93 protein-coding genes, 3 pseudogenes and 2 riboswitches (2 of these 98 only partly in view) are annotated in these 115343 nt (G+C 39.2%); of the genes and pseudogenes, 44 read left to right on the forward strand and 52 right to left on the reverse strand.

Annotated elements, in window-relative coordinates; genetic code table 11:
- The 3 genes from LOS73_RS14100 to LOS73_RS14110 all read left to right on the forward strand — a co-directional run.
- On the forward strand, positions 1 to 2199 hold the 3' portion of the coding sequence (locus LOS73_RS14100; RefSeq protein WP_033028761.1) for a TonB-dependent receptor. The gene continues 768 nt to the left of window position 1, outside the view; the window shows 2199 of its 2967 coding nt (coding positions 769-2967); its start codon lies beyond the left edge, outside the window; its stop codon occupies positions 2197 to 2199.
- A 102-nt stretch (positions 2200 to 2301) separates the two neighbouring features.
- Positions 2302 to 3852 carry a tryptophan halogenase family protein gene (locus LOS73_RS14105; RefSeq protein WP_033028760.1) on the forward strand — a complete coding sequence of 517 codons (1551 nt, stop codon included), beginning with the start codon at positions 2302 to 2304 and terminating at the stop codon, positions 3850 to 3852.
- The gene (locus LOS73_RS14110) at positions 3845 to 5332 is read left to right on the forward strand and encodes a tryptophan halogenase family protein (RefSeq protein WP_457933863.1); all 1488 of its coding nucleotides are present in this window, start codon (positions 3845 to 3847) and stop codon (positions 5330 to 5332) included. The genes LOS73_RS14105 and LOS73_RS14110 overlap by 8 nt, the downstream gene beginning before the upstream one ends.
- A 77-nt stretch (positions 5333 to 5409) precedes the next feature.
- On the opposite strand, the gene LOS73_RS14115 is transcribed toward LOS73_RS14110, so the two are convergent.
- Positions 5410 to 7986: a glycoside hydrolase family 3 protein gene (locus LOS73_RS14115; RefSeq protein WP_457933864.1), complete on the reverse strand. Its 2577-nt coding sequence runs from the start codon at positions 7984 to 7986 to the stop codon at positions 5410 to 5412.
- A gap of 238 nt (positions 7987 to 8224) precedes the next feature.
- On the opposite strand from LOS73_RS14115, the gene LOS73_RS14120 reads away from it, so the two are divergent.
- From LOS73_RS14120 to LOS73_RS14130, 3 genes are all read left to right on the forward strand, one after another.
- Positions 8225 to 9553, forward strand: coding sequence for a GH1 family beta-glucosidase (locus LOS73_RS14120; RefSeq protein ID WP_033028757.1), 1329 nt, complete (start codon positions 8225 to 8227; stop codon positions 9551 to 9553).
- Positions 9554 to 9585: 32 nt separating this feature from the next.
- The gene (locus tag LOS73_RS14125) at positions 9586 to 11112 is read left to right on the forward strand and encodes an MFS transporter (RefSeq protein WP_033028756.1); all 1527 of its coding nucleotides are present in this window, start codon (positions 9586 to 9588) and stop codon (positions 11110 to 11112) included.
- A gap of 74 nt (positions 11113 to 11186) precedes the next feature.
- On the forward strand, positions 11187 to 12188 hold the full coding sequence (locus tag LOS73_RS14130) for a LacI family DNA-binding transcriptional regulator (protein ID WP_007583313.1): 1002 nt from the start codon (positions 11187 to 11189) through the stop codon (positions 12186 to 12188).
- A 19-nt stretch (positions 12189 to 12207) separates the two neighbouring features.
- On the opposite strand, the gene LOS73_RS14135 is transcribed toward LOS73_RS14130, so the two are convergent.
- On the reverse strand, positions 12208 to 13152 hold the full coding sequence (locus LOS73_RS14135) for a LysR family transcriptional regulator (RefSeq protein WP_033028755.1): 945 nt from the start codon (positions 13150 to 13152) through the stop codon (positions 12208 to 12210).
- Positions 13153 to 13301: 149 nt separating this feature from the next.
- Between LOS73_RS14135 and LOS73_RS14140 the strand changes: the two genes are divergently transcribed.
- On the forward strand, positions 13302 to 14249 hold the full coding sequence (locus LOS73_RS14140) for a sodium-dependent bicarbonate transport family permease (RefSeq protein WP_033028754.1): 948 nt from the start codon (positions 13302 to 13304) through the stop codon (positions 14247 to 14249).
- A gap of 110 nt (positions 14250 to 14359) precedes the next feature.
- Here the strand turns inward: LOS73_RS14140 and LOS73_RS14145 are convergent, their stop codons facing one another.
- The 10 genes and pseudogenes from LOS73_RS14145 to LOS73_RS14190 all read right to left on the reverse strand — a co-directional run.
- Complete coding sequence (locus LOS73_RS14145; RefSeq protein ID WP_008137866.1) at positions 14360 to 14875, reverse strand: M23 family metallopeptidase; 516 nt, start codon at positions 14873 to 14875, stop codon at positions 14360 to 14362.
- A 77-nt stretch (positions 14876 to 14952) separates the two neighbouring features.
- Complete coding sequence (locus LOS73_RS14150) at positions 14953 to 15219, reverse strand: YrhK family protein (RefSeq protein ID WP_008137864.1); 267 nt, start codon at positions 15217 to 15219, stop codon at positions 14953 to 14955.
- A gap of 152 nt (positions 15220 to 15371) precedes the next feature.
- Positions 15372 to 16712, reverse strand: coding sequence for an SPFH domain-containing protein (locus LOS73_RS14155; RefSeq protein ID WP_007375492.1), 1341 nt, complete (start codon positions 16710 to 16712; stop codon positions 15372 to 15374).
- Positions 16705 to 17043, reverse strand: coding sequence for a hypothetical protein (locus LOS73_RS14160; protein WP_007375493.1), 339 nt, complete (start codon positions 17041 to 17043; stop codon positions 16705 to 16707). The genes LOS73_RS14155 and LOS73_RS14160 overlap by 8 nt, the downstream gene beginning before the upstream one ends.
- 185 nt (positions 17044 to 17228) lie before the next feature.
- A complete protein-coding gene (locus LOS73_RS14165) occupies positions 17229 to 18080 on the reverse strand; it encodes an HvfC/BufC N-terminal domain-containing protein (protein WP_457933865.1) in 852 nt (283 codons plus the stop codon).
- Positions 18081 to 18103: 23 nt separating this feature from the next.
- On the reverse strand, positions 18104 to 18997 hold the full coding sequence (bufB, locus tag LOS73_RS14170; protein ID WP_457934968.1) for an MNIO family bufferin maturase: 894 nt from the start codon (positions 18995 to 18997) through the stop codon (positions 18104 to 18106).
- 122 nt (positions 18998 to 19119) lie between these two features.
- The gene (locus tag LOS73_RS14175) at positions 19120 to 21249 is read right to left on the reverse strand and encodes a ferritin-like domain-containing protein (protein ID WP_457933866.1); all 2130 of its coding nucleotides are present in this window, start codon (positions 21247 to 21249) and stop codon (positions 19120 to 19122) included.
- A gap of 355 nt (positions 21250 to 21604) precedes the next feature.
- The gene (locus tag LOS73_RS14180; RefSeq protein WP_457933867.1) at positions 21605 to 23104 is read right to left on the reverse strand and encodes a hypothetical protein; all 1500 of its coding nucleotides are present in this window, start codon (positions 23102 to 23104) and stop codon (positions 21605 to 21607) included.
- 751 nt (positions 23105 to 23855) lie between these two features.
- The gene (locus LOS73_RS14185; protein WP_457933868.1) at positions 23856 to 24263 is read right to left on the reverse strand and encodes a hypothetical protein; all 408 of its coding nucleotides are present in this window, start codon (positions 24261 to 24263) and stop codon (positions 23856 to 23858) included.
- Positions 24264 to 24611: 348 nt separating this feature from the next.
- Positions 24612 to 24992: pseudogene (locus LOS73_RS14190) on the reverse strand (alpha/beta fold hydrolase); the annotation flags it as partial.
- Between the two features lie 122 nt (positions 24993 to 25114).
- On the opposite strand from LOS73_RS14190, the gene LOS73_RS14195 reads away from it, so the two are divergent.
- Positions 25115 to 25738 carry a hypothetical protein gene (locus LOS73_RS14195; protein ID WP_457933869.1) on the forward strand — a complete coding sequence of 208 codons (624 nt, stop codon included), beginning with the start codon at positions 25115 to 25117 and terminating at the stop codon, positions 25736 to 25738.
- Between the two features lie 383 nt (positions 25739 to 26121).
- On the opposite strand, the gene LOS73_RS14200 is transcribed toward LOS73_RS14195, so the two are convergent.
- The 5 genes from LOS73_RS14200 to LOS73_RS14220 all read right to left on the reverse strand — a co-directional run bounded on the left by LOS73_RS14200 (position 26122) and on the right by LOS73_RS14220 (position 29972).
- A complete protein-coding gene (locus LOS73_RS14200) occupies positions 26122 to 26529 on the reverse strand; it encodes a hypothetical protein (RefSeq protein WP_457933870.1) in 408 nt (135 codons plus the stop codon).
- A 468-nt stretch (positions 26530 to 26997) separates the two neighbouring features.
- A complete protein-coding gene (locus tag LOS73_RS14205) occupies positions 26998 to 28092 on the reverse strand; it encodes a cation:proton antiporter (protein WP_457933871.1) in 1095 nt (364 codons plus the stop codon).
- Positions 28080 to 28247: a hypothetical protein gene (locus LOS73_RS14210; protein WP_457933872.1), complete on the reverse strand. Its 168-nt coding sequence runs from the start codon at positions 28245 to 28247 to the stop codon at positions 28080 to 28082. The genes LOS73_RS14205 and LOS73_RS14210 overlap by 13 nt, the downstream gene beginning before the upstream one ends.
- 159 nt (positions 28248 to 28406) lie before the next feature.
- The gene (locus tag LOS73_RS14215; RefSeq protein ID WP_457933873.1) at positions 28407 to 28811 is read right to left on the reverse strand and encodes a hypothetical protein; all 405 of its coding nucleotides are present in this window, start codon (positions 28809 to 28811) and stop codon (positions 28407 to 28409) included.
- 348 nt (positions 28812 to 29159) lie between these two features.
- Complete coding sequence (locus LOS73_RS14220; RefSeq protein WP_457933874.1) at positions 29160 to 29972, reverse strand: alpha/beta fold hydrolase; 813 nt, start codon at positions 29970 to 29972, stop codon at positions 29160 to 29162.
- Positions 29973 to 30119: 147 nt separating this feature from the next.
- Here LOS73_RS14220 and LOS73_RS14225 point away from each other — a divergent pair.
- Positions 30120 to 30363, forward strand: a pseudogene (locus LOS73_RS14225) (S24 family peptidase); the annotation flags it as partial.
- 69 nt (positions 30364 to 30432) lie between these two features.
- Here LOS73_RS14225 and LOS73_RS14230 read toward each other — a convergent pair.
- Entirely contained in the window at positions 30433 to 31728 is a 1296-nt protein-coding gene (locus LOS73_RS14230) for a DUF6575 domain-containing protein (protein WP_457933875.1), read from the reverse strand.
- On the reverse strand, positions 31725 to 32132 hold the full coding sequence (locus tag LOS73_RS14235; protein WP_039037856.1) for a hypothetical protein: 408 nt from the start codon (positions 32130 to 32132) through the stop codon (positions 31725 to 31727). The genes LOS73_RS14230 and LOS73_RS14235 overlap by 4 nt, the downstream gene beginning before the upstream one ends.
- A 140-nt stretch (positions 32133 to 32272) precedes the next feature.
- Here LOS73_RS14235 and LOS73_RS14240 point away from each other — a divergent pair, with 140 nt between their 5' ends.
- Positions 32273 to 32833 (forward strand): hypothetical protein, encoded by a 561-nt coding sequence (locus tag LOS73_RS14240; RefSeq protein WP_200888051.1) that lies wholly within the window; start codon positions 32273 to 32275, stop codon positions 32831 to 32833.
- A gap of 40 nt (positions 32834 to 32873) precedes the next feature.
- Here the strand turns inward: LOS73_RS14240 and LOS73_RS14245 are convergent, their stop codons facing one another.
- From LOS73_RS14245 to LOS73_RS14275, 7 genes are all read right to left on the reverse strand, one after another.
- Positions 32874 to 33107: a hypothetical protein gene (locus tag LOS73_RS14245; RefSeq protein ID WP_457933876.1), complete on the reverse strand. Its 234-nt coding sequence runs from the start codon at positions 33105 to 33107 to the stop codon at positions 32874 to 32876.
- 26 nt (positions 33108 to 33133) lie between these two features.
- Complete coding sequence (locus LOS73_RS14250; RefSeq protein WP_457933877.1) at positions 33134 to 33445, reverse strand: hypothetical protein; 312 nt, start codon at positions 33443 to 33445, stop codon at positions 33134 to 33136.
- A 71-nt stretch (positions 33446 to 33516) separates the two neighbouring features.
- Positions 33517 to 34065, reverse strand: coding sequence for a hypothetical protein (locus LOS73_RS14255; protein WP_457933878.1), 549 nt, complete (start codon positions 34063 to 34065; stop codon positions 33517 to 33519).
- Between the two features lie 68 nt (positions 34066 to 34133).
- Positions 34134 to 34292: a hypothetical protein gene (locus LOS73_RS14260; protein ID WP_158649128.1), complete on the reverse strand. Its 159-nt coding sequence runs from the start codon at positions 34290 to 34292 to the stop codon at positions 34134 to 34136.
- A 25-nt stretch (positions 34293 to 34317) separates the two neighbouring features.
- Positions 34318 to 34707 (reverse strand): acetyltransferase, encoded by a 390-nt coding sequence (locus LOS73_RS14265; RefSeq protein ID WP_200888052.1) that lies wholly within the window; start codon positions 34705 to 34707, stop codon positions 34318 to 34320.
- Positions 34708 to 34850: 143 nt separating this feature from the next.
- The gene (locus tag LOS73_RS14270) at positions 34851 to 35027 is read right to left on the reverse strand and encodes a hypothetical protein (RefSeq protein ID WP_158001136.1); all 177 of its coding nucleotides are present in this window, start codon (positions 35025 to 35027) and stop codon (positions 34851 to 34853) included.
- A 127-nt stretch (positions 35028 to 35154) separates the two neighbouring features.
- Positions 35155 to 35655, reverse strand: a complete 501-nt coding sequence (locus LOS73_RS14275) for a tyrosine-type recombinase/integrase (protein WP_457934969.1) — start codon at positions 35653 to 35655, stop codon at positions 35155 to 35157.
- A 219-nt stretch (positions 35656 to 35874) separates the two neighbouring features.
- On the opposite strand from LOS73_RS14275, the gene sbcB reads away from it, so the two are divergent.
- Positions 35875 to 37320, forward strand: a complete 1446-nt coding sequence (gene sbcB, locus LOS73_RS14280) for an exodeoxyribonuclease I (RefSeq protein WP_457933879.1) — start codon at positions 35875 to 35877, stop codon at positions 37318 to 37320.
- Between the two features lie 844 nt (positions 37321 to 38164).
- Here sbcB and LOS73_RS14285 read toward each other — a convergent pair.
- The gene (locus LOS73_RS14285) at positions 38165 to 39046 is read right to left on the reverse strand and encodes an NAD(P)-dependent oxidoreductase (protein WP_457933880.1); all 882 of its coding nucleotides are present in this window, start codon (positions 39044 to 39046) and stop codon (positions 38165 to 38167) included.
- Positions 39047 to 39167: 121 nt separating this feature from the next.
- Between LOS73_RS14285 and LOS73_RS14290 the strand changes: the two genes are divergently transcribed.
- Positions 39168 to 39728, forward strand: coding sequence for a glutathione peroxidase (locus LOS73_RS14290; RefSeq protein WP_457933881.1), 561 nt, complete (start codon positions 39168 to 39170; stop codon positions 39726 to 39728).
- Between the two features lie 87 nt (positions 39729 to 39815).
- Positions 39816 to 40796 carry a 2-hydroxyacid dehydrogenase gene (locus LOS73_RS14295; protein ID WP_457933882.1) on the forward strand — a complete coding sequence of 327 codons (981 nt, stop codon included), beginning with the start codon at positions 39816 to 39818 and terminating at the stop codon, positions 40794 to 40796.
- 93 nt (positions 40797 to 40889) lie between these two features.
- Here LOS73_RS14295 and LOS73_RS14300 read toward each other — a convergent pair whose 3' ends face one another.
- On the reverse strand, positions 40890 to 42212 hold the full coding sequence (locus tag LOS73_RS14300; RefSeq protein ID WP_342866392.1) for a sodium-dependent transporter: 1323 nt from the start codon (positions 42210 to 42212) through the stop codon (positions 40890 to 40892).
- 141 nt (positions 42213 to 42353) lie between these two features.
- Here LOS73_RS14300 and LOS73_RS14305 point away from each other — a divergent pair, with 141 nt between their 5' ends.
- Positions 42354 to 43112, forward strand: coding sequence for a 4'-phosphopantetheinyl transferase family protein (locus LOS73_RS14305; RefSeq protein ID WP_457933883.1), 759 nt, complete (start codon positions 42354 to 42356; stop codon positions 43110 to 43112).
- 98 nt (positions 43113 to 43210) lie between these two features.
- Here LOS73_RS14305 and lysC read toward each other — a convergent pair whose 3' ends face one another.
- Entirely contained in the window at positions 43211 to 44614 is a 1404-nt protein-coding gene (gene lysC / locus LOS73_RS14310; RefSeq protein ID WP_457933884.1) for a lysine-sensitive aspartokinase 3, read from the reverse strand.
- A 75-nt stretch (positions 44615 to 44689) separates the two neighbouring features.
- A riboswitch (Lysine riboswitch) is annotated at positions 44690 to 44862 on the reverse strand.
- Between the two features lie 101 nt (positions 44863 to 44963).
- Positions 44964 to 46211, reverse strand: coding sequence for a sodium:proton antiporter NhaD (gene nhaD / locus LOS73_RS14315; RefSeq protein ID WP_033028739.1), 1248 nt, complete (start codon positions 46209 to 46211; stop codon positions 44964 to 44966).
- Between the two features lie 222 nt (positions 46212 to 46433).
- Here nhaD and LOS73_RS14320 point away from each other — a divergent pair, with 222 nt between their 5' ends.
- From LOS73_RS14320 to LOS73_RS14335, 4 genes are all read left to right on the forward strand, one after another.
- Positions 46434 to 47705: a hypothetical protein gene (locus tag LOS73_RS14320; RefSeq protein WP_457933885.1), complete on the forward strand. Its 1272-nt coding sequence runs from the start codon at positions 46434 to 46436 to the stop codon at positions 47703 to 47705.
- A gap of 3 nt (positions 47706 to 47708) precedes the next feature.
- A complete protein-coding gene (locus LOS73_RS14325; RefSeq protein ID WP_024605891.1) occupies positions 47709 to 48257 on the forward strand; it encodes a condensin complex protein MksE in 549 nt (182 codons plus the stop codon).
- Positions 48254 to 51028, forward strand: a complete 2775-nt coding sequence (locus LOS73_RS14330) for an ATPase (RefSeq protein ID WP_457933886.1) — start codon at positions 48254 to 48256, stop codon at positions 51026 to 51028. The genes LOS73_RS14325 and LOS73_RS14330 overlap by 4 nt, the downstream gene beginning before the upstream one ends.
- Before the next feature lie 140 nt (positions 51029 to 51168).
- Complete coding sequence (locus tag LOS73_RS14335; RefSeq protein WP_457933887.1) at positions 51169 to 51720, forward strand: DUF4136 domain-containing protein; 552 nt, start codon at positions 51169 to 51171, stop codon at positions 51718 to 51720.
- A gap of 290 nt (positions 51721 to 52010) precedes the next feature.
- On the opposite strand, the gene LOS73_RS14340 is transcribed toward LOS73_RS14335, so the two are convergent.
- Complete coding sequence (locus LOS73_RS14340) at positions 52011 to 52499, reverse strand: peptide-methionine (S)-S-oxide reductase (RefSeq protein WP_457933888.1); 489 nt, start codon at positions 52497 to 52499, stop codon at positions 52011 to 52013.
- A gap of 340 nt (positions 52500 to 52839) precedes the next feature.
- Between LOS73_RS14340 and LOS73_RS14345 the strand changes: the two genes are divergently transcribed.
- Positions 52840 to 54693, forward strand: coding sequence for a TonB-dependent receptor plug domain-containing protein (locus tag LOS73_RS14345; RefSeq protein WP_457933889.1), 1854 nt, complete (start codon positions 52840 to 52842; stop codon positions 54691 to 54693).
- A 618-nt stretch (positions 54694 to 55311) separates the two neighbouring features.
- Here the strand turns inward: LOS73_RS14345 and LOS73_RS14350 are convergent.
- Positions 55312 to 55575: a YkgJ family cysteine cluster protein gene (locus LOS73_RS14350; protein WP_457933890.1), complete on the reverse strand. Its 264-nt coding sequence runs from the start codon at positions 55573 to 55575 to the stop codon at positions 55312 to 55314.
- A gap of 169 nt (positions 55576 to 55744) precedes the next feature.
- Here LOS73_RS14350 and LOS73_RS14355 point away from each other — a divergent pair, with 169 nt between their 5' ends.
- The 3 genes from LOS73_RS14355 to LOS73_RS14365 all read left to right on the forward strand — a co-directional run bounded on the left by LOS73_RS14355 (position 55745) and on the right by LOS73_RS14365 (position 61194).
- Positions 55745 to 56923, forward strand: a complete 1179-nt coding sequence (locus LOS73_RS14355) for an efflux RND transporter periplasmic adaptor subunit (protein ID WP_149614088.1) — start codon at positions 55745 to 55747, stop codon at positions 56921 to 56923.
- A gap of 2 nt (positions 56924 to 56925) precedes the next feature.
- Positions 56926 to 60075, forward strand: coding sequence for an efflux RND transporter permease subunit (locus LOS73_RS14360; RefSeq protein WP_457933891.1), 3150 nt, complete (start codon positions 56926 to 56928; stop codon positions 60073 to 60075).
- Positions 60076 to 60303: 228 nt separating this feature from the next.
- On the forward strand, positions 60304 to 61194 hold the full coding sequence (locus tag LOS73_RS14365) for a dienelactone hydrolase family protein (protein WP_033028731.1): 891 nt from the start codon (positions 60304 to 60306) through the stop codon (positions 61192 to 61194).
- 12 nt (positions 61195 to 61206) lie between these two features.
- Here LOS73_RS14365 and LOS73_RS14370 read toward each other — a convergent pair whose 3' ends face one another.
- Positions 61207 to 62145: a LysR family transcriptional regulator gene (locus tag LOS73_RS14370; RefSeq protein ID WP_457933892.1), complete on the reverse strand. Its 939-nt coding sequence runs from the start codon at positions 62143 to 62145 to the stop codon at positions 61207 to 61209.
- Positions 62146 to 62278: 133 nt separating this feature from the next.
- Here LOS73_RS14370 and LOS73_RS14375 point away from each other — a divergent pair, with 133 nt between their 5' ends.
- Both LOS73_RS14375 and LOS73_RS14380 read left to right on the forward strand, forming a co-directional pair.
- A complete protein-coding gene (locus LOS73_RS14375; protein WP_033037711.1) occupies positions 62279 to 63304 on the forward strand; it encodes a zinc-binding alcohol dehydrogenase family protein in 1026 nt (341 codons plus the stop codon).
- Positions 63305 to 63665: 361 nt separating this feature from the next.
- Positions 63666 to 64322, forward strand: coding sequence for a nitroreductase family protein (locus LOS73_RS14380; protein ID WP_457933893.1), 657 nt, complete (start codon positions 63666 to 63668; stop codon positions 64320 to 64322).
- Between the two features lie 80 nt (positions 64323 to 64402).
- On the opposite strand, the gene ribB is transcribed toward LOS73_RS14380, so the two are convergent.
- The 6 genes from ribB to dapB all read right to left on the reverse strand — a co-directional run bounded on the left by ribB (position 64403) and on the right by dapB (position 72829).
- The gene (ribB, locus tag LOS73_RS14385; RefSeq protein ID WP_033028727.1) at positions 64403 to 65056 is read right to left on the reverse strand and encodes a 3,4-dihydroxy-2-butanone-4-phosphate synthase; all 654 of its coding nucleotides are present in this window, start codon (positions 65054 to 65056) and stop codon (positions 64403 to 64405) included.
- A 246-nt stretch (positions 65057 to 65302) separates the two neighbouring features.
- Positions 65303 to 65474, reverse strand: a riboswitch (FMN riboswitch).
- Positions 65475 to 65550: 76 nt separating this feature from the next.
- On the reverse strand, positions 65551 to 66609 hold the full coding sequence (locus tag LOS73_RS14390; protein ID WP_033028726.1) for a S66 family peptidase: 1059 nt from the start codon (positions 66607 to 66609) through the stop codon (positions 65551 to 65553).
- 158 nt (positions 66610 to 66767) lie between these two features.
- Positions 66768 to 67244: a transcription elongation factor GreA gene (gene greA, locus LOS73_RS14395; protein WP_007375825.1), complete on the reverse strand. Its 477-nt coding sequence runs from the start codon at positions 67242 to 67244 to the stop codon at positions 66768 to 66770.
- Between the two features lie 48 nt (positions 67245 to 67292).
- On the reverse strand, positions 67293 to 70511 hold the full coding sequence (carB, locus tag LOS73_RS14400) for a carbamoyl-phosphate synthase large subunit (RefSeq protein WP_033028725.1): 3219 nt from the start codon (positions 70509 to 70511) through the stop codon (positions 67293 to 67295).
- 16 nt (positions 70512 to 70527) lie between these two features.
- Positions 70528 to 71664, reverse strand: a complete 1137-nt coding sequence (gene carA, locus LOS73_RS14405; RefSeq protein ID WP_008134738.1) for a glutamine-hydrolyzing carbamoyl-phosphate synthase small subunit — start codon at positions 71662 to 71664, stop codon at positions 70528 to 70530.
- A gap of 361 nt (positions 71665 to 72025) precedes the next feature.
- Positions 72026 to 72829, reverse strand: a complete 804-nt coding sequence (gene dapB, locus LOS73_RS14410) for a 4-hydroxy-tetrahydrodipicolinate reductase (RefSeq protein WP_033028724.1) — start codon at positions 72827 to 72829, stop codon at positions 72026 to 72028.
- A gap of 351 nt (positions 72830 to 73180) precedes the next feature.
- Here dapB and LOS73_RS14415 point away from each other — a divergent pair, with 351 nt between their 5' ends.
- From LOS73_RS14415 to LOS73_RS14425, 3 genes are all read left to right on the forward strand, one after another.
- Positions 73181 to 74494: a Na+/H+ antiporter NhaC family protein gene (locus tag LOS73_RS14415; protein WP_008134735.1), complete on the forward strand. Its 1314-nt coding sequence runs from the start codon at positions 73181 to 73183 to the stop codon at positions 74492 to 74494.
- A 133-nt stretch (positions 74495 to 74627) separates the two neighbouring features.
- A complete protein-coding gene (locus LOS73_RS14420) occupies positions 74628 to 75416 on the forward strand; it encodes a nucleoside-binding protein (RefSeq protein ID WP_457933894.1) in 789 nt (262 codons plus the stop codon).
- Positions 75417 to 75577: 161 nt separating this feature from the next.
- The gene (locus LOS73_RS14425; RefSeq protein ID WP_033028722.1) at positions 75578 to 76594 is read left to right on the forward strand and encodes an alpha/beta fold hydrolase; all 1017 of its coding nucleotides are present in this window, start codon (positions 75578 to 75580) and stop codon (positions 76592 to 76594) included.
- 111 nt (positions 76595 to 76705) lie between these two features.
- Here the strand turns inward: LOS73_RS14425 and LOS73_RS14430 are convergent, their stop codons facing one another.
- On the reverse strand, positions 76706 to 77503 hold the full coding sequence (locus tag LOS73_RS14430; protein ID WP_008134732.1) for a M48 family metallopeptidase: 798 nt from the start codon (positions 77501 to 77503) through the stop codon (positions 76706 to 76708).
- A gap of 197 nt (positions 77504 to 77700) precedes the next feature.
- Between LOS73_RS14430 and LOS73_RS14435 the strand changes: the two genes are divergently transcribed.
- Entirely contained in the window at positions 77701 to 78903 is a 1203-nt protein-coding gene (locus tag LOS73_RS14435) for a Bcr/CflA family efflux MFS transporter (protein WP_004335389.1), read from the forward strand.
- Positions 78904 to 78929: 26 nt separating this feature from the next.
- On the opposite strand, the gene grpE is transcribed toward LOS73_RS14435, so the two are convergent.
- Together grpE and LOS73_RS14445 are read right to left on the reverse strand one after the other, a co-directional pair.
- Positions 78930 to 79541, reverse strand: a complete 612-nt coding sequence (gene grpE / locus LOS73_RS14440; RefSeq protein ID WP_033028721.1) for a nucleotide exchange factor GrpE — start codon at positions 79539 to 79541, stop codon at positions 78930 to 78932.
- A gap of 58 nt (positions 79542 to 79599) precedes the next feature.
- Positions 79600 to 80565 (reverse strand): hypothetical protein, encoded by a 966-nt coding sequence (locus tag LOS73_RS14445; protein WP_007375834.1) that lies wholly within the window; start codon positions 80563 to 80565, stop codon positions 79600 to 79602.
- Between the two features lie 176 nt (positions 80566 to 80741).
- Between LOS73_RS14445 and nadK the strand changes: the two genes are divergently transcribed.
- From nadK to recN, 3 genes are all read left to right on the forward strand, one after another.
- Positions 80742 to 81626: an NAD(+) kinase gene (nadK, locus tag LOS73_RS14450; protein ID WP_007375835.1), complete on the forward strand. Its 885-nt coding sequence runs from the start codon at positions 80742 to 80744 to the stop codon at positions 81624 to 81626.
- A gap of 74 nt (positions 81627 to 81700) precedes the next feature.
- Complete coding sequence (locus LOS73_RS14455) at positions 81701 to 82258, forward strand: hypothetical protein (RefSeq protein ID WP_033028720.1); 558 nt, start codon at positions 81701 to 81703, stop codon at positions 82256 to 82258.
- A gap of 75 nt (positions 82259 to 82333) precedes the next feature.
- Positions 82334 to 84007: a DNA repair protein RecN gene (gene recN / locus LOS73_RS14460; protein WP_033028719.1), complete on the forward strand. Its 1674-nt coding sequence runs from the start codon at positions 82334 to 82336 to the stop codon at positions 84005 to 84007.
- Between the two features lie 402 nt (positions 84008 to 84409).
- On the opposite strand, the pseudogene LOS73_RS14465 reads toward recN, so the two are convergent.
- The 3 genes and pseudogenes from LOS73_RS14465 to gltB all read right to left on the reverse strand — a co-directional run bounded on the left by LOS73_RS14465 (position 84410) and on the right by gltB (position 92048).
- A pseudogene (locus LOS73_RS14465) lies at positions 84410 to 85431 on the reverse strand (GGDEF domain-containing protein).
- A gap of 734 nt (positions 85432 to 86165) precedes the next feature.
- Complete coding sequence (locus LOS73_RS14470; protein WP_024598346.1) at positions 86166 to 87581, reverse strand: FAD-dependent oxidoreductase; 1416 nt, start codon at positions 87579 to 87581, stop codon at positions 86166 to 86168.
- Positions 87582 to 87590: 9 nt separating this feature from the next.
- Entirely contained in the window at positions 87591 to 92048 is a 4458-nt protein-coding gene (gene gltB / locus LOS73_RS14475) for a glutamate synthase large subunit (protein ID WP_457933895.1), read from the reverse strand.
- A 697-nt stretch (positions 92049 to 92745) separates the two neighbouring features.
- Between gltB and LOS73_RS14480 the strand changes: the two genes are divergently transcribed.
- From LOS73_RS14480 to LOS73_RS14505, 6 genes are all read left to right on the forward strand, one after another.
- Positions 92746 to 93999, forward strand: a complete 1254-nt coding sequence (locus tag LOS73_RS14480) for an efflux RND transporter periplasmic adaptor subunit (protein WP_033028623.1) — start codon at positions 92746 to 92748, stop codon at positions 93997 to 93999.
- Positions 94000 to 94041: 42 nt separating this feature from the next.
- A complete protein-coding gene (locus LOS73_RS14485) occupies positions 94042 to 94752 on the forward strand; it encodes an ABC transporter ATP-binding protein (protein ID WP_457933896.1) in 711 nt (236 codons plus the stop codon).
- A gap of 3 nt (positions 94753 to 94755) precedes the next feature.
- A complete protein-coding gene (locus LOS73_RS14490) occupies positions 94756 to 96069 on the forward strand; it encodes an ABC transporter permease (protein ID WP_457933897.1) in 1314 nt (437 codons plus the stop codon).
- Between the two features lie 11 nt (positions 96070 to 96080).
- Positions 96081 to 97289: an ABC transporter permease gene (locus LOS73_RS14495; RefSeq protein WP_337120162.1), complete on the forward strand. Its 1209-nt coding sequence runs from the start codon at positions 96081 to 96083 to the stop codon at positions 97287 to 97289.
- A gap of 71 nt (positions 97290 to 97360) precedes the next feature.
- Entirely contained in the window at positions 97361 to 98686 is a 1326-nt protein-coding gene (locus tag LOS73_RS14500) for a sigma-54-dependent transcriptional regulator (RefSeq protein WP_457933898.1), read from the forward strand.
- Positions 98686 to 99999, forward strand: coding sequence for a sensor histidine kinase (locus LOS73_RS14505; protein WP_306724540.1), 1314 nt, complete (start codon positions 98686 to 98688; stop codon positions 99997 to 99999). The genes LOS73_RS14500 and LOS73_RS14505 overlap by 1 nt, the downstream gene beginning before the upstream one ends.
- Before the next feature lie 89 nt (positions 100000 to 100088).
- Here LOS73_RS14505 and LOS73_RS14510 read toward each other — a convergent pair whose 3' ends face one another.
- On the reverse strand, positions 100089 to 100427 hold the full coding sequence (locus tag LOS73_RS14510; RefSeq protein WP_004335359.1) for a Grx4 family monothiol glutaredoxin: 339 nt from the start codon (positions 100425 to 100427) through the stop codon (positions 100089 to 100091).
- Between the two features lie 265 nt (positions 100428 to 100692).
- Here LOS73_RS14510 and LOS73_RS14515 point away from each other — a divergent pair, with 265 nt between their 5' ends.
- The 6 genes from LOS73_RS14515 (at position 100693) to LOS73_RS14540 (ending at position 108293) form a co-directional block, all read left to right on the forward strand.
- Positions 100693 to 101274, forward strand: a complete 582-nt coding sequence (locus LOS73_RS14515; protein WP_024611616.1) for a superoxide dismutase — start codon at positions 100693 to 100695, stop codon at positions 101272 to 101274.
- 313 nt (positions 101275 to 101587) lie between these two features.
- On the forward strand, positions 101588 to 102397 hold the full coding sequence (locus LOS73_RS14520; RefSeq protein WP_457933899.1) for a hypothetical protein: 810 nt from the start codon (positions 101588 to 101590) through the stop codon (positions 102395 to 102397).
- A 231-nt stretch (positions 102398 to 102628) separates the two neighbouring features.
- The gene (locus LOS73_RS14525) at positions 102629 to 104551 is read left to right on the forward strand and encodes a PrkA family serine protein kinase (RefSeq protein WP_008138405.1); all 1923 of its coding nucleotides are present in this window, start codon (positions 102629 to 102631) and stop codon (positions 104549 to 104551) included.
- 31 nt (positions 104552 to 104582) lie between these two features.
- Positions 104583 to 105866: a YeaH/YhbH family protein gene (locus LOS73_RS14530; RefSeq protein WP_457933900.1), complete on the forward strand. Its 1284-nt coding sequence runs from the start codon at positions 104583 to 104585 to the stop codon at positions 105864 to 105866.
- 19 nt (positions 105867 to 105885) lie between these two features.
- A complete protein-coding gene (locus LOS73_RS14535; protein WP_033037742.1) occupies positions 105886 to 107400 on the forward strand; it encodes a SpoVR family protein in 1515 nt (504 codons plus the stop codon).
- 5 nt (positions 107401 to 107405) lie between these two features.
- Entirely contained in the window at positions 107406 to 108293 is an 888-nt protein-coding gene (locus LOS73_RS14540) for a universal stress protein (protein WP_033037744.1), read from the forward strand.
- Between the two features lie 232 nt (positions 108294 to 108525).
- On the opposite strand, the gene LOS73_RS14545 is transcribed toward LOS73_RS14540, so the two are convergent.
- On the reverse strand, positions 108526 to 109497 hold the full coding sequence (locus LOS73_RS14545) for a sensor domain-containing diguanylate cyclase (protein WP_033028617.1): 972 nt from the start codon (positions 109495 to 109497) through the stop codon (positions 108526 to 108528).
- Between the two features lie 3 nt (positions 109498 to 109500).
- Complete coding sequence (locus LOS73_RS14550; protein ID WP_033037746.1) at positions 109501 to 110505, reverse strand: response regulator; 1005 nt, start codon at positions 110503 to 110505, stop codon at positions 109501 to 109503.
- 226 nt (positions 110506 to 110731) lie between these two features.
- Between LOS73_RS14550 and tpx the strand changes: the two genes are divergently transcribed.
- Positions 110732 to 111313 carry a thiol peroxidase gene (gene tpx / locus LOS73_RS14555; RefSeq protein WP_008138412.1) on the forward strand — a complete coding sequence of 194 codons (582 nt, stop codon included), beginning with the start codon at positions 110732 to 110734 and terminating at the stop codon, positions 111311 to 111313.
- A 254-nt stretch (positions 111314 to 111567) separates the two neighbouring features.
- Here tpx and adk read toward each other — a convergent pair whose 3' ends face one another.
- The 4 genes from adk to LOS73_RS14575 all read right to left on the reverse strand — a co-directional run.
- Entirely contained in the window at positions 111568 to 112212 is a 645-nt protein-coding gene (gene adk, locus LOS73_RS14560) for an adenylate kinase (RefSeq protein ID WP_007375855.1), read from the reverse strand.
- Between the two features lie 183 nt (positions 112213 to 112395).
- On the reverse strand, positions 112396 to 114309 hold the full coding sequence (gene htpG / locus LOS73_RS14565) for a molecular chaperone HtpG (RefSeq protein WP_342865878.1): 1914 nt from the start codon (positions 114307 to 114309) through the stop codon (positions 112396 to 112398).
- Between the two features lie 118 nt (positions 114310 to 114427).
- Positions 114428 to 115165: an RluA family pseudouridine synthase gene (locus LOS73_RS14570; protein WP_096792841.1), complete on the reverse strand. Its 738-nt coding sequence runs from the start codon at positions 115163 to 115165 to the stop codon at positions 114428 to 114430.
- A gap of 4 nt (positions 115166 to 115169) precedes the next feature.
- Positions 115170 to 115343, reverse strand: partial view of an MFS transporter gene (locus LOS73_RS14575; RefSeq protein ID WP_457933901.1) — the final stretch only. The gene runs 1728 nt beyond the window's last position; only the last 174 of its 1902 coding nucleotides appear in the window; its start codon lies beyond the right edge, outside the window; its stop codon occupies positions 115170 to 115172.

The raw sequence follows: 115343 nt of genomic DNA on the forward strand, positions 1-115343 counted from the left end.
ATTGTTTTAACTAATGCACCCGCCGTTGGCCAGCTTTATTCAATGCCATCAGATTTGCGCTACACCATTGCCGACAGAGAACGTACTCGTACAAACGCGCAATTAACGCTGCAGTACAGCCCTATTGACGATTTAACAGCCACGCTTGATTACACATATTCTAAGCAAGATTTATTCGAAGCCCGTGCTGAGCAATCAATATGGATGGATAACTACAAAAGCGCGCTAACGTTTGACGATAACACGGTAAAAACTCCTATTTATTACCGAGAAGAACGTCGCGATCAGCAAACACGCGATTTAGGTTTAGCGTTTCAAGAGTTAAACCAAGTTAACCAAAACGACTCTATTGGTTTAAACGTTGAGTACTATTTCAATTCAGAATTGAGCTTTATGTTTGATGCGCACAATTCAAAAGCCACTAGCAAACCAGATGCACCTTACGGCAGCTGGGTAAACGCAGGCTTGGGTGCAAACGTAGTTAACGCACAAGAAGTTGATTTTAGCCGCGAACTTCCATCAATGAGTATCGATTTTGATGATTGCCGCCGAGATAACCTAAATTGTAATAACACGTTAGATGCCTCTGATGTGGGTACGTCTATTTTAGATTCTAACTTTGCTCGCCAAGAGTCTGAAATAACAGAATTTAGAATCCATGGTAAATACGAAATTGAAAACGGTGCAATTGACTTTGGTATAGAGTCTCGCTCTATGGAAAGCCATTCACTGCAATCACTTACACGTAATACAATGGGTAACTGGGGTATCGAAAACCCAGGCGAACTGCCTGATGGCTACCTAAACCCAACAAACTTTTTAGCTGAGTTTGACGACTACGATACATCGGGCTCGTACAACCAAGGTTATACTGGCAGCGCATCGCAAATTGGTTACTGGGCAGGTGAAGAATACGGGTTTAACTTTGCAGCCGATGGCGCATTTGCAACTAACCGCACCATTGAAGAAGATATAACCGCAGCGTTTGTGCAATTTACTTACAACGGATACATTGGCGATATGCCATACAACATTGTAATTGGCGCGCGCCAAGAGTCTACCGACATTACCTCAACGGCTAATATCGACTTACCTAACGCAGTAGCGTGGGAAGGTAATAACGACTTTAATGTTCGTTTTGGCTCAGCTAAAGAAGATTTCACGCTTAAATCTAGCTACGATCACTTTTTACCAAGCTTTGACTTTGACATAGAAGTAATCGAAAACATAAAAGCGCGTTTTTCTTATAGCACAACAATTGCTCGCCCAACTTACGACAACTTAAGTTCAGCAGCGACTGTTGGTGTACCGGGCGCCCCTACTCTTTTAGCGGGTTCTTCACCGGCTACTGCGTCAACGGGTAACCCTGGTTTAGTGCCGCTTGAATCAGATAATATTGATGTATCGGCTGAGTGGTACTTTGCAGAAACAAGTTATGTGTCGGTAGGTTATTACACTAAAGACATCGAAAACTTTATTGGTTTAACACCAATGACGCAAAACTACTACGGATTACGCGATGCAACAGCGGGTCCTCGCGCTCAAGCTGCCATTGCTGAGCTAGAATCTCGCGGACTTGCTCTAACCGATTCAAACTTATTTCAAATGGTTGCCGCAACAGAAAATGGCGTTGATTTTGACTCTATGACTTACGAAGAGTTTGAAGCCGCTTACGATGTAATTGCTAACAGCGATGACCCATTACTAGAATTTACAGCGCAAGTACCTACCAACAATAAAAATGCCACTATTGATGGTTTCGAAATTGCCTTTCAGCACTTTTTTGGTGAAAGCGGCTTTGGTGTGCAAGCAAACTACACCACAGTTAATGGCGACATAGACTTTGATGTAAACGCTGACCCTACTACAACACAATTTGCATTAGTGGGTTTAAGCGATACAGCTAACTTTATAGCAATGTACGAAAACGATGATTTTCAGGCACGTATTGCTTACAACTGGCGTGATAAGTTTTTAAATAGCGCAGCTCGATACGTAAACGAGCCAGGCTTTACTGAAGAATATTATCAAATCGACTTTAATGTTGCGTACAACTACAGCGAACAACTATCGTTTTTTGTTGAAGGCCTTAATATTACTGAACAAAACAGCCGCGAACATGGCCGTACGTCAGTTCAATTGTGGAACCTACAACAGCTAGGTGCACGTTACAATATTGGTATGCGTTACAACTTCTAAAGGTAATACAAAGTAAAGCCGTTAGTTTTTACTAGCGGCTTTTTTGTATTTAAAACAGTATTAATGCTAGTTTAATTGTTATCAACTTTAGGGGGTTAACTCATGACCAAACCAATAACAAAAATAGTCGTTTTAGGTGGTGGTACTGCCGGCTGGCTAAGCGCAGGCTTATTAGCCGCCGAACACCCGCACCTTAATGTAACGTTAGTGGAGTCGGCAAATGTGCCTATATTGGGTGTGGGCGAAGGTACATGGCCGTCAATGCGTAATACGCTAAAGCGCATTGGCATTAAAGAAAGTGATTTTATAACCCAGTGCGACGCATCATTTAAGCAAAGTTCTAAATTTATAAATTGGCGAAACCTCAGCGAGGGAGAAAACTACTACCACCCTTTTATGAATCCACAAGGCTACGAGCACACTAATTTACACGCCAGTTGGCAACGTATTGCACCTAACCAAAAATTTGCCGACGTTGTTAATATGCAAAGCTTTGTATGCCAAGCAGCACTTGCACCAAAACAATTACAAACTCCCGAATATGCAGCAGTTACCAACTATGGCTATCATTTAGATGCGGGTAAATTTGCTGAGTTTTTAAAAAATTACTGCGTTAAAAACCTAAATGTTACTCATATTACTGACGATGTAACCGAGGTTATTAACGACGAGCATGGCTATATTGCCGCATTAAAAACAAATAATAATGGCGATATAACGGGTGATTTATTTATAGATTGCTCAGGCTCTTGCGCTCGTTTAATTGGTGATCATTTTAATAGTGAGTTTATAGCGCAAGATCATATTTTATTTAATAACAGCGCTGTTGCGGCGCAAATACCTAATGCACACATCAATCAACCAATTGCCTCTGCTACGCTATCTACAGCGCAAAGTAACGGTTGGATTTGGGACATAGCCCTGCCAACACGCCGTGGCACAGGTTATGTATTTAGTAGTAAATATCAAAGTGATGAAAGCGCAGCAAATACTCTAAAAAGCTACATAACCAAAAGCACCAGTGAGCAACAAGCTGAGCAACTTACCTACCGCGTATTAAAATTCAGCCCTGGTTACAGACAAAAGTTTTGGATTAAAAACTGTGTTGCCGTAGGTATGTCAGCTGGCTTTTTAGAGCCACTTGAAGCGTCAGCTCTTGCTATGGTTGAGCTTTCAATTAGCATGATAAGCGAGCAACTCCCGCAAAACCGCACCCACATGAGCCAGCTTAAAACGCGTTTTAATGACCGTTTTAGCACTCGTTGGCAACGCGTTATTGAGTTTTTAAAACTTCATTATGTGCTAAGCAAGCGCGACGATACTCCTTATTGGCAAGATATTAGTAATTTAAATACCGCGCCCGAGCGCCTGCAAAATTTACTTAAACTTTGGCAATTTCAGCCCCCTAGCCGCTTTGATTTTATTGAAAACGAAGAAGTGTTTTCATCAAGCAGTTACCAATACGTTTTATATGGCATGGGCTTTAATACACAAACAGTCTCTGCACAAAATACATTTAACGACCCACGTGCTGGGGATTATTATTACCAGCAAAATCGCGAAAAAATAGCGCAGTGCTTAAATGGGCTGCCAAGTAATCGCGCGCTTTTAAATCACCTTTTATCAAATAATGGGCAGCCACATAATGACTAAAACAAACGCTGTTAAAAACGTAGTAATTGCTGGAGGCGGCACCGCTGGTTGGATGGCCGCAGCGGCACTTGCTAAACTAATTGGTAACAATATAAACATAACCCTTATTGAATCTGACGATATTGGCACTGTAGGTGTTGGCGAAGCTACAATTCCGCCTATTCGTACATTCCATAAATTGCTGGGTATAAACGAGCAAGCATTTATGAAAGCCACTCAAGCAAGCTTTAAATTAGGTATTAGCTTTGAAAACTGGGGCGATGAAAACACGCATTATATTCACTCATTTGGCGCAACGGGCAAAGAATGCTGGGCGGGTGAATTTCATCACTTTTGGCTGCAAGGTCAAGTACTTGGAATAAACAACCCATTTGGCGATTACTGCTACGAGCTGCAAGCGGCTAAAGCCGGTAAATTTGCGTTTAATCAGCAAAACCCCATTAACTATGCTTACCATATGGATGCCACGCGTTACGCGCAGTTTTTACGTGAATTTTCAGAGCCATTAGGTGTAAAACGCATTGAAGGTAAAATACAAAAAGTAATAAAAAACACTAAAACGGGCCATATAGAATCATTGATTTTAAATAGTGGTGAGCACATTAACGGCGACTTTTTTATTGATTGCACCGGCTTTAGAGGCTTATTAATAGAGCAAGCATTGCATACTGGCTACGAAGACTGGTCTCATTTACTACCGTGTAACAGCGCCATTGCCGTGCAAACAAAATCAACCAGCGAGACCGTATTGCCACTTACCCGCTCTATTGCCCACAAAAGCGGCTGGCAATGGCGTATACCGCTGCAAAACCGTGTCGGCAACGGATTAGTTTATTGCAGCCAATATATGGATGACGAACAAGCCAAAGCGCTATTATTAAATAACATTGAGGGCGAGCCGCTTACAGAGCCGCGTATTATTAAATTTAAAACAGGGCGTCGCTTAAAAGGCTGGAACAAAAACTGCCTAGCGCTTGGCCTTGCTAGCGGTTTTGTAGAGCCACTTGAGTCCACCAGCATTCACTTAATTATGTCGGGTATTATTCGCTTTATGCGTTTATTTCCGTTTAATGGCATTACCAATCACGCCATTGATGAATACAACAAACAGCTTAAAAGCGAAATTGAAAATATTCGCGACTTTATCGTGCTGCACTACAAAGTAACTAATCGCGATGACAGCGAGTTTTGGCAGCATTGTAATGCCATGGAAGTGCCAAAAACACTTCAACATAAAATTGATTTGTTTAAGCAAACAGGCCGTGTATTTCTAGACGATGGCGACATTTTTAGAGTCGATTCGTGGGTGCAAGTTATGCTTGGTCAAGGTATTGAGCCTAATCAACATCACTTAATAGCCAGCATGATGAGCGACGAAGAACTCACCCGTTTTTTACACGGTATTAAGCAACAAATAGAGCAACGCGTCAGCCAATTACCGCCTCATCATGAGTTTTTAAAGCAGTATTGCCCAGCATAAATATCCTCTTTAAAAAAAGCCCTTATTACTAAGGGCTTTGAGACAACACACAATAAACTTAACTTATAAGCACTCTACTACTCACACTTTATTTTTGCTGTTTCAGCGCCTTGTGGTTCAAAGCTAATATCTGCAACTGAAACGTTAAGCTCGCCTGCCGTTTTAATAATAAAAGGGCTGGTTACTCTGGCAAAATCAACGCCCTTTTTAGCAAAACACGTTAAATCTATACTCATGGTTTGCCATGTATTTAAATCAGCATTTTCAAGATCACGGGTAATATCAAGCTCGCCGCCACAGCCTTGTTCGCATTTCATTGCAAGGTATGTCTGTGAGCTAGGTATTTGGTTTACTTTATAGCTAAAGCTAAGGGCTGAATTTGCTTCAATGTAGGCCACTTTGTCTTCGGTAAAGTTACTATTAATTTCGATATAGCTGGCTGCAATGCCATCAAAATTAAATTGCATCGCATCTTCTTGAATCGCTTTGTCTTCAGTGCGATAAGTAATACCGCCAAGCTTTACACTATTACTTGCTACTTGGTGTTGCTCGCTGGTTGAATTTAAAAACAAACGCCACGGTGTTTTAAAGCTGCCATTAAATATAGATAGCGGCGCAAGGTTACTAATATCAACACCTGAGTCTTCATTTAGATTATTGCTAAGCGTACTTTCATCTTTATACGTTAAGCCAAAGCCATAGGGTAATAATGGCGAGTAATCAACATCGCCCTTATTTACTGCGGTTTGTAGTGGCGATTTAGGCCACGAGAACGACAATTTACCTTTAAAGTCATACTGTACCTGCTCATTTTTATCCGCTAATAAAACATCAGCAATACCCTGCCCCTCAGTGCCAGGAAGCCATGCTGCTACAAATGCATCTGACGCGTTTAGCTCGCTGTTAACCCACATTGGTCTGCCCGATATAAACACCGATACCACCGCAATACCTTGCTGCTTTAATGCTTTTAATATTTTAAGAGAACGTTTATTGTTACGTTCAAACTCAAGGTTGTCTTTATCACCATGCCCCTCTGCGTACGGTTCTTCACCAAATACAACAATGGCTACATCGGGTTTGGTATTAAATTCACCCGTTGGGCTTAAAATAGCGTTACCGCCAGCAGCCTCAATTTGCGTTTTTAGCCCCGCATAAATAGACGTTGCCCCAGGAAAATCTGCATTTTGATTATTAGTTCCCTGCCACGTAATACTCCAACCACCCGATTGCTTGCCTATGTTATCGGCCGCATCGCCTGCTATGAGTATGTTGCTTGATGGGTTAAGCGGTAATAAATAGTTGTTGTTTTTAAGCAGTACTAGCGACTCTTGTACCGCTTGGCGGGCAATATCGCGATGTGCTGGCGCACCTATTAGTTTTAATTTACCTGAATATTTTCGATTTGCGGGGCTTGGTTTATCAAATAAACCCGCACGTAATTTAACGCGTAAAATACGTGCTACGGCGTCATCTATTCGCGCCATTGTTATTGTGCCCGCTTTTACTTGTTTAATTGTATTTTCATAAAGTGGTTTCCAAGCACCCGTTGGCACCATAAAAATATCAAGCCCCGCATTAACAGCCTGCGGGCAACTTTCATTTGTACAGCCTGCAACTTGTCCGTGTCCGTTCCAATCTCCTACAACAAAGCCATCAAAACCCATTTTTGTTTTTAACACATCAGTAAGTAGGTATTTATTGCCGTGATTTTTTTTACCATTCCAGCTATTAAACGATGCCATAACCGACTGACTACCTGCGGTTAAGCCACCTATATAACCTTGCGCATGAATATTATATAACACCTCTTCGCTATCAATGTTGTCCCCTTGATCGTCACCATCTACTGTGCCGCCATCGCCTAAAAAGTGCTTAACGGTACTAATTACGCGTTTATCACTTAAAAAGTCTTCATCGGCTCTGCCTTGCAATCCGTTTACAATTGCGGCTGAATACTCACGTACAATTGCAGGGTCTTCTGAGTAGCCTTCGTACGTTCTGCCCCATCGGTCATCGCGCACAACCGCAACAGTCGGTGCAAATACCCAATCTATCCCTGTTGCCATTACTTCTATTGCAGTAGCTGCTGCAATTCGCTCAATTAATGCGGGGTTATTAGCAGCACCTAAGCCAATATTGTGCGGGAATAACGTCGCCCCAATCACATTATTATGGCCATGTACTGCATCAGTGCCCCACATGGTTGGAATTTTACTGCCATCAATTGAGTCATCAACTGATGCCTGATACATGCTTTCAGCAAGCGTTATCCAATCTGCAGGCGTTGCATGCTTATTAGCACTCGGGAACGAGCCACCGCCATTTAAATACGAACCAAAACCATATTTGCGCATGTCTGCAGCAGTTATATCGCGAATTTCAGGTTGGATCATCTGCGCTACTTTTTGCTCAAGCGTCATTGTTTTTAAATACTGTGCAATCGTATTTTCAATTTCAGGCGTTTTCACTACCTTACTTTTAAGCGTTGGCCAAAGTGATAAATCACCTTGCTCATGCTCAGCCTTTTTGGCTAAGGCGTCTTGGCTATTATTAGCGTTAACCTCTTGTTTATTACACGCACTTAAAACGCATAACCCTCCTATTAAAATGGGGAGCATGTGTAACCTTTTAGTGTTTAAGCTTTTTTTCATTTTTATAGCCCTGTGTTGTGTCAGTGTGTTTTTGTGAAGCGCCTATTTGTTATTTAAATTTAACTATTGACCTGCTTAACAATAGCCACTAACCTAAATATGGAAGCGCTTCCTTAAAGTTATTAAATACCATCCTTAGTGATTAATCAAATTAAATATGGAAGCGCTTCCATCAATGCGATTTATAAACTATAAATAAAAGCAAAATTTACTACAAAGAAGCAGAGGTTTTCTCTTAATGAAACAATTATCTTTACCTAGTGGCTCACCACTTTTAGCCAAAAATTTTACTTATGGTGTAGCTACGGCCTCATTTCAAATTGAAGGCGGCGCAGCTGATCGCTTGCCATGTATTTGGGATACCTTTTGCAGTAAAGAAGGCAAAATAGTCGATAATTCAAATGGCGATGTAGCCTGCGAGCACTACACTCGCTGGAAAGACGATATAAACCTAATAGAGTCATTAGGTGTAGACGCTTACAGACTCTCAATTTCGTGGCCACGCGTAATGACTAAAAGCGGTCACTTAAACCCGACAGGCGTTAAGTTTTATACCGACATTTTAGATGAATTAAAACGTCGTAACATTAAAGCTTTTGTAACGCTGTACCACTGGGATTTACCACAACACATTGAAGACGAAGGTGGCTGGCTAAACCGTAACACCGCTTACGAATTTGCCCATTACGCAGATTTAATTACCAAAGCATTTGGGGAACGTGTGCACTCTTACGCCACCTTAAACGAACCGTTTTGTAGCTCTTACTTAGGTTACGAAATTGGCGTACATGCGCCTGGCATTGTAGGTCGTGAATTTGGTCGTAAAGCCGCGCACCACTTATTACTGGGTCACGGTTTAGCTATGCAAGTACTTGCTAAAAATAGCCCAAATACGCTAAACGGTATTGTACTTAACTTTACGCCTTGTTACTCAGTTACCCAAAGTGAAGACGATTTAAAAGCCACTGCATTTGCTGATGACTACATAAACCAATGGTACATGCAGCCTGTAATGCAAGGTAAATACCCTGATATTATTAAGCAATTACCAAAAGCTCACCGCCCAGATATTTTAGATGGCGACATGGAAATAATTGCTCAACCGCTAGATTACCTAGGGGTTAACTTTTATACCCGCATGCATTATCAAGCAAGCGAAACCGACTTTTACCATGAGCTGCCACATAAAGCGCCAATGACCGATATAGGCTGGGAAATTTACCCTAAAGCGCTTACAGAATTACTTGTATCGTTAAACGAAAAATACACCCTACCGCCTATTTATATTACCGAAAACGGCGCAGCCATGGCTGACGAATTTAAAGACGGTGAAGTAAAAGATATCGACCGTATTGAATATTACCACGAGCATTTAAATGCCCTGCATAACGCAACCGAGCAAGGCGTAAAAGTAGATGGTTACTTTGCGTGGAGCCTAATGGATAACTTTGAATGGGCAGAAGGATATTTAAAGCGCTTTGGAATAGTACACGTAGACTACAACACACAAAAACGAACTGTTAAAGCCAGCGGTAAAGCGTACAGTAACCTAATAACTAGCCGATAATTTATCGGCTTATAACAATAAGAACACACACTGTGAACAAACTCCCTTTATACGAAAAAGTAGGTTACGCCATGGGCGATGCCGGCGCTAACTTAGTATGGCGCGGTGCGCTTGCTTATTTAGCGGTGTTTTACACCGATACATTTGGCATATCGGCAGCCGCCGCTGCCATGTTGTTTTTGGTGGTAAGGCTATCTGATGGCGTAACCGATATTATTATGGGTATGATTGCCGACAGAACGCAGTCGCGCTTTGGTAAATTTCGCCCGTGGATACTCTACTCGGCACCGTTTTTGGGCTTGTTTATGGTGTTGTGTTTTACTACACCCGACTTTAGCACCACCAACAAACTTATTTATGCCTACGTAACCTACATTGGTTTAACGCTTGCTTACACCGTAAGTAATGTGCCCTACTCGGCACTTATGGGCGTAATGACACCAGACGATACAGAGCGCACAAAGCTCTCTGGTTTTAGGTTTGCCGGTGCGTTTACGGGTGGCTTATTGGTTATGGGTTTTTTACCTGAGCTAGTGGCATTTTTTGGTGGCGGCGACAACGCCAAAGGCTATCAGCTTACTATGTACTTATTTGCCAGCTTACTTATTATTTTAATGATTATAACGTTTGCGACCACCAAAGAGCGTGTAACACCGCACGCCTCAAATGAAGGGAATTTAAAATCAGAGTTATTTGATTTAACCAAAAGCCTGCCATTTATAATCCTACCTTTGCTTGCTACCACCCTGTTTTTTTATTACCGCGATTTATACAGCGGCGTATTTTTTGCCCTTGTTATGGCTGCAATGACATTCGTTATTAAAAAATTGCTCAGTAAAGATAAGCAAAGCTTAACGGGCTCACAGCGCGATATGGTTGATCTTCTGACCAACAAACCTTGGTTGGTGTTACTCGGCATTGGTTTTTTAACCATGATGTTTAATGGCATAAAATACGGTGTAATTGCGTACTACTTTAAGTACCACGTAGCTAATGAACTCATGGCTGGGCAATACTTTATTGCCTTGTTGGTTGTATCTATATTAGGCGCACTTGCCACAGGTAAACTGGCCGAAATTATGGGTAAACGAAACCTATTTATAGCATCATTAATGCTAAGCGGCATACTCACTACTGCATTTTACTGGGTACCTAGCGATAACCTGGTTGCTGTATTTACCTTTGGTTGCGCTGCTGAATTTTTTGCCGCGATGATGCCAACATTATTTTTTAGTATGCTTGGTGATTCGGCCGATTATTCAGAGTGGAAAAACAAACGCCGCGCTACTGGCCTTATTTATTCTGCGGGTACATTTGTGCAAAAAACCGGTGGTGGTTTTGCAGGTGCTTTAGTATTAGTGGTACTTGCAGGCTACGGCTATAACGGCATGGATGAGCTAACAATTACGCAAGCCCTACCTGGTATGCAGCTACTTATGAGCTGGATACCTGCCGCATTTGCTTTTTTAGGCGCCGCATTGATGCTTATTTATCCACTAACCTCAGCGATGACGCAAAAAATAACAGAAGACTTAGCAATTAGACGCAGTAATGTGTAAATTAACTTTTAATGACCCTTCGCGCTTTATATTTTATAAAGCGCGATTAAAAACACATATAAGCTAGGACATCAATGGCGACAATTTATCAAGTATCAGAAATGGCAGGTGTGTCTTTATCAACTGTTTCAAGGGTACTTAACGACAACGACTACGTAAGCAAAAAAACTAAAAAAAAGGTATTAGAAGCAATGAAAGAGCTAGGCTATCAGCCAAGTTCTATTGCTCGCTCTTTGGCGTCTAGCACTACAAACAGCGTCGGTATTTTAGTTTCTGAGTTGGATGGTCCGTTTTTTGGTCAAATGATGTCAGCCATTGAAGAGCACCTTCGTATTGCAGGTAAACACGTTATTATTACCCCTGGGCACAGTGATGAGAAAAAAGAAAAAAGCGGCTTTGAGTTTTTAATAGGCCGTAATTGCGACGCTATTATTGCCCACGTAGAAGCGGTATCAAACGAGTACCTAATTGAGTTAAGTAAAGGCAAAACCCCTATTTACTTAATGAGCCGCTACGTTAAAGAAATTGAAGAAAACTGCATTAGCCTCGACAACGTAATGGGCGGCTACTTAGCCACTAAAGCCATGATCAACAAAGGCCATAAAAACATTGCGTACATAGCAGGCCCGCAGTTTAAAGAAGACGCGTCAAATCGTTTAAAAGGTCACAAACAAGCCCTAGCAGAGTACAACCTAACCTTTGACGAAAACCTATTTTACATAGGCGACTTTAAAGAAACCGGCGGCAGCGACGGCTTAAGGCATTTTATTCAAAATAAAGCGCAAATAACTGCCCTTGTATGTGCCAATGACGAAATGGCATCGGGTGCCATGAAATACGCCCGCGAACACGGTTTTAACCTGCCAAAAGATTTAGCCATTATTGGGTTCGATAACGTAATTTTTACCAATTACCTCTACCCAACACTGACTACAATAGATAACCCAGTTCCCGAAATGGGCCGAGCTGCGGCTAACTTAGTACTTAAAGACATTTATAAAAAAAGCGGCATAACAGTAAAGCACGTGTTTCAGCCAAAGCTTATTTTAAGAGACTCAACACCGGATATTAATTAACTTTAAACCTAATTTAAATCTAGTTTAAATCTAAATTATGTAACTCATTGCGCACCCACTGCGTATCTAAATATTGCTCTACGTGCTGCTGCGCAAACTTTAAAAAGTTACGTGCAGCATGCGATATGTACCTATCTGTTCGCATTACAAAATACCAATGACTCGCTAAATGGGTATCGGTTACGTTTAACACTTTAAAACTAGTATCGTCTGTTGCAAGAACATGGCGTGATAAAACCGCAATACCCATACCCGATGCAACCGCGACGCGTATTGCTTCATTACTCGCCATTTGCACGCTATCGCTCAGCACTAACCCTCGGCTTTGTAACTCGCTTTCAAATAACATACGTGTTGCTGAGCCATTTTCTCGTAGTAAAAAACGATACTGCATTAAATCAGTTAATTTAACGGCTTTTACATGAGCTAACGGATGGTTTAGCGGCACTATAAATTCCAGTGGATTATGCAAAAAACGCGCAGCTTGTGCGTGTTCAAGCGACGGCGGGTGGCTAAATACATAAATATCGTCTTCCCCTCGCTCAAACCTATCAAGCACCTCAGCCCTGTTACCTATTTCAAGCGGGAGCTCAACATGGGGATGTAAATTACTATAAGGTCCAAGTAGTTTTGGTAAAATATATTGCGCCGTATTAACCATTGCAATTTTACAACGGCCGCGCGATCCACCATTAAGCTCGGTTAAAAAATCTTGATAGTCTTCAAAATGTCCAAACACCTGTTGGCATGTTTTAAACAGTTCAAGCCCTGCATCGGTCACGTGTAACTTTTGCTGTTGTATAAGGAGTAATGGCTCGCCTACCGCTTCTTGCAGTCGCTTTATTTGTAGCGATACCGTTGGCTGTGTTAGGTGTAAACGCCTTGCGGTTTCGCTTATTGAACCCGTTTTAACCACGCTCATAAATACTTCAAGCAACCTAAACGATATATGTCGTAAATCCATACCTACCTCATAATGTACCTAATAATAGTTATCTAATAAGCAACTCATAGATAAAAACCTATAACTAACTCGCATTTATTTTATTATTTACTATACAAAGTTTTATCTACAATAGCGCTACTTAATTTACCACCTAGTAAGGAAAGCCAGTGCCAGATATTGTTGTTATGTTTTTTATTTTAGGATTAGTAGCGGGTATTTTACGCTCTGATTTGGCCATTCCAAAAGCCACCTACGACACATTAAGCTTATTGCTTATGTTAACTATCGGCTTAAAAGGCGGTATGGTGCTGCACGGTAACTTAAGCTGGCAACTACTTCCCGAAATGGGATCGGTTATGCTCCTTGGTGCACTTATACCCCTTATGCTTTACCCAATTTTAAAATACGTGATTAAACTCTCTGTTGCTAATAGCGCCAGCATTGCCGCTCATTACGGCTCAGTGAGTGCTGGTACATTTGCTGTTGCGCTCGCCTATGCCGAGTCGGCTAAATTAGTAGTAGGTGTAGAAGTAACCCTTTATTTAGTGATGCTAGAACTCCCTGCAATCATTGTTGGTTTATTGCTTTACCGAAAGCTTGATAAAGAAAACGGCCAAAATAATGAGTTGTCGTTAAAAGCCCTTTGGCACGAAACTCTCACGAACAAAAGCGTAATTTTGCTCGTTGGCGGCGTGGTTATCGGTATGATGTACGGCACGGCGCAAGGCAGCCAAGTAACGAGTCTTTTAACAAGTAGCTTTAAGGTTGTGTTGGCATTATTTTTACTAGAAATGGGTTTAGTAGCCGCGCAAACTCTTCGTCCTATCCCTTGGAAACATTGGAAACTAGCGGTATTTGCTATTGTCACCCCGCTATTTTTAGGCATAATTGGCACAGCAGTCGGCACACTTTTAAATTTAGAATTAGGCTCGGTAGTTATTTTAGGCAGCTTAGTAGCCAGCGCCTCATACATAGCCGCACCCGCTGCAATAAAGGCGGCAATCCCTAAAGCCGATATTGGTCTTGCTATGCTGAGTTCACTCGGTGTAACTTTCCCGTTTAATGTGATTGTTGGTATTGGTTTATACCACCAGCTCGCAGTAGCAATGCAGTAAACGAAAAATCAGTATTAACAATTAAAATTTATTACTTTGAAGCTGTTAAGCCCATTTTATACGGGATTAACAGCTAAATTTAAAAGGTCATTTTATAGTAAATACAATGGTCACTTAATCGTTAATTTTTTATGTGGGCTCAAAAAAAACATCTTTTTCCACCCTTGATTTTGCGTTGTAAAAAGCCACGGCATGGGCACTAACGATAAAATAGAATAATGCACATGAGGCTGTTTTCCTGCAGCATTTCCAGTATCGCCCAGTAAACCAATTTGACTGTTTATGCTTACCACATCACCTGTACTTACCGAGTAGTCATTTAAATGCGCAAAATAATGTATACGCCATTTAGGCCCAAGTACTGCAACCGCTTTACCACCTCGGGTTAGCTCACCTGCAAATATAACAACACCGCTTGTTGAGGCAACTACGGGGGTATTTTTTGTGCCAAAAATATCAATTCCTTTGTGCACACCCGACCTACCCCAAGGCTCGTACCAAAACGTGTTATGGTTCCAATCTTTACTTGTGGCACCTTGTACCGGAATCATTATTTTTTCGGGAATTAGCAAGCCTATAATTAATAAAGTAGCTATTCCAATTGCAATCCACTTAAGTACTTTCACTTTTCTATCCTTGATATTTAAATAACTTATACAGGTAAATTATTAGTTATATTAACTGAACTCATCATGAGTCATATTTATGGTGTTTTATTTGAATGAAATACCCGACTAACATGTACTAAGCTGATCAACTTCAAAACAGGTTTGATAAGTAATTGAGCACTGCCCGCTATAAACAGCCATGTGCCACTTTCTATTAGTGAGTCATTTAAAAAGAAAAAACTGCCAATTAAAAACCACACAGCAATCAAAAAATCGTTAAACGCTCCCAGCGCTTCATATCGTCGCTGAATGGTAATATGCTCTAGCCCTAAATCTAAAATAAATTGATTACTGGAATCCATAAGTACTGCTCACTCTTTTATTTCATAATTTAAAAAGCTTGTTTTCACAAGCTAAGCCGCACCATACAATAACAAAATTTACGCAATAAAAAACGCTGGCCAATGCGAATCAGCCAACGTTTTTATTGTTTGTGCAATACTTAACTAATCGTTTATTTTTTCTCTTTTTCTAAACGCTTTTTAAGACTCAATGCTGCATCGGCGGCTAATAAGCGCATAAACTCAGATCCATTGCTTTGCTCACCTTGGCCTGCGCCTATTACAATTTCAGGCACTAAACGGCTATTACCTAAGCTTGTAAATAAAGCAGTTTGAATTTTAACCTCTGCTTTTAGCGTTTCATCAAATACATACTTTGGATCAAGTGCAGCAGACTTAGCTCTTAAACGAGCCTCAGCTAAAACATCCATACCTAATGCTTCTAAACGTTGTTGCTTTAAAATCTCTTCTTGCTCTTTTGCAAGCTCCGCTTTTACAGCCACTCGTTGCTGCGCAGAAATAATGGCATTTGCCTTAATTCGTTCAGCATCAATTTGCTCTTTAATTTTTAGCTTTTCAGATTCAGCACGTTGCTTAGCAATTGCTTGTTCACCTAAAGCCACTTCAGTACGTGCTTGTTGCTCAGCTTTTTTAAGATTTTGACGCGCTAGTGCTTCATCAGCAGCTGCTTGCTTTTGGGCTTCAAGGCGAGCATTTACTTTGCTTTCGTAGTCAATATCAATAATGCTGGCATCAACTACTGTAATACCGTAAGCGCCTAAAATAGGTGCGTTACGCAATGTATTACCTTCATCGTCCACTTTAATATTAATAGTGACACGTTGCTGTTTACTTAAATTACCTAAATCGTCAGATTTATCGCGCTCACCTGTACTAATAATTTGTTCAGTAACAAAAATACCGTTGGTTAATTGATCAGCAAAATCTTGGCTTAATTGACCATTACCACCAGAGTAATGTTGCTCTACCGACATCATACGCGCCGACGCTTTTACATTTTCAGTGGTTGCACGCATTAATAAATTAGATATTAATGTTTCTTGTGAACCAAACTCTTCGTGTATTTTAAGTAAACCACGTAGAGCACCCGACTCAGCTGCTGGTACATTGCCTGGTAACCTAAAACGAGAAACACCTCGTGCGCCGCCCGTTGTGGTATCTAAAAATCGAATTGGTATTAACGGCACGATTGCGCTTGCTGTTGCACCGGCATCGCCCGTAAAATTAATCGAAATTACTTTTTTATAAGCAGATGTACTACCAAACGCTTTTAAATAAGGGCCGGCTTGATTTATTACGGTTAAGTTACCTGTAAAAGCCGATTGATGTACTAAACGCTCATCGGCTTCATTCCACGAAACAACTTGCGATGTAAGCGTTGCAATTACCGCCAATACAACAACAATTGATGACACTATAATTACATTACGACGACCAAACCGACTCATAAATGAGTCACTTTTTACTGCTGGGACTGCTTTTTCGCTATCCATTTTTATTACTCTCCATGTTTAATTTCTTTTTCACAAAGTAAATAATTTCCTGTTCACTCAAATGTGCGCAAAAGCTACCAGAGCGATGTAACTCAACAAATGTTGCAAGGATTTCTTCTTTACCTTTAGCTGTTTTATCTTGGTTTTCTTGTGTTTGATTCTTTTCTGTTAGTTGAGTGATTAAATCATCCACTATCGTGTCTTTATCAAACAGTACGTTGTATTCCTTGGATTTTCTTACTCGACTTTTATTTATATTGCTGTAAATTACATAAAGCGCAACGCATAAAATAATAACAAGTAAACTTAACCCTATAATGTAAAAAATCATAAGCTCTACTTAAATTAGTTTAAATACTTAACGAGCAATAACAATTGTAAATATTGCTATACAAATGTTAAGCCGATAATTTTACAGTAATGCTAGGTAAAAAACAGATTAAAAAGTGTTTAATAAATAAAATAGAGTTTAAGCTGTAATTTAAAAGCCGGAATAAAGTGATATTTTTGATTATATTAATAAGTTACTTTAAGTAATCCATGCACAGTAGCGTTGGGCAGCCAGAACAATAAACGCGCTAATAAATCACCTTTATCTAAACCAGTGATTTTTGACGTAATTTCAATACAATTTGATAAAAGAGGCTCTTGCTCACACACTTTTAAAAATTCAAACTGCCAAGATTCAAGCGCTAATGTACTTAATTTATAATTAATACGAGACAAAGCGACAAAATTTAATTTTGCTACAGGCATATCATATCCATCATGTAATTGGAGCTTTTCCATCAATGGTATAATTGGGTAAGCTAATTCAACTAAACGTAAACAAGGAGGTGTTTTTACAGTAAGCTTTTGTTGTAGTATCGAAAAAAAATCTAATACAGCGAGTTCATCTTGCTCTCCTTCAAATCCTTTAGCTAATGATACCTCCGCCTGTGCTCGCTCAACACGAGAAATTTCAGCCGGCAAAGAAAAAAAGGCTTCCTCCTCAGAGCTATAATTACCTTCTGGGCGAGTACTTTGAAGAAACAGTGAAAATCCAGCACCTAAGTCATACAAGCTTGGCTTTTCCGAGGGAAGAGTAACAATGTATGCTTTTACAAAATCTGCAAAAACTATTTCCCCCATAAAGCTCTCAAGAGTTGGATATTCAGATTTTAAGCACTCAACTAAGCGCATAACATACCCTGCAGCATATATGTTTAAGCGACGAAAAAATGTTGATCTTTCTTTACCTTCGGTTAATAACTCCCAAGATATATCAGTATGTGCAGAAGCTTGCATCACTTTTTCTCTAAGATCGCCACATACAACTAACATCGTCATCATCCATTCTTGTGTTTTCTTCAGCGTTACTTCATTCATACTTTAATCTAACCATATGTTATTTAACGGACTATTGGAGTAGAGAGTGCTATTGTGTTATTCATTGTACTAAAAATATTATCTGTGCTTGGCATGGCACCTCTAAGAACTGAACGCGCTTTATTCAATTCAGTCACTAACGTAGGAAAGTCAGGTATATTGGCATCCCATTCTAGTAAAGTAGCAATATTACCGCCAGCAAGTGACTGAGCCAGTCGATATAAATACCACACTTTTTCAGGCACGGGTCTGTCATGCGTATCAATAAGGCAGTCTCCCATTAATGTAGGTCCTGCTAGGTGTATCTGCACAATGTGATCATGAGGGAGATTTTTAATAAATGTTTCAGGGTCATAACCATGATTATAAGATGACACATAAACATTATTTACATCTAGCAACAGTCCGCAGCCAGTTTGATTAACTAGTTCTGATAAAAAGTCCCATTCAGTAAAAGTATTTTGTTGAAATTCTAAATAACTAGAAGGGTTTTCAAGTATTAATGGGCGTTGTAAAAAATCTTGCACATAATGAATTCTTGAAACCACATGCTGAAAACTTTCCTTAGTTAGTGGCATAGGTAAAAGATCGTGACTATTAACACCCATTGTACCTGTCCAACAAAGGTGATCTGAAATCCATTCAGGTTCGATTTCATGAGCAAGTTTTTTTAGCTTTTCAAGGTATACCTGATTTAAGGGATCTGTACTGCCAATGTTCATTGACACACCGTGCATTACAATCGGTTTTTTTGCACGGACTTCTTCTAATACGTGACGAGCATAGCCATAATTATCAATAAAATTTTCACTAATTATTTCAAACCAATCAATCCCCCAGTCTTTTTCATTCATGAGATAAGGGAAATGCTGTGTTCTTAATCCAACCCCAAATCCCAATGGCTCTAAATTAAGCATATTTTTCGTCAAAATGTTGGTCCTTATAAATGAGTAAAGCCCCCATAAAGGAGCCTTACGGTTTATAGCTGTGTAATGGTGCACTGAATTGATTACACTAATTTTGCTATTGAATAAATCGCTTAAGTTGAAGGCGGTAATACCAAACGAATATCAGATGGTGCCGGCGATGAAGGAATATGAATGGATTTATTATGGCCACTACCTTGCACTTTCACCAAACCTTTTGCAGCACAGTAGCTGCGCCATGCAACATCGTAAACAGCTTCACCTTGGTGATAAGGCATAGAGTTTTTTTCAACAACAGTAGGAGGTAACATATCTCTTGCAACTAATTCTGGCCATTGTATTTCTTGTGCATGAAAGTGTGGGGCTTCACCAAATTTATATAACTGCATTTCATAATTAGCATCACTTTGTGCAGGGTAAAGTTGTGATGCTGAAATAGGCACAGCGCAACCTCCCAAACTGCCACATAAATTATCTGCTGGCGCGCTTTTTAATCCTGCTGCCGCAGAACTACCGCAATTACCGCCACCCGTTGCGCTTTGCACAAAGCCACAACCACCTTGTGCCTTACACTCGTTCGACCCTTTACAGCTGTGATACGCCAATTTATCAGCACACACATTCTTATCATCACCACTACTTTCATCTATCGCCATACCTTGACACGCATGATACAACTGTTGTTTTGTTTGATTTTCAATGCCTGTAACTAGATCAGGACAACGGCCCGTAACAGCCCAACAAATAGAAACACGATCTCCAGAGCCACCCATCGCAGGCGAAGGAAATTGTGACTTAGGATCAGCCCAATATTTGTTCAGTGATGTTGTAATTCCTTTAATGGTACCAACAGCAGAAGAGCTAAAAATAGTAAACGTATTATCTATTTCTGCTGGTGAACCTAATCGATTTAAAGCCGCTGCAATATCGGATGTTTTAGGTAGGTGAGGTGCACCATCAATACCTAGCATTGCATCATTCCAAGGTTTATCTGGGTTATTTTCATGCCATACATCCCAGGTAATATAATCATCTTTAGCTATTAAGCTTTTAACTTCGTTGAATAGTTCAAAATGATCTTTCCCCCCATTATCAAAGCGCGCTTGAGCAGAGCCTGATGCAGCCGCTGTAGGATTACCTTGATCATCATACCCTGGGTAATCTTTAATTAAGCCCTCTTTACTCGGCTGAAACTTAGATTGCACGCTACTGAGCATACCCGCTTTTTTTGTTTGAGCTTTCTCAAACGAAACCGCCCAAGGCTCAGTTACCCAACGTTCTATAATCGTTTTAACCACATCATCACCTTCACCTTGGTCAGTAATAGCATTAATATTATTGATGAGCTGTAGTTTTACGTTATTCAAATCTTGAGTTGTACATTCTATTTCAGTTTTAATACCTGGATACTGCTTAGCTTCTCTCGGTGGGGTATTATTAAATTGATCTCGCTGTAAGCCATTGTCTTTTGCAGGTGAAATTAAGTGCGATAGTAAATGACTACCATCGGAATAAGTAATCTCTAAGTAATCCCAATAACACAAGTACATATGACCAATAGAGCCAAATAATGGTAAATCAGTTTCTCCCATACTCGGTGTAAACCAATTAAATGGCGCTGATTCAAAATACTTCGTTCCCACATCGCCGTTTTTCCGCTTTACTGGAGGGTTAAATAACATCTCATGTCCACGCTCAGCTTTTTCTTCAATCGCTAAAAAAAGATCGACCTGCGCCTCATTCATTGCCCTCAGCTCTACTGTTAACTTACTTAAATCAGGATCTTTGCCCTTCCAGTCTGTAAAATCTAAGATATGCGGTATTAATGTTGAATTTGCTTTATAACAATGCCAACCATAATCGTCGCTTTGTAATGCTTTACTTGTAAAAATAGGCGTGACACCTATCGTGCTAGCCATATTAGAAGCTAACTGTAGATGCAACATCTCTTCAATAAAAACGCTGTATACCTTATTAAACACATTTTCATTGGTTGTTAGTGGTTTTTCCTTAGTTGCGGCCGTTGCACCAGAGCCTGGCCACCAGCGCCCAGTGTAAAGTTTACTTCCGGCACTGTTAATTTGATGCATTCCCTTTATAGAATAAAGCGATACCATATAAATCGGAATAGTGAAAAGCTCAACATTTATAGCAGCTTGAGCTATTGCTTTTACGCACGCTAAATCGGCTTTGAGGTGACTAATGTTACGGTTTTTAAGTTTAGTTATTGCTTCTTGCTGCATTGTAGTTTTCTCCTAGATATTAATACCCCGAACACCTTAAAAACTTAAACACGGATCATTTAAGTATTTTTAAATATGTTCCTTCTAAAATACTTTAGCGTACGGGATAAAATCTTACTATTACACCAATATTACATGCGTTACAGCTGATATTAAAACCACATAACCAAATGATTTATAAGGACATTTAGTTAAAAGAAAAAAACCACGGTAGGTATTAACCTAACGTGGTTTTTAATGTTGAACATTTTGTCGTTTTATCCAAAGCGCTGAAAATAGCCGCTTGAGATAGATTTATTATCCAGAGTTCAGGTTAATTAGCATAAATAATTAACATTCATACTTTAAGGAGAAACTATTCGCATGGCCCCCAATCAACACCGTTTTCACCGCATTCATACAGCGTTGTTCCATCTTCTCGGCGAGTCTCTCTAAACCATTGCCCTTCAATTGTTTTAATAATACGTACGTTGTCTGTGGTTTTGTATTTACGCCAAAAGCTAGCATCAATAGATGTTTCGTCATCAAACTTATAGGGCATAGCAGCGAGTACAGTAACTAAATCTTGAGTGTCTAAATCAGCAGCTTTGTCTTTAACATTTACCCAATCAGATAATGTTTGAAAGTCGGCATTTTCCTCTCTAAAGGCAAAGTCAGTTTGGTAAAACGATCCCGACTCAGTATAGCTAATGCTAAAACCTCGCTCGAACGGTGTATCTAAATTAGAACTAACGCATTCATCCGCTGTTGGGAAGTTAACCGACGGGCTTGTATTATCAACGCTGTAACGCACATTACTTTTCTCAAAACTAACGTTCTCAATACTAGAGCATCGGTAAGTACGATCGACGTTAATGTATACATCATCTCTAACTCTTAATTTTCCATTTAACGACTCTTCGCCCCAAGGCGTATCTATTGATTGAAGTTGAGTTAAAATAAAATCAATTTTATCGAGTTCGTCTGTATTTTTAAGCTTTACTTGCTCATGAAAAAACTCAGTGCCCGCAAAAATAACTTTGTCGCGGTACCATGCATTTTCAAACCCATACTCTGCATCTTTTGCTGTGTCTTGGTAAATCACTGCTCTTACTTCTTCTGCATCAGGAAACTGAGCATCTAGCTCTTGCTTGAATTTATAGGCCGCTTTTAACCCCTTAACAATTGCTTGTGCTCTGTCGTAAGCGTCGCTGTCGTTAGTAGCGATAAAATCTGAGTAAATTTGTTCCGTCGACAAATTATAATGCGCAACCAAGTTTTGCATTACATTTGTTATTTCGCTTTGAAGGTTTGCAAGTAGCTCAATATTTTCCCTAAGTGCATCACAACTTAAATTATTGTTACCACTTTTTTGTAATTGAAGGCTCAACTGCTCCCAAATAACGGTTGTTAAAGGTGATATATTTCGAATATCTTCATCAGTCAAAGCCTCAATTGAGGGCGGAAATGACATTTGATACGCTTGTGTTACCTCTCCTAAATCCTCGTCAATTGCGCCAACAGGTACATCAACATACATAGTTGAATACGGCACACACAGCGCCTGCTCTTCTGTAAAATTAAAACTATAATTACCCGATTCTTCAGAGACTACAGAAGGTTCTGTTTGCTCGTCAAAAATACCATTGCCATCAATATCTAGCCATACTATTGCACCAGATACATAGCCATCAATAACCTTTCCAGTAAGAGAGATGGTGTTAACTTCTACTGGGTCTACCTTCACTGGGTCTGCATTGACTACTACAGACTCTGCAACGGGCTCTGCAACGCTCGCTTTATCATCGCCGCCACATCCAACAAGGCCTAGCGTAAACGCTAATGAAATAGCTAACTGACTTTTTTTAAAAAACATACAAAGACTTCCTTTTTTGTACTTTAATTATTATTAAAAATCATATTGTTATAAATTAAATGAATTATTTTTATAAAAAATAAGTAATACCAATCTGCTTATATATGAGATCTATTTAACGTTAAGAAAATCACGCTAGAACTAGGCAAAAATTTTTGTATCTAGTTGTTCTAAATAAAAAATTTTTAACGACGTTATAGTGCAATGTAATTCGTTAAAATGCTCAAAGATTTATGCAGGTTGGTATTAATTTAAACAACAGAAATTTATTGAGTTTTTATGGGGGGATGGCAACAAGTTAACATGCCCTGTACCTATATCATTACATGGAATGTTAATTTAAGCACTTACATTTGTTAATTAACCTAAACTCTGGTTAAGATATTTACTAAAACGTTGAATTATAATGATATTTAAGTTTATTTTCTCTAGCCAGAAATTTTCAGTGGAAACAAGACGAATTTACGCGTCAATAGCTGGCCTATTGCAAGTAAATTAAACGCAGTTAGCGCTGAAAATAGCTGCTCGAGATAGATTTATTATCCAGAGTTCAGATTAATTAAGCACAACGAGAAGGAGCTGTTACTTTCTAATTCAGGCTATACGTACCTAAAGTTAGAAGGTTTACATAGTAGGTGGTTTTTGTAAACGAATGTGTTTTAAATGCAAAACCCCACATTAAGTACTACCTAACGTGGGGTTTTGTTATTCTCGAAAACGTAACAGCCCATCAATGGCTATAAAGTTATTATTAAAGAGCAAGCTCTTCTTTAGCACGAGATAAGTTGTGCGATACCATTGTGCTGTTAGATAATTTTGATGCTTCGTATAAATCAGCAAGTGCAGCAGTGTCATTATGCGCTTTTAAACGTGCAACACCACGGTTGCTTAATGCGAATGACGTAAGTTGACGTACTTTAAATCTAGGGCCATCTGCGTCTTTTAAAAGCGCGATTGCTTTAGTACAAATTGCTTCAGCTTGCGCATAATTTTTTGACTTAACATTCAGTGCGCAGTTGTTAAATGATTGCTCAAGTGGCTGTGGCGCTGTCGCAGTTTCAATAACCATTAATTTGTAATCACTTGCATCAGCTACTGCAGCAGCTGAACATGTAAGTAGTGAGCTAAGAGCGATAGTTTTGATAAGTGTAAGTTTCATGGTCGTAGTCCTGTTATGCCAATTGTTTAAATTAGTGAGCGTTTTTAGCCTCAAGAAAATAGCTTAATAACAAGGCAAAAATTATGAAATATAGTCGTTCTATATAATTAATTTTTAACGCAGTTAGTGAGTTATTTAATTCGCTAAAATGATCATGTTTTAATAAAATTGGTATTAGTTAGCCGTGCTTGTTGCCGACAACTGAACTTTAGTGAATTACCACAAAAACGACAAACGATTAAAACAAACCTAATAAGTGAATAAATCTAATCTATAAACTTTAGTCTAATGCTAAATTATTAATTTACGGCAATTGGTATTTATACAATCAGCAACCAGACCAACACTTTATTTAGTGCGTTCAAGTAACTTAACCACTTGGCTAACAACCATTTCTGGCTCATCACTTTGTGGGTAGTGATAGCTTTTGTTTGTTATTACTATTTCACCTTGAGGAAATGCATTAGCCCACTTTGAATGTAAGTCCCCCCCATATTTCCCGAGCTTTGTCGGTAAAAAATAATACAGATGGCTTTTTATACTTTTTAACTGAAGCAATTACTGTCACGGGTATGTCAGCAATTTGTGGATAATCAGGCAGTGGACGTTTGCCCAAAAATCTAAATACTGATTCCGCATTCCATTTTTCATATCGTCGAGCTTTATGGCAGCAATTTCTTTTTAAGCGCTTGGTAAATCAATCGAGCGCATAATAACTACATCGTGCTCTTATATGCAAAAGTCGATTTAATATAGTTAAAAATTTAGCCTCAAATTAATGCGCCACCTACTTTACAAAAAACAAACAACCCGATAACATTAAGGCTTGTTTTTTATACAGGTACGTAACTATGAAATTTTTAACTTCAACAACTATGTCTTTATTGTTCGCATTGCCATTTTTGGCATCTGCTGCTGGTGATAAAAAAGTAAAATGTGAAACAACAACAAATCAATTAGAATACTATTACGGATTAGCAAGTTGTAGTACATTTGATGGTGATTTTTTGAGTGAATATGTTTCTAAAAGTTATAGCCAATGGTATACAATAATTCAGGACAAATATGATAATGGTTCATGGAAAAACTACCGTTGTAGTAGTAACTTGCCTAATTCTGCATACGAAACAATATCAAATGAATCCTGTCAATATACTCCAAAAGCAAGTATCAACCGACATTATGTAGAAGAAAGTTACGATAGCAGAACAGATACCACATATTATGCTGCAGGGGTTATAGTTGCTCAATTTACGTTTAGCGATAGAGATGGCGAGGTTCAAAAAGTAGAGAAATGGGTAAATGGCCAAAGTACAACCAAAAGTCATGTTGATATTACATCAGCCTCTGAAGTTAAATTAAAAGTAACTGATAACGATGGCAATGTAACAGAAACATCAACTACAGTTTACCCGCCTATGATGCAAACATGCTCTCGCGGAGGCCAACTCATCTTATGTGAAGGTAATTTTTAATTATTGTATTTAACGTTTTCTCTGGTCATTACTGACACGTAAAGCCTGAGCTTAAGTCAGGCTTTACGTAATTTTAATATTTTCCAATATGGTTTCAAAAAATTGTACCCACTGTTCATAAATCATCACGGGTTTTGTGGGGCTTCTCATTATTTTCTACCTTCGTGAATATAGTTTATCCTATCTTATAAACCAGCAATCTTCTGTATAATCTGATTTATCTAGCACATTCATTATATAACCACTCTAACTTAGGCATCATTCAATCTCGTACGATAAACCCAAAAAACACAAAAAAGCCCATATTAGGCGCTAACCTAATATGGGCTCTTTTACTCTCGCTATCTATATCATGCTTTTAATAAGCACTTTATAAAAAGACCTTATAGAGATAATTCTTCTTTAGCACGAGATAAGTTGTGCGATACCATTGTGCTGTTAGATAATTTTGATGCTTCGTACAAGTCAGCAAGTGCAGCAGTGTCATTATGTGCTTTTAAACGTGCAACACCACGGTTGCTTAATGCGAATGACGTAAGTTGACGAACTTTAAATCTAGGGCCATCTGCGTCTTTTAAAAGCGCGATTGCTTTAGTACAAATTGCTTCAGCTTGCGCATAATTTTTTGACTTAACATTCAGTGCACAGCTGTTAAATGATTGCTCAAGTGGCTGTGGCGCTGTTGCAGTTTCAATAACCATTAATTTGTAATCACTTGCATCAGCTACTGCAGCAGCTGAACATGTAAGTAGTGAGCTAAGAGCGATAGTTTTGATAAGTGTAAGTTTCATGGTCGTAGTCCTGTTGGTTAAGCCGTGCTTGTTGCCGACAACTGAACTTTAGTGAATTACCACAAAAACGACAAACGATTAAAACAAACCTAATAAGTGAAGAAAATTAACCTATAGACCTTAGTCTAATACGGTTAGCATTTTTCTATATATTTAAGTAGCTTACGCACCAACCCTTGTGTCTGAAATAGCTATCTTGCGTTTTAGAACGTATATAATTATTTATGCTTTTATTTGGTCCGTTTTATTTTAAGCATCTTGCCTTAGCGTAATTGAATAACAATCAAAAAAATTTATACATTTGATCACATGCAATACTAAGTCATGTATTTATAATTTCGACTCTAGTAACTTTTCATCATTAATGAATTAACTGTTTTGAAACACACACTTCCCTTTTTGTTTTTATAAGAGGAAATAAAAAGCGTGTGAAATACAGCTATTTCACACGCTTTTAAAAAATTATATTTAACGGATAGTTTTGGCTACTTTACCAATACTCAAACCCTGAATTAAAATAGAAAACACCACAACCGCATAAGTGAGAGCTAATAAAATATCGCGCTCGTTCCCATCAGGTAACTGCAATACCAGTGCAACCGAAATACCACCACGCAAGCCACCCCAGGTTAAAACTTTCCACGCACCTGATGGCAACTCTAATTGCTTATTAAATGTAGTGGTTGTTATACCCACAACGATTAAACGTGCGAGTAAGGCGATTAAAATTGTTAACCCACCAGCAATAAATAAATTACTCGAAAATGCAATCATGACGACTTCAAGCCCTATGAGTACAAATAAAATGGCATTTAAAATTTCGTCAATTAGCTCCCAAAACAAATCAACGTAATGGCGTGTTTTGTCGCTCATAGCCATACTACGACCATGATTACCCACCATTAACCCCATCATTACCATTGCAAGTGGGCCCGACAAATGCCAATGGCTTGCAAGTGCATAACCACCAATAACGCCTGCTAAAGTAAGTAGTACTTCTTCTTGGTAACTATCAATACTTTTAAGTAAGTAATATAAAATACCACCTAATACCAAACCAAAAACAATACCGCCACCGGCTTCAACCGCCAGCGTGTGCGCTACATAATAGGTTGTAGGAATATCACCACTTGATAAAACACCCAATAAAAGCACAAAAATAACCACGCCAATACCATCGTTAAATAACGACTCACCCGCAATCACGGTTTCAATACTTTTAGGCGCACCCGCAGATTGTAAAATTCCCATTACCGCAATAGGATCGGTTGGCGAAATTAATGCACCAAACAGTAAACACCAAATAAACGCTAAATCAAAACCAAGCAAAGGAAGTACTAAATAAAGCGCGCCAGCAATAATAACTGTAGATAACAACGTACCAACACAGGCTAAAATGCCTATTGGCAATTTATAGCGCCTTAAATCGCTAACATTTACGTGCAGCGCCCCAGCAAAAAGCAGCATAGAGAGCATGCCATCAAGCAAAACTTCAGTAAAATCTAACTGATCGAGCAAGCTCACTTCGTAATCTATAAGATCATCAAACCCTAAAAAGCCCAAAATATAGCCGCAATAGAAACCACCATCGAAATAACCATTACACCAATGGTTGTTGGCAAGCCAATAAAGCGATGATTCACATAGGTGAGTAACGCCGTAATTGATAAAAATATCGCGCCAATTTCAAATATGGTTAAGCTGCTTGTAAGTTCCATTTTTATTAATCCGTAATATTAAATTAGTTATTATTTAGTAAGTCCGTAAACTTGTGTTGTTAAAACGCAAAAAAGCCATGTTAGGAGTAAACCTAACATGGCTTTTTTGTACTGTCGCTATTTTATATCATGCTTTAGTAAGCACTTTATTAATAAATCTTATAATGAAAGATCTTCTTTAGCGCGAGTTAAGTTGTGCGATACCATTGTACTTGTAGACATTTGGTTTGCTTCGTATAAATCAGCAAGGCCAGCAGTGTCGTTGTTCGCTTTTAAACGTGCAACACCACGATTGCTTAATGCAAACGATGTAAGTTGGCGTACTTTAAATTTAGGGCCATCTGCGTCTTTTAAAAGCGCGATTGCTTGTGTACAAATTGTTTCAGCTTCTGCATAATTTTTTGACTTAACATTCAGTGCACAGCTGTTAAATGATTGCTCAAGTGGCTGTGGCGCTGTTGCAGTTTCAATAACCATTAATTTGTAATCACTTTGCTCAGCCATTGCAGCAGCTGAACATGTAAGTAGTGAGCTAAGAGCGATAGTTTTGATAAGTGTTTTCATGGTCGTAGTCCTGTTATGCCAATTGTTTAAATTAGTGAGCTTTTTTAGCGTCAAGAAAATAGCTTAATAACAAGGCAAAAATTATAAAATATAGTCGTTCTATATAAGTAATTTTTAACGCAGTTAGTGAGTTATTTAATTCGCTAAAATGATCATGTTTTAATAAAATTGGTATTAGTTAGCCGTGCTTGTTGCCGACAACTGAACTTTAGAGAGTTAACACAAAAACGACAAACGATTAAAACAAACCTAATAAGTGAATAAATCTAATCTATAGACTTTAGTCTAATGCCAAACTACTAATTTACGGCAATTGGTATTTATACAATCAGCAACCAAACCAACACCTTATTTAGTACGTTCAAGTAACTTAACTACTTGGGCTACAACCATTTCTGGCTCATCACTTTGTGGGTAGTGATAGCTTTTATTTGTTATTACTATTTCACCTTGAGGAAATGCATTAGCCCACTTTGAATGTAAGTCGCCCCACATTTCACGCGCTTTGTCGGTAAAAAATAATACAGATGGCTTTTTATACTTTTTAACTGAGGCTATAACAGTCACTGGTATATCAGCAATTTGTGGATAATCAGGCAGTGGACGTTTTGACCAAAAATCTAAATACTGATTCGACATGCCATTTTTCATATCATCCAGCTTTATTGCTGCAATTTCTTTTTCAGCGCGAGGCAAATCAATCGCGCGCATAATATCTACATCGTGCTCTGATCCAGGCTCAATTAGCATTAGTGCTTTAATATGATTAGGGTATGTTGCAGCAAATACACGCGAAATATAAGCACCATAAGAATGCGCAACATATACAACAGGCTCTTCTACTTTAAGTGTTTTGAGTAATAATAAAGCCTCTGCTGCATACTCTTCTGAGCTATAGTTTTTCTTTATTTGTGCAGAGCCGCCATTACCAATACGAGAATACCGTATAACTTTAGCGTACTTGGTAAGTGATTCAAAAACCGGTTCCCAATCTCTTAAACCAGCAGAGCCGCCCGCTTCAAGTAAAATAGTATGTTTACCTTTACCCGCTAGCTCGTATTCAACGTCAAAGCCATTTACTTGAACTTTAGTCAGTTCAGCTAAAGCACTATGTGAGATGAAAATTGAGCAATAAATAATAACTTTTATTAATGATTTCATTGTTATAAAGGCTTTCATTATTAATAATTATCTTCAATACTAAATACTTTTATGTGTAGATTCTAGTAACATTAGGTACAATTGAATTTAATTATGTGCTGCTTGGCTGTGTTAGTTTCTGTACTCTGACCTTTTGTTAAAAATATGAGTCTGAAGCCAAAGTTTGATGAAGGTGATTTGATTTTTGTAGACCCTGAAGCGGAAATGCATCCACGGTTCATACGTAGTAGCCCGCCTAGACGACAATCAAGCCACTTTTAAGCAGCTCATAATCGAAGGTGGCCACAAATTCTTAAAAGCCGCCAACCCCAACTGGCCAGAGCAATTAATACCAATCAATGGTAATTGCACGTTGGTTGGAAAAGTTATATTTACAGGTAAGTCGCTTTAGTTTTACTAAATTACAGGCACAAAAAAGCCCGCTAGGTGCGGGCTTAATAATTTAGAATTCAATATTCTTCTATTGAGAGTATTCACGTCGATGCGGTTTAAGAACTTTTATCCAAGTTTTAAGACTACTCGCACGCCTATCTATACTTGTTCGCTCTAAGCCCTTAACGCACTTCTCAACAAATTCTTTTGATGAGTCTGGGTCAAGTTCAGAAATTGATTTTACTCCTGCCCATTGCATCCAAGCAAAGCCAAAATCACTTGACTCTACCCTATCAGCTAAAAACTGGTATTCCGCTTCTTTACTGCACTTCTGAGCTAATACACGACCCATAGTTGTCGGAGTATTATCTTTATTCAATAGACCTAAACATTTCGCAGCATGGGTATGGTAATCAACCTGCCTTTGAGAACTAATACCATCAATAAATTTTTCTTTCAGTTCTCCACCATCTATTCTGTGCTTAACAATGATAACAACTCTGTCTAGATAATTTGCTTGTGGTACTTTATTTGAGTCTATTATTCTAGCTGTACTTTTTTCAAGTTTATCTAATATTGGCTTTAGCCCTGCAGAATTTATCAAAATTGGCTTTTTAAGAGTATCTGAAGTTTTCGATTTTAGAGTTAAGTTTAATTTATTTAAGCTAACAATATCGAGTAAGTTTTTTAATCTATAAGGATCAATTTCATATTCTGCTAATCTATTTTCCAATTCATTTTCATCTGCTAAAAGAGTTTCTAGTAGCTCAATTGCTACTGCTGCTCGCTCTTGGTTACTCGAACCTAACTTCACATCAAATGAGCTATACCCTGCGGTTAAAGGGAAAAGTGAAGGCTTTCTATTTTTAGCATCCTTCATTAAGCTTCGAATAATCTCACCAAAAGCGTCTAGTACTTTCGTTACTGCATTATCGGAAGGTGAGCCTTTCCCATTCTTATGCTTAGCGATTCTTAAATTAAAATCCCACTGAGCCTCAGGATCGATTGACTGAATTTCATCCGCGTAAATTGCAAAATCATCTGGAGGTAAGTTTGCTAAACTCAAATTTTCGTCATTCAAATGAATGATATCTGTTTTTTTATCTTCACTGGCATAGGTTGAGATAAGCATTAGACGTTTAGATTTTTTATAAGCTTCTTTAAATGTATATTCTTCGCGTAGTAATTCATCTAAAATTTTCTTTGATACAGGCATGTAAACCCATTTTGAGCATCTTCCGTTATCATAATCGCCACTCCAATATACAAGATACAATTGCTGAAGTTCATCTTTTACAGAAAAGCACTTAGGACCATAAAACTCATCATATATTTCAAAAATTGTAAGCCGACCTAAGAAGGTATCATTTGGTAAAGTCTTCATGCTTCTATAACCTCTTCCTTAATGTATATGTGGGGCTTAGCTCCATCTTGAGCCCACAAAGTAACATGTCCTGACTTTTCTTTAATAACTCCCAGCTCAGGAACCAGCTCACCACAGACCATCTGCCAACTTTCGTACTGCTCTGGTGCGGGGTAATTACCTGTTTTGCGCTTTAATTTAGATAATGTAGTAAAAAAAGACATTCCATAAGATAAAGGCAGATCTTTTGTTAAATAAGCGTAATCTGGCTTTTCATCTCTATGTTTTTGAAAATCCACCTCTGTAGGTGGAATTGTACGTACTAAACGGTATACAAAACCTTCAGCCGGAATTGGTTCGCAACTTTCGGGAATGTCTTCTGGAAAGTCAGCAGGCCAAGAGTAGTTTAAATTTGTTTGACTCATTTTTTATTCTTTATTGCTTCCGATGCACATTTTTAGACAAGTGAGATTAAATAAATTCAATGCTAATAATGTAGCCAACTATAATTTATAGTAATTATTATGTATCCTCATAACCGAAATAGCAATCAAATGAGAAGTGTATGGCTGAACCAGAGCAAATTAACAACGATATAATACCTAACCAAAGTAACAACAATGAAGAAATAGGCAAAGAAATTTGGTTAGTTCCTCTTTACACTCTGGCGTATTCTCTATTCGCTATTTGGTTGCTGGTAGATGGTTGGCTAACAGGCTTTTCATCAATTTTAAACCTTTGGCATTTAGATGAAGGTTTTAAAGTACCAGCTCAAGTTCCTTTTTTATTTTTTACAATAGTAGGTGCGTTGTTAGGCAGCGCTATTTTGAGTATTACGTCATTCCATAGACATTACGCCATTAATTGCTCATTTAACTCTAAACATATTTGGGGATATTTTCTTGCACCATTACTCGCAACTCTAGTAGGTTGCCTTGTATTTGCAATAGTCCAAAGCGGGTTGCTCGTTTTAACTGGCGATATTGCAAATGAGTCAGACCCTGTTAGAGCCACTTTAGGGTATGTAACAATTGGTGGTGTAGCGGGATACAACTGGGATATTTTTGTAAAAAAGTTAGAAAACTTATCTCAAGATTTATTAAACTCAGGAAATAAAGAAAAGTAGATATTTAAGCGTTAGCCCACTTTTTTGTGGGCTTCATGATTTAATGTATTATAAATTGATGGGCTGTGATATTCGGCTTTCCGTCAGCTGAAAATGTTACTTTTAAGTTTCGGTCATGAATAGAAGTAAACTTTCTTTCATCAACAAGGCTGTTAAACGCATAGATGAAATCTTGATCCTCATTATTATATCGACCATCAAAATCACTAATCGTATAAGTTTCTTTATTTAAACCTAATAAGTATTCAATCATTTCACCTTTCAAATCAGTCATAATTTCACCTTAGCTAATAGTTAGCTTTAAAGCCCTTTACCTACTTGATTTTTTATATATAGACGCAATGCACTTCCTTTCATTTCTTCCCATGAACTAAAATTTGTATTGTTAGCTATATATGCACCCCACTCATCATCGGCTATCGCCTCGAACTCTTTTGCTGTTGAAGCATCAAATGGGCTTGCTCCTAATAGCTCATCAAAGCTATTAAAAGATGAGCAGCTAGATACAAAGCTGTCATTAATTGTATCTGCCATGGTTAACTGCTTACCGTCTAAATTTTCTATATTTTTCGCTAGCTTTTTTAATCCACCCATATTTACCTTTACAGACATAGCTCTTACTCTTTAGTTAAAATAAAAACTAAGCATAGCTCAAAAAAATCATATCAGTTAAGCGTAGATATTTAATTACCATCTTTAGTTAACAGCTTTAATTCATCTTGAATTGTGCTTGTATTTGTTTCAAAGAAGAGGTTATCACCATACATTGACTGATAATTTATATGAACTCTTAAGTTGGCAAGTAAGTCATCATGAATAGCGGTGTATCTCTCAGAAGCATTATCATTTGATACATCTTGTCTAACTTTGATATAAACTAGCTTTTTTACTTCATCTTTAGCTAAAGTACTGTTTTCACCAAATTGACCTAATCCAAACTCATCAGTAACTGATAGAGACTGCCGTATTTTTTCAAATAACTTCGAACTTGTTATTTCCTCTTCATCCCAAATCAATTGAAAAGATGTTATTACTGCACTCCCTAGGCCATTATTTTTAATATCGTAGGTAAATTCTTTTTCAATAAAACCTCGGTGCATAATATCTGAGAGCAAAGGCTTCACTGAAAGCTTGTTGTGCTCTCTAGCCAATCTTGTTTGTTGTAGTGAAACTATAAGAGCACAAGTAGCAATAAATACACTACAAATAGTCGTAATAAGCGTTGTATCCATGTTTAATCCTTTATTAATTAAAAAATAGAAAAACGATTCCAATAAAGTTATAGATATTAAAAAACCCGTTAATTAACGGGCTTGCAGTCATCTTGTTCGGTTCTGGCTAAATGCGCCTTTTGCTTAATAGCGCTTATTCTATTAAATACTGAGCTAGATATTTTTTTAACATTCCCCGCTTTTATATCTTCATCTAATAAACGCAAAAATTGTGATGTGTTTTTCATGGATTCATCTTCTGTATTATTTACTCTACCTAACACAAATATACATTGTTATAAGACGCTCTGCGGGGTTGTCTATAAGAATATTAAACCCATTTTTTTGATATAGCGCGACTAATCTTTCAGCTTTTTCGCATTCTAGTATTATTACTCGGCCACCCACAAGCTGGTTTGCTTTGTCTATTATTGTGTAGGCTTCTTCGAGAATATACGATAAGTTTATTTGATTATTTGCTACTGAATCATTTTTACCTATCTGGCCTATAAGGTAGGCGTTTACACGTTCACTATTTTTACAAATTCCGTCAAGCTTTTTCCGCAGACCTTTACTTATTTTAGTTTCGTTATTTTGATTTAGGGAGACTTCTTTGATCGACAGTGAAAAATAGGCAAGTATTTGGCCGCTACCATCATCCAATATTAAATAGGTTCGTGATTTAGACGCATTTTCTAGGCGAATAGCTTTATTTGTATCGGTTAGGAATGCTTCAACATCTGTGTTTTTTGTACTACAAAAACTAGAAAGGAGTTGATGTAGTTGGGGTGCATCAAACTCCTTTATTAGCTCTGAGAGCTGGACAACCGTTGTCTTAATAACGCAATTCCTTTTACTCTATCCGCCTCATGGTTACGATTATTTGTTGTAACTTTATGGGCTTTTTTGCAGTTTTCTCTGAACGCTTGAATAGCTCTTTGATCGGTTACTACAAAGTTTTTTTCAAATGACGTGGTAGCCATAATAAGCTCCTTAATGCCGTTGTATCATTAGGTTATTATAAAAAATAATCCTACAATGAATTTTAAACCTATTGACGGCTATGTCAACTTTTATGTATCTACGTGTGTATTCATGTCTTGTAGGACATCATTTACTATATAATTCAGCTTTAAGCGCATTTTCTATTAATACACAATAAAGCTCATACCCTGTGGTCTGCTCTTTTATCCAATCGTGTTTATTATATACCGCCATTACACCACGCATTGTATGGCCTAACATTTTTTCGGTTACATGCGGCGCTACACCATTTTCGCTGAGCAATGTTGATAGTGAACGGCGGGAATCGTGCGGTAGAAACTTGGGCATTTTATATTTTTCAAACAAGTGATCCCACATCCGACAGCAATAGCGATTAATACTGTGGGTGGTCATTGGTTTGTGTGGATTACCACCTGGTATTAGGTAACCTTTTCGCCCATAAACCATTGCGAGTGTGTCTAGTATTTTTTTCATCTTCGCTGTAATTGGCCTGCGAATAGCTTTATTTGTTTTCGAGTTTTCTGGTGGTACGGTCCAAATATTGTTTTCAAAATCGAAATGTTCCCACTTAGCTAAACGAACCTCGGATTGCCGTGTCTTTGTTATATAAAATTAACTTTAGGCATATTTCATACTGCGGTGGCTTTAGATCTTTCGATTAATTATCAAACCTCAATTTCACTCTAAATAAACCCAACTAACACATCATTTCTCACCCAAACCTATAAACTCCCTCGCCCATATGCCATAATCTAAATAATTCATTATTTTAGTAACTTGGCGCGCATTTAGCCGTTTTTAAGTTAACTACTCAGGGTTTTCAGCATGGCATATCAAGAGCAAAATCAAGCAACAATCTATTGGCACGACTACGAGACTTGGGGGGCAAGCCCTCAAAAGGATAAGCCGAGCCAGTTTGCGGGTATTCGTACCGATCTTGATTTAAATATTATTGGCGAGCCACTTATTGAATATTGTAAGCCGCAAGCGGATTACTTGCCTCACCCTGAGGCGTGTTTAATTACGGGTATTACAACACAAGTAGCGATGAAAAAAGGCTTGGTTGAAGCGGAATTTATAGCAAAAATTCATGCCGAATTTAGTGTGCCAAACACCTGTGTTGCCGGTTATAACAGTATTCGGTTTGATGACGAAGTAAGTCGTTATAGCTTTTATCGTAACTTTTACGACCCATACGAGCGCGAATATAAAAACAATAATAGCCGATGGGATATTATTGATTTAGTACGTGCTTGTTACGCGCTGCGCCCTGAAGGCATTGAATGGCCGTTAAAAGAAGACGGCAGCCCAAGCTTTAAGCTAGAGCATTTAACCGTAGCCAATGGTATTGAACACGCCGCAGCGCACGATGCGCTAAGTGATGTAACCGCCACTATTGCACTGGCTAAATTAATAAAAGAAAAACAACCAAAGCTGTATAACTTCTTTTTTGGTTTGCGTGGTAAAAAAGCGCTTGCTGAGTTGGTTGATGTATTTAACATGACGCCGCTGGTGCATACCTCATCGCGCATACCTGCAACGCAAGGCTGTACCAGCTGGGTTGCACCAATGAGCTTTCATCCGGTTAATAAAAACGCGGTTATTTGTTTTGATTTAACTCAAAACCCGCAAGTACTCATTGATTTAAACGTAGAAGAATTACGCAAACGTTTATACACCAAACGTGTAGATTTAGCCGAGGGCGATTTACCTGTTGGTTTAAAGCTGGTGCATTTAAACAAGTGCCCTATTTTAGCCCCCGCTAAAACATTATTGCCTGAAAATGCCGCTCGCCTTGGGATTGACCGCGAGCAGTGCCTCGCTAATTTAGCTATTTTAAAAGCCAATACCGACCTTCGCGATAAAGTAACCGAAGTGTTTAACGAAAAAGGCGATTACAGCGCAACCACTAACGCTGACTACTTACTTTACGATGGGTTTACAAGCCATGCCGATAAAGCTAAGTTTGCGATTATTCGTGATGCTAAACCAGATGAATTAGCCGGTTTGAATTTAGACTTTGAAGATAAAAAGTTTAATACCTTGTTGTTTAGATACCGCGCCCGTAACTGGCCAGAAACGCTAAACCAGCAAGAGCTTGACCAATGGCGCCAATATTGCCAAAACAAGTTAATGCACGGGGAAGATCAACCGTCGATTAACGCGCAAGACTTTATGATAACCCTTGAAAACCTAGCGCATGAACATGACGACAGTGAAAAAAATCTTACAATTTTAAAGGCGTTGTATAACTACGCACAAAGCATGTAATTCGGTGTAGACGTTGAGCTTACTCACGTGAAAAGCGCAGCTTTTAATGTCTTTATCATTTTACTAACTGTGTTTTTATACGCAAGCAAGCTTTGCGTCTACAAGTAAACTCATATCTACATTTTGAGGTAGACGTTGAGCTTGCTCACGTGAAAAGCGCAGCTTTTAATGTCTTTATCATTTTACAAACTGTGTTTTTATACGCAAGCAAGCTTTGCGTCTACAAGTAAACTCATATCTACATTTTGAGGTAGACGTTGAGCTTGCTCACGTGAAAAGTGCAGCTTTTAATATCTTCGCCATTTTAAAAATTCCGTTTTTATACGCAAGCAAGCTTTGCGTCTACAAGTAAAACTCACAGCTGCACTTTGGCGGTAGACGTCGAGCTTGCTCACGTGAAAAGCGCAGCTTTTAATATCTTTACCATTTTAAAAACTCCGTTTTTATACGCAAGCAAGCTTCGCGTCTACAAGTAAAACTCACCGCTGCACTTTGGCAGTAGACGTCGAGCTTGCTCACGTGAAAAGCGGAGCTTTTAATATCTTTATCATTTTAAAAACTCTGTTTTTATACGCAAGCAAGCTTCGCGTCTACAAGTAAAACTCACCGCTGCACTTTGGCGGTAGACGTCGAGCTTGCTCACGTGAAAAGCGCAGCTTTTAATATCTTTATCATTTTAAAAACTACGTTTTTATACGCAAGCAAGCTTTGCGTCTACAAGTAAACTCATAGCTACACTTTGGCGGTAAGAGTCGGCTTGCTCACGCGAAAAGTGCAGCTTTTAATATCTTTACCTTTTTAAAAACTCCGTTTTTATACGCAAGCAAGCTTCGCGTCTACAGCGTTACTTTTTATGTAGCGCTTCAATACGTGCTAACAAGCTTGAGGTGTCGTATCTACCGCCGCCAAGTGCTTGTACATCGGCGTAATATTGATCGACCGTTGCGGTCATTGGTAAAGTAGCGCCGTTGTTTTTAGCTTCATCGAGTGCAATGCCTAAATCTTTACGCATCCAATCTACGGCAAAACCAAACTCGTATTCACCCGCCCACATTGTTTTGTAGCGGTTTTCCATTTGCCACGAACCGGCTGCGCCTTTAGAAATGGTTTCTATTACTTTTTCACCATCAAGCCCAGCTTGCTTGGCAAAATGTAAGCCTTCGGCTAAACCTTGCACTGCGCCAGCGATACATATTTGATTAACCATTTTACAAAGTTGTCCCGAGCCAACGCCGCCTAACAGTTGGCTAAAACGGCTAAACGCCGCCATAACTGGCTGCACTTTAGCAAATACGGCTTCACTGCCACCTGCCATAACCGTTAATACGCCATTTTCGGCGCCAGCTTGTCCGCCCGAAACTGGCGCATCTATAAAGTCGACATTTTGTAGTTCAGCTTTTGCAGCTACTTCGCGGGCTACTTCAGCAGAGGTTGTGGTGTGATCAACCAAAACAGTGTGCGGCAACATGCCCGCTAACACGCCGTCGTTGCCATGCACTACTGAGCGTAAGTCGTCATCGTTACCAACACACATAAATACGATGTCGGCATTGCTGGCAGCTTCGCGCGGGGTTGGTGCAAAGCTTCCTGAATGTTCTGCAGTCCACGCTTGTGCTTTAGCTTGAGTGCGGTTATAAACGCATACGCTGTGCCCTGCTTTTGCTAAATGCCCCGCCATTGGGTAACCCATTACACCTAAACCTATAAATGCGACTTTCATTGACATAAAAATGACCTATTTAACTGATAACTTAGAAACTAGGCTTAGATTATGTCAACCGGCTGATAAAAAAGCGAATGAAAATCTTTATAAAATTTCCTTAATCGGCAATGTAAGTAGGTAACCTATGGATAGTATTTATCAATTTAATGCACCACTTTACAACAGCGAAAGCTTTCCTCTTAGTAAGCTACAGGGAAAAACCATACTGATTGTTAATACAGCGAGTAAGTGTAATTTTTCGGTGCAATTAAGTGCGCTTGAAAAACTATATCAAGAATATAAAAGTAGCGGATTTACAATATTGGCATTTCCGTGTAACCAGTTTGGTCAAAATGAGCCGCTTGATAATTTAGCCATTAAAGACTTTTACCAAGATCAATTTAATATCTCGTTTGATATATTTGGTAAAGTAATGGTAAATGGGCCAGAAACTCACCCGCTGTTTAATTATTTGAAATCACATACTCGGGGTATTTCACAAAACCGTGCAATTAAGTGGAACTTCACTAAGTTTTTAATTAACTCGCAAGGTCAGCAGGTTGCTCGCTATGCACCGCGCACTAAGCCCGAAACACTTAAACAAGTAATAGAAAGCAACCTAATGCAAGCAGCAAAGGTAAACACAGCAAAAAGTGATAAAAGAATATCGCCTAAAACACCTATATTTACTTCGCTTAAAGCTTAAATTAGTAGCAGGAGAACTAATTAGGCACGTTTTTGTAAAGTAGTTTAATGTTACTATTATTTTTCCTTAAGCGTCGGAGCTATTACCATGAACATTGCTTTTTTTAGTACTCAAAAGTACGAACTGCCTTTTTTTGAACAAAGTACACGCGATCATCGTGATATAAAAATAACGTATTTTGAGCAATCCTTGAGCGAACAAACGGCTATTTTAGCAAACGGGTTTGATGCCATATGCGTATTTGTTAACGACACCGTAAACGCCACGGTTATTGAACAACTGGCAAGCCAAGGCATAAATACTATTTTGCTACGTTGTGCAGGATTTAATAATGTTGATTTACCTGCTGCAAAAGCACATAAAATTAAAGTATTACGCGTACCGGCTTACAGCCCTGAGGCCGTAGCCGAGCATTGTATTGCACTTATGCTAACGCTTAGCCGTAAAACCCATAAAGCGTATAACCGCGTACGCGAAGACAATTTTGATTTAAACGGATTGCTTGGTTTTAACTTGCACAATAAAACCGTGGGTATTGTAGGTTGCGGTAAAATTGGCCTTGCGCTGTGTAACATTTTAAATGGCTTTGGTGCTAAAGTATTAGTGTGCGACCCATACGCGCAACCTGGCAATTATACAATTACCGATATAGACACCTTACTTAGCCAAAGCGATGTGATTTCTTTGCATTGCCCATTAACGGAACAAACTCATCATTTAATAGATGATGAGGCATTTAGTAAAATGAAAACCGGCGTTATGCTTATTAACACCTCTCGCGGGGCACTGCTTAACAGCAAAGCGTGCATTAATGCACTTAAAACTAAAAAATTAGGGTATTTAGGGCTCGACGTTTACGAGCAAGAGTCGGAGCTGTTTTTTAAAAACCACAGTGACGAAATAAACCAAGACGATATATTTTCGCGCTTAGTGAGCTTTAAAAATGTATTAGTAACGGGCCATCAGGGCTTTTTTACCCAAGAAGCACTTACAGAGATTGCTAATATAACAATACAAAATGCACTTGAAATAAATGAAGGTAAACCTCTAACTAATGAGGTTTTATAAAGACTTTGGCTATACCTAAATTTTAGGCACAAAAAAAGCGAATAAGCTGAGCCCTATTCGCTTTTTTGTTTAAAAATTTACTTTAAATAGGGCTTAACCAAACGCAACGTTTGCAAATACCAAGGTCATTAATATTGGACAAACAAAACGAATATACTGAGCAAACCAGTAATGTACGCCTGTTGTTGCTTGGTGTAATTTATTACCACGCTGCCACATCCACCCTACTGTAATAAAGTAAAATAAACCCATAAGCGGTAATTGGTATTGAGTAAATAGCATAATGACTAAGCCAAATAACCAATCAAAATTTAATATAATGGCGCTTGCACACACAAGTACAACGGCGCTCACTGCCCACGTTGCTTTGGTGCGACTAACGTTGTGATTTTCGACTAAAAACGCTACCGGAATTTCAGTGGTCGATATAGTTGACGTAACCGATGCGATAGACATTAATACAAAAAACAATAAACCAACTAATAAGCCAATTTCGCCCATGGTACTAAATAGCTCAGGTAAAATAGCAAAAATTAGCTGCCCTTCGCCAATCAATTTACCGCCACTAAATACCTCTACACCGTTGTGCTGCGCCACATAAATAGCAGGAATAATAAGTAACCCCGCTAAAAAAGCAACACCAGTATCAAGTAGTGCAACACCTGCTGTGAGCTTTGGTAAATTAGCATCTGGTTGTAAATACGAGCCGTAAATCATCATACAACCCACACCTAGTGAGAGCGAAAAGAACGCTTGCCCCATTGCGGCAATAATTAAATTAGGGTCGAGTATTTGGCTAAAATCAGGAATTAAATACGCGGCAAAGCCTTCGCTTGCGCCATCGAGTGTTGCAATGTAGGCAATTAAACCAACTAGCAGCACAAGTAACAGTGGCATTAAACGGCGCGACCAAGTTTCGATTCCCGATTTAACCCCTTTTAAAATAATACTGGCTGTTAAAATAAGCATAAGCGGCGTAAATACAAAATTACGCAGCACTGAGTCACTATGTAAAAACTCGCTTGCGCCTGTGAAACCTAAAAAGGTTGTTATGGGTTCAATAGCGTATGAGAGCATCCACCCAGCTACTATTGAGTAAAAACTTAGCATAACAACTGCGCCCGCAAGGCCTATATAACCTGCCGCAGCACCAACCTTACGGTTAGTGTTTTGCCATGCATCGCCCAATGCTTTTACAGGATTAGCTTGTGCTTTGTGACCCAAATAAAGCTCGGTATACAGCGCAGGAAGCGCAAGTAAAAATATAACAATAAAGTAAACCAGTAAAAATGCACCGCCGCCATGGTTGGCCGCTTGCGTAGGAAAACCCCAAATATTACCTAAACCCACTGCTGCGCCAGCAGCGGCTAAAACAAAACCAAGTCGGCTTTGAAACCCATCACGCACTTGTGCCATACATCTACAAATCTGTTATTATTTTGATTATTGTGAATTAAACCATATTTCATGCCAGCTGAGTAATAAAATTGTACCCAGCCTTTATTAGTGGCGTTAACCGCTCACAATATCAGCGACTTCTTTTGCTTTAGGGCTTTTATGACTGAACACTATTTTAAAAACGCCTTGAGTATTATTTCAACTCAATTGGCAAATTTGTCTTTACCGAGTAACAGTATTTTATTATTTAATGCTAAAACACTTGAGCTTAGTGACTTTAATTTACCCGATTGCTTAAGCCCATTTGAGTTAACTATTATAAACCGCCGTAAAAGCCCGCCAGCTAAGCAAGAGTATTTAGCGACGCGGTTATTGTTAAAATACCTTATTAAAGTAGCGCAGCCGCAACATGCGCACGTAGCCCTTAATAAAATGAGTACCGAATTTGACGAAGCAAGCTCAAAGCTGCAAATACATGTGAGTGGTGATGTTATTAATACCTGTATTTCGCACTCGCATGGTTTAGTTGGGGTCGCGCTAAATCTTGATAAAAGTGAGTTTGGTTTTGATATTGAAAAAATAAGCCTAAAACGTCCGTTTGAAAAGCTTGCTAAGCATTTTTATCATAATGATGAAATTACACTTATCACCGAGCCTACTAATACCCAAGCCCAAGCAGATACGTTTTTTAGAATTTGGACATTAAAAGAGTCACTTGCTAAAGCCAGCAGCCGCCCTATTGCAAAATTACTTAGCCCTAATGTGTTTGAAGAATTACATAGTGCAAAGCTGAGTGCTTGCAGTAATCGCGTTACTCTAGCTGATAGCAGTGACAGCAATGTTTGTTTTGATGTGAGTGTGGTGCATAAAAAAAGCATCGACTGGCGATGCTTTTTATTAAATGACTTTATTAAATGACTTTATTAAATGACTTTATTAAGTGATTTTGTTAAGTGACTTTATCAAGTGATTTTACTAGTTAACTTTAATAAATCGCTTTCCTGAATAACGGTTATTTACGCAGCAAAATCGTTTTCTAATAAACGGCTATGAATAGACTGTACTACGTTATCTGACTCTGTTTGCTCTACTAAAAAGCACAGGTTGTGCTTACTAGCACCGTGGCAAATTAATCGAATGTTAAAGTCTTTTAGTACACTCATTAAGTTCATTTCGTGTTGGCGTAATTGAATCTCAGAGCCAATAAGTGCCACCAATGTTAGGTTGTTTTCTACCGAAACATGGCAAAACTCTGCAAGCTTATCTAGGCATTCTTGATCAAGCTCTGGGCGCGAGGCGTTTTGCGCGTTATCAAGGGTTATGGCTACACTGATTTCTGATGTAGTTACCAAATCTACCGATATATTGTATTCACTTAATAGTGTAAATACGCGTGCTAAAAAGCCGCTTGCTAATAGCATTTCTGGGCTTTTAAGCGTAAGCAATATTTGGTTTTTACGTTGCGTTACTGCGCGTATACCTGGTTGCTGCGATTTTTCGCGCTCAATCCACGTACCGCCACGCTCAGGCTCTCGGCTAGAACCTACAAACACGTTAATGTGGCTACGGCTTGCTGGTAAAATAGTTGCTGGGTGTAATACTTTTGCGCCAAAGGTTGCCATTTCAGCGGCTTCGTCAAAACTTAAGCGTGCAATAGGCGTAGCTTTTGCGCACAAACGCGGGTCGGTGCTAAAAATGCCCACTACGTCGGTCCAAATATGCACACTTTTAGCGTTAATTGCTTCAGCTAATAATGCAGCGCTGTAGTCAGAACCACCACGTCCTAGCGTTGTGGTTTGACCATATTCGTCACTGCCAATAAATCCCTGAGTCACAATTACTTGAGCGTCTAACAGCGGAATTAAATGTTCTTTAGCAGCTTGCGCTGTGGCTGCAACATTGGGCGTTGCTTTGCCAAATTGGCTGTCGGTTTTAAGCACCTTGCGCACATCAAAGCGATCGGCATTTAAACCCTGTAAACGAAGTACCTGTGCAAACAAATACGACGATAAACGCTCACCAAAGCTAAGTAGCTCGTCGTGTTGCTGATCGGTTGTTAGTGGCTCTTGAGCCAATGTTTGAAATGCTTTTAAGGTTTCGTTAAAGCCAACCGCTAAATCGACATCTAGCGATAACTCATCTAAAATAGTTTGTTGAATAGCAAGCACGCCGTTTATATGCTCTTGGCGCTCACTTGAGGTAATACTTGGTTTGCACAGTGCAACTAAGTGGTTAGTTACGCCGGCACTAGCGCTCACGGCAACAATACGTACGCTTTTATCTGCAACAATAATTTCGCTACAGCGACTCATCGCTTCAAAATTTGAAACACTGGTTCCGCCAAATTTGGCAACGATGTAATCTGATTTTGCGCTTAACTCTGTTTGAGGCACTGTTTGTGGCACTGATTGGGTAGTCATTTAGTCTCCTTTCGCGGTATCCAAACCGCAATAAAACAAGAAGAACTTGGCAAAGGAATGCTTGAAGATAAGTCCACTGCCAGAAGCTCTCCACCTATATTGGTGACAGTTTTGAGGATTCAGCCCCATAAACCGAAAAACAATGACGACGTACCATTATTTTCCTCGGCGAGTACTTCCCTCCTTAATGATCATCGGCTTTCGTCGCCTAACATTAAGTACCTAAGTATCGCACCTCTTCTGAATGCTTTATTAACCGGTGGCTAATAAAACAAAACCCCACTAAGTAGCGGGGGTTTGAAAGTTATCGTTTAGACGTCTAGCTGTCAAGCATTTAATAATTTATGAGTTAAATAAAACTGCCCATGTAATACGAGCCCGCATATCCAACCGTGTAACAAATTAATAAATGCAGCGATAAACGCAAGTAGCTCATAAAGGTAAGCGCTTTAACTTTGCTCATGGCAATAATGCCCGCAGCCGAACCAATAATAAGCATTGAACCGCCCACACCCGTTGCATACGTAAACGACAACCAGTGTTGTTGGCTCATTACTATATCGGCTTTTAATAAGGCAGCGGTAAGCGGTACGTTATCGACCCCTGCTGATAATATGCCCATTAAGTAGTTTGCGTATTCTGGTGCCATTACCGTGTATAGATCGGTAAATTTACTCAACATACCAATTTCTTTAAGTGCGCCTACAAGTAAAAGTACACCTACAAAAAACAATAATGTGTCGTATTCTATATCGCGAACAAAATCGATTATGTCTTTGTTTATGTCTTTTTTGCGCATTAAAAATTGCGCCACTAAAAACATCACTGATAAGCCAAACAAAAAGGTTAATAGAGGTGGTACGCTGTAAATTACACTCAGCGTAAGTGTGCTCACTACAGTAGATAAAAATATAACAGCAATGGTTATGTCGGTTTTTTCAATGCGGGTTTTACCTGCACTAGCAAACTCAACACGCCCTTTCATACCTATAGAAAGTAACGCGGCAAGCAGCATAACGCTTGCAAGTGCTGGCGCTATAAGTAGTAACAAATGAGCAATGGTTACTTTGCCATCTAAAAATATCATTAGTGTGGTTACGTCACCGGTTATTAGCGATACCCCACCTGAGTTAACGCCAAACACAATAAGCGTGGCGTATTTAATGAGTTTTTTAGGTTCAAGTTTTAACGACATAACAACCGCAAGCGATATAAGCGTAGCTGTTACGTTGTCTGAAATCGACGAAAACAAAAATGCAAAACCACCCACTAAAAACATGAGCTTTTTTTCGCTAATACTTTTTGGCATAACGCGGTGCACAATATTTTCTATAAACCCCTTTGAATTTAAATACGCTACAAAGGTCATTGCAGCCATTAAAAATAGCCATAGCGAGGCAATTTCTAAAATATTTTCATTTAAAAGATGTTGAATCGTATCGGGGCTTTGCCCGTGAAGAGGGTATATAAAAAGAAGAATCCAGCAAAGCGTACCAAAAAACAGCGTGGTTTTAGCTTTATTGACATGGATTATATCTTCTATAACGATCAGTAAAAATGCAATCGCTATCAGGGTTAGAATAATCGAGGAAACCATGGTAGTTAAACAACCTTTGATATAGTTTTAAAGAACACACAAATAACATTCCATTTCATGTGCCTATTTTCGGCGCGAATTTTAGCACTGCCTCTATGCAAAAACTATTATTAAATGGTCTTAAAAACGAATACTATATACAGACAAGGTTAATTAAAAATACGTAATAATGAGTCTTCTAAAAGAACTCAATAATAAAATACTAGGATGTTGTAACCCCTTATGATCCCAGCTAAAAAGCTGCTAAACACCATAACCGAACATTGGGGTGTATTAGCGCTATTATTTAAACGTTTTAAAATGGCTGACTTTAGCCTAAAAGACGTACAAAACGCGATTAAGCAAAAGCAGCCTACGTGGTCAAACGAACGCATTTATAAAGAAACAAATCGTTTGTTAAACCAAGATATTTTAATTCCACTGGCTAAATCTTCTCAGCTTGAAATAAATCGTGCTATTGCTGATTTTGCTACTTTTTTACTGCAAGAAGAGCATTTAGGTTTAGCGCAAGAAATTAGCGTATTAGTCGACGACCTAGCACGTTTAGGTAATCGCCTAGATAACGCTGGCGAAATAGAAGACTTTGACGACTTACGCCGCTACAGCCGTATTATGGATGATCGGGTGCGTAAAATAATGAAGCTCTATACGCACAACGAAAACGCTATTTTAAATATAGTTGAACAAGCCAAATCAAATAATGCAGTGCAATCGCTGCAAAAGCGTTATAAAGCGGTAATAGAAGCCTTTGATGAATACATTGAGCCAATGCTTGAAATGGTTGATATTCGTGGTGAGTTTCATGCATGTTTTACCCTCATTGAAGAGCAAATAAGTAAGCAAATACTGCACATTGAGCGCTCAGGTAAAGCATATAACGACAAACGTATGCTGGAGCAATTACGTACCCGTATACTCGAAATGCATTTAATGGGCCGAGAAAGCTTGCGTAAAAGTGCCGATATGCTTATGCCACTGCGCGAGGAGCTACGTCGTAATAACTTAATTACTCGCCAAGCAGCCAAAGTACTTGGGCTTGTACGCAAAAATGGCGTAGACAATATGCTAAGTGCTGTACAGCCACATTTTGTGAGCGACGCGCAGCGATATTCGCTTGGTCAGCAACGCCATATTGTGGCTTACATGGCAAGCTTGGTTGAATTTGAACACGAAGAATACCAATTGCCAGATCAACAAGACGTGCCTGCATTTGTTACGCCTAATATTCCTGACTACAACGATGTTAAAACCAACTTTACTAAGCGCTTTAATAAAAAACGCAAAAAGCCGCAGCCCTTGCTGCAATTTTTAGACGAAAGCTATCCAGATCTCGATGCAGACGAAATGCTATTTTTGTATCAAAAATTAGTCAGCGACAGCGATATTAAAATAATTCAAAGCGATGAAAAAGCCCGCGTAAAAATTGCCGGTCAGCACTTTTCTTTATATCCATTTAATTCAGAGCCTCAGCCAGATCCAAAGGCAGGTAAATAAACCATGACACACATAAACTTAGACGAGCTAACTCATCTACAAGCCATTAATAAAAAATTAGTAGCGGGTTACCATATTTGCGAGCAAGACAACGTAATGTGGCAAGAGCTTGACCAACACATAGAAGACTACACCGCCCTATTTACCGCTTTAGGTAACGATTTAAAACACGACAGCCGTGGCTTTTATTATTTTGGTAGCGATGAAAGCACACCCAATATGGGCAAAATATCTCGCGCTATCGCGCTCACCATTTACATTTTAATTGAGCACTACGCCAATACGGGTAAAGACCCAATGCGCGCATTGTTTGACGACGTAAACGATTTAGAGCTTATGCAAACGCTGGTGCAAATTAACAAACATTTGTTTGATCAGCTTGAGATATTTTCGGGTTCGGACCTACGTAAAGACGTTTATCTGCGCATGGTGCGCTTAGGTTTAGCCCGTGAAGTAGAAGGCGGCTTTATGCTACAAGCACCAATTCACCGCTACATAGATGCACTCATGGAAGTAAACGAAGAAACCTACATTACAGAGGACGAGGAATGAAAAATCTATACGGACTAAGCAAACTCGCCCTACTTAACACCGCGGGCTATGCAAAATGTGTGATCCCGCTTGATAAAAGCAGCTCTATTTGCGCGCCCAATAACACAGGTAAAAGCTCGGTTATTAACGCCCTGCAGTTTCCGCTTATTAACGATTTACGCTTAACAGAATGGGACGGACACGATTTAGATGAAACCCGTAAGTTTTATTTTTCATCCGATCAGTCGTACATTTTACTCGAAGCGAACTTGCCTCATGGCTCGGTAGTAATAGGCGTTGCGGGACTTGGTAAAATTGCCGGTTACGCGCATCAGTACTTTTGTTATCAAGGAAAGCTTGATTTAGAGCAGTACACGCAAGGTAAAACTATTATTAAATTTACCAAGCTGTTCAACCATTTAAAATCGCTTAACTACAACCCTATTGAGCTTAAAGCACAAGAACTCAACGCGCTACTTACTGGCGGCGCAACGCCTTTTGACGGCGACATTAACTTAAAAATGATCCCGCTTAATAATGTGCAAGACTCCTCTATTTATAAAGAAATATTTAGACGTATTCTTAACTTACACAAATTAGGCGCAAGCGACGTAAAACGCTTTATGCTACGCGTGTTTGAACGCCATATGTCAAACTCTAAGGTCGACTTTTATGAAGTATGGCGTCGCTCGTTTGATAAAGTAAATCGCTCAAAACGCGAATTAAAAGCCCTTGAGTCAATGCAAGAGCCAATAGCCGCGCTTGAATCAATGCTTGAAAACCAAACCGTGCTTAAAGGTAAATTAGCCGCATACGCACCTAAAATTGACCAAGCACTGATTGATTTTGATACCTATCAAGAATCGCAACTTAATGAGCTGGGTATAGCGCTTGAAGATATAGAGCACGAAAAACACGAGTTTGAGCAAAAGCAAAGCCTATACGTACAGCAATCGCGTGATATAGAGCGTAGACAAACTCAAATTGAGCAGTGGTTTTTAGATTACGATGCGCTTAAAAGCGAGTTTGAACTAGTAAATAAAGCCACGCTTAAAACCAGCCTGACTCAGTTAAAGCAAGATTACGAGTCGCTTTCGCACTCTATAACCAGCGCACAAGGGCAAAGCCTACACACGCTTGACTACCGCATTAGCGAAACACAAAAACAAATTAAGAGCTTAAAGCTGCAACTTAAAAATCTTGAGTTTAATTTGTTTACCCGCATGCGCGAAGACCTCTCTTTAAAAGAAGTAGAGGAAATATCGCGGATTTTAAATCCTGATATTCTCTCGTTTGCGACCACCACTAATGGCGATATAACCATTGATGACGAAGACGCCTTTGGTGAGTTTTTATCGCTATTAAGTGAAAACGTTAAAGGCGGCGTATTAACGCTACCAGGTGCGAGCATTAAGCTTAAAAAGCTCTCGCCTGTGCAAATGCAAAGCGGCGAAAATAAAGAGCAATTAACCGCTCAGTTAAATGCTCTTGAGCATTCACTTAAAGAGTTTAAGCAACAGCGCGATGTTGCAGCAAACGTTGCCGACAAGCAAAAAGAGAAAGACGCGTTATACGATGAGCTTATGAGCGCAGAGAACGCGCTAAAACGCTTAGAGCAGTTTGATATAATGCAGCAGTCGGTTGAAGTGCAAGCCATGCTAAAAGAGCAGTTATTAGCTGAGCGCGAACAAGTTGACGACTACCTGCAAGATATTCAAAAAAATAGTGGCTCAATTGCCGATCGTCGCTCGTTAATTAAATCGAAACAAGAGCAAATTAATCGCCAAACTGAGCGCTTACGCCAAGTTAAAAGTGAGCGAATTGATCACACGCTTGATTTATACAGCGGTAAAGTAACTCCATACATGATTGATATTACGGTCGACTTTGATAGCTTAAGCGATCTTGTTCATCATTTTAATAAAGACTGCCAAGAGCTGCGTAATTTTGACATAAACGTGCGTAACACCTATTTGCATGTATATAACGCGGGTATTACTAAATTCGACAACGAAAACGACGAATATACTAAATACCAAAAGCTAATAAGCGCCTTTCATAATATTGATAACGAACGCGATGCTGTTGAACGCCAAGCGCGTGTTGCACTTACCGAAGTGGCCGCAACTATTAAAGGCTTGCGAGAAGATTTAGACCGCCTTCGCCGTGAAATGAACAGCTTTAATAAAGGCATAAGCCAGCACCGAATTTCAAACCTGCAAGCGTTTAAAATTAACGTCATACCGCGCAAAATGCTGGTTGATAGTATAGATACCATTATCAGTACGTCGCATCAGTTTGAGCAAGGTGACACGCTTGATTTACTTAGCCAAGAACCGTACAGCGAAAGTGCGGTAAACGAAGCGAAAGATCACTTAATTAAACTCGCATCAGATAAAGCGGGTTTAACACTTACCGATTTATTTGATATTCGATTTGAAGTAGTTAACCGCGCAGGTGAAACCGAACACTTTGAAAAAATAGATTCGGCGGGTTCAAACGGCACACGTATTACGATTAAGTTATTGTGTGGCATGTTGTTTATTCGCTACTTATTAAGCGATCAGGAACAAAACCTATACCGTATACCAATTTATATAGATGAAGCGGCCGACATTGACCCACAAAATCAAAAAGCGATTATAGAAACCGCACTAAGCTTTGGTTTTGTGCCTATATTTGCCTCAGTTAAGCCACAAATAAGTTGTGACTACATTGTGCCTATTCGTTCAGTCAAAGACGGTGCACAAAACTGGGTGGATGAAAAAGATTGGATTGAAGTTGAACATTAGCTAATAAACAACGACTAATTAACATAGGTTAATTAGTCGTTCAGCCCTCTTGTTTAGACTAATATTTAGGACGTTTAAATAATACACATTCAAACAATATGTGTTATTTTAAATTAATGCATTTTATTGGAGCAAACGTAATGAAAAATATACTTATTGTTGCAGCGCTAGCACTTCTTACAGCCTGTACACAAACCCCAGATTGGGATTACGATAAATCAGCCAACTTTAGTAATTTTAAAACATTTGCTTGGGTAGAAAACGCCAGCCTAACTAAAGACACAAATAACTACCAAATTAATGGCCTAATGGAAAAACGTGTTCGCACTGCCGTTAACGCAGAACTGAGCCAAACACTAGGTATGAGATTAGTTGATGCAGCAAATGCTGATGTACTTGTTAACTATCATGCATCGGTAGACAAAGAGCTTGAAGTAGATAACTTCAATATAAACTACCGCCCGCATTGGGGTTACTGGGGTACTGGTTTTCAACGCGACACAACTGCGCGTGAATACGAAGTGGGCACACTGATTATTGATATTGTGGATCGTGAATCAAACCAGCTTGTATGGCGCGGCGCAAAAGAAGGTCGATTAAAGAAAAATCAATCGCCAGAGCAACGTGAAGCATCAATTAATAAAACAGTGAGCGAAATTTTAAGTAACTTCCCGCCACAAAAACAGCAGTAAGTTAAAATTAGCTATAAGTAAGTTTTAAAAAAGCTCACAGTACGTGAGCTTTTTTGTGGATGTGTATTTTTGGGCTTACAGACTTAAGTAATTACGAGCTACGCTCGTCACGTCAGCAAGCTGCACGTCTACAAAAAAACACCGCGTCAAACTTTACCTGTAGGCGCTAAGCTTGCTTGCGCGAGAAGCGGTAGCTTCTAATTACTTTATAGCGCTATATTCCATCTTAAATTACGAGCTGCGCTCGTTACGTCAGCAAGCTGCACGTCTACAAAAACACCGCGTTAAATTTACGATTTATACTTATGCAGTAACTCAAGCGGTATATGACAGTAATCATCAGGCTGATTAGTTAAGCGGTCTTGATGCTCAGGATCGCTTGGCACGTAGTTAGTTAGCAGCTCTACCCCTACCACAATTTTATCGGCATCACTGCGCTTGTTTATATAATTGCTTGCTGCATCTAAATGGCTTTGGTTTTTGCTGTAAATAGCAGTGCGGTATTTAGGGCCTACGTCATCCCCTTGTTTATTAATGCTATACGGGTCAATAATTTCAAAAAAGTAGTCATACAGCTTATTTAGGCTAACGACTTTTAAATCAAAAATGACCTTTACGCATTCGGCATAACCATCGTATTCGCCGTCAGTGGTTTTACTTGTACCATTAGCGCGCCCTGCTTCAGTACTTATTACGCCTGGTAAGTGCTTTAAAAACTCTTGTACGCCCCACAGGCAGCCACCAGCAAAGTAAATAGTATTATATTCTTTAGTATCCATTATAAATGTTACCTAATAAGTAATTATACCGATTGCATTAAAATAGTGTTCTATTATAGCGCCAAGAAAATAGCGCAATAACAAGGCGAAAATTATGACATATAGTTGTTCTATATAAATAATTTTTAACGAAGTGAGTGCGCTATTTAATACGATAGAATGACCATGTTTTTAATAAAGTCGGTATTACGTAAATGGTTATCAAATGCAGTTATTAGCAAATTAATGTACAATCGCGCACAAAATGACTGCTGTTACATTTAGTTATTTTATCATGCTCAAATATAAGCTTTGAAATTAATTGTAACCGCAGCTACAAATAAAAAATGATGAGAAACACATGAATCGCACACCACACCTTATAATACCTGCAATATTATGCAGCGTTACTGCATTTGCTAATGCTAATACGCTATCTGATGAGTCGGCAATCGAGAAAATAACGGTTGAGGCCTCACCCACTGCAAATAAGTTGCCAGTAGGTACATTCGACTCGCCTATTTCTAATTTAGAATATGACCCTCGTGTTGACCTTCAATCGCGTAATATGGCTGAGGCGCAGGCTGATGTAACTATACGCGGCGGTATTTTCGAAAACACCGGTTTTAGAGTAGGAAGCGCTACCCTGCTTGACCCGCAATCTGGTCATTATTTTGCTGAAATCCCCATTGCACCGCAAATGCTAAGCGGCCCAGATGTTTTAACCGGTGCCGATAACGCACTTTACGGTATGAATAGCTCTGTAGGTACGGTTTCATTTGGTTGGAAACCGATTATTACTGGCGGTAGTGTATCGCTTGGTACTGGTACAAACGACTTTAATCTGCAAAGTATTCACGCTGCTAAAAACACACAACTTGATAGTTTAGCTAACTATACTCTGGGCTTTGAAGGTGAGTATTCTCATTCGCAAAGTGATGGCACCCTTGATAATGGCGACCATGACTTTTCGCGCGCCTCAGCTCGCGTGCAATTAGCAAGCGAGCACAGCCAAACCGATTTGTTTTATGGCTCACAAGATAAGTTTTTTGGCTGGCCTAACTTGTACACCCCTTTTGGCGTTAACGAAACTGAAGATTTAGAAACCCGCCTTTGGATGCTTAACCACAAGCAAAGCTACGCTGATAACAGTCACTTTGAAGTATCTGCTTATTATCGTACCCATGACGATCACTATATTTACTCGCGCGAAAATCCAAGTGCATTTGAAGCTTTTCATAAAAGCGAAGTTAAATCGCTTGGACTTTCAGGTCGCCATACACAAAGCGATGCACTGGCAATAAATTACTCTGCACAATTTATTGACGACTCAATTGAATCTACCACACTTGAAAACAACTTTACCTCTCGTAAGTATTATAAATTCAGCGTATTGCCTGAATACAAAATGGCGCTTGAGGATAATAAACAACTTACATTTCGCTTAGGTGCTGCGTTTGACGATACAAATCGTGATGACGCTGAAGTATCAGCTATTGGTGACATAACCTTAAACACCCAAAATAGTGACGGCACAGCACAAACCCTTTACTTATCATACGCGCAGGCGAGTCAAGTTGCAGGCTACACAGCCATTGGCGGCAGCGACTCTGGCGGGTTATTTAGAAGTAACTACAACCTTGAGCGCGAAACCACTTCAAACTTGGAGGTAGGTTTATTACTTGATGAGCAAACTTGGCAACTTAATTCGGCTATTTTTTATCGAAAAGATAATAACTTAACCGATTGGACCTTTAATTTTGATTCAACTTCAGCGCGCTTTGCAAACCCAGTTGATATTGATACAGCAGGGGTTGAATTTTTAGCGACTAAACACTTTGATACTGCAAAACTTATTGCTAGCTACACCTATTTACATAAATCAGAAAACTACGGCGCTGCCGATATTGATGCCAGTTTTTACGCGTTAAACTTTCCTGATCACCGTTTAACACTTGGCGCTGTGTACAACCCAACTGATATTTTAGAATTTAGAATAGATAACGAATGGCGTACACAACACAAAAATGCACTTAGAAACGGCAATGACAACGCGTTATTTACCCAGCTCACGCTTAAAATAACCCCGCCACAGTTGAGTAATTTATTTATCACCTTAGCGGCAGATAACTTATGGGATGAGTCGTTTGAAGAAATACCAGGTACACCTGGGCGCGGTGAGCAATATACGCTAAGCGCAACGTATAGCTGGTAACTAGTAACGTAAGCAAGCTTCACGTCTACAAAACAGACACAAACCTACACCTTGGCGGTAGACGTAGAGCTTGCTCGCGTGAAAAGCGCAGCTTTTAATTATTTAGAGTCCAGCGACTTTTACCGTCTTTGTGAACCTTATTGACAGGCAATGCGCGTAACGTAAGCAAGCTTCACGTCTATAAAACAGACACAAACCTCCACTTTGGCAGTAGACGCAGAGCTTGCTCGCGTGAAAAGTGCAGCTTTTAATTATTTAGAGTCCAGCGACTTTTACCGTCTTTGTGAACCTTATTGACGGGCAATGCCCGTTACGTAAGCAAGCTTTACGTCTGCAAAAACAGACACAAACCTCCACTTTGGCAGTAGACGCAGAGCTTGCTCGCGTGAAAAGCGCAGCTTTTAATTATTTAGAGTCCAGCGACTTTTACCGTCTTTATGAACCTTATTGACAGGCAATGCCCGTAACGTAAGCAAGCTTCACGTCTACAAAACAGACACAAACCTACACTTTGGCGGTAGACGCAGAGCTTGCTCGCGTGAAAAGCGCAGCTTTAATTACTTAAAATAAATACTCACTAATAGATAAGTGTAAATAGATGTGTATTAAAAATGAGGATTAAGTGAGCTCTTCGAGCTCTGTAATAAGCGCTAGGGCTTGTGCATTTGTTGACCCGCACACATCAAACATGGCGCTAAAATCGCTACACACTTTAGGCCGACTTTCATCACCAAATAACTTACATAAATTACGTTCGTCCAGCTGAATACAGCGCTCTCCGGCTTTTTTACCATTTGGCATACCTGGAATAGGCGAACTAATACTTGGCGCAATACAACATGCGCCGCAGCCTAGCCTGCAATTCATCGATTCGGTTTTCATAATTTCCTCTGAATAAAAAACACTTACTTTAATTTCTTTTTAGGAACTTAATTAGTCGCATAGCGAGTTGTAACACACATATGTAATGCTTTGTTACATCTTAAAACAGCTTGTAAACACTTTATTGCGTATTATTGCTCTGTCACCACCAATTATGAAGGAATGCCTTGTGGCTACTACAAAACAAATAATACTCCCAATCGCTGTTTTAGCAGGCGGCATTGCGCTAGCTATAGCCTTTAAGATGATGAAACAGCCACCTGAAGAAAAGCCAGAGCAAGATTTACGCCCTTTAGTAGCAACACAAAGCGTACTTTTAGATTCTATAACGCTCGATGTTAAATCGTACGGCATTGTTAAACCAAAGTATCGTACCGAGCTAATAGCACAAGTTAGCGGGCAAGTTATTTCGGTATCAGATCAATTTGTTGAAGGCGCGTTTGTAAAGCAAGGCGATATTTTAGCACGAATTGATGCAAATGATTACGAGGCAGACTTTATTGAAGCGCAAGCAGGTTTAGCACAAGCAAGCTCTGCACTTGAAATAGAACGCGCACAAGCACATGTAGCAAAAGCTGAGTGGGAGCGTATTAAGTCAGACTCAAGCGACGCTATTGCATCAGAACTTTATTTACGAAAACCACAGCTGGCAGAAAAATTAGCGCGTTACCGCTCTGCTCAAGCAAGTGTTAAGCGTGCTAGCCGCAATCTTGAGCGTACTTATATTAAAGCCCCTTATGATGCCATTATTAATGAACGCACAATTAGCTTGGGTTCAGTAGTAAACCCAGGTAATAGTTTTGGTGCATTGAGTGCAACCTCAGTTGCAGAGGTACGTTTGCCCGTTGCCGATCAAGAACTGCAATATTTAAAAAATGGCGGCGTAGGCTCAAATGTTACATTTAACGCAGAATACGCGGGTAAGCAAACAATGTGGCAAGCCAAAGTAATTCGCACCGAAGGTGTGGTTGATCAAACAAGCCGTATGAGCTACTTGGTTGCACAACTTGCAACACCTTATGGCGATAAAACACGCCCTCTTCGTTTTGGTTCGTACATTAATGCTACCATTGAAGGTCGCCCGCTTGATAACGCAATTATTGTTGCGCACCATTTAGTTAAAGATAATAAAATTGTAATTTTAAATGACGATTTAACATTGTCGTTTAAAACCCTCAATATTATACGCGAGCAAAACGGCATGATTATAGCCAGCCAAGGGTTAAAAAATGGCGAGCAAATTGTTACCTCAGCGCTTGAATACCCAACTGAAGGTATGGCAGTAAAAGTTGAAGATATTGCGCCTGATAAAACTGATGTAACTCAACTTGCGCTGAAAGAGGAATAATCATGAACACTCGTGAAACAGGGTTAATAGCATGGTTTGCCCGAAATCCCGTTGCAGCCAACCTACTAATGATATTTATATTAGTGGGCGGTATTTTAATGGCGATGACCATTCGCAAACAAATGTTCCCACAGTTTGAAAGCAACTGGATAAGCGTACAAGCAATTTACCCAGGTGCAGCCCCGCAAGAGGTTGAAGAAGGCATAACCATAAAGGTTGAAGAAAACCTCGAAGGTATTGAAGGCATTAAACGCCTAATTACTTACTCTAACCGTGGTTTTTCACAAGCCTGGATTGAAATAGAAGAACAATACAATCCACAAGAAGTACTTGATGAAATTAAAGTACAAGTTGATTCAATAAACACCTTTCCTGCGGGGATGGAGCGCCCTGTTGTGCGCCGCGATAAGTTTGAACAAGAAGTAATGATACTCGCGCTTTACGGCGACATGAGTAATTACCAGTTAAAAGAGCTTGGCAACGATATAAAAGACGAGCTACAAGCACTGCCTCACGTGAATCTTGTTAATTTTAACGGCGGCTTAGAATACGAAATTGGTATAGAAGTCAGCCCCGATAAACTGCGCGAATATGGCTTAACATTTAGAGATATTGCAGGCGCGGTGCAAAACTTTTCGGCAAATATGTCGGCGGGGCAAATACGCTCTGAAAATGGTTATATTTCGATGCGTGTTGAAAAACAAGCCTACCGTGGTTTTGAGTTTGAAAAACTGCCCCTTATTACCCTTGCTGATGGCGCACAAATTTATTTAGGCGATGTAGCAACTATTAATGATGGCTTTGAAGAAGGTCTACAATATTCAAAATACAATGGTAAAAATTCACTCTCGTTTGAAGTAAACGCATCAAAAGATCAAGACATTACCGATGTAGCAAAAGTCCTTAAAAGCTACATGGCAACTAAAGAGCCACTTTTACCTGCAGGCGTTAAGCTCTCTCCTATTGTTGATTTAACTTACTACCTTGAAGGTCGACTCGATATGATGGTCGATAACATGATTTGGGGTGGCTTGTTAGTAATGATAGTGCTGGCACTATTTTTACCGCTACGCTTAGCATTTTGGGTAATGATGGGCTTACCGGTGTCTTTTCTGGGCGCCTTTTTGTTTATGCCTATTGGCTTTTTAGATGTAACAATTAACCTAGCCTCTCTTTTTGCCTTTATACTTGTACTCGGGATTGTTGTTGATGACGCCATAGTTGTGGGCGAATCAGCCAGTGCCGAAATAGAAAAATACGGCCACACACTTGATAACGTAGTACGCGGTGTTAAACGTGTTGCGATGCCAGCGACCTTTGGTGTACTAACGACTATTGCGGCATTTTTACCACAAACACTCGCAACCGGCCCTGGTGCTGCTTTTTCTAAAGCCATTGGTGGCGTTATTATTTTATGTTTGATTTTTTCACTCATTGAATCAAAACTTATTTTACCTGCGCATATTGCAGCAATGAACCCGCGTAAACCAAACCCTAAAAATCTATTACATCGCTTACGTATGGTGATTGATAGCAGCTTAAAAGGCTTTGTGAATAACTACTACCTTCCTTTTGTTAGCCGCTGTATTCACTACCGCTATACCGTAATTGTTGGCTTTATGTGTTTGCTTATTGTAAGCGCAGGTATGTTTGCAGGTGGTTTAGTTAAGTTTGTACCAAACCCTAAAATACCGCACGACTTTCCGCGTATTGATATAGAGATGAACCTTGCTTCATCTGAGCAAGCAACACTTGAAACTGCACGTAAAATAGAAAGCGTGTTATTAAAGGTCGATCAGCAACTACAAGAGCAATATGGTAAACCGATGATCCGCGATTTATCGGTAAGCCTGCGCGGACGAACGCAAGCAAATATTATGGCCATTTTGGTAGAGCCTGACTTACGCCCTATCGATACCTTTGCCCTAAGTGCATTATGGCGTGAGCAAATGCCCGCCCTACCAGGCATTAAAACCATGACCATTCAAGACAGTATAATGAATGGCGGTCGAGATGATGGTGACGTTAGCTTTAAACTTGAAGGCAAAAATGCTGACGAGCTAAAAGAAGTGGCTGGTAAATTAAAAGCCAAATTACAAACAATGGAAGGCGTTGGCGACGTAAACGATTCAATGCAAAGCGCTACCGACGAAGTGCAACTTGATTTAAAACCACTCGCTTACAGCATGGGTTTAACGCTTGCTGATGTCGCATCGCAAGTTAGCTTTAGTTACTACGGCTTAGAAGCGCAGCGAATATTGCGTGAAGGCGAAGAAATTAAAGTCATGATTCGCTACCCTGAAGACGAACGTAATTCAATAAGTGACATCGCAAGTGTGCGTATTATTACGCCTACAGGCGCTGAAGTACCACTTAGCGAAATAGCCGAAGTTAAACTGGTTGACGGTGTAAACCGTATTCGCCGCGAAAACTCTAAACGTACTGTAAACGTATGGGCTGCGGTAAATACCGACCAAGCCGAACCATTTGCAATTGCAGAAGAAATTCGTGATGAATACTTACCAACATTACTTAAAAGCTACCCTGGCGTTACAAGTGATGTAGCTGGGCGCATTCAAGAAGAAATGGATAGCGCTTCAGAGCAGCTTCGTGATTTTGGTATATCAATGATGATTATATTTGCCTTGTTAGCCATTCCGCTTCGCTCTTACTCACAGCCACTTATTATAATGTCGGTTATTCCGTTTGGTGTAGTTGGCGCGATGTTTGGGCATATGATTTTAGGCATGACTATGAGCAGCTTATCTATGTTTGGCATAATTGCTGTAGCGGGTGTGGTCGTAAATGATTCCCTCGTTATGGTTGATTTTGTAAACAAAGCCCGCGCCGAAGGTGTTGCAATTAAAGATGCTGTAGTACAAGCCGGTGCTCGTCGCTTTAGAGCAATACTACTCACCTCAATCACTACCTTTATTGGTGTAATGCCAATTATTTTTGAAACGAGTTTACAAGCTAAAATTGTTATCCCGATGGCTGTATCACTTGCTTTTGGTGTGTTATTTGCCACAGTAATTACACTGATACTTATACCGTGCCAGTATGTTGCACTAGAAGATGCTAAACGATTAGTTCGTAAAATGCGTGGCAAGCCGCCACTAGTAGATGCCCAACCAGCACCTACAAATAGCTAAATTAAGTAATATCCCAACCAAAAAAGCTCGGCATATTATGCCGAGCTTTTTATTTTTAGCTTAAAAATGATATTCACCTATTTGCTAATACTGTCTCTACTACCCATTGTTTAACAAGCAGGATTTATTAACAATCCTAATAATTGAGAGAGATACTGCTCGTTTTTTATCCCTAATACGTTATGGTATTTAAATAATAAATAGACATAATAAAGTTAAGGAGCAGCCATGAATACATCCCCCTCTGATCACATTCCTCAAGAAGCCTTTGATTGGTATGACGAGTACGCCCACGGTTTAATGGACCGACGTACTTTTATGAAAAAACTCGGTGGCCTTGCTGCTCTTGGCTTTTCGATGGCTGTACTTACATCAGCATTATTACCTAATTACGCATTGGCTGAACAAGTGTCGTTTAATGACGATGATATTAAAGCAACGTACGAAGAATTCGATTCGCCAGACGGGCACGGTAAAGGCAAAGGTTACTTAGCAACCCCTAAAAACATAGAAGGTAAGCTCCCTGTTGTACTCGTGGTACACGAAAACCGTGGATTAAACCCATACGTAAAGGATGTAGCAAGACGCTTAGCGAAGGTAGGCTTTATTGCATTTGCACCCGATGCGCTATTTCCACTGGGTGGCTACCCTGGCAATGATGATGAAGGACGCGCTATGCAAAAAACCATGGATCGCGCTAAAATTCAAAACGATTTTGTAGCCGCAGCACACTTTTTAAAATCGCATGCTAACAGCAACGGTAAGTTAGGCGCTGTCGGTTTTTGTTTTGGTGGCTACATTGTTAATTATTTAGCGGCAGTAGATAGTAATTTAATCAGCGCCGGGGTGCCTTTTTACGGCACTCCTGCCAGTGAAAGTTTGCGTAAAAATATTAAAGCGCCGTTAATGATTCAATTAGGCGAGCTGGATAAACGTGTAAACGCGTCGTGGCCACACTACGAACAAGATTTAAAAGCTAATAATGTTGAATACACTATGCATATGTATAAAGGGGCAAATCATGGATTTCATAACGACTCGACAGGTCGATATGATAAAGACAATGCCGAGCTTGCATGGCAACGTACCGTTGAGTTTTTTAATAAAAAGCTAAGTTGATCTGATTGCGTATTAATCCTTTAATACGCTTTTATCAATAATGCCTTTATTGACCAACTGCTGCAAAATAGCTTGGGATTTTGCCCTGCATACATCACGTAGTAAACGCACCGCAGGAGTTATTGACTGCCTACTTGGGCAAATAAGCCAAAGTTCACCATTAACATGTTGATAATCTTGCATTACAGTAACCACCCTGTCATTGAGTAAATCGTCGGCCATATCAAGAGCTGACTTAACAGCCAAGCCTTTACCCGCAACGCACCAGCGCCTTACTAAATCGCCATCGTTTGAGGCGCGTCTGCCATTCATTTTAACTTTATATTTTGACTCACCATCGGTGAATTCCCACGTATTATTTATAATATCCTGCAACTGATAAAACAAACCTTGATGCGATGCTAAATCATCAGGATGCACGGGAGTTCCGTTTTGTAAGAGATATTCGTCAGTTGCACATAACAAGCGCGGTACGTTACAAATTTTGAATCCATAAACGCTAGCATCATTAGGCGAGCCATAACGAAGCGCTATATCAACTGAGTCACGGTAAAAGTCGATATTACTATCACTTATATGCGTTCTTAAACTTAGCTTTGGATAAGTGTCCATGAGTTCATCAATCCATGGGATCACTAAGTTACGGCCTAAATCAGATGAAAGGGCAACGCGTAACTCCCCTTCTATTTCGTCGTGCTCACCTTTTAGATTTTGCTTTGCAAGCTCAAGTACAGCTAAAGCCTGCTCACATTGTGGTATGTAGCGCTCCCCAGCAGCCGACAACCTTAAATGACGTGTTGTACGAACAAACAGCTCGCTACCAAGGGCTGCCTCAACACGTTTAATAGCAGCGCTTGCTGTGGCTGTACGCATATCTAACTTAGCAGCTGCGAGCGTAATACTTCTAAACTCAGCTACTTTTAAAATAAGTTTTAAATCTTCTATGTTCATATTATCTATTTATATTTGATAATGATTCAACAATTATGCGGTTTATCTATATTAAAGCAAGGTCTACTATATATCCATCAGCTAGCCAAAGCATGGCTTGCACCTTATATGTAAACAAATTAGGACACTTATTATGAAAGCCATTGGTTATAAAAAATCTCTTCCTGTTTCTAATCCTGAATCGTTAATTGATGTTGAATTACCACAGCCAGTTGCAACAGGTCGCGATTTATTAATTAAAGTTAAAGCTATTGCAGTTAACCCAGCCGATTATAAAGTGCGCCTATATATGCCACCAACAAACGGTGAAGTAAAAGTTATTGGTTGGGATGCCGTTGGTGAAGTGGTTGCAACAGGTGAAGCTGTAACGGCATTTAAACCGGGTGATGCGGTTTATTACGCAGGTGATATTACTCGCCCAGGTAGTAATGCAGAATTCCAATTAGTGGATGAGCGCATTGTAGGATTTAAACCGCAGAGCTTAAACGATGCTGAAGCTGCTGCATTACCACTTACTGCAATAACAGCGTACGAATTATTATTTGAGCATTTAAACATTGTAAAACAAGCAGCTGATGCAACAACAAAATCAGACGAAGTTATTTTAGTAACAGGTGCCGCAGGCGGCGTTGGTTCTATTTTTATCCAGCTTGCTAAAACGATTACTGGTGCAACAGTGATTGCCACTGCATCGCGTGAAAGCTCACAAGCATGGGTTAAAAAACTAGGCGCAGATTATGTTGTTGATCATACAAAACCATTACCGGCTCAAATTGACGCATTAAACATTGGATCGGTAACACATGTAGCAAGTCTGCACAGTACTGATACTTACTTTGAAGCGTATACGGAGGTACTTGCACCATTTGGTAAAATTGCAATGATTGACGATCCTGAGTCATTAGATGTGAGTAAATTAAAAATGAAGAGCTTATCGCTACATTGGGAATTTATGTTTGCCCGCTCAATGTTTAACGCAAAAGACTTAATTGAGCAAAGCAAGTTACTAAATCATGTTGCTGAGTTAATTGATCAGGGCCATATTCAAACAACGATTGGTAAAAATTTAGGCATTATAAATGCGGCTAACCTGCGTATTGCACACGCAGAACTTGAAGAAGGTCGCTCTATTGGCAAAATAGTGTTGGAAGGTTTTTAATTCCATAAATACTAAACACGCGCAGCCTGAATTAATTGAAGGCACCAATGTAATTGGTGTCTTCAGCCAATATTTTGGGTGGCTATGGCTGTATTTATATTTATTAAAGAAACTATTACCTAATAATATTTGATAATGATTCAACCATATACCTGTTTATCATATTGTAATAACCCACTACTATCCGTACCTAGCTATATTGATAGGCCTTACTTTACGTAGATATCAATTGAACTAAATAAGTAGAGTGATTTAAAAACACGATATTATTTTTGTAATAAATTTTTAAAAGGGTTTGTTTTTACTAAAACTGACTCAACATAGTAAATACTGGTAAAACACCTACTCAATGGAGAAACTAATGACTCACCCTATTATTAATGACTTAGAAAAGCGTTACACAGCAAAACGTTACGATGCAACGAAACGTGTATCTCAAGACGATTTAGCCGTTATTTACGAAGCTATGCGCCTATCTCCATCATCTATTAACTCGCAGCCTTGGAAATTCATCGTAATTGAATCAGATGAGGCTAAAGAGCGTATGCATAGTACATTTGCTAATAAATTTGCGTTTAACCAGCCACATATTAAAACAGCTTCGCATATAATATTATTCGCTCACAATCCTAAATATACCCGCGATGACTACGCACAAGTTATTGATGCAGATATTAAAAATGGCCGTACTAAAGCAGAAAATCGCGAACAAGCTTTTGGTGCTTATGCATTTGTTGATATGAATACCGATGAGCAAGGTAACAATGCAACATGGACTAAAGCACAAACTTACATTGCGCTAGGTAACACCATGCATGCAGCAGCACGTTTAGGTATTGATTCAACCCCAATGGAAGGCGTAGACGCTGAACTTATTGGTGAAATCTTTGAAAAAGAGCTGGATGGCTATATTTGTGATGTAGCTTTAGTGCTTGGCTACCATGATGACTCTGAAGATTATAATGCCAAACTGCCTAAATCTCGCTTAGCAAAAGAGCAAGTTATTCAGGTTTTATAAGTAATACGTTATAAACTTAAATGATAACAATATTAAAAAACCACTTATTTAAATAAGTGGTTTTTTTGCTTTAAAGCAGTTTAACTTACTTTGCGCTGTGCAGCCTGAATGTATTGCACTAAATCTTCAATAGAAACCACGGTCATATTATGTTTATTAGCATAATCACTCACCTCAGGTAAGCGCGCCATTGAACCATCTGGATTTGTCAGTTCGCAAATTACGCCAAATGGTTTTAAGCCGGCAAGTCGCATTAAATCAACGGATGCTTCGGTATGGCCGCGACGCACTAATACGCCACCCGTTTGTGCTTTTAAACCAAACACATGCCCTGGGCGCGATAAATCACTTGGTTTGGCGTTATCGTCTGTCGCTGCTTTTATAGTAGTTACTCTATCAGCAGCAGACACGCCTGTTGTAACGCCATGCTTAGCTTCAATAGTGACTGTATAAGCGGTGTTATTTTGACTTGTGTTGTGGGTTACCATTTGCGGTAAGTCGAGCTGTTTAATGCGCTCCTCCCCCATGCATAAGCAAACAATGCCGCTGCCTTCGCGAATCATTTCGGCCATTTGAGAAGTCGTTAGATGCTCAGCTGAAAAAACAAAGTCGCCTTCATTTTCACGGTTTTCATCATCAACAACAAGTACGCCTTGGCCTTGCTGTAGTGCAGTGATGGCGCTTTGTACGCGGGTATGGCTTTCGCCGAATTGAGTAAGTAGAGACTGAATCATCATTATATTCCAAATAAAAATAATAGATTCAGGACTGTGAAAGGATCAGTAATACATCACTTAAATTTAAAGCAATCACTACCAAAATAGCTTAAATAAAATAACAAAAAGCACGCAGCAAAATGCAGCGCACACTGTTATACCAATAACATTAAATTAGTGACTAAATTATAGCGCAAAGAAAATAGCTCACTTAACGCGATACAACGATCATGCCTTTAATAAAATTGGTTTTAGTATAATAAGCCATATTCTCTTTCATCCGGACTGTAACCGTCGGCTCTGGCATCTCACCAGATCTGCTTGACCTTTACTTAACCTAAAATAGGTTAAATAAAGCGCTCGCGGGCTCGTTTAAGTCATAAAAAACATTAAACATACCGCCGGTGGGGAATTTCACCCCGCCCTGAGAATTTACAGTAAGCATTAGCACTTACTGTAGGCATATTATACGCTTGTATTTATTTGTTTTTCAAAACTAAATACAATAAAAACTACGAAAGTTGGATATTTAACGATGCGCGATCTACTATACCTTCGTTTATATCAGCAACTAGCGTACAGGTAGCACCATTGACCAAATTTAAGTTAGGTTGAACGTGCCCTATATCCGCATCAATAATTACAGGAAATAAACACCCACCTAGCGCTACATCTAACGCATGGCGATAATCAAAGGCATCGTAATGACTTTGTGTAATTTCACTTCGCCCTAAAATCAAACCATTGATGTCGTCAAATATGCCCGCTAATTTTAATGACAGTAAAAATCGTGCAACGGTTGTCGGTGTAAGCTCTGAGTTTTCAAGGTATAGAATAAGTCCTTCAGGTGCGCTGTGCTTCTTAAACTCATGCAGCGCTAAAAATGGCGAGTCAAGCAATAAACCTACGGTATCTAAACACCCACCAAATAACCGACCAGACATTTCTATGGTACGTTTATCTGTGTAGTTTAAACATTGCCAATTTGTGGGCTCACTCGGGCTGAGTAATTCGTTCGGGTTTTGCGCGTAATCAGGCTTATTTTTTTGATATAAAGAAGAAGGACCTTGCTCAAATTTACTACCGGCTTCGTAGGTCAGAGTTTCAAATATTTGTAAGCTATACGGATTTTTTTCATCTGGGTGTAACTGCATAAGATTAGCGCTGTGAAGGGTTGCCCATTGGCACTTAGCTGTTAATGCACATGCAATAGTACTCACATCAGAAAAACCAACTAACCACTTAGGCTTTGCTTCTTTAATGGCGTTAAAATCAAGTAGTGGCAGTATCTCCATTGCCAGCTCACCACCCATCGGCGGCATAATCGCATCTATTTCATCATCAAGTAAAAAAACCATTAGCTGCTGAGCATGCGCTTTTGCGTTAAGCTGTTCACGTGGTTTGTTTTGACGTAAAAACTCCCCTTCAACAACATCATACCCTCGTTGTTTTAGTCCATTTATAACAATGTCTAATCGAGCATGGTATTTTTCTTTAAGACCTGATGAAAGCGAGCAAATTGCTATTTGTGATCCTACTTTCAAAGGCGCTGGGTAAAGTATATTAGCCATTGAGTGTTCCTTTTAATGAAGTGATTATGTACCTATATCATCATGCTTACTCTTTATGCAATATGAATACTCTTATCAGTATAGTGATTTATTTAAGGCATAAAAAAACCGATGTAATTACATCGGTTTTTATTTAAAACGTTAAAGTGAGTTATGCGTTAAAGATACTCAACTTCAATGATTTCGTACTCAACGATACCTTTTGGCGTTTCAATAGACACTGCGTCGTCCATTTGTTTACCAATTAAGCCACGTGCAATCGGTGAGTTAACAGAAATTAAGTTGTTTTTAATATCTGCTTCATCATCGCCTACAATACGGTATTTTACTTCAGCATCAGTATCTACATTTACTATAGTTACTGTGGTGCCAAAAATAACTTTGCCCGTATTTGGCATTTTAGTTACGTCGATTATCTGAACATTTGAAAGCTTCGCTTCAATTTCTTGAATACGACCTTCACAAAAACCCTGTTGCTCACGTGCAGCGTGGTACTCAGCGTTTTCTTTTAAGTCACCGTGTTCACGCGCAACAGCAATGTCGGCGATAATTTTTGGACGGGTAACTGTTTTTAATTCGTTAAGCTCTTTGCGCAGTAAATCTGCGCCACGAACTGTCATCGGAATTGATTGCATACTTTTCTCACTTAACACCAAGGCCCTAGTTGGCCTTGGCACATTTCCTTAGTTCAATCGCAGGTGTAGCTCTTGAACTGACGTTACTTTACTACGGTCATCTGCTTTGTTAGCAGTACAGTTAGCAAAAGCCGCGTTCAAGGTTGTCGTATAGTTGGTTTTATTTTGCAATGCACCACGACGTAACACCTTCGAATCTTCGATCGCTTGGCGACCTTCGGTGGTATTAACGATATAGCTGTACTCTTTATTCTTGATATAATCAAGAATATGCGGGCGGCCTTCATATACTTTGTTTACACGTCGTACTTCAATGCCAGCTTCTTCAAGAGCTTGTGCCGTGCCACCCGTTGCGTCAAGTTCAAAACCTAAGTCGGTCATAATCTTGGCTAATTCAACAATGCGTGGCTTATCGCTATTACGAACAGATAATAACGCGCGACCACCGCGTGGTAAAGTGTTGCTTGCACCTAATTGTGCTTTTGCGAATGCTTCGGCGAAAGTATCACCAACACCCATCACTTCACCCGTTGAGCGCATCTCAGGGCCACGAATTGGATCCACACCCTGAAACTTAGCAAATGGTAAAACAACTTCTTTAACGCTGTAGTAAGGAGGGATTACTTCTTTAGTAATGCCTTGGCTTGCTAAAGACTGGCCCGCCATACAACGAGCAGCTACTTTCGCAAGCGCCACACCGGTAGCTTTAGATACAAACGGTACCGTACGTGCGGCACGCGGGTTGACTTCAATTAAGTACACTTTGCCATCTTTTACGGCAAACTGTGTATTCATTAAGCCAACAACACCAAGCTCAAGCGCCATGTCGGTTACTTGCTTGCGCATTACATCTTGCACTTCTTGTGATAAAGAATGTGCTGGTAATGAACAGGCTGAGTCACCCGAGTGAACACCCGCTTGCTCAATGTGCTCCATGATACCGCCGATGATTACTTGCTCGCCGTCGCAAATTGCGTCAACGTCAACTTCAATCGCATTATCTAAGAAACGGTCCAGTAATACAGGTGCTTCGTTTGATGCTTGTACCGCTTCGGTCATGTAGCGACGTAAATCATCTTCGTCGTATACAATTTCCATTGCACGACCGCCTAGTACATACGACGGGCGTACAACTAATGGGAAGCCAATCTCAACTGATTTAAGTAGTGCTTCTTCAGTTGAAGTTACTGTTGCGTTTTCTGGCTGAAGTAAATTTAAACGCTCAACAAGTTGTTGGAAGCGTTCGCGGTCCTCTGCACGGTCAATCGCATCTGGTGAAGTACCTATTACTGGCACGCCATTCGCTTCAAGCTCACGTGCTAATTTAAGTGGTGTTTGACCACCGTACTGCACGATAACGCCTTTAGGCTTTTCAACACGTACAATTTCAAGTACGTCTTCAAGTGTAATTGGTTCGAAGTATAATCTGTCCGATGTATCGTAATCGGTAGATACTGTTTCAGGGTTACAGTTAACCATAATGGTTTCATAGCCGTCTTCGCGAAGCGCAAGCGAGGCATGTACACAACAGTAATCAAATTCAATACCTTGGCCGATACGGTTAGGCCCGCCACCAATAACCATGATTTTGTCTTTATCTGTTGGGTTTGCTTCACACTCTTCATCGTAAGATGAGTACATGTAAGCTGTGTCTGAGCTAAATTCTGCGGCGCACGTATCAACACGCTTATATACTGGCACGATGTTCAATAGGTGACGTTTTTTACGAATTTCAGCTTCAGATACACCAGCAATTTCAGCTATACGTGGATCTGCGAAACCTTTGCGTTTAAGTTTACGTAGGAAGTCGGCATTTAAACCAGCCATACCTACTTCACCAATTTTTGCTTCGTCTTTTAAAATATCTTCTATTTGTACTAAGAACCAGCGATTAACTTTAGTCAGCTCATAAACATCATCAACGCTCATACCATGGCGCATTGCATCGGCAATGTACCAGATACGCTCAGCACCAGGCTCGCGTAATTCGCGGATGATTTTTTCTTTCGCTTTAGGGTCATCAAGTGCAACTATCGGGTTAAAACCTGTTGCGCCCACTTCAAGACCACGTAATGCTTTGTGTAATGATTCTTGTTGGTTACGACCAATCGCCATTACTTCGCCAACTGATTTCATTTGCGTAGTTAAACGATCGTTCGCACCGGCAAATTTTTCAAAGTTAAAGCGAGGAATTTTTGTTACAACGTAATCGATTGAAGGCTCAAAAGATGCTGGTGTTTTACCGCCGGTAATATCGTTTTGAAGCTCATCAAGCGTGTATCCTACTGCTAGCTTTGCAGCAATTTTAGCAATTGGGAAACCCGTTGCTTTTGATGCAAGTGCAGATGAGCGTGATACGCGTGGGTTCATCTCAATGATAACCATACGGCCATCTTCAGGATTAATACCAAACTGCACGTTAGAACCGCCAGTTTCTACACCAATTTCACGTAATACCGCCATAGAGGCGTTACGCATAATTTGGTATTCTTTGTCGGTTAACGTTTGCGCTGGTGCAACGGTGATTGAATCGCCAGTGTGAACACCCATAGGGTCAAAGTTTTCAATGGTACAAACAATAATACAGTTATCGTTTTTATCACGTACAACTTCTGTTTCGTACTCTTTCCAACCAATCAGTGATTCATCAATCAATAATTCGTTTGTTGGCGATAAGTCTAAACCGCGCTCACAAATTTCTTCAAACTCTTCCATGTTGTAAGCAACACCGCCACCGGTGCCACCCATGGTGAAAGAAGGACGAATGATACATGGCAAGCCAATGCGGGTCATTGTATCTTTTGCTTCTTCCATTGTGTGAGCAATCTCAGCACGTGGACATTCAAGACCAATGTTTTTCATTGCTACGTCAAAGCGTTCACGGTTTTCTGCTTTGTCGATTGCATCAGCCGTTGCGCCAATTAGCTCAACGCCATGCTTAGCCAATACACCGTGCTTGTCTAAATCAAGTGCACAGTTTAATGCTGTTTGACCACCCATTGTAGGCAGTACTGCATCAGGCTTTTCTTTTTCAATAATTTTTTCTACCACTTCCCAGTGAATTGGTTCGATGTAGGTAGCATCAGCCATTTCAGGGTCGGTCATGATAGTTGCAGGGTTTGAGTTAACTAATATAACTCTATAGCCTTCTTCTCTAAGTGCTTTACACGCTTGAGCACCAGAGTAGTCAAATTCACAAGCTTGACCAATTACAATTGGGCCTGCGCCTAAGATAAGAATGCTTTTTATGTCGGTACGTTTTGGCATTATTACTCCAGTTAAATTAGTGTTTACGCGCTTGCATCAAATCGATGAAGTGGTCAAATAATGGTGCTGCATCGTGTGGACCAGGGCTTGCTTCAGGGTGACCCTGGAAGCTAAACGCAGGTTTATCTGTACGATGAATACCTTGAAGCGTTCCATCAAATAATGATTTATGCGTGGCACGAAGCGTACTTGGTAGGCTTGATTCTTGAGCTGCAAAACCATGGTTTTGAGCTGTGATCATAACTACATCGCGGTCTAGGTCTTTAACTGGGTGGTTAGCGCCGTGGTGGCCAAATTTCATTTTTTCTGTTTTAGCACCTGAGGCAAGGGCTAATAACTGATGACCTAAACAGATACCAAAAATAGGTGTGTCGGTTTCTAAAAAGGCTTGAATGGCTTCAATAGCGTAAGTACATGGCTCAGGATCACCAGGGCCATTAGATAGGAAGATACCATCAGGGTTTAAAGCAAGTACGTCAGCGGCTGAAGTTTGCGCTGGTACTACTGTAAGTTTACAACCACGGTCTACAAGCATACGTAAAATATTACGTTTTACACCGAAGTCGTAGGCAACAACATGAAACTTTTCATCAGCAGCGTCAAGGGTTTTAAATCCTTCACCTAATGTCCAGCTTGATTCGCGCCACTCAAAATTTTCCTTGGTTGAGACAACTTTTGCTAAATCCATACCTTTTAAACCTGGGAAGGCTTGCGCGGCTTGTAACGCTTTGTTTTCGTCTAGCTCGTCACCGGCAACAATACACCCGTTTTGTGCGCCTTTATCACGCAAAATTCGAGTTAGCTTTCTGGTGTCGATGTCCGCAATACCTAAAATATTACGTTCTTTTAAGTAATCATCTAACGATTGCTCGTTACGAAAGTTACTTGCTAGCAGTGGCAAATCACGGATCACTAGGCCTTTAGCCCAAATTTGATTCGCTTCTTCGTCTTCGCTGTTGGTACCCGTATTACCGATATGTGGGTACGTCAAAGTTACGATTTGTTCCGCGTATGATGGATCAGTCAAAATTTCTTGATAACCAGTCATAGACGTATTGAATACCACTTCACCGACTGACATGCCGTCAGCGCCGATTGCAGTACCGCGAAACACTGTGCCGTCTTCTAGGACTAACAGAGCGGATTTAGTCAAGTTAAACCTCCTAACAGTAAAAAACGGGAGTAAGCAATTGCTTAACACCCCGCCAATACCCAGAGGGATCGTCAAAACCAGATTTTTGTGAGCTTAAATTGTTTTACGCAGTCTTAAATGATGCAGATGTAAAGCATTCAACCTTCAATCATTTTTCTTGCCTAAAACTATTTTCATTCCCACTGAAACCCCGGATTTACTAGCCACTTGGGTATAATTGGAAACACGCATTTAGTAATTTTTGGCAAATTGGCTGCATATTACATGAAGTTGCTATTTAGGTCTAACATTATTTGGTTAATTGTTACAAATAAGTCACTGTAGGTGAAATTAGACCCAAACAGTTAAAATAGTAACTAAACTACTTAAGATCTAGCACATCTTGCATATCATAAAGTCCAGCAGGTTTGTTTTTCAACCAGCTTGCAGCCCTTATAGCACCTAAAGCGAACGTCATTCTCGAACTTGCTTTATGTGTTAATTCAAGCCTTTCGCCCATTGTAGCGAAGTATGCGGTATGTTCACCTACTATATCGCCCCCTCTTAGGACAGAATAACCAATCTCATTTTGAGATTTAGCTGTTTCTACTTGGCTTCGGTCATATACCGCAACCTCGTCGTGATCCCAGCCTTTCGCTTGCGCGATTGACTCACCTATTGCCAGTGCGGTCCCCGATGGTGCATCTATTTTATGACGGTGGTGCGCTTCAAATATTTCGATATCTAAATCGTCACCAAACTTAGTCGCTGCAGTTTGCACAAGGTTGAGTAATACATTGACACCTACGCTGTAATTTCGCGCAAATACAATAGGGATATGTTTAGCGGCATCGTGTAATAGCGCCATATCATCATTTGTTAAACCTGTTGTGCCAATTACCATAGGAATTTTTTGCACTACAGCGGTTTTTAAATGGTTTTTCATACCCGCTGGCAGCGTAAAGTCGATTAAAACATCTACATTATCTATTGTAGTTTCGTCGCTAAAGCTAACACTGTTATCGGCTGCGCTGTTTACTTGATTTACATTAATGCCTAATAGCGATGAACTGCTTCGAACATATGCACCTGTAAGTTGTGTTTGTTCTTTAATTGTCGCGGCTTCTAATAGAGCTAAGCCCATTCTACCGTTAGCACCAAAAACACCTATTCGATTTGTAGTCATGGTTTTTACCTAATTTAATTTGAATCCGTTTATTAGCCATATATCCGGGCATTACAAAATACGTAGGTAGGTATTTTTATGCAGTTGGATAAATATTAATCGCTGAAAATCGCGTTGTTTTATAGATATTATCTAAAAGTCATGCAATAGTCAGGTGACCTTTTAATTTAATAATAATAACAATACCAGTTTACTTTAGCCATCTATACATTTAAACTTCTCTTTCGCGTCGATTTGGTCTTTGGCTTGCGGACGCTGCGGCTAACAACTTTTTTTAAAAAGTTGTACTGCTAAATTCAGCTAAAAGAGGAGTTTTGGCTGTGATAAATTTTACTGGTTATGAGGATTATGATGCAGCCATCATTTAATAAAAACAAAGCAATACTTTCTTTACTTCCCCTACTTACCTTTGTAGCGCTATTTTTAGGCTCAGGTTTGTATTTGCAATCGCAAGGGGTTGATTATGCTTTTTACCAACTACCCGCACCTGTTGCTATATTGCCCGCCATCATGCTTGCGTTTATTTTAAATAAAGGCACGGTAAACCAATGTGTAGAAACCTTTATTAAAGGTGCCGGACATAACAATATTATTACCATGTGTTTAATATACTTACTTGCGGGTGCTTTTTCTGCCGTTGCCAGTGCAACCGGTGGTGTAGATGCGGTAGTAAATGCAGGCCTATCGCTTATTCCACCTTCGTTGTTACTCCCTGGTTTATTTTTAATTGCAGCGGTTGTATCAACAGCAATGGGTACGTCAATGGGTACGATTGGCGCCATTGGCCCTATCGCTTATGCGGTATCAATTAAAACAGGTATAGATCCAGCATTAATGGCCGGTACGATTGTATCTGGCGCTATGTTTGGCGATAACTTATCTATTATTTCAGACACCACTATTGCAGCTACGCGCACGCAGGGCTGTGAAATGAAAGACAAGTTTAAAGAGAATCTTAAAATTGCTGTCCCTGCTGCAATACTGACTATTGGCTTATTGTTTTATTTAACACCTGCTGCTCAAGTTGTTGAAACCAAGGATTACGATATTTGGTTAGTGCTTCCGTATGCCTTTATTTTAGTGCTAGCAGTTGCTGGCTTGAACGTCTTTGTAGTGTTGTTTAGCGGTATTATTTTTGCCGCATTAATGGGCTTTACAGGAAGTTATGAAGGCGCAAGCTTTGTAAAAGACATTTACAAAGGCTTTACCGATATGCAGGAAATATTTTTACTATCAATGTTTATTGGTGGCTTATCTGAATTTATTCGTATTAATGGTGGCCTTGATTACATTGCTCAAAAAATTCAAGCAATTACTAAAATAATTGCCAAATGGCACCGTAAAGTGGCAGATCAATTAGGTATCGCTGCGTTAGTTTTAACAAGTAATGTCTGTATTGCCAATAACACCGTATCTATTATTGTGGCCGGCCCTATTGCTAAAAAGCTTGCTGATGATGGTGAAATAAGCGGTAAACGCTCTGCAAGTTTGCTAGATATTTTTGCTTGTGTAACGCAGGGTTCTTTACCATACGGCGCACAAGCATTGTTACTTGGCGCTACGTTTAAAATAAGCCCTTGGGAAGTATCAACCTCTTCCTATTATTGTTTTATCCTAGCATTTACGGCAATAACTATCATTTGCTTGCGCCGAAATAAAGCGTAATAAATTGCGTCTCCACATGTTGCAGCTTATAAAGTAAGCTGCAACATGTGTTAAATTAGCGATCAACAAATCAATCTCTTCTGCTATAATCTCTGCTTCCGCGTGTCACTAAAATTATAGTTATTAAACAGTTATGAAATTTAAAAAATTACTCCCTTTTATTACTTTTACTTCTCTTGCTTTATCATCGTCGGCTTTTGCTGCTAATTGGAGCAGTACAGCACTACACATTAATAATGGAAGTCAAAAAAATCCATTTTCTAAACAAGAGTCCGATACTACCGTTTACTCGGTTCAACATGCATCGGGCTATGACTACGGCGATAACTTCTTCTTTATCGATTACAGTAAAGACGATATAGATGATGGTTACCAAGATGCTGATTTTTATGGTGAATGGTACTCAACGGTAAGCTTATCGGCCATTAGCGGCGAAAAAATTGGCTCTGGTGCATTATTAGATGTTGGCCTTACGGGCGGTATTAACGTTGCTGGTGATGCAAAAGTAATGAAATATCTACCAGGTGTTAAATTAAGCTGGGATGTACCTGGTTTTAACTTTTTTCAAACGTTGTTCACAGCTTACATTGACGATAGTGAAGGTGTAGCAAAAGGCGGTGCACCTATTGAAACTAATAGCTGGATGCTTGATGTAGCTTTTGAGTACCCTTTCTCTATTGGCTCACAAAAGTTTAGCTTTAAAGGCCACGCTGAATACATTGCTGAACGTGAAGATGAATTTGGTAACGAAGTACAAGCTTGGATACTCGCACAGCCTATTTTAGTGTGGGATATGGGCCACGCTCTTCAAATGAAAGAAAACACACTCCTGTTGGGTATGGAATTACAATACTGGCACAATAAACTAGGTACTGAAGTCACTGAATCGGTACCACAAATCCATATTGAGTGGACGTTTTAAGCTTTAACAATCAGCTCTTTACTCAGTAATTAATAAGCGAAGCTTTATTTTAGCTTCGCTTCTTTTCGTCCACGTAAAACATTTAATTGAACAGGTGTAAATACTTAGTTATTGTTGTACTTCTTTTAAGCCAAGCGCTCGCCTTTAATAGGAGTAACTGAATGTCGTCGATTAAAGTTATTTGTTTCTCTACTTTATTAGTACTAACAAACAATGCCTTAGCTGGCACTTCTCAAGATACATCTGCCCTTTCTTATGATGCACTTTTAACTAATTACGAATACGATTTTAAAGTAAATTACTTTGCACTTGAGTCGCAAAAACAATCATTAAAAATGGCCTATATTTACTTAAAGCCAACCAAATCCGACATGCCAACAGTTACACTTATGCATGGCAAAAACTTTAATGCAGATTACTGGACTACCACTGCGCAATATCTGCAATCTTTAGGTTATGGGGTATTAATTCCAGATCAAATTGGTTTTGGTAAGTCGTCTAAGCCAACTAATTACCAGTATTCATTTGCGGCTCTTGCTCATCATACTCATGCGTTAATGGACTCACTTGATATAAAAGAGTCGATTGTATTAGGGCACTCAATGGGTGGAATGCTAGCGAGTCGTTTTGCATTAATGTATCCAAATACAACTAAAAAGCTAATTTTATTAAACCCTATTGGGCTTGAAAACTACTTGCAGTATGTTGATTACAAAGATACAAATTTTTTCTATAAAAATGAGTTTTCAAAAACGCCGGAAGGCGTAAGAAAATATCAACAAAAAAATTACTACGATGGTAAGTGGAATGCCACATATTCAGCCTTAACTGACTTCATAACAGGGCAAATACAAGGATCAGATAAAGAACAAATGGCATGGGTGAATGCAAAAACATACGATATGATTTTCACTCAACCTGTAATAACCGAATTTAAAGATTTAACTATGCCGGTTAAATTAATTATAGGTACGCGGGATAGAACCGGCCCTGGCCGTAACTGGAAAAAAGAGGGTGTTAATTACGAGCTTGGTCGATATGATAAATTAGGCAAACACGCTGCAACACTTATCCCTGACGCACAATTATTCGAGCTTGATAACTTAGGGCATCTGCCGCACATTGAAGATTTCGAACGCTTTAAAAATGTATTTAAACAAGCACTTTCTGCTGAATAACCACGCTTAAGAACTAAAATAAAACCCCTGTAGGTAAAATACTTACAGGGGTTTTATTTTAATTACGCATTAATACTAAACGTACACTACTTCAAATAGTAAAGCGCTTAACTACAGTGTGCACTGTGGGTTTTTACCCTGTGCTTTAGCAGTACTTTGCTCACTAAGTGCTTTGCTCATTTGCGCTTGTAAGTTTTTAATACGGTTACTTGGCGCTGGGTGAGTTGATAAAAACTCAGGTGTTGTACCACTACCTGCCGCACTCATATTTTGCCAAAGGGTTACTGACTCTTGTGGGTTAAAGCCAGCCTCAGCCATTAAATCTAAACCAATAGTATCGGCTTCTGATTCGTGCGAGCGGCTAAATGGCAAAACAACACCATACTGTGCGCCCAAACCTAAGCCTTGCATAATTTCATTACGATATTGAATGTTACCCATTTCAAGTGCCGCACTACCAAGTTGCATACCGGTATCTAAAATAGAGCTTTGTGAAACACGCTCATTTGAATGCTCAGCAATTACGTGCCCTACTTCGTGCCCTAGTACTGTTGCTAATTGGTCTTGATTAGTAGCAATTTTTAATAAGCCAGTATGAACACCAATGTAACCACCTGGTAGTGCAAAAGCATTAGCAGATTCATCTTCAAATACAACCACTTCCCAATTTTGCGAAGCGTATTCTTTTGGTAATACAGCCACTACTTTTTCAGCAATGCAATTTACATATGCATTTGTTTTTGCATCTTTATTAATTGGTTGGTTTTTTTTCATATCAGCAAAACTAGCAGTGCCCATTTCACTCATTTGTTGGTCTGAATAAAGCGCTATTTGTGTGCGTCCTGTTGGCGACGTTTTACAACCAGCCAAAACGGCTGTCGCTAATACTGCAAGTACTAGTTTTTTCATGGTAATTCTCTTAAGCAATTAATTTTTTATTGCTTGTAGAATAGCAAACACAGTACCAATTTAAAATATTTGCTTTATATAGCGCTATATTAACAAGATGCGATAAGACGATAAACTTAGCAGGCGAACTAAGTTTATCCAAATACAATGCCCTGTTACACTACAGTCCTTGTTTTTAGTGATTGTTGAGTTTACACATGGACGCCTCAGCCTCGTCTTTTAATACCCGTATTTTATTGCCTTTATTAGCCAGTATTGTGGCGATTACGCCATTGGCTATTGATATGTATTTGCCCGCCATGCTGGTAATTGCAAACGATTTACACACTAATATGCCAAATGTACAAATATCGTTGAGTATTTACTTAGCAGGTTATTCATTGGGGATGTTATTTTTTGGCCCGATTGCCGATCAAATTGGCCGCCGTAAGCTCGCCCGTATTGGCTTAACCCTATTTGGCGCAAGCTCACTTGCACTTGCATTTACCACCGAAATCCATGCCTTTTGGACTCTTCGAGCAGTACAAGCATTTACGGGAGCTGCAGCAACGGTAGTAGTACCGGGTATTATTCGCCATATTTATCAGCAAAACACAGCTAAAGGAATGTCGTATGTATCGATGATCATGATGGTAGCACCGTTAGTTGCCCCCTCAGTTGGCTCGTTTATTTTAGGGTTTTCTGTTTGGTCAACCATATTCTTGGTGCTTGCTGGATATAGCTTTTTAATATTAGCGTTTGTACAAGTATATCTAATCGATATTCCTATTCACAAAAATGAAAAAAAGGGTCTCGCTTTATTTTTTGATAGCTATAAAACAGTGCTCAGTAATAAAGATGCACGTGCCGACATACTCAGTTCTATGTTTGTATCATTTGGATTTTTTTGCTTTTTAACCTCAGTACCTTTTATATATTTAGATTTATATGAAGTGTCAGAACAATTATTTGGTGTATTATTTGCCTTTAATGTAATGGCGCTGATGTTTGGTAACTTTTTAAATACGCGAATTGTACCAAGGCTAGGCTCTCGAAAGATGCTCTATATTGGGCTTGTATGTGGGTTTGTATCGGGGCTTGCGCTATTAACATTTAGCTTATTGCATTTATCACTTTATTATATTGTGGCTGCTATTGCGCCATTAATGATGAGCTTAGGCGTCACGGCAAGTAATGCTGACTCGCTAATATTAATGAAGTTTGAAAAAAACACAGGCACGGCAACGGCCGTAATTGGCACACTTCGTTTTGGCAGTGGCGCATTAGTTGGCCCGTTACTCGCTATTATGCATGCAAAAAGCGCAGTGCCATTTTCAAGCTTAATGTTTAGTGCCGTGTTACTCACTATGCTCGTACAGTTAATTCACTATAAAAAAGACAAAAAAAATGCCTCAATATGAGGCATTTTTTAAAACTAATAATTCAATTAAGCATCAGCAGCTTTAGAAACCATAACCATTGCAGGGCGTAATAAACGACCATTCAATGTGTAACCTTTTTGCATAACAGCAAGTACTGTATTAGGTGTTACATCGTTACTTGGTTGAATTGACATTGCTTGATGAAAATCTGGATTAAACATCTCACCTTGTGGGTTTACAATTTCAACACCAAATTTAGAAACAGCGTCATTGAAGCTCTTAACCGTCATATCGATACCTTCAAGCAACGGCTTTAAAGTCTCATTTTCTTTATCAGAAAACTCAATAGCACGTTCAAGGTTATCAATTACAGGTAGTAATTCGTTAGCAAATTTTTCTAGTGCAAATTTATGCGCTTTTTCTACATCTTGTGCTGCACGACGACGAATATTATCTACGTCTGCTGCTGCGCGAACAACACCATCTTTTTGATCAGCAATAGTTTGCTTAGCGGCCTCAAGCTCTGCATATAACATCGCAATTTCTGCTTCAGGGCTTTGCTCTTGTTCTGCATGTTGATCAGCGGCTTCTACTGCTGCTTCTACATCAGCCTGCATTTTAGAAATTTCTTCGTTTAATTCTACTTCTTGCTCAGGGTTTTGTGTCTGCTCAGACATAAAATACGTGCTCCAATTCTTTTCAACTGCGGTAATTATGGGGATTGAATAAAAAGATTCAAGAGTTAGATGTCTCAATTAATTTAAATTCTTGGATTATTTCTTCAATTTGCGCTGATTTAGGGCAAATTATACAAAAGCGGCTTTGGTATTCTTGATTTTGAAAGTACGGGACACTTATTACAATCAATTCATCGCACTCAGTAAAAGGTAATTTTTCGCTATTAAGTACCGATAACCCATTTTTAAAAGCGAGCTTATCTTCTACATAATTTAAAAATGAGACGCCAATATTTAAGCTTTGTTCACAATCAATTTGTTTGTAAAGGTAATTTTCGCCAACAACAATACTGTTATCTGAGCCTAATTTTTGGCTTAGTTGTCGCGTCCATTGATTAAGCGAATCGTGACAATTTCGAGGCGCGGTATTAGCCATAGCTTGCATACGGTATAAACCTTCCATCAAGGTTTGTTGACTAAAGACGGTGTTTAGCCACGTTGCAAACTGATAACGAACAGAGTCTGACGAATCATGAGGCTTATCAATACAAATATTATGGCTCTGCCCTGCTCTGTCTATTAATAAAATAAGCCAGTCGGTAGAATCAAAATCAAGTACCTCTACTCTAAATACTTGCTGCGAGCTGGCTTGTGGCAAACCCACACAACAACAAACCTGATATTTTTGGCTCAAACCATGCGCTAGCTCAACGAGTTGTGATTGCTCTGGTTGCCAATAATTAGCAATATCAGCGAGTGGAAAGAACTCGTCAAACCAATAATCAAACCCCTCATTTGTAGGCACACGGCCTGCAGATGTATGAGGTGAATACAATAAGCCCACTTTTTCTAAGCGAGCCATCGCATTACGTACCGTAGCCGAACACACAGCCATGCCTTTAAGCTTAGCAATTTTTGTTGATGGGACGGGTAACCCCTCACCATTACAGTACATGTTCATAACAGCTGAAAAAATTTGCTGATCTCGTGGATTTAATTTCATGTTATCTACATCTTGTTGCATGTCTGATATATCGGGGCATTTACAGTTATTTCAAGTCACATAGTATGCTGGTAGCTAATAAAACTAAATTAATTACCTAGGTAAGTTAATCATACCAATTTAAGCTAAGATCTGTATTTTCAAACACTTCTCTTTTGGGTTACTCTACAAACATTCAAACTTACAGTGTACACATTATGGATTCTCCTTTTAAAACCATTGGCCTTATTGGTAAACCAAACCACCCTGGTGCAGCCGCAACACTACAACGTCTGCATACATTTTTACTGGCACTTGGTTTTGAGGTTATCGTAGAAAAACGCACTGGTGGCCAGTTAGTTGATGTACCCACAGATAAACTAGTTAAGTTAGTCGACTTAGGGGAACTAGCTGATTTGGCTATTGTCGTTGGAGGTGACGGTAACATGTTAGGCGCAGCACGTGTTTTAGCCCGTTTCAACGTAGCAGTAATCGGTGTTAACAGGGGGAACCTTGGGTTCTTAACTGATTTAAACCCTGAAGGTTTTGAACCAAGTTTAGAACAAGTTTTAAGTGGTGATTTTATTGAAGAAAATCGCTTTTTACTTGAAGTAGAGGTATACCGCCACAACGAATTAAAAAGCGCTAATTCTGCGGTCAATGAAGCAGTGCTTCATGCCGATAAAGTTGCACATATGATTGAGTTTGAAGCCTTTATTAATAAAGATTTTGTATTTTCACAGCGCTCGGATGGCTTAATTGTATCAACACCAACAGGCTCAACGGCGTATTCACTTTCAGGTGGCGGACCTATTTTGACACCAGAGCTTAATGCTATTTCGTTAGTACCTATGTTCCCACATACATTATCGAGCAGACCATTAGTCGTTGATGCTGATAACGAAGTACGCTTAAAGCTAAGCCTAGAAAATACAGATAGCCTACAGGTAAGTTGCGACAGCCATGTTGTGCTTGCTGTTTTACCTGGCGATGAGGTTGTCATTAAGAAAGCAGATAAAAAACTGCGTTTAATTCATCCAAAAAATTATTCTTACTACAACGTTTTACGTACTAAATTAAATTGGGGTAGTCGTTTATACTAATTTTATTGCCAAGTGTAAGACTTTAGAGCAAAATATCGCAAAATAAAAAATAATATTATTAGGAACTATAGCAAATGACGTATGTTGTATTTTTTTCACTTTTGTTATTAATTACGCTACTAGGTAGCTATTTAATAGTTGAAAATAATCGTCGTATAGCAAGCGAAACCAAGAAGAGAATTTTTAATGATCGAGTTTCAAAAATTAGTACACGTTTGAAAAGCAAACTAAATGAATTGTTGGATGTTAAGGTAATACGCCCGAAACACGTTCCTAGAGTCCAGGCAATTGTTAGTAATTTTTTTGTAGTACAAGCACATAATGATGACAATTTACAAAAATTAGAAGATGTAACTGATTTACTCGTCAGCACTTTAACTAACGAATTAAATAAAACTTATCAAACTAATTCGGCTAAAAGTTTAATTGATAACTTACAGCACTTTATAGCTGAGCTACCTCATCAAGGTATTTTATATAACAAAGCTTTTTATGACACTGAACTACCTTCGTTAATATTTACTATCCAAACAGAAGACATCCATCAACACATTGATAAAAAAGAAGAAGTTGAATTTTTGCAACAAAAAACTAATGACTCTCCTATTAACGAAGAGGCAAGTGTTGCTTAAATACTAAAAAATTAATTTGCAAAAAACCAAAACACTGTATAAATTAACAGTTAATTGACTGGATGGATAAACAGTATGTTAATTGGTTTAGAAGTTAAAAATTTTGCAATAGTAAGTAATTTAAGTACCGAATGGCAAAACGGTATGACCGCCATCACCGGTGAAACAGGTGCAGGTAAGTCTATAGCCATTGATGCGCTTTCACTGTGTTTAGGTGAGCGAGCAGAAGCCTCAGCGGTCCGCCCTAACACTGACAAGGCAGAAGTATGTGCACAATTTGATTTAAGTGCACTTCCACTAGCTAACGCTTTTTTAGAACGACACATGTTAGCAAATGCCGATAACGAGTGCTTATTACGTAGGGTGGTATGTAAAAATGGCCGCAGTAAAAGTTATATTAATGGTAGTGCGGTAACCGCCGCACAGCTAAAAGAACTTGGTCAATATTTAATTTCTATTCATGGGCAACATGCCCATCAGCATCTTTTGAAAGCTGAGCATCAATTGCAATTACTTGATGCCTATGCCGGTCACAATGATTTAGTGAACGGCGTGAGCCAAAACTATAAGCTGTTCGCTAACTTACAAAAAGAATTTAAGCACCTAGAGCAGCAACAATTACAGCAAGCGGCTCAAAAACAACTTTTAGAATATCAAGTTGCAGAACTAGATGAATTTGCTTTGCAAGAAAATGAATTTGAACAAATAGAGGCTGAGCATTATAAACTCAGTAATAGCCAAACCATTTTAGAAGCCTGCCAACGAGAGCTACAGCACCTTTACGAAAGCGATGAACAAAATGCGTGCTCGTTGTTACAGCATAGTGCTCAGCAATTTACCGAACTGGCTCAATATGACGAAAGTTTAGTAAGCGTAGCTGCTATGCTTAGCGAAGCCGCTGTACAAGTTGAAGAAGCGAGTCGCGAAGTGCGTGGTTACACTGAGCAAGCAGATTTAGACCCGGCTCGCTTAGTTGAAGTAGAAAATAGACTAAGTGGTGCAATGGACTTAGCTCGCAAACACCATATAAAACCACAAGCCCTAGTTGAGTTTCATCAATCTATTTCACAGGAACTGGAGTCAATTAGTACTAATAGTGCTCGATTAGAACAACTAGAATCCGAAATAGAAAATGCGCGAGTGACATACCAACAGGCAAGCGATCAGTTAAGCAAAAGTCGTAAAGAGTACGCAAATACACTAAACACTTTGATCAGTGAGAGTATGGCTAACCTGTCAATGGAAAATGGTGTATTTGAAATAGCATTAACTCAAGAAGTTGAGCGTGCACCCAACAGTTTAGGGTACGACAATGTATCATTTTTAGTTTCAACTAACCCAGGACAGCCACTACAACCGCTTGCTAAAGTAGCATCTGGGGGAGAGCTTTCGCGTATTAGCTTAGCAATTCAAGTGATTATTGCACAAAAAGTAACAACCCCAACACTTATTTTTGATGAAGTTGACGTAGGTATATCAGGCCCTACCGCATCGGCAGTTGGAAAACTATTACGTCAGTTAGGTAAATCAACTCAAGTAATTTGTGTAACGCATTTACCGCAAGTAGCTAGCAGTGCGCATCAACAATTCTTTGTAGCTAAAGAAATTGCTCAAGGTGAAACATTTACTCATATGCTGCCTTTAAATAAAGATGGACGAGTTAATGAAATAGCTCGCCTATTAGCTGGAGACAACGTAAGTAAGACGGCTAAAGCTAACGCAAAAGAACTGATAATGGCACATGCCTAGTGCTATTTAGCTACCGATTTATAACAAATCAACATGTATCAAATTGCTAAGAGATAAATATAATGCAAAATAGTGTCATTTATATGTGTATAGGTTTTAGTTGGCTTTTAATAATAGTATGTGTGCTCTTAATGCTTTTAAGTCGATTTAAACATACTCAATTTAAACAACGTTTATTACGCTTTGTAAATATAGTTTTAGTGTTTCAATTGTTATTCGCCGGTTTATATTTAGCTGTTGAGTTTGACAGAGATTCACAATACTTAAAAGGGAGTTACACGATACTTATTGCGCTCCAAATTACCTGTAATTTCTTTTGCTACATGAGTGTAAAACGAAGAAAGGCCAAAACGAAAACTTCTCTTGACTCCTTCTCTATGGATTAGCAAATATAGATGGTTACTAAGCTGAGCAAGTTCTATTTTTACCTTGCTCTTTGGCTTTGTAGAGTTGCTGATCAGCATGTTTAATATCAAGATCAATTGATCTGTTTTCTTCACTTTGAACAACACCAATACTAATTGTTAAGTTTACAGTATTAGTACGTAAACTTACCGCTGCTTTTTTAAGTGAATCATGGATTTTATCTGCTACATTTACCCCTTCTGCAACACTTACATTAGGTATTGCTATTAAGAACTCCTCTCCCCCCAACGAGAAGCAACAGCATTTTGTGGAATATTTTTCTTAAAAATCTTAGCTAAATGAATAAGTGCCTCATCGCCAAAGTTATGTCCATATTTATCATTAATTTTTTTGAAGTTATCAACATCAGCTAGTAGCAATACAAAAGGTATGCCTTTGTAAGCATGTTCCTTTTTGAATTCACTTAACTTATTCATTGCATGACGACGGTTAGGAAGCTCAGTTAATGGATCGATTGTTGCTAATCGTTCATTTCTTTGACTTAAAGCTATTATTTTATTGCTGTACTTCTCTCTTGATTGTTCATAAAAGCCTGTGAGTAAAGCGACAATAATAAACGAAAATACAATTCTATAAGGAAATTGTGCTGGTTTATATTCATAAATATTAAACATATCTGCGCAATAAAAGCCTAACATTATCGCTAGCAAAAATATGAATATATCAAATGTCCCTCGCTTTAATCCTCGAATAGAATATGTTACTGGTGATACAATAAATATCCAAATTGGCCCTGTACCTTCAGCGCCGCCAGTAACAACTAAGTAAAGCATCAATCCATAAAGATTATATAAAATCGCATTTGCAGACTTTTCTACCTCTTTGTAAATATTAAATGCCCAAATATAGATAAGTGTCGAACCGACAAGTGTCACAAAAAGAAAATATTCGCTATTAGTAAATGCAATACACGACATCAAAAATGTGGATATAAAGCCTATTGATGAGAAAAACCTTACTATTAATTCTCTTTCTGTTTTATCGAAGTATTTGTGCATAATTTATCAGTTTTCTTTTCGTAAATGACGCCAACCCAGAACGCAAAGTAAGCAAATAGTAAATAAGCCGCGTATTTTGTATTTATTTAGTTAATTAATCAACACTTAATACCATACTAAAATACGGAAAAAGTAGAATTAGATTCTTTCTCCCTACCTTCACGGTTAAGTATTCTCTAATATTAGACCTAATTGCCTACATTATTTATATAAAGAATAAATAATTAGGGCGTGTTGACCTTTCGTGATTGATTTTTCAGCCGTATGTTTGGTATTTAGGCAAATGTAGTGTGATTATTCCCCATAAATTTGGATAACGTAGCATAAATGCCAAATATGCGCTGCCCTTTGGATTCTTTCTAAGGACGATTAAGTCTTTGTTACCTACATAGATTTAGGTAAGGTGCATTAGCAGGACGCGGAAGATTTGCTCAATTTTTTTATTCTTAAATGAATATAAGCCAGTTGGCTAACGCAGGAGCAGTTACCAACAATCCCACTAGGTTACAAACCCCGCTCCGCGATTAAATCGCCCCTAGATTGAACAAACTTTAATCCTGAAAGATCAACATACCCTATTGTTCTAAATAAAAAATCCTTAACGACGTTACAGTGCAATTTAATTCGTTAAATTTCCCAAAGATTTATACAGGTTGGTCTAGGCATCATTACGTATAAAAAAAAGCAAGCTCGAAAGCTTGCTTTAACGTATATTTAAAGTAACCAAAAAATAGTTATACTTTAAGGTAGTCCATAATACCTTCTGCAGCATTACGTCCTTCAAAAATAGCAGTTACCACTAAATCTGAACCACGTACAATGTCGCCACCAGCAAATATTTTAGGGTTAGTAGTTTGATGTGTAAACTCACCTTGTTCTGGTGCGTTAATACCGCCCCAGTGGTTTATTTCTACATCGTATTTTTCTAACCAATCCATTTTGTGTGGTTGGAAACCAAACGCCATAATAACTTGGTCTGCTTCAATAACATGTTCTGAACCAGGTACTTCTTCAGCACGGCTTCTGCCTTTTGCGTCAGGTTCGCCTAATTTAGTTTTAACCATTTTAACGCCGGTTACTTTACCTTTATCGTTCAATACAATGCCTTTAGGCTGAACGTTATACGTAAATATAACGCCTTCTTCTTTCGCATTTTTAACTTCACGTTTAGAGCCTGGCATATTTTCTTTATCACGACGATAAGCACACGTTACTTTTGCAGCATTTTGTCGTATAGACGTACGCACACAATCCATGGCTGTATCACCACCGCCGAGTACAACTACTTTTTGATTAGCCATATCAATACACGGTTGTTTTGTCTCGTCGTAGCCCATTACACGGTTCGTGTTACCAATCAAAAACGGGAGTGCATCATGAACGCCTGGTGCATCTTCATTTTCAAGACCTGCACGCATACTCTGATACGTACCCACCCCTAAAAATACGGCGTCGTAATCAGCTAAAATTTGATCAAGCGTAATATCAACACCTACCTCAACATTTAACTTAAATTCTACGCCCATTTCAGTGAAAATTTCACGGCGCTTTTGCATTACTGATTTTTCAAGTTTAAAAGAAGGAATACCAAATGTGAGTAGTCCACCTATTTCTGGGTGACGATCAAACACCACTGGCTTAACGCCATTTCGTACTAAAATATCAGCACATCCTAAACCTGCAGGGCCAGCACCAATAATGGCTACTTTTTTGTCGGTCCATGTTACATAAGACATATCAGGCTTCCAGCCCATTTTAAATGCCTCATCAGTAATGTACTTTTCAATATTACCAATTGTTACCGCACCAAACTCTTCATCGAGCGTACACGAGCCCTCACACAAGCGGTCTTGTGGACAAACGCGGCCACACACTTCTGGTAAACTATTGGTACGATGAGAAAGCTCAGCCGCCTCTATAATACGGCCCGTGCGTATTAACTTTAACCATTGTGGAATGTAGTTATGTACAGGGCATTTCCACTCACAGTATGGGTTACCACAATCTAAACAACGGTCAGCTTGTGAGTTAACCTGATTCTCTGAAAAGGGTTCGTAAATTTCTACGAAAGATTTTTTACGTGACGAGATTGGTTTTTTGCGTGGGTCTACACGCTGCACGTCTATAAATTGATATACATTTTCGCTCATACTGCCCCCTTATTGCGCCTGAACACGTAGTTCGGCACTACTGCGAGCGCGATGCCCGAGTAAACTTTTTACGTCGCTTGATTTTGGTTTTACTAATTTGAACATCGGTAAGTACAATTCAAAGTTAGCTAGAATACTTTCTGCTCTGCATGAACCCGTAAGCTCTAAATGCTCAGCAATTAAGCCGCGTAAATGTTCTTGATGCGATGCTAATTCTTCAAGTGTAACCACTTCTACTAGCTCGGGATTAATGCGCTTTTCAAAATCATTTCGCTCATCTAAAATATAAGCGAAACCACCTGTCATACCTGCACCAAAGTTAACGCCTACGTTGCCCAGTACACATACAACGCCGCCAGTCATGTATTCACAACCGTTATCACCTACGCCTTCAACAACGGCTTGTACACCTGAGTTACGAACTGCAAAACGCTCTCCGGCACATCCAGCTGCAAACAATTTACCGCCTGTCGCACCATATAAGCATGTGTTGCCTGCAATTGTAGCTTTATGACTTTCGAACGACGAGCCAAGTGGTGGACGAATAACTAGCTTGCCACCAGCCATGCCCTTCCCTACGTAATCGTTAGCATCGCCAACCAATGTCATTTCAAGGCCACCTGCATTCCACACGCCAAATGATTGACCCGCAGTACCGTGTAATTCAATTACGACTGGATCCGCAGCCATACCTTGGTTGCCATATTTATCTGCAATATAGCCAGAAAGCATTGCACCAACCGATCTGTCTGTATTACAAATACGACTTACTAGCGAAATACCGCTTGAAGCGTCAATTGCTTCTTGCGCCTTAGCAAGTAGGCTCTCATTAAGCTTTCCTAAATAATGTGAGCTATTAGGCGCACTACAATAAAGTGTTTCACCAGTTGGGTTATTAGGCTGAGCAACTACAGAAGATAAATCAATTTTCTTCTGTTTTGCTGTTTTACCTTCAATTGCTTCAAGCAAATCTAAACGACCAATTAAGTCAGTTAAGTTTACAACACCCAAGCTTGCCATAATTTCACGGGCTTCTTGCGCTATAAACTTAAAGTAGTTCATCGCCATTTCTGGTAGGCCGTGATAATGCTTTTGGCGAAGTGTTTCGTCTTGTGTTGCAACACCGGTCGCACAGTTATTTAAGTGGCAAATACGCAAGTATTTACAACCAAGGGCAACCATTGGGCCAGTACCAAAGCCAAAGCTTTCAGCACCTAGAATTGCTGCTTTAATAATATCTAAACCTGTTTTTAAGCCACCATCTGTTTGCAGGCGAATGCGATGACGAAGGCCATTTTCAACAAGTGCTTGCTGTGTTTCAGCAAGGCCAAGCTCCCATGGGCTACCGGCATATTTAACTGAAGTAAGTGGGCTTGCACCTGTACCGCCATCATAGCCAGAAATAGTAATTAAATCGGCATAGGCTTTAGCAACACCTGTCGCAATGGTTCCTACGCCTGGTTCTGAAACCAGTTTTACAGAAATAAGTGCTTTAGGGTTTACTTGTTTTAAATCAAAAATTAGCTGTGCTAAATCTTCAATTGAGTAAATATCGTGATGTGGTGGTGGCGAAATTAACGTAACACCTGGCACCGAATAACGAAGTTTAGCAATATATGGGGTTACTTTTTCACCCGGTAATTGCCCGCCTTCACCTGGTTTTGCACCTTGCGCTACTTTAATTTGAATAACATCAGCACTGCGTAAGTAATGCGGCGTTACGCCAAATCGACCTGAAGCGACTTGCTTAATACGTGAATTTTTTTCGGTACCGTAACGCAGCTTATCTTCGCCGCCTTCACCCGAGTTTGAACACCCACCCAAGCGGTTCATCGCAATTGCTAGCGCCTCATGCGCTTCTGGCGATAAAGCACCAATACTCATTGCGGCCGAATCAAATCGTTTATAAAGATTTTCTGCAGGCTCGACATCATCAATGCTAATGCCGGTTTCAGGCAATTTAAGCGAAAGCATGTCACGTAGCGTAGCAATCGGACGATTATTAACGAGTTTTGCATACTCACTGTAATCGGTGTATTCACCAGAACGAACTGCTTTTTGTAGGGTTTGGATTACATCCGGATTATAAGCATGATATTCGCCACCATGAACATACTTAAACAAACCGCCGTGGCTTAATAATTTACGTTTACTTAAAGCAAGTTTATGTAGGCTCTGTTGATCGTCATCAAAATCGGTAAAACAGGCACCCTGTATGCGACTTGCCACTCCTTTAAAACACATTTGTACAATAGCATCAGATAAACCAACCGCTTCAAACAACATTGAGCAACGATATGACGCAACCGTACTTATGCCCATTTTAGACATAATTTTATATAAGCCCTTGTTAATGGCTTTACGATAAGCAAGCGTTACTTCGCAATACGACTTATCAATAATTTTATTGTCGCTAATTGCAACTAACGATTCATACGCAAGGTATGGATAAATGGCAGTTGCACCAAAACCTAATAAAACTGCAAATTGGTGTGCATCGCGCACACTACCGGTTTCAATAATAATATTCGATTCACAACGAAGATTATTATCAACAAGACGATTTTGCACCGCGCCCACAGCCATAGCTGCTGGAATAGGTAAATTCGTTTCATCAAAGTTGCGGTCTGTTAGAACAAGCATAATACAGCCCGATGCTGCTTTTTTCTGCGCAATATCACAAATTCGCGATACTGCTTTTTCCAATCCTTCTTCAACTGTATACGTAATATCAATTTTACAGTAGCTGTAATGTGCTTCATCAGCATTTAATAATTGCTGCATGTCTGCGTACATTAAAATTGGCGTATCAAACTGTAGGCGCTTAGCGTGGCCTGTTGTTTCGTTAAATACATTTTGCTCACTACCAATACATGTCGCAAGTGACATTACATGATTTTCACGCAGTGGATCGATAGGTGGGTTTGTTACTTGCGCAAATTTTTGGCGGAAGTAATCATAAAGTGAACGATGCCCTTCACTAAGCACAGCAAATGGCGTGTCATCACCCATTGAGCCTGTTGCTTCTTGGCCGTTTTCACCCATTACACGAATAACGCTATCAAGCTCTTCGTTGGTATAACCAAACATTTTTTGATATTTAGCTAGCGTTTCATTATCAAAAGAACGATTACCGGCATCTTGCTCAGTAAGTTCTTCAAATGGAACTAAACGTTTAACATTTTCTTCAAGCCATGACTTGTATGGATGGCGAGATTTTAAATCTTGATCGATTTCATCCGAATGCCAAATTTTGCCAAGCTTAGTATCAATAACTAATAATTCACCTGGACCAACACGACCTTTTTCAACCACTTCATCAGCAGTGTAATCCCAAATACCCACCTCTGATGCAAGCGTAATAAAGCCATCTTGTGTAATTACATAACGCGCAGGGCGAAGTCCATTACGGTCAAGGTTACACGCCGCAAAACGACCATCCGACATTACAATACCTGCCGGACCATCCCATGGTTCCATATGCATAGAGTTAAAGTCGTAAAATGCACGTAGATCATCGTCCATTGCACGGTTTTTTTGCCATGCAGGTGGCACAAGCATGCGCATCGCACGGAATAAATCCATGCCGCCAGCTAAAAATAGCTCAAGCATATTATCTAGGCTGGATGAATCAGAACCAGTTTCGTTTACAAACGGTGCCGCTGTTTGTAAATCAGGAATAAGTGGTGACGCAAACTTATAAGAACGCGCACGTGCCCATTGGCGGTTACCTTCAATGGTATTAATTTCACCATTGTGTGCTAAATAACGAAAAGGTTGAGCAAGAGGCCAACGCGGTTGAGTATTAGTAGAAAATCGTTGATGAAAAACACAAATCGCACTGGTCATACGAATATCAGCTAAATCTAGGTAAAAGTTAGGTAAATCTGCAGGCATCATAAGGCCTTTATAGATAGTAACTAATCCAGATAAGCTTGCAATATAAAAAGCTTCATCATCAACAATACGCTTTTCAGCACGACGACGCGCTACATATAAGCGTCGCTCTAAATCTTTAGAACGCCAACCTTCTGGCGCACTAACAAAAATTTGTTCAAACCCAGGTAATTGTTGTACTGCTATAGGACCTAACATTGATGGGTCGGTTGGCACTACGCGCCAACCTAAAATATTTAGCGTTTCTTTTTCTAATTCTTCGCTAAGTATTTGTTTTGCAGCTTGTGCTAAAACAGGATCTGAATTTAAAAAAATCATACCTACGGCATAATTTTTACCTAAGTGCCAATTGTTCTCAGCCGCAATAGCACGAAAAAAGCTATCTGGTTTTTGTAATAATAAACCACAGCCATCACCTGTTTTACCATCGGCAGATATACCGCCACGATGCTGCATGCGATCAAGCCCCGTAATAGCAGTACGAATAAGCCTATGACTAGCTTGACCATTAACTTGGGCTATTAAGCCAAAGCCACAATTTTCTTTTTCTAATTTTGAGTCGTATAACATAGACCCCTCCCCTTGCTGCACTGTTAGCGTGGATGAACTGCTCGACGATTTGCTAACAGACGGACAAAACTAGCCTCTATCGTAAATAGAGTCAATAGCATTTTGAATACATATTCACATTCTTGAATATTTCTCACTTCATAGCAAGATTTCTTTTTCATCATTATTTTTAACATTTAGTCGTATATTAGGCGTTATTTTTTCATGACACTGGTGTCAAGTTTAACATTTTGTAAAAACAACCAAGTAAAAAGCTACAGCTTACGTAAACGTAAAGCCCTCATTTAGTGAATAAATATTCAACATACACCGATAAAGTTAGTTAACATTTAGATAGTTTTGTGCTATTTCCGTAATTTTGAGGCTTAACCTCTCTTCTTTTTACTGGTCATTAGTATAGTTATTAATATTTGTGGCATTTTTAATCTCTTAATAGTGAATTTTTATTTACTAATGCGTCCACTGCGGACACTTTTATGTCCGCGGACATATAAAAAACACATAAAATAAAATTTAATTAACTAATTACAGTGAGTTACGCTTTGGCATGCTAATAGTATAGAGCTATACACATTCGTTAAGTGGAATAATTATGTTTATGCTTAGTTTATTTTTGATATCTCCTATTGTCGCTATTTGCACCGCAGTTTTTTTTCTACTGTGTGAAAAATATATAAAAGCCGTGTAGGAGAGCCTAATGATTAAAGATACCAGCGCACAAGACGTACAAGTAAAGGCACCTATGAACTATAAAAAATACGCGGTCATCACTGCGGTTATTTTCATTGTAGCCTCGACAATTGCTTATATTTTTTTAACGAGTCATAGCGCTAAAAGCTCTATTAGCCGCTCAAAAGTACAGGTTGCCAAAGTACACGTTAAAGCGCTCATTCGAGACATTGCCGCCAGTGGTAAAATTGTTGCTGCTAATGCTCCTAAAATCTACAGCCCAGAACATGGTTTTATAGATTTAAAAGTAAAGGCTGGCGATACAGTAAAGCAAGGGGACACACTTGCTCTGCTGCAAAGCCCTGAGTTAACTAACGAATTAAAGCAACAGGAGTCTGTACTTAAACGACTACAAGGCGAGCAGCAAAGGCAGCATTTGCAAGCAAGACGCCAAACACTCACTTTAAATAAAACACTTGATATGGCACAAGTTGAGCTTAACGCCGCTGAGCGCGAAAATCGCCGGGCGCAGTTATCAATACAAAAGCACTTAATTAGCCAAATTGATCTTGAAAAAGCAGTTGATGATTTATCACGTGCAAAGCTCACATATAAGCATGCACAACAAGAGGTATTGCTTGCCAAAGACACGCTCGCCTTTGAACTACAAGCAGCTAAAAGTGATGTAACCCGCCAGCAACTTATTGTTGATGATTTAATCAGAAAAGTAAGCAACCTATCTATTAAAGCTACCGTTACTGGGATCGTGGGTAACCTTCTTGTGCAACAAAAAGCCGCAGTGACGCAAAGCCAACCTCTTATGACACTCGTCGACTTAAGTAATTTCGAAGCGGAACTTCAAGTACCTGAAAGTTATGCAAACGAATTAGGACTCGGTATGGAAGTAGAGCTTAAGTTAGGCAATGAAACAGTGATGGGGAATTTATCCGCCATATCACCAGAAGTTAATAATCGTGAAGTAACAGCGCGCGTTCGCTTTGATGGAGTTAGTAATAACATTCGTCAAAACCAACGCTTAACTGCACGTATTTTACTCGATAACCGCCAAGACATAATGCAAGTAAAACGCGGCGCTTTTATGCAGCAAGGCGGAATTGTAGCTTATAAGGTAGAAGGCAATATTGCAAAACGCATACCTATTACTATAGGCGCCACAAGCATTAACGCGGTTGAACTTTTAAGCGGTGTTAAAGAAAACGATGAAATTATTATTTCAAGCTACAGCGACTTTAAGCAAGCCGATACGATTTTATTAAATTAAACAGACGTTCTCAACCAACGCTAAAAATAATTAGGAACACCCATGTTACAAATGAACAATGTAAGTAAAGTATATCAAACAGAAATGGTACAAACCCATGCGCTTCGAGACTTTAACCTGCAAGTAAACGAAGGCGAATTTATTGCTGTTACCGGTCCTAGCGGCTCAGGAAAAACAACCTTTTTAAATATTGCAGGTATGCTCGAGCCTTTTAGCGAAGGTGAATACCTGTTGGATGGTGTTAATGTTGGCAGCCTAAACGATAACCAACGTGCTGATTTACGTAATCAAAAAATTGGTTTTATCTTCCAAGGGTTCAATTTAATACCTGACTTAAACTTATATGAAAATATTGAAGTACCGCTACGTTATAGAGGTATTAAAGCCGCAGAGCGTAAACGTCGCATTGAAAAATGCTTAGAACAAGTTGGCCTTGCCTCTCGGGCAAAACATTTGCCACAGCAACTCTCTGGCGGACAGCAACAAAGAGTGGCAATAGCCCGTGCGCTTGCTGGTGAACCTCGTTTTTTACTTGCCGATGAGCCAACAGGTAACCTTGACAGCTTAATGGCTCGCCAAGTTATGGAGTTACTTGAGCAAATAAATCGCGACGGTGCCACTATTGTAATGGTAACGCATGATAGCGAATTAGCCCGCCGTGCTCCGCGTAATATTCAAGTAGTTGATGGGCAACTTGCCGACTTTAAGCTTTATCAGGGCGCACAAACTATAAAAACAGCATCGGGGGTTTAACTAATGTTTATTCATTATTTAGATTTAAGTTGGCGCAGCTTCAAGCGCACCCCACTGGTTAGCTTTTTAATGGTACTTGCCATTGCGATAGGTATAGGCATAACAATGACCAGCCTTAGTGTTTATCACATGATGTCGGCCGATCCTATCCCAGAAAAAAGCAGCCAACTTTACAGTGTGCAATTACAAACAATGGACGATGGTAGTACGTGGTGGACAGAAGATAACATGCCACTGCAACTGACCTATCAAGATGCTGAGAACTTATTAAACGCACCCACGTCAGAGAAAAAAGTGGCTATGATGCGTACCGGCTTTTCAGTTTATTTAGATTCTGACAAAATCAAACCTTTTATAGGTAATGCTCGCATGACAACGCCTGAGTTTTTTAGCATGTTTAATTTGTCATTTTTATACGGCGGGGCTTGGAGCAAAGAGCAAGAAAACTCAGCCGCACCTGTGGTTGTTATTACCCAAGAGATAAACGATAAACTATTTGCAGGACAAAACTCCGTCGGAGAACTGATTTACTTAGATGATGCAAGCTATCAAGTAGTTGGTGTTATTAACCATTGGCCTCTCAATATTAAGTATTATGATTTAAATAACGGTGCATTTAATCAAGTAGAAGAGTTATTTATGCCCTTTAGCTTAATAAAGGCAAAAGAGCTCGTAAGTTGGGGCAATAGCAATGGATGGAAACACGAAAACACACCAACCTTTGCAGATAAACTGCAATCTGAGCAAGTATGGATCCAGTTTTGGGCAGAGCTAAATACGCTTGAACAAAAACAAGCCTATCAAAATTACTTATTAGCCTATATGCAAGAACAACAAAAACGTGGTCGATTTAATCGTAAAGAACTTGAGTATAAACTTCGCGATGTAAACCAATGGATGCAATACAACAACGTCGTCACCGAAGACAATAAAATTTTAGTGGGCCTGAGCTTTATGTTTTTAGGTGTCTGCTTAGCCAATATTTTAGGTTTACTTTTAGCCAAGTTTTTACGCAGAGCGCCAGAAGTAGGTGTAAGACGCGCATTAGGCGCTAGTAAAAGGCAAATATTTTTACAGCACTTAGTTGAGGTCGCCATGCTTGGCTTTATAGGTGGCATGCTAGGAATTGCACTAGCACAACTTGGCTTAATGGGCGTAGGGCAAAGCTATGACTACTATGAAAATTTAGCGACAATGGATTTAACCATGCTATTGAGCGCCCCATTGATTGCAATTACAACCTGCATTTTGGCTGGTTTGTACCCTGCTTGGCTAGTGTGTAAAACCAACCCTGCTATTTATCTTAAGAGCCAATAAGGAATGTCACAATGTTAGAAATAAAACCTATATTTAACGCCTTATGCCGCTCAAAGGTGGGCGCTGTATTACTGCTAATTCAAATTGCAATTACCACAGCCATAGTCAGTAATGCTGCATTTATCATTCAAGATAGAATTAGTTATTTAAACCAAGAAACGGGCTACCCTGAACAAGATATATTTAAGTTTAATGTAATGACCTTTGGTACTGATATTAACTTAAGTCAGCAGTTTGAGCTTGATGAAAGCATGCTTAGAAAAATGCCAGGCGTGGTCGATGCCGCATTAAGCAGTAGTATTCCACTATCAGGGAGTGGCAGCGCTTCGAGCTTTAATTTAAAACCTGCCCCACAAGAAGGCCTAAGTGTCAGGGCCGCTTATATTTTTATAGACGATCATGCTATTAATACCTACGGCGTTAACTTAATTGCAGGGCGAAACTTTACCGAAGATGAAGTGCTCGTTACAAACGAAATTACACAAAAGCGCACCAACGTCACTATAGTCACTAAAGCCCTACTTGATGAGCTCTATCCTGATGGAGATGGTTTAGGGAAAATAGTTTATTTTGGTGACCTACCACTTAAAGTTATTGGCGTGATCGGAAAAATGAAAGGCCCGTGGCTCAAAGACAGTAAACCCGATAATTTTGCGTTTATTCCTTATATTAAAGCAGAAAGTTATACACAAGTTGCCGTTCGTACAGAGCCAGGTCAGCGAGCAACTGTAATGAAAGAAATAGAAAATGCCATGCTTGCAAATTACAGTAAGCGCGTTATTAATAACATTAAAGGGCTTGATGAACTAAAAAATGAGTACACCGCTCAAGATCGCCTTATGATGCGCATGCTCATAGTATTAATCACTATTTTAGTGCTTATAACCGCTCTCGGTATTTTTGGCTTAACCTTATTTAATATTAGCAAACGTACTAAGCAAATTGGTACACGCAGAGCACTTGGCGCAAGAAAGTCCGCTATTGTTAGCTACTTCTTAGTAGAAAACGCACTAATTTGTAGCCTAGGTTTAGCCTTAGGTGCAATAACAGCAATACTGCTTGGGAAAATGTTAATGCAGTCTTTTTCTGTCGCCGCACTACCGCCAAGCTATATAGCCGTTACCGCCATTGCCGTATTTTTAATGAGTTTACTTGCGGTGTTAGCGCCGGCTAAACGCGCTGCCAATATTTCGCCCAGTATCGCAACTCGCACTATTTAATAATATGTTAATCACTATGCTACACTGCTTAGTAAGGCAGTGTAGCCATTAAAAAATTATAAAAATAACCTATGACTCATAAAATACTCATTGTTGATGATAACCAAGCAGTACTCGACGCACTTTCGTTATTGCTCGAGATCCACGACTTTTCGGTAGTCACTGCAACAAATCCGTTTGATGCTCTGCAAATAGTTCGCTATCAACGCATTGAGCTTGTAATTCAAGACATGAACTTTACCAGTGACACGACCTCTGGTGAAGAAGGTAAAGCCTTGTTTTATGAACTACGAGAAATAAACCCACACCTCCCTATTATACTTATTACAGCCTGGACCGAACTTGCCACCGCCATTGAGCTTGTAAAAGCAGGTGCTGCCGATTACTTACCAAAACCCTGGGATGATGCAAAACTACTAGTTTGTATCGGTAACTTAATAGAGCTAGGCAGTGCTAAAAAAATAGTGGCGACACATAATCGCCATCAACAAGAACGTGAAGGTACATTTAAAAGCGCAGACCTTGCTGGGCTAATATTTAAAAGTACTGCGATGGAACGACTGGTTACTATGGCGCTACAAGTGGCTAAATCTGATATATCTGCATTAATTACAGGCCCTAATGGGAGTGGCAAAGAGTGTATTGCGCATATTATTCAAAAAAACTCCCCACTTGTATCGCAACCTTTTATTAAGGTAAACGCAGGTGCATTACCGCAAGAACTTATAGAGGCCGAACTTTTTGGCGCTGAAGCTGGCGCATACACGGGGATAACTAAACAACGTATTGGTCGATTTGAAGCAGCTGATGGCGGTACGTTATTTTTAGATGAAATTGGTAATTTACCACTTTCAGGACAAATAAAATTACTACGCGTACTACAAACCGGCGAGTTTGAACGTTTAGGCTCAACGCAAACACGAAAAGTAAATGTGCGCGTTATATCGGCCACTAACGAAAACTTACTACAAGCAATTGAACAAGGTCGATTTAGGGAAGACTTATATTATCGCCTTAACGTAATTGAGCTCAATGTGCCTGCGCTAAGTGAAAGACAAGATGATGTTTTAGCGCTTATTAGCCACTTTTTACCTCACCGAGAGCTGACTATAAACACAGAGCAAGCACTTCAACACTACAAATGGCCAGGTAACGTTCGAGAGCTAGAAAACGCTTGTAAGCGTGTAGCGGTACTAAAACCTACAGGTGCGCTTACAGTCGATGACTTTGCTCTTTCGTCACCGGTCTCTTCCCAACAAAAAGCAGAGCCGACCAAACAGGAAATAGAACACGCAATGCGCACTCATCAAGGTGTTATAGCCAAAGTGGCCCGTGAATTTGGTTTAAGCCGACAAGCACTTTACAGGCGGTTACAAAAAATGGGTATTGATTATTAATGCCAAACATTATTAGCAACTTTACCCTAAGCCAAAAGATTGTATTAATTTGCGGGCTTTGTAGCGCGCTGCCTGTTGTTATTATTGCCGCGCTAAGTGGCTTTGATATGTATTACACCCTGCTTTTAATATTACTAACGCTTACATTTAGCACCTTGCTTTCAAGAGCCATCACCAAGCCAATAAAGCTTGGCATGCAATCGCTCGAAACCGGATTACTTAATTTTAAAGATGGTGAGCTCTCCAGTTTGCTTGCGTATAAAAGTAATGATGAACTTGGAAAGCTATGCCAACTTTATAATCAAACCGCAAAACAGCTTCGCCAAGAAAAACAATGGATTTACCAGCGCGAGTTAATGCTTGATAAAGTATTGCAAAGCTCGCCGCAAGCGCTACTGCTGGTCAATGATAATAATACGGTGGTATTTAGTAATTTAATTAGCCGTAGCTTATTTAATAGCGCATCTCGCCTTGAAGGTATGCAACTAAGCAAGTTACTCGAAAATTCGCCTCTGCAATTAGTAGCAGCTATAGAGCACGGTATTGATGGCCTCTTTAATATAGAAATAGAGAATCAAGACTCACAAACTTGGCATTTAGCCACTGGGGAGTTTTTACTTAATAATCAAAAGCATCATTTATATATATTTAAACAGTTAACCCGTGAACTTAGTCGCCAAGAAGTTGCAGTGTGGAAAAAAGTAATACGCATTATTAGCCACGAATTAAATAATTCACTCGGCCCCATGTCATCCATGCTACACAGCGCACAATTGCTCGCAAATAAAGTTGATGAGCCTCGCCTTGCCCGTGTATTTGCAACTATTGATGAGCGAATTAGTCATTTAACTGAATTTGTACAAGGCTATGGCAAGTTTGCTAAGCTACCTCAGCCACAAAAAACGCGGGTTAACTGGCAAAACACACTCAATAATTTAAAAAACCACTGGCAATTTAGCTACGAAATAAAAAATTCACACAATGAATTACAAGCTGATCAAACACAACTCGAGCAGCTGCTGATAAACTTATTAAAAAATTCACACGAGTCAGGCTCCAACGCCAATGAAATACATATTCAGGTCGAGTTTGTACCCCAAGCATGTGTTATAAATGTAAGCGACTGCGGCAAAGGAATGAGCGAGCAAGTAATGGCAAATGCTTTAGTGCCCTTTTATTCTACAAAAAGTACGGGGAGTGGTTTGGGGTTAGCCTTATGCAGAGAAATCGCAGAAGCACACCAAGGGCATATAAGTTTACATAACAAAATAGAGGGCGGCTTAAACGTGCAAGTGAGCCTTCCTTATTCATAAATTCACACAAATTAAAAACAACAAAGCCACTTTTAAAGTGGCTTTGTGTTTAAAGAGCTTAATAACCTGAGTTCAGGTTGAGTAATAAATTACTCTGCGTCAGCTTCTTTGTATTTAGCAGCAGTTTCTGTAATTAACGGCTGTAATTCACCGCGTTGAAACATTTCGATAATAATGTCACAACCACCAACTAATTCGCCATCTACCCAAAGTTGTGGGAATGTTGGCCAATTAGCATATGCTGGAAGCTCAGCACGAATGTCTGGATTAAGTAAAATATCAACGTATGCAAATGGTTCACCACATGACATTAACGCTTGCGATGCTTGTGAAGAAAAACCACAATTTGGTAATTTTGGTGACCCTTTCATGAAAAGGATTATTGGGTTTTCTGAAATTTGCTGTTTAATTTTATCAATGGTTTCCATCTACAACCTCAAAGTAACGATAGCTAAATATATTTTGGTCTTGAAAATAACTCATCGTGACCACAAATATATAACTTAAAATGGGCAAATAAAGCCGCAATTGAAATAGTCTTTCGCAATAGCATTGCTGTTTGCTTAAACTTGAGTAAAATACTCAACAATTATAGTAACACTATATTACCGCTTGGTATAGGTAACTGGTCTGTTTCAACAGGCATTACGTATTACCAAATGGACTATCAACCAAAGAAGATGGAGATAAAAAATGGCATTTGAACTACCGTCACTACCATATGCAATCGACGCACTTGAGCCACATATTTCAAAAGAAACACTAGAGTTTCACCATGGCAAACACCACAACACTTACGTGGTTAAGCTTAATGGTTTAATCCCTGGTACTGAGTTTGAAAACAAATCTCTAGAAGAGATCGTATGTTCATCAGAAGGCGGCGTATTTAACAACGCAGCACAAATCTGGAACCATACTTTTTACTGGAACAGCTTATCTCCAAACGGCGGCGGCGAGCCTACTGGCGCAGTTGCTGATGCAATCAACGCTAAATGGGGTTCTTTTGATGCGTTTAAAGCGGCATTAAACGATAAAGCAGTAAATAACTTTGGTTCAAGCTGGACGTGGTTAGTTAAGCTTGCTGATGGTTCACTAGACATCGTTAATACATCTAACGCTGCTACACCATTAACTGATGATGGCGTTACTCCAATCCTTACAGTGGATTTATGGGAACACGCTTACTACATCGATTACCGTAACGTTCGTCCAGATTACCTTAAAGGTTTTTGGTCGCTTGTTAACTGGGAATTCGCGAACGCTAACTTCGCTTAATTAGCCTTTAAACGCTAATGTAAAAAAGACGCTTAGGCGTCTTTTTTTGTATCTTGTTTATCACACCTAAGCGCCTCATCATTTAATAAAACGCTTTTAGTAACATGATCTTTTTTCACTTAAATTTTTAATTTTATTGCTGTGAGTTTGAATAAACCCCACCTCTAGATAATAAAAAAATAAAAATCTGAATCTAGGTAATATATAATTATAAATTTATAACTCTGAGGGGAATAGGAATCACGAATATACTTTAGTACGCTTACACTTGAATAAACCCTTATGAGAATATACTGAATAAAGGAATATAACTTTGATAGCTTTTTATTGTGATAAATGCGGTGATGAAAACACCTATAACTATACTTCCCCATTAGATTCGACTAACGATTTAATCACAATCGACTGCTCTAACTGTCAAAATAGTCATAACATTCATATTTGGTCTAGTAATCACTCTTCAAATTATGATTACAACATTCAGAATGCATATAAAAAAAGTGATTATGAGGCTGAATATAAATCATATATTAACAGTGTTATATTTAATCAGGAGCAGTTACTCAACACCGCGATATCTGAGGTAACTAACAAAAGCGCCTTCATCAATAGGTTGCTATTTACACAGTCTATAGTTAATTTAGAAACTTACTTTTCTGACACTATAAAGCATTGCATTCTTAACTCTGACTTACTGCTTAAATCATTCATTATAAATTCAGATAAGCTAAAAAATGAAAAATATACCCTGCAAAACTACATTATGAATCCAAACTTTATATACGATAAAGTTAAAGGTCGGCTTAATGAGATTTTGTACCATAATTTGGCTGCGGTCATAGATATTTATGAAAATGTTTTTCAAATCAAACTATCAAAAATTCTAACTAATAAGCGCAGCTATCTAGAAAAATCTATTTCTATTCGACATGATTGTGTTCATCGTAATGGTAAAACTATTGATGGTTTTTCACATGAAATTACTCAAGATGACATAATTAAACTTACTATGTTTGTTAGTGAGTTAATGATAGAAATAGAAAAACAAATACAACCGGTTAGAATCAAGTTTATTAATGAGAACAACCCTTGTGCCGATTTTCCAGAAGAAATACCATTCTAATGAATGAGCACCTCATAAGCCCTCTCCCTTATTTAGCTAGGTTTTTGCAGCTTATTATTCAAATTATAATTTGAATAAGTGAATGTAGTCTAACTCTATAGTTACTTAAGGAAATTGGAAATCAAGAAGAGCTAATTCACTTAAATTTTTAATTTTATTGCACAAAAATACCAATTCGTGACTAGACTTTAAAAGGTAAGCACCTTTTTACAGCGGGTTTCGGAGGTTATTATGACGATTTTTGAGCATTACCAAGCACGATACGAAGCGGCACAGGAAGAAGAGTACAGTATCGCTGAATTTCTTGAAATTTGTAAAACAGATAAGTCTGCCTATGCCAGCGCACCAGAACGTCTACTTATGGCAATTGGCGAACCAAACATGGTAGACACCGCAACCGATGCAAGACTAAGCCGGTTATTTTCTAATAGAGTGGTTGCGCGCTACCCTGCCTTTGCTGACTTTTATGGTATGGAAGACGCCATTGAGCAAATAGTCTCTTATTTAAAACACGCAGCCCAAGGGCTTGAAGAATGCAAACAAGTACTCTATTTACTCGGGCCTGTAGGTGGGGGTAAATCATCCATTGCTGAAAAACTAAAGTATTTAATGCAACAAGTGCCTATTTATTCAATTAAAGGCTCTCCTGTAAACGACCATCCTCTCTCCTTGTTTGATCCTATCGAAGATGCAGACGTACTCAGCAAAGAATATGGTATTAAACCGCGCTACTTAAAAACCATTATGTCGCCTTGGGCTGGCAAACGCTTAAAAGAGTTCAATGGTGATATTAGCCAGTTTAGAGTGGTCAAACGCTACCCTTCTATTTTAAACCAAATAGGCATTGCCAAAACTGAGCCTGGGGATGAAAACAACCAAGATATTTCAGCGCTAGTAGGTAAAGTCGATATTCGCCAGCTTGAGCACTTTGCCCAAAACGATCCTGATGCATACGCCTACTCTGGCTCTTTATGTTTAGCTAACCAAGGGCTGATGGAGTTTGTAGAAATGTTTAAAGCACCGATTAAAGTGCTGCATCCTTTACTTACCGCCACCCAAGAAGGTAACTATAACGGCACAGAAGGTATTAGTGCTCTTCCATTTAATGGCATGATCCTCGCACATTCTAATGAATCTGAGTGGCAAACTTTTAAAAACAATAAAAACAATGAAGCATTTTTAGACCGTGTTTATATTGTTAAAGTGCCTTACTGTTTACGTGTAACTGAAGAAGTTAAAATTTACGACAAATTACTTGAGCACAGCGAGCTATACAATGCGCCATGTGCGCCTGGGACACTTAAAACATTAGCGCAATTTACAACATTATCACGTTTAAAAGAGCCAGAAAATTCCAGTATTTATTCAAAGATGCGGGTATACGATGGCGAAACCCTTAAAGACACAGACCCTAAAGCTAAATCGTATCAAGAGTATCGTGATTACGCAGGTGTTGATGAAGGCATGACGGGGCTATCTACTCGCTTTGCGTTTAAAATTTTATCTCGTGTATTTAACTTTGATACCACCGAGGTTGCTGCAAATCCGGTGCATTTGTTCTATGTGCTTGAGCAACAGATAGAGCGCGAGCAATTTTCAAGTGAAATAGAAGAGCGTTATTTAAGCTTTTTAAAAGGCTATTTAATTCCTCAATATGTAGATTTTATAGGTAAAGAACTGCAAACCGCTTATTTAGAATCGTATTCGGAATATGGACAAAATATTTTTGACCGTTATGTTATTTATGCAGATTTTTGGATACAAGACCAAGAATATCGCGACCCCGATACAGGACAGCTATTTGACCGCGCAGCGCTAAACGCTGAACTTGAAAAAATAGAAAAGCCAGCGGGTATTTCTAATCCTAAAGATTTTCGTAATGAAATAGTGAACTTTGTACTGCGTGCCCGTGCACATAACAACGGTAAAAATCCACTATGGACAAGCTACGAAAAACTACGCACGGTAATTGAGAAAAAAATGTTCTCTAATACCGAAGATTTACTCCCCGTTATTTCGTTTAATACTAAAACGTCTGCAGAGGATCAGCAAAAGCACGAAGACTTTGTGAACCGTATGGTCGAAAAAGGCTATACACAAAAACAAGTTCGCTTGCTTTCTGAGTGGTATTTACGGGTTAGAAAATCGCAATAACCTTCATAGTCGTAGTATATAGGAGGTCAATATGGCGCATTTTATAGATAGGCGTTTAAACGGAAAAAATAAAAGTACGCTTAATCGCCAGCGCTTTATTAGGCGCTATAAAAAACAAATTAAAGAAGCGGTTTCAGATGCGATTAACAAACGCAGCGTAACTGATTCTAGCTCTGGTGAGAGTATTTCTATTCCACAACGCGATATCAGCGAACCTACATTTCATCAGGGAAAAGGCGGGAATAGAGAACAAATTCACCCTGGTAACGATCAGTTTTCTACAGGTGATAAAATTGAGCGCCCTAAAGGCGGACCAGGTGGTGGTGCCGGTGAAGGTGACGCCAGCGATTCGGGCGAGGGACAAGATGAGTTTGTATTTTCAATATCAAAAGACGAATACCTTGATTTACTGTTTGAAGATTTAGAACTCCCTAACTTACAAGAAAACCAACTTGATAAGTTAGTGCAAATGAAAACCCACCGCGCAGGATTTTGTAGCGACGGCATGCCAAGTAATATTGATATTGTCCGCTCACTTCAAGGCTCGCTTGCGCGCCGCGTGGCAATGAGTGCAGGAAAAAAACGCCGACTAGTCGAGCTTGAAAAACAACTTGATGCATTGCTTGATGAACCTCATAGCGATAAAGCAGCAATTGCTTTATTACAAAAAGAAATTGCAGCATTAAAAGTACAAATTAAATCGGTCCCGTTTATTGATAACTACGATTTACGTTTTCGTAATTACGAAAAGCGCCCTCACCCCACCAGCAAAGCGGTGATGTTTTGTATTATGGATGTGTCAGGCTCAATGGATCAGCCAACAAAAGACATGGCAAAACGTTTTTATATTTTGCTCTATCAATTTTTAACGCGCAGCTATAAAGACATAGAAGTTGTTTATATTCGCCACCACACACAGGCTAAAGAAGTAGACGAACAAGAGTTTTTTTATTCCCAAGAAACTGGCGGCACTATTGTTTCGAGTGCTCTTAAATTAATGAATGAAATAATAAAAGAGCGTTATCACGCAGATGAATGGAATGTGTACGCTGCACAAGCCTCCGATGGCGATAACTGGGCGGACGACACACCGCAATGTGGTGAAATTTTGCGTAATAAGCTCTTAAGCGCAGTACGTTATTTTGCTTATATTGAAATAACCACTCGTGCTCATCAAAGCCTATGGCGCGAATATGAATCTATAACACACAGCCATAATAATTTCGCCATACAGCATATTCAAAGCGTTGAAGATATTTACCCAATTTTTAGGGAGCTATTTAAAAAAGGTCGTCAACAGCAAAACTCTGCATAGCCAAAAGCGAGGTAGCATTATGAATGATAAACGATTGAGTGATGGCCCAGATTGGACCTTTGATTTATTAGATGAGTACCAAGGTGAAATTGCTCGCGTTGCTGCTCATTACAGATTAGTCACCTACCCTAATCAAATTGAAGTGATAACGGCTGAGCAAATGATGGATGCTTATTCAAGCGTTGGCATGCCTATTGGCTACAGTCATTGGTCTTACGGTAAGAAGTTTATCCAAACAGAGCAAAATTATAAGCGCGGGCAAATGGGCCTCGCTTACGAAATAGTGATAAATTCAGACCCTTGTATTGCGTACTTAATGGAAGAAAATACCCTACCTATGCAAGCGCTTGTAATGGCGCATGCATGTTACGGACATAACTCATTTTTTAAAGGTAATTACTTATTTAAAGCCTGGACCGATGCTGGCTCAATTATTGATTACTTGGTATTTGCTAAAAACTACATAAGCCGCTGTGAAGAAAAATATGGTATTACTCAGGTAGAGAGCTTACTCGACTCTTGTCATGCGTTAATGAATTACGGGGTCGATCGCTATAAACGTCCACAACAAATATCACTCTTTGAAGAGCAAAAACGCCAACAAGAACGTGAAGAATACTTACAATCACAAGTAAACGAATTGTGGCGTACGATTCCCGAACAGCAACAGGAAACTAAAAAGAAAGAACGCCATTTTCCTACTGAGCCTCAAGAAAATATTTTATATTTTATTGAAAAAAATGCCCCATTACTCGACTCTTGGCAACGTGAAGTGATTCGTATTGTCCGTAAAATATCGCAATACTTTTACCCGCAAAAACAAACTCAAGTAATGAACGAAGGTTGGGCAACATTTTGGCACTACACCATCCTTAATCACTTATATGATGAAGGGAAGCTCACCGACTCATTCATGTTAGAGTTTTTACAAAGTCATACCAACGTAGTTTATCAGCCACCTTATAACAGTAAGTATTATTCAGGCATTAACCCATATGCTTTAGGCTTTAATATGATGGTTGATATTCGCAGAATATGTGAATATCCAACTGAAGAAGATAAAAAATGGTTTCCTGAGTATGCAGGCAGTAATTGGCTAGATACATTGCACTTTGCCATGGAAAACTTTAAAGATGAAAGCTTTATTAGCCAGTTTTTATCGCCGAAGTTAATTCGTGATTTCAAATTATTTACTATTATTGACCATACTAATAATCCCCATTTAGAGATTGGTGCGATACACGATGATAGCGGCTATAAAACAGTTAGAGAAGTGCTCTCCGCGCAATATAATTTAAGTAATCATGAACCTAACATTCAAGTATATGATGTTGATATTAGAGGTGATAGAGCACTTACACTTCGCTATGTACCTCATAATTGCATTCCATTGGCAAACTCACATGAAGAAGTGCTAAAACATCTTTACAGGCTATGGGGCTTTAAGGTAAAACTGGAAGAAGAGTCTAATTCTGGTGAGATTTCAACTATTGGTCAATGTCCAACAGATGACTCTCGTCATACAACAGAGTGAATATAATGGATAAGAAAAAGCTTCTCGTACTGATCGACTCAGTAAATTGTGCAAAAACAGCATTATTACACGCAAAACAAAAAGCACTACAAGACAGTAAACATATTGATATTGTTGCATTTAGCTATGAAGACACTGGTAATATATTATTTTCATTATCACCAGAGCAAGTACTTGCGATTCAAGACAAACAACTTTCATTACTCAGAGCAACATTAGAACCTCTATTAAAAAAAGAGCTAACTGATTGTGAGTATACATTTCAAACGGTTTGGCATGAATCACCAGAGCAATGGTTAAATAACGAAATAAACGCAACTAATTATGATATGGCAATAAAAACTAGGCATATTGATGCTCAAACTCAATTTAGCGAACTTGACTGGCAGCTTATTCGATTTTCACCAATACCACTTTATTTGGCCGCAGATAATAAATGGAGAAATAACTGTAATGTGTTAGCTGCTCTTGATTTAGGCAGCGAAAAGGCATCTAAGCATCAGTTAAATAAAGCTATTATTAACTGTGGCTTAGATTATGCTAATTCAGAGGGCTGCGAATTTTATGCATGTTATACCGTGCACGTCTCACCTATTTTGAGAGACTTAGGCATTGTATTTTCAGATGAACAAGTACTCAATGCATTCGAAAAATTACCGGAACTACAACGTGATCTGATTAATGAATACAACTTGCGTGATAAATTACACATTAAAGCGGGCTTAGCGGAGCAAGTCATACCAAGCTTGGCAGCAAAACTTGATGCTGAGTTAGTGATTATTGGCTCAGTAGGCAACGTGGGTATTAAGGGAAAGCTTATTGGCAACACAGCGGAAAAAATAATGCGCTTACTTAAAACCGATTTACTTATTTTACCCCCCCACTCAATTTAATACCAATTTTCTTAATTAAGTGCTTTATTTTGAGGTAATAAAATCGTATCAATAACAAGGCAAAAATTCGTTATTTAGTTGTTATCGCTAATTACTCCTACATTGCTCTACCTTCTGCATCCATGCAGTCGTATATCAGAAGTTTTTAACGCAGTTAACGTCAGATTTAATCACTCAAATTAATTAAATATTATTGCGCATTGGTATAAAGAGTGATTAATAAAAATGATGCTTAAGCGTCATTTTTTATATCATCAAAAACAGTGACTTTATTGCGTCCATTATTTTTAGAAAAGTAAAGAGCCCTGTCAGCGGCTTCAATCCAACGTTCATGATCTTTAAATTCATTACTAAAGCACGCAACTCCGATACTTATTGTCATCTTGATTTCAACATTTTTATAAAAGGCAGGGCTTGATTCAATCAACACCCTTAAGCGCTCAGCAAATATTTCAGCCCCTTGCTTATCGGTATCAAGTAGAGTTAATACAAACTCTTCACCACCGTAACGTCCAGCAATATCTGTTTCACGTAATGTGGTACGTAATAACTTTGCAATATGGCGTAACGCCTCATCACCACAACTATGACCATGCTTATCATTCACCTTTTTAAAGTGATCAATATCAAACATTAACAGAGAGCTACACCCTGCATTACGTTTTGTTCGCAAATACTCTTGTTTAAGCATACTTTCCCAATAACCACGATTGTATAACGTCGTTAAGCCATCGGTTTGGCTTACTTGCTCAAGTCTTTTATTTAGCTCTTCTAACTCTTTTTTGTTAACTGCAATATCAGTTACATCATAAAGAATGATACAAATATGGCTAACTTCTGCTCGTATATTAGTAAGCGGAATAAATGTCGCATTTTGATACATATACTCAGCTTTGCCAGTAATTGGGCGATAGTTTTTAAAGCGAAATATATAGGGTTGTTGTTCCCAAATGGTAAACGAGCGGTTTTTTAGTACAAATACTGGCTCTGATTTACTTCTAAACCACTTTTCATCTATAGCAGGAAATAAATCAAATAAATCTTTATTTTTTACAGCACTTGGTAATAACCCCGAATGGTTTTCCATAAAACCATTCCACACACACACCTTATACTCCCTGTCGAGTACAACTAAACCTACATCAACGGTGTTAAACATATCCATTAACCAATGGATTTCATTCATATCTAAATCAGCAGCCATAACTTAGTCTTCTAATAGGTAAGCAACTTTGTATTTCAAAGTTTTAAGTGAATCTTCAGTAAATAACAGCATAAGGTCACAGTTAATATCGTGATTTTCAATACCATAGCTAATTTCTATAGCAAGCGTACGCTGCCAGCGCGACTTATTCGCTTTCACTAATTCAGATACATCTCTGTGCTGGCCAAGTACGATAGGATGACCTTGGCTAAACGACATATCGAGTTGTTTTGAAAGACCAGTCAAAATAGCCCCGATTAAAATATTACTTATATCCATAAGTAACTCAAGTTCCACTCTGTCATTAAGCTCACCATCGTAATTCATCAGTGAGGCTATCTCTTTAAAGCTAGAGTCATTAAGTAATAATAATGCTTCTCCAGATACACCTCCTCCAATAAATCCCTGGCAAACTCCAGAAGTGGTTGCATTATTATCAATAGAGCGTAGCGCCATATCGAGTTCACTAACCTCTAAGATATTCACATTTGGGATTGGCAGCTCAACAAACACATTAAGTAATCGCGCAAGTAAATCACCGGCTTGACCCATAGCAACATTAGTTAGCTCTTGGTATATATCTCGCACATCTGGGTCTACTTGCTCACCTAAAGAATGAGAAAGACGTTCACGCATGGCTTTATCTTTAATGCCATGGTGTTCAATAATATCGGCTAATTTTTGAGGGGAACATGGCTTTTGGATGAAATCGATAGCCCCTAGTTCAAGCACTCTTTGATGAGCATTAGGCTGTATGTCACCTGAAACTACAACTGTAAGTATATTGAGCCCAAGCTCTTTCATGGCCATTAAAACTTCATAGCCATCCATTTCTGGCATGTTTAAATCAAGGAAAAGGATTTCAGGTTCAGTTGACTTTATTTGTTTGATGCAATCAACACCATCTATCGCAAATTCAACTTTAATATCCCAATCATCAGGTAGAGAACGGGCTAATTGACGCCTCGCTAATTTTGAATCATCACATATTAATACAGATGTTGACATACTATCTCTCTATTTTTAACCAGTTATACATACCAAAAGTGATACACGCATTTTTATTATAGAAGATATTTTTGTAACTGCATGTTAACCAAAGTATAGCCTATTTACAGTTTTTTTATATGATTGAATCATTACCAATTTTATAGAGGCACAGATAATACCTTGGTTACTCCAACGCAGTATAATACACTGACGCCTATTGCGTTAATTTAAAAAGGAAACTCCTATGCTCCGCTCATTAACTTTTGCCTTAAGTATTTTTTGTTCTATGGCTTTCGCTTCTGATATCCCAGAAAACACTCTCGATATAGGTAAAGTCTCTGCACAGGGTAAGACGGTTACTTTACTCGGTAAAGGTGTATCAGTTGGTGATAACGCACCTAATTTTAAAGTTGTCGATGGAAACTTTACACCTGTCACACTGGATAATTATAAGGGCCGAGCTATTTTAATTAGTGTAGTACCAAGTTTAGACACAGGTATTTGTAGTCTACAAACAAAACACTTTAACGAAAAAGTTGCGACGCAATTTCCTGCAGTTGTAATGCTTACTATTAGTGCCGATTTGCCATTCGCTCAAAAAAGATTTTGCAAAGCTGAGAACATAGACAAAATAACTACATTATCTGATTCTGTTTGGCGCGATTTTGGCCAAAAATATGGGTTAATTATTAAAGATATGGGGTTACTAACTCGCTCAGTAATAATATTAGACGAAAACCACAGCATTATTTATAAACAACTCGTTAGTAGCCTTTCAACTGAACCAGAATACAACAGCGTAATTAAGAAGCTTAAAACGCTGTAAAGTTAATATACCCATTCGCTTAATTAAGTGATCTATTTTTAGATAAGAAAATCGTATCCATGACAAGGCAAAAAATTCGTTATTGAGTTGTTATCACTAATTGCTCCTGCATTGCTCTACTTTCGGCATCCATGCCGTCGTATATCAGAATTTTTAACGCTGTTAACGTCATATTTAATCTCTCAAATTGATTAAGTATTCTAGACTTAAAACAAAAAACCGCCAATTGGCGGTTTTTTAATAGGCTTTTAAATTTAACCTAAAAGCTCACCAAGTTGTGAACTTACAGCTTCAACAGCTTGTGTACCATCTAGTTTGTGGTATTGAGTGTTACCAGCCGCCGCTTCTGCTTGGTAGTAATCAACTAATGGCATAGTTTGCTCGTGGTAAATACCTAAACGTTTACGTACTGTTTCTTCAGTATCGTCTGCGCGAACAATTAAGTCATCCCCAGTTTCGTTATCTTTACCTTCCACTTTTGGTGGATTATAAACAACATGGTAAACACGACCAGAACCAGGATGAACACGACGTCCGCCCATACGCTCAACAATCACTTCGTCAGCCACGTCAAATTCAATAACGTGATCAACCACTACGCCATTTTCTTTCATTGCATCGGCTTGAGGAATTGTGCGCGGGAAGCCATCAAGTAAAAAGCCTTTCTCACAATCCGCTTTAGTAATACGCTCTTTTACTAAACCAATAATAATATCGTCAGAAATTAGTTGACCAGCATCCATTACTTTTTTTGCTTCTAGGCCTAATGGCGTACCTTCTTTAATTGCTGCACGTAACATATCGCCAGTAGAGATTTGTGGAATACCGTATTTGTCCATTAAAAACTGAGCTTGAGTACCTTTACCTGCACCCGGCGCGCCCAAAAGAATAATGCGCATATTATTGTCCCCTAGTATGGATATTTATTTTAAAGCCTGAATTCTTCCACAAGCGCCGCCGATACTCAAGCAACTTATACTAATTGATGAGTTGTTGATGTATTTACAGCGCATTAAAAAAGGGAACACACGTTCCCTTTTATTTAAAGTACATAATTTATACTTTATCGACTGAGTAAATAGCTATTTGCTTAGTTCAAGCATTAGTTTATTTAAGCGAGTAACAAACCCTGTTGGATCTTTAAGTGTACCGCGCTCTGCAAGTAATGCTTGGTCTAGTAAAACATGTGACCACTGTGCAAACTTATCTTCATCTCGTTCGTCATTTAAGTGCTTAACAAGTTGATGCTCTGGGTTTAGCTCAAACACAGGTTTTGCTTCTGGTGCTGCTTGGCCCACAGACTCCATTAGCTTTTGCATTTGTGAGCTCATATCGTTGTCATCACTTACAACACATGCTGGAGAATCTGTTAGACGGTGCGTAAAGCGCACTTCTTTAACGTCATCACCAAGTGCTGTTTTAATACGCTCAACAAGGCCTGCCATTTCTTTTTCAGACTCTTCTTGTGCTTTTTTAGTTTCTTCGTCGTCAAGCTTACCTAAATCTAAATCACCACGTGTGATTGACTGTAGTTGCTTATCAGCAAATTCAGTTAAGTGGCTCATCATCCACTCGTCAACACGGTCACTTAGTAACAATACTTCAATGCCTTTTTTGCGGAAAATTTCTAAATGAGGAGAATTTTTCGCAGAAGTAAATGTATCAGCCACTACGTAGTAAATTTTGTCTTGCCCTTCGTTCATGCGCTCAACGTATTGCTCAAGCGACACATCTTGTGTTTCTGAATCAGTGTGTGTCGAAGAAAAACGAAGTAGCTTACATACGGCTTCTTTATTTGCCGCATCTTCAGCAGGGCCTTCCTTCATTACTTGACCAAACTCGTTCCAAAATACTTGGTAATCGTCAGCTTTGTTTTTAGCCATACGCTCAAGCATTTTAATAATTCGCGATGTACACCCTTTACGAATAGCTTGCGTTACTTTGTTGTCTTGTAGAATTTCACGAGATACGTTCAGTGGTAAATCGTTTGAATCTAGTAAACCTTTCACAAAGCGAAGGTAGCTTGGCATGAATTGCTCAGCATCATCCATTACAAAAACACGTTGTACGTAAAGTTTTAAACCACTTTGACGTTCACGGTTCCATAAGTCGAAAGGTGCTTTTTTAGGAATATATAAAAGGCTAGTGTATTCAGTCTTACCTTCAACCTTATTATGTGCCCAGCTAAGTGGCTCTTCCCAATCATGGCTTACATGCTTGTAAAACTCTTTGTATTCATCATCAGAAAGTTCTGATTTATCGCGTGTCCACAATGCAGTTGCGCGGTTAATGCTTTCCCACTCACCTGGTACTGCTGGAATTTTTTCGCCGTCTTCGCCTTCAGACTCTGGTACTTCTGCTTTAAACATTTGTACCGGCGTTGAAATATGGTCTGAGTATTTAGTAACAATGCCACGTAGACGGTAATCGTCAGCAAATTCTTTTTCTTCATCACGAAGATGTAAAATAATATCGGTACCACGGCCTTCTTTTTCAATTTCTTGAAGTGTGTATTCGCCTTCACCTTGAGATTCCCACTCGTAAGCTGTTGTTTCACCCGCTTTACGTGTACGAACAGTTACTAAATCGGCAACAATAAATGCTGAGTAAAAACCAACACCAAATTGACCAATTAATTGTGAATCTTTACTTTGATCCCCTGTTAAGTTTTTGAAAAACTCAGCAGTGCCTGATTTAGCAATAGTCCCTAATGAGCTAATGATTTCATCGCGCGTCATACCAATACCATTATCTGAAATGGTAATTGTATTTGCTTCTTTATCTGCGCTAATACGCACACGTAAATCAGCATCACCTTGGTATAGATCGCCTTGAGATAGTGCTAAAAAGCGTAACTTGTCTGCCGCATCTGATGCGTTTGACACAAGTTCACGTAAAAATATTTCTTTATTAGAATAAAGAGAATGAATCATTAAGTTTAATAATTGTTTTACTTCTGTTTGAAAGCCTAATGTTTCTTTTTGAGCTGCAGTCATTTATATATCTCCAATTTGCAAAGTGTCTGCGTTATCCACTTAATATGGGGTGAGGTGTTAGAACTTCAAGGGAAAAATTTAAAAAAGGTGAAACGAAAACAAAGAACCATAAATTTATTTAAAACGAGTGCGGGCAATTAATATGAATTTTCTCGCCGCTGACGGGGTGCTCAAAATATAAATCGCTTGCATGTAATTGTAAGCGCCCAGCCATATTTTCACTTTGCGCACTTTTATATAAATCGCAACCTAAAATAGGGTGGCCTATAAACTGGCTGTGTATTCTCAATTGATGAGTACGCCCAGTAACTGGCGTAAATTGCACTAAGGTTCTGTATGGTTGTTTTAGCCGTTCCAGTACTTTATATTCACTGACTGCGGTTTTGCCAGTCGATTGGCAAATTTTAACTCGCGGAAAAAGCAGCTTATCTTTTGCTATTGGTGCAGTAATTTCCCCCTCACTAACAGCCAAGCACCCTTCAAGCATTGCTACATAACGCTTTTGAATAGTACGTGCCTGAAACTGTTTATTAAGATGCTTTGACGCAATCGCGTTTAATCCAACAATCATAATGCCCGATGTACCCAAATCTAGCCGATGCGGTAACTTAGCCTCAGCAAAAGCGGCTGTTAACCCTTTTTGACCATGTACTAAACGGTAATGCACTGAATCCCAATTAAGCGTATTTTTGCCCGACAAACTCAATAACCCACTGGGTTTATTGATCAATAAAATATCGTCATCTTGATATAATATTTCAATAAACCCGTCGCACTTAGGCGCTACAAAATCATCAACAATAATATGTGGCTCTGAAGGTGTATGCGATGTTGAGTTATCTATTAAATTAATCATTAAATTAATCAACACCTTTAGAGTGAAGCGCTTTCAAAGCTAAAACATGCTCACGTAAATCGTCTGCTACTACTTTGTCAGCTGCAATCGGGCCACCCACTGCAACCGACACCAAAGACCATTTTAATCGCGGTAATTGCCACTTAGCTTTACGGCTAAACATACTCCCCCACAAGCC

This window comes from Pseudoalteromonas sp. SCSIO 43210 (genome assembly GCF_054133285.1).

Excerpts from the sequence above, each read along its gene's own strand:
- LOS73_RS14435 (WP_004335389.1), top strand. The coding sequence starts at position 77,701 with ATGGACGCCTCAGCCTCGTCTTTTAATACCCGTATTTTATTGCCTTTA.
- dapB (WP_033028724.1), bottom strand. The coding sequence starts at position 72,829 with ATGACTACAAATCGAATAGGTGTTTTTGGTGCTAACGGTAGAATGGGC.
- LOS73_RS14150 (WP_008137864.1), bottom strand. The coding sequence starts at position 15,219 with ATGGATTCCAGTAATCAATTTATTTTAGATTTAGGGCTAGAGCATATT.
- LOS73_RS14470 (WP_024598346.1), bottom strand. The coding sequence starts at position 87,581 with ATGAGCGAAAATGTATATCAATTTATAGACGTGCAGCGTGTAGACCCA.
- LOS73_RS14480 (WP_033028623.1), top strand. The coding sequence starts at position 92,746 with ATGATTAAAGATACCAGCGCACAAGACGTACAAGTAAAGGCACCTATG.
- LOS73_RS14200 (WP_457933870.1), bottom strand. The coding sequence starts at position 26,529 with ATGAAACTTACACTTATCAAAACTATCGCTCTTAGCTCACTACTTACA.
- LOS73_RS14455 (WP_033028720.1), top strand. The coding sequence starts at position 81,701 with ATGACGTATGTTGTATTTTTTTCACTTTTGTTATTAATTACGCTACTA.
- LOS73_RS14255 (WP_457933878.1), bottom strand. The coding sequence starts at position 34,065 with ATGGATACAACGCTTATTACGACTATTTGTAGTGTATTTATTGCTACT.
- LOS73_RS14130 (WP_007583313.1), top strand. The coding sequence starts at position 11,187 with ATGGCGACAATTTATCAAGTATCAGAAATGGCAGGTGTGTCTTTATCA.
- LOS73_RS14530 (WP_457933900.1), top strand. The coding sequence starts at position 104,583 with ATGGCGCATTTTATAGATAGGCGTTTAAACGGAAAAAATAAAAGTACG.
- LOS73_RS14495 (WP_337120162.1), top strand. The coding sequence starts at position 96,081 with ATGTTAGAAATAAAACCTATATTTAACGCCTTATGCCGCTCAAAGGTG.
- LOS73_RS14570 (WP_096792841.1), bottom strand. The coding sequence starts at position 115,165 with ATGATTAATTTAATAGATAACTCAACATCGCATACACCTTCAGAGCCA.
- LOS73_RS14300 (WP_342866392.1), bottom strand. The coding sequence starts at position 42,212 with ATGGCACAAGTGCGTGATGGGTTTCAAAGCCGACTTGGTTTTGTTTTA.
- LOS73_RS14525 (WP_008138405.1), top strand. The coding sequence starts at position 102,629 with ATGACGATTTTTGAGCATTACCAAGCACGATACGAAGCGGCACAGGAA.
- LOS73_RS14510 (WP_004335359.1), bottom strand. The coding sequence starts at position 100,427 with ATGGAAACCATTGATAAAATTAAACAGCAAATTTCAGAAAACCCAATA.
- ribB (WP_033028727.1), bottom strand. The coding sequence starts at position 65,056 with ATGATTCAGTCTCTACTTACTCAATTCGGCGAAAGCCATACCCGCGTA.
- gltB (WP_457933895.1), bottom strand. The coding sequence starts at position 92,048 with ATGTTATACGACTCAAAATTAGAAAAAGAAAATTGTGGCTTTGGCTTA.
- LOS73_RS14505 (WP_306724540.1), top strand. The coding sequence starts at position 98,686 with ATGCCAAACATTATTAGCAACTTTACCCTAAGCCAAAAGATTGTATTA.
- LOS73_RS14430 (WP_008134732.1), bottom strand. The coding sequence starts at position 77,503 with ATGAAAAAACTAGTACTTGCAGTATTAGCGACAGCCGTTTTGGCTGGT.
- LOS73_RS14335 (WP_457933887.1), top strand. The coding sequence starts at position 51,169 with ATGAAAAATATACTTATTGTTGCAGCGCTAGCACTTCTTACAGCCTGT.
- nhaD (WP_033028739.1), bottom strand. The coding sequence starts at position 46,211 with ATGGTTTCCTCGATTATTCTAACCCTGATAGCGATTGCATTTTTACTG.
- LOS73_RS14115 (WP_457933864.1), bottom strand. The coding sequence starts at position 7,986 with ATGAAAAAAAGCTTAAACACTAAAAGGTTACACATGCTCCCCATTTTA.
- LOS73_RS14350 (WP_457933890.1), bottom strand. The coding sequence starts at position 55,575 with ATGAAAACCGAATCGATGAATTGCAGGCTAGGCTGCGGCGCATGTTGT.
- sbcB (WP_457933879.1), top strand. The coding sequence starts at position 35,875 with ATGGCATATCAAGAGCAAAATCAAGCAACAATCTATTGGCACGACTAC.
- LOS73_RS14210 (WP_457933872.1), bottom strand. The coding sequence starts at position 28,247 with ATGGAACTTACAAGCAGCTTAACCATATTTGAAATTGGCGCGATATTT.
- greA (WP_007375825.1), bottom strand. The coding sequence starts at position 67,244 with ATGCAATCAATTCCGATGACAGTTCGTGGCGCAGATTTACTGCGCAAA.
- LOS73_RS14160 (WP_007375493.1), bottom strand. The coding sequence starts at position 17,043 with ATGATTTTTTACATTATAGGGTTAAGTTTACTTGTTATTATTTTATGC.
- LOS73_RS14545 (WP_033028617.1), bottom strand. The coding sequence starts at position 109,497 with ATGGCTGCTGATTTAGATATGAATGAAATCCATTGGTTAATGGATATG.
- LOS73_RS14415 (WP_008134735.1), top strand. The coding sequence starts at position 73,181 with ATGCAGCCATCATTTAATAAAAACAAAGCAATACTTTCTTTACTTCCC.
- LOS73_RS14180 (WP_457933867.1), bottom strand. The coding sequence starts at position 23,104 with ATGTTTTTTAAAAAAAGTCAGTTAGCTATTTCATTAGCGTTTACGCTA.
- LOS73_RS14540 (WP_033037744.1), top strand. The coding sequence starts at position 107,406 with ATGGATAAGAAAAAGCTTCTCGTACTGATCGACTCAGTAAATTGTGCA.
- carB (WP_033028725.1), bottom strand. The coding sequence starts at position 70,511 with ATGCCAAAACGTACCGACATAAAAAGCATTCTTATCTTAGGCGCAGGC.
- LOS73_RS14155 (WP_007375492.1), bottom strand. The coding sequence starts at position 16,712 with ATGGATAGCGAAAAAGCAGTCCCAGCAGTAAAAAGTGACTCATTTATG.
- LOS73_RS14420 (WP_457933894.1), top strand. The coding sequence starts at position 74,628 with ATGAAATTTAAAAAATTACTCCCTTTTATTACTTTTACTTCTCTTGCT.
- nadK (WP_007375835.1), top strand. The coding sequence starts at position 80,742 with ATGGATTCTCCTTTTAAAACCATTGGCCTTATTGGTAAACCAAACCAC.
- LOS73_RS14445 (WP_007375834.1), bottom strand. The coding sequence starts at position 80,565 with ATGCAACAAGATGTAGATAACATGAAATTAAATCCACGAGATCAGCAA.
- LOS73_RS14135 (WP_033028755.1), bottom strand. The coding sequence starts at position 13,152 with ATGGATTTACGACATATATCGTTTAGGTTGCTTGAAGTATTTATGAGC.
- LOS73_RS14110 (WP_457933863.1), top strand. The coding sequence starts at position 3,845 with ATGACTAAAACAAACGCTGTTAAAAACGTAGTAATTGCTGGAGGCGGC.
- recN (WP_033028719.1), top strand. The coding sequence starts at position 82,334 with ATGTTAATTGGTTTAGAAGTTAAAAATTTTGCAATAGTAAGTAATTTA.
- LOS73_RS14290 (WP_457933881.1), top strand. The coding sequence starts at position 39,168 with ATGGATAGTATTTATCAATTTAATGCACCACTTTACAACAGCGAAAGC.
- LOS73_RS14550 (WP_033037746.1), bottom strand. The coding sequence starts at position 110,505 with ATGTCAACATCTGTATTAATATGTGATGATTCAAAATTAGCGAGGCGT.
- LOS73_RS14320 (WP_457933885.1), top strand. The coding sequence starts at position 46,434 with ATGATCCCAGCTAAAAAGCTGCTAAACACCATAACCGAACATTGGGGT.
- LOS73_RS14490 (WP_457933897.1), top strand. The coding sequence starts at position 94,756 with ATGTTTATTCATTATTTAGATTTAAGTTGGCGCAGCTTCAAGCGCACC.
- LOS73_RS14105 (WP_033028760.1), top strand. The coding sequence starts at position 2,302 with ATGACCAAACCAATAACAAAAATAGTCGTTTTAGGTGGTGGTACTGCC.
- LOS73_RS14305 (WP_457933883.1), top strand. The coding sequence starts at position 42,354 with ATGACTGAACACTATTTTAAAAACGCCTTGAGTATTATTTCAACTCAA.
- bufB (WP_457934968.1), bottom strand. The coding sequence starts at position 18,997 with ATGCTTAATTTAGAGCCATTGGGATTTGGGGTTGGATTAAGAACACAG.
- LOS73_RS14270 (WP_158001136.1), bottom strand. The coding sequence starts at position 35,027 with ATGGCTACCACGTCATTTGAAAAAAACTTTGTAGTAACCGATCAAAGA.
- LOS73_RS14425 (WP_033028722.1), top strand. The coding sequence starts at position 75,578 with ATGTCGTCGATTAAAGTTATTTGTTTCTCTACTTTATTAGTACTAACA.
- LOS73_RS14345 (WP_457933889.1), top strand. The coding sequence starts at position 52,840 with ATGAATCGCACACCACACCTTATAATACCTGCAATATTATGCAGCGTT.
- LOS73_RS14390 (WP_033028726.1), bottom strand. The coding sequence starts at position 66,609 with ATGGCTAATATACTTTACCCAGCGCCTTTGAAAGTAGGATCACAAATA.
- LOS73_RS14245 (WP_457933876.1), bottom strand. The coding sequence starts at position 33,107 with ATGACTGATTTGAAAGGTGAAATGATTGAATACTTATTAGGTTTAAAT.
- LOS73_RS14215 (WP_457933873.1), bottom strand. The coding sequence starts at position 28,811 with ATGAAAACACTTATCAAAACTATCGCTCTTAGCTCACTACTTACATGT.
- LOS73_RS14340 (WP_457933888.1), bottom strand. The coding sequence starts at position 52,499 with ATGGATACTAAAGAATATAATACTATTTACTTTGCTGGTGGCTGCCTG.
- LOS73_RS14235 (WP_039037856.1), bottom strand. The coding sequence starts at position 32,132 with ATGAGTCAAACAAATTTAAACTACTCTTGGCCTGCTGACTTTCCAGAA.
- LOS73_RS14360 (WP_457933891.1), top strand. The coding sequence starts at position 56,926 with ATGAACACTCGTGAAACAGGGTTAATAGCATGGTTTGCCCGAAATCCC.
- LOS73_RS14515 (WP_024611616.1), top strand. The coding sequence starts at position 100,693 with ATGGCATTTGAACTACCGTCACTACCATATGCAATCGACGCACTTGAG.
- LOS73_RS14380 (WP_457933893.1), top strand. The coding sequence starts at position 63,666 with ATGACTCACCCTATTATTAATGACTTAGAAAAGCGTTACACAGCAAAA.
- LOS73_RS14325 (WP_024605891.1), top strand. The coding sequence starts at position 47,709 with ATGACACACATAAACTTAGACGAGCTAACTCATCTACAAGCCATTAAT.
- adk (WP_007375855.1), bottom strand. The coding sequence starts at position 112,212 with ATGCGCATTATTCTTTTGGGCGCGCCGGGTGCAGGTAAAGGTACTCAA.
- LOS73_RS14220 (WP_457933874.1), bottom strand. The coding sequence starts at position 29,972 with ATGAAATCATTAATAAAAGTTATTATTTATTGCTCAATTTTCATCTCA.
- LOS73_RS14535 (WP_033037742.1), top strand. The coding sequence starts at position 105,886 with ATGAATGATAAACGATTGAGTGATGGCCCAGATTGGACCTTTGATTTA.
- LOS73_RS14240 (WP_200888051.1), top strand. The coding sequence starts at position 32,273 with ATGGCTGAACCAGAGCAAATTAACAACGATATAATACCTAACCAAAGT.
- lysC (WP_457933884.1), bottom strand. The coding sequence starts at position 44,614 with ATGACTACCCAATCAGTGCCACAAACAGTGCCTCAAACAGAGTTAAGC.
- LOS73_RS14285 (WP_457933880.1), bottom strand. The coding sequence starts at position 39,046 with ATGTCAATGAAAGTCGCATTTATAGGTTTAGGTGTAATGGGTTACCCA.
- grpE (WP_033028721.1), bottom strand. The coding sequence starts at position 79,541 with ATGTCTGAGCAGACACAAAACCCTGAGCAAGAAGTAGAATTAAACGAA.
- LOS73_RS14175 (WP_457933866.1), bottom strand. The coding sequence starts at position 21,249 with ATGCAGCAAGAAGCAATAACTAAACTTAAAAACCGTAACATTAGTCAC.
- LOS73_RS14185 (WP_457933868.1), bottom strand. The coding sequence starts at position 24,263 with ATGAAACTTACACTTATCAAAACTATCGCTCTTAGCTCACTACTTACA.
- LOS73_RS14260 (WP_158649128.1), bottom strand. The coding sequence starts at position 34,292 with ATGAAAAACACATCACAATTTTTGCGTTTATTAGATGAAGATATAAAA.
- LOS73_RS14485 (WP_457933896.1), top strand. The coding sequence starts at position 94,042 with ATGTTACAAATGAACAATGTAAGTAAAGTATATCAAACAGAAATGGTA.
- LOS73_RS14195 (WP_457933869.1), top strand. The coding sequence starts at position 25,115 with ATGAAATTTTTAACTTCAACAACTATGTCTTTATTGTTCGCATTGCCA.
- LOS73_RS14120 (WP_033028757.1), top strand. The coding sequence starts at position 8,225 with ATGAAACAATTATCTTTACCTAGTGGCTCACCACTTTTAGCCAAAAAT.
- LOS73_RS14165 (WP_457933865.1), bottom strand. The coding sequence starts at position 18,080 with ATGAATGAAGTAACGCTGAAGAAAACACAAGAATGGATGATGACGATG.
- LOS73_RS14500 (WP_457933898.1), top strand. The coding sequence starts at position 97,361 with ATGACTCATAAAATACTCATTGTTGATGATAACCAAGCAGTACTCGAC.
- htpG (WP_342865878.1), bottom strand. The coding sequence starts at position 114,309 with ATGACTGCAGCTCAAAAAGAAACATTAGGCTTTCAAACAGAAGTAAAA.
- LOS73_RS14295 (WP_457933882.1), top strand. The coding sequence starts at position 39,816 with ATGAACATTGCTTTTTTTAGTACTCAAAAGTACGAACTGCCTTTTTTT.
- LOS73_RS14375 (WP_033037711.1), top strand. The coding sequence starts at position 62,279 with ATGAAAGCCATTGGTTATAAAAAATCTCTTCCTGTTTCTAATCCTGAA.
- LOS73_RS14370 (WP_457933892.1), bottom strand. The coding sequence starts at position 62,145 with ATGAACATAGAAGATTTAAAACTTATTTTAAAAGTAGCTGAGTTTAGA.
- LOS73_RS14365 (WP_033028731.1), top strand. The coding sequence starts at position 60,304 with ATGAATACATCCCCCTCTGATCACATTCCTCAAGAAGCCTTTGATTGG.
- LOS73_RS14230 (WP_457933875.1), bottom strand. The coding sequence starts at position 31,728 with ATGAAGACTTTACCAAATGATACCTTCTTAGGTCGGCTTACAATTTTT.
- LOS73_RS14250 (WP_457933877.1), bottom strand. The coding sequence starts at position 33,445 with ATGTCTGTAAAGGTAAATATGGGTGGATTAAAAAAGCTAGCGAAAAAT.
- LOS73_RS14330 (WP_457933886.1), top strand. The coding sequence starts at position 48,254 with ATGAAAAATCTATACGGACTAAGCAAACTCGCCCTACTTAACACCGCG.
- tpx (WP_008138412.1), top strand. The coding sequence starts at position 110,732 with ATGCTCCGCTCATTAACTTTTGCCTTAAGTATTTTTTGTTCTATGGCT.